The sequence below is a fragment of the Streptomyces sp. MMBL 11-1 genome (assembly GCF_028622875.1).
In the GTDB taxonomy this organism is placed as follows: domain Bacteria; phylum Actinomycetota; class Actinomycetes; order Streptomycetales; family Streptomycetaceae; genus Streptomyces.
On record NZ_CP117709.1, the window covers coordinates 5,400,135 to 5,511,610 of the forward strand.

Below are 111,476 nucleotides of genomic sequence, written 5' to 3' on the forward strand. Positions count from 1 at the left end.
CGCGCCCGTCTTCAGGGCAGCCAGCCGGGCCTCCACCTCCGCGCTGTCTCCCAGGCTGTCCAGCTCCTCGAACTGGGCGTCCAGCGAGGAGGCCGCCAGCTCCTGCTTGCCCAGCGCCTTCGCCTCCTCGCGCCGCACCTTGTCCTCGAAGCGGCTCAGCTCGCTCGTCGGGTCGAGGACGTCGATGGTCTTCACGGCGTCCATCATCCGGTTCTGCGCCTGCGCGGACTTCGAACGGGCCACCAGCTCGTCACGCTTGGCCTTCAGCTGGGAGAGCTTGGCCTTCATCTGGTCGAGCCCCGACTTCAGCTTGTCCACGACCTCGCTCTGCGAGGCGATCGTGGGCCCGGCCGTCTTCGCCTCCTGCTCGGACCGGAGCTGGCGGCCCAGCGCGACCTTCGCCAGGTTGTCGAACTTGTCGGCCTCCGCGACCGACCCCGCCCCGCGCAGCTCATCGGCCTTCCGGCTGGCGGCCAGCGCCTTGCCGCCCCACTCGGCCGCCGCCTCGACGTCCTCCTTGTGGTCCTGCTCCATCAGCCGGAGGTTGCCGATGGTGGCCGCGACCGCCTGTTCGGCCTCCGCGATGTTGTTCGTGTAGTCCCGGATCAGCTGGTCCAGCATCTTCTGCGGGTCCTCGGCCTGATCGATCAGGGCGTTGATGTTGGCCTTCGCGAGCTGGGTGACGCGGCCGAGGACGGTCTGCTTGGACATGGGATGGCTCCTTGGAGATCGAGACGGTTCATGTGCTGTGGTCCTGCCCTGCCGGTCGTTCAGAAGCGGCCGCCACCGCCCCGGCGGCCCCGTGTCCCGCCCCCTCCGAAGCTGCCGGGCCCGCCGCCGAAGCCGCCGGACCGGCCGCCGCCGAACCCGCCGCCGAAGCCGCCGCCCATGCCCCCGCCCCGGCCGCCGCCGAACAGCCCGCCGAGGATGATGCCGCCGAGCACCGCCCCGCCCATGCCGCCGCCCTGCGGGGAGCCGGGCCCCCGCGGGGAGCCGAAGCCGCGGACGTCCTGCTCGGCCAGGCTCATCGCCTGCCCGGCCAGCGCGTCCGCCTGCCGCACCTCGGCCAGTGCCCCCCGCGCGTCCGTGGCCGTCAGCTCCCGGGCCCGCTCCCACCGCCGCTGTGCCTCCGTGAGCCGGGTACGGGCCTGGCTGCCGACCGCACCCCGGTGGGTCGTGATGTAGTCGGCCGCCGCCCCGATCGCGGACCGGGCGGTGAGCATCGCCTGATCGAGGAGGGACCGGGCCTTCGCCTCGCCCCGCTCCTGGTCCCGGGCCCCCGCCAGCGCCTCGTCCAGGGCCGCGTCCGCCTCCTCCACCCGGCGCAGCGCGTCGATCGGGTCGTACGGTCCGGCGGCCGTGGCGGCCCGCACATCGGTGAGCACGGCTTCGGCGCGGGCGATCCGGCCGCGCAGACCGGCGGTCGACGCTCCCTCGGCGGCCCCTTCGAGCAGCCCGCCCGCGTCCGCGAGGTCGGTCTCCGTCTCGGTCACCGCGGCGGGCAGCTTCCGCGCGGCCTCGCCCAGCTCCGCCGCCCGCCGGTCCACCGAGTCCAGCAGCGTGCCCGCCTGGCCCACCGCGCCCTCGGCTCCCCGGATGTAGACCGCGGCCCGGGAGTTCTCGCCGTCCTCGACCGCCGTACGGGCCTGCTCCACGGCCGGGGCCGCGAAGGCCAGCCGGTCCTTCGCCTGCTCGACGTCGGCCGCCACGGGCGCGGCGGCGCCCTCCCCGTACCGTTCGCGCAGCCCGGCGACGCCCGACTCGGCCGCCGCGACCCGCCCGGCGAGGGCGCGGCGCCTGGCGTCCACGGTGGCCAGGGCCTCCGGCGCGGTACGTTCCAGGGCCCGCAGCCGGTCGAAGTCCTCGGAGACGGTGTCCAGGCCTTCGTTCGCGGTCGCGCACCGGCGCAGGATCTCCTCCAGCATCAGGCGGCGGGCCGCGTCGTCCTCGGGGAAGGCGTCGTCGAGCTGCTGACGCAACCGGAACGACCGCGTCAGCTCGTCCTTCGCCCGCGCTACCGCCTCGGTGAAGGGCTTCGCCGCCTCCTCGCCGAACTGGGCGGTGGCGAAACCGAGTTCCTCCTCGCTGGTGCGTACCGCGTCGTCGGTGTCCACCAGCGCCTCCTTGGCCCGCCCGTCCAGCTCCGGCAGCGGCTCCGGCGCACCGCCCGCCCCCGCGCCCCGGCCCCAGCCGGTGGCCGCCGGGGTGGTGCGGGTGGTCGTACGCCGTCTGCGCCGGGCGTACGCGTAGGCGCCGACCGCGCCCACGCCCGCCACGACGACCACCGGCAGGATGATGTCGCGGGCGCCGGTGGAGCCGGAGCCGTCCGTACCGGGGTCGGCGGGCCCCGGGGTGATGGCGGGGGCGGTCACCGGACGTCCGGCCAGTACGGAGCCGTAGCCGTCGGCAGCGCCGATCGCGGCCCCGGCCCAGTCGTTCTCCCGCAGCGCGGGTTCGATCGCGGTGCCCGCCACCTCCCGCAGCTGCTCGTCGGTCAGCGGGGACCCGGCGTCGACGGAGTAGGCGTACTGGCGGTCGTGGGTGGCGACGGAGAGCAGCACGTCGTCCTGGCCCAGGCCGTTGCGGTCGGCGGTCTCGTCGCTCCACGTCTGTCCGGACCGGCCGGAGAAATCACGTACGTACACCACGAAGAGCTGGAGGCGCTCGTCGTCGTACAACCGGTCGAGCGCGTCCTCCACCTGCCCCGCCCGGTCGCCCAGAGCCCCCACCCGGTCGGTGACCTGCCCCTCCCGGGACAGCTCGACGGGGTCGTCGGCACGGGCGGTCGCGGCGGCGGGGAGCACCAGCCAGCACACGGCGGCCAGCACGGCGAGGAGGCCGGCGAGAGCGCGGCCGACGCGCAGGCCGCTGCGAGGACCGGCGGGAGGGCCGCTGCGAGGGCCGGCCGGAGGGCCGGTGGACCGGCAGGGAAGCCGGGCACCGCCGGGGGCGGTGCTCCGGAGCCGTGTCCGTGGATGAAATATCACCTTTGCGAGGCTATGTGTGCTTTTTGACCCTCGCGACCCGGCGTACTGCCGACCCGCGTCGGCTGTTCGCATGAAAGGGCGCGGGAAAGAGACACCCCCGCGCGTGTACGGAGGGACGGGGGCAGCCGTCCGTCGTCAGATGGGCGGACGTGGCGCGTTCCGGGGCCCGGTGCCGGAGGCCGACGGTGCCCGCGCCGGTGAGGTCCGGCACCCACGAGGGGCCCGAAGTCCGGAGGTGGCGTGTGACTGGCCTTCAGCTGTCGGTCGTCGTGCCGTGCTTCGACGAGGCCGAGGTCATCGAGTCCTTCCACGCCGCCCTGCTCGGCGTCCTGGACTCCCTCGGGGACAGCTTCGAGATCTGCTACGTCGACGACGGCAGCCGGGACCGCACCCGCCCGCTGCTCAGCGCCATCGCCGCCCGTGACCCGCGCATCCACTACACCGCCTTCAGCCGCAACTTCGGCAAGGAGGCCGCCATGCTCGCCGGCCTCCGCATGTCGCGCGGGGCGGCCGTGGTGATCATGGACGCCGACCTCCAGCACCCGCCCGAGCTGATCCCCCGCATGCTGGAACTGCACCGGCACGGCTACGACCAGGTCATCCCGCGCCGCGACCGCGCGGGCGAGGGCATGCTCCGCAGCACCCTCAGCCACACCTACTACGCGCTCGTCCGCCGCTGCATGGACGTGGAGCTCATCGACGGCTCGGGCGACTTCCGGCTGCTGTCGAGGCGAGCGGTGGAGAGCGTGCTGTCCCTTCCCGAGAGCAACCGCTTCTCCAAGGGGATCTTCTCCTGGATCGGCTTCGACACGGTCACCTTCCGCTACCGCAACAGCGAGCGGGTGGCGGGCCGGTCGAAATGGGGCAGCAAGCGGCTGCTGAACTACGGCATCGACGGACTGCTCTCCTTCAACAACCGGCCGCTCCGCCTCGCGATCTACACCGGCTTCTGGGTCTTCGTCTCGGCCCTGGTCTACGCCCTGTGGACGGTCGTGGGCGTCGTCCTGCACGGCGCGGACACCCCCGGTTACGCCACCCTCCTCACCGCCGTCGTCGCCCTCAGCGGCATCCAGCTGGTGACGCTCGGGGTCATCGGCGAGTACGTGGGCCGCATCTACCACGAGGCGAAACACCGCCCGCCCTACGTCGTGCGGGAGACCGACGCGACCCGGCGGGCGCTGCCGGCCGGCCCGCCGTCGCGCCCGCGACTCACGGGAGGCCCGGGCGAACGCGCCACGCCCCCCGCCCCGGCCGCCATGGCCGAAGCCCCCGCCCCGGCCCCCGCGACCGGCGCCCCCGGCCGGTCCCGTACCGCCCGCCAGTTCGGCAGCTTCGTCCTCATCGGCTGCGTGAACACCGCCGTCTACCTCGGGATCTACGCCTCGCTGAACCGCTGGATCCCGTACCTGACCGCGCACGTCGTCGGCTACGCGGTCAGCATCGTGTGCTCGTTCCTGCTCAACTCCTACGTCACCTGCCGGACGCGGCCGACCTGGCACGGGTTCGTCCGCTATCCCCTCTCCAGCCTGGTCAACCTGGTGGCGTCCGGAGCGCTGCTCTACGGGGCGGTCAGCGGCCTCGGGATGGACAAGAACCTCGCCGCGCTGGCGGCGGGCGTCCTCGTCACCCCGGTCTCGTTCCTGCTGGCCCGGTGGGCGATCACCTCGGGCCGGTCCAGGGCCGCCACGGCGGTGCCGCAGGCCGGACCGCAGGCCGGCCGTCCGGTGCCCGGACCGCTGCCCACCCGCTCGTCCCAGGAGGGGTGACGTCCGCGATGTCCGACGACGTTCCCGTGACCGCCGCCCCGGAGAAGCCGCGGAGGGGCGAGGAGACGTCGGACCCGGCTGCCGGGCGCCCCTCGGACCGACCCTGGACCGCCCTCTGGGTGAGCGCCCTCGCGCTCCCGCCGCTCGCCCTGCTCGCCGCCGCGTCCTGGTTCGGGCGGTGGGTGCGGCCCGGCGCGGACGACTGGTGCTTCCTGCCCGCCGTACGGGACGACGGCGTCATGGGCCTCGTGGGGAAGTTCTACTTCGACGACAACGGGCGGGTCGCCAACGCCCTCCTGGTCGGCGCGTACGCGAAGTTCCAGGTCGCGGGACACCAGTGGTACCCCCTGATCAGCGGGGCCCTGGTGCTCGCGGTCCTCTGGGCGGTGGCCGTCCTGGCCCTGCGCCGGGCCCGGCTGCGCACCCCGCGCGGCCTGCCGCTCCTGCTCGCGGCCCTGAGCACCGCGCTCTTCCTGTTCGTCACGCCGAACACGTACAAGACGTTCTACTGGCCCGCGGCGTCCGTCTCGCACACCCTGCCGCCCGTCCTGGCCTGCGCCGCGCTGATCCCGTTCCTGCTCGCCCGCTCCCGCCGGGGGCGGGTCCTCGCGCTCGCCGTCGCGGCGCTCATGGGCGCCTTCCTCGCCACGCTGTCCGAGGAGACGGCGATCGTCGTCGTGGTGGTGCTCCTGACCGCGCTCCTGCTCTCCGGCCGGGTCGTCCCCGCCCCCGACCGGGGGTTCGTCCGGCGCTGGTGCGCGGCGGGCATCGCCGGGACGGCGGCCGGGGCCGTCGTCCTCATCACCTCACCCGGCTCCACGCGCCGCAGGGACCGGTTCGGCGCGGAGACCACCTCCCTGCTCGCCCCCGACTCCCTCACCGCGTCGCTGCGCGCGTTCGCCGAGATCGCCGTCACCGTGGCCACGACCTGGCAGTACGTCGGCGCGGTCGCCGCAGGCGTCCTGCTGGGGCTGCTGTGCCGACGGGCGGACGGGACACCGCCCCGCCCGCCCGCCCACGTGCCCCTGCTCATCGCCGCCGGAGTGCTCGCGCTCCTCGTCTCCGGCTACCTCTGCACGGTCATCGCCTATCCGGTGTTCGGCGACCGGGTGAGCGACCCGGGCGCCAACCGGCTGTGGAACGACTACCTCCTGCTGTACGTGATCCTGCTCGTCGGCGCGGGTGCCCTGCTGGGCATGGCCCTGCGCCGGCACCCCCGCCGCACCGCCCCGGCGAAGGCCGTGTGCGCCGCGCTCTGCGTCCTGGTGTGCGTCGGCCCGGCCGTGGCGCTGACCAACCTGGAGACCGCGATGCGGGCCCGGGCCGAGAAGTGGGACGCCCAGGACCGCCGGCTCCGCGAGGGGGCGGAGGCCGGGAAGCGGGTCCTGCCGTACGAGCGCCTGGTGATCAGCAACATGCTGGAGCCGTTCAGCCAGGGCGGACGCTCGTACTGGCCCGGAGGCTGCGTCGCCGACCTCTACGGGCTCGACCGGGTCACGGACGGGACCAGGGACGCCCCGTGACGATGACTCAGGCGTACGTGTAGAACTGCGTGTGGTCCAGCATGTCCTGCGGGGTGGTGTTGGGCCAGGGCGGCATGGTCTCGTTCAGGTCGATCACATCGACCGTCCCCCCGGCGGGGAGGTACTCGGCGCTCGTCGGGTGGAGCGCGTGCCAGTCGGCCCAGAGCTTGTCGACGAACGAGTGGTGCAGCCAGAACACCGGGTCGTTCGGGGAGACGCTCGTCTCCATGTGGCCCCAGACCCAGGTGTGCACCCGGTTGTGCATGCTCATGTACCCCGCGGTGCCCTCCAGGGTGGAGCGGAAGCCGGCCGAGCCGTCGCGGAAGGGCGGAGAATCGTAGGTGGGCATGGCGAGGGCCGCGTCGACCTCGGACCGGGGCGGGAGCGTGGGAACGCGGTAGGCGAGCCGGCGTGCGAGGAAGGGGCGGCTGTCGACCGAGACGCTGATCGTCCAGTTCCCGCCGGAATACGCGAAGGGGCCGTCCATCACCTGATCGTCCAGGACGCGTCCGGTGCCCCCGAGGAAGTCCGGGGCCCAGAGCGAGGAGCCGACGGTGTTGTCGGCGGTCCAGTCCCAGTAGGGAATCGAGACCGAGGCGTCGACCTTCTGCAGTTCGTTCTCGAAATCGATGAGGAACTTGCGGTGCCAGGGCAGGAACGACGGCCCGAAGTGGCCCACGTACACGCCGGAGTTCATGTCTATCGAGAACCGCGTGAGGTGGGTCTGCACGAATGTGTCGTACACCCCCGTGCGTTTGACCTCCAGTACCGCGTCGACAAAGGCCTTCTTCTCGGGGGCCGTGAGGTTCGCCTGGTTCTTCCGTACGGTCATGGCTGCTGCTCCCGGGTCAGGCGGTGGGGTCGAACGGAACGATGACGGCGCCCTTGAGCGAGATGACCGCCGTGCGAGCGGCCTCCAGCGGGGTCGCGAAGCGCTCGTAGTGGTTGATCGTGCTGCTCCAGCCGCTCTTCCCGTGCTGCATGACGGGCAGTTCACGGCCGTCGATCAGCACGCGGTAGGCACCGTGTCCGGCGTGTCCACCGTGTCCGGCGTGCGCGTGGGCCTCGGTGGGCGTGCCCTGGATACGGCGGCCCTTGAAGACCTCATCGAAGGAACCGGGTGCTCCGGTCCCGCCGGGTGTGCGGTCGTTGCTCGTGGCCTCGGCCGCCACGGTCTCCGTGGACGCGGCGGCCATACCGACGAGCGCTCCGGTTGCGGCGACGCCGATGACGGCTCCGAGGGCCTGACGGCGAGTGGGTTTGGGCATGCCGGATGTACCTCCAGAACATGAGGGAGGCGGCCCCCCGGGTGGTGTCCGGGGCCGCCGTGATCATGTCTACACGGGGGTGACCGTCCGCATAAGCAGGGAAAAAGAGGTTGGCTCTCATATGGACAGGTCTTCACGGACACAGGGGGGACAGAGAGTGTCCGCCGGCCTCCCGTGCCGCTTCGCGCCGGTGCTTGAGGCGTCGGAGGGCGCAGGTCTTGCCGCGTACGTGCCCTGCCAGTGAAGGATTTGCGATATCCGTCGCGCTGTCGCCCACCGGAACGATCATCTGCGCATGGCCGGAAGTACCTGAAGGTCGGCACCATCACGGTCGACAGGCCGGTCGTCACCAACTGGCACACCGCCCCGGCCGACGCCGTTCCCTCTGCCTGAGAGAACTGACGCGGGGCCGGGGCGGGCGGACCGGTTCCGTTCCTCAGTACCCGTAGATCATCTTGTACGCGACCTCCGGCAGGAACTGCCCGGCCACGGAGCCGGCGCCGACTCCGCAGTCGCCGTCGGACTCGCCGGGGGTCTTCAGCCACAGCAGCATCTCGGCCCCGCCGCCCGTCTGGCTGACCGCCCCCGTCCTGCGCCCGCCCGGGTTGCACCACGCGCCGTTGGAGCCGTTTCCGTTGCGGCTGGTGTCGATGACGTACGGCTTCGTATAGCCGTAGGACGCCGCCAGGGACCCGTTGACGGCGTTGCCGTACGCGGAGTTCTCGCCGGTGCCGTAGTAGTTCGAGACGTTCAGTGAGAAGCCGTGCGCCTGCCGGGCTCCCGCGCCGTCGAGGTGTTGCGCCATGGTGGCCGCGCCGATCCAGGCCGGGTTTCCGGCGTCCAGATAGGTCCAGGTGTTGGGGGCGTGGGCGGCGAACTGGGCGAGCGCGTCCTTGAGCATTCCGTTGCGCTCGTCGATCTGAGCCTGGTTCAGGCAGCTGAAGTCGCCCAGGGAGTCGGGCTCGATGACCACCAGGGCGGGCCGCGCGCCGATGGCCGAGGCGAACGCGGAGATCCAGGTGCGGTAGGCGCTCGGGGTGCCCGCGCCGCCGCCGGAGTGCCCGCCGCAGGCGTCGCGGCCGGGGATGTTGTACGCGATCAGGACGGGCAGCTTGTCGGCGGCGTCGGCGGCGCCCACGTAAGAGCCGACCGCAGCCCCGATGTCCCCGCTCCAGGAGCCGAACCAGCGGGCCATGGGGCGCGAGGAGATGTTGTCGCGGATGGCGGCGGCCCGCCCGTCTCCGGGGTTCGCCGCGACCCAGGCGGCGGGCGTCGAGTGCGGGTCGGTGTAGAAGCCGTCGGTCATGCCGATCGGGTCGGCCGACGTGGTGGCCGCCGTGGCCTGCTGCCCGGTGCCGAGGGGAAGCAGCAGACAGGCGAACGCCGATACGGCGAGGGTGCGCAGGAGTCTTCTCATGCGTGCGGCCCTTCTGTGGGAGCGCTCCCAACCGACGACGGCCGCGCAGGTGATGGGGGGTGGGAGACGCGTGAATGGGGGGAAGGCGCGTGGGGCGGTGGGAAGTGCGTGCGGCGGGCCGGTGGGGCTTCGGTCCGCGACTGCCGTCGTCAGACGAGACGGTGACAGCGGGGCGCCCCGCTGTCAATGAGCCCGGAGCAGCGGCTCCCCGGTGCGGGGCCTTCGGGGAACCGCGACCGTGTTCAGACGGCGGGCCGGTGGACGCGGGGGATTCCCAGGTCCGGCAGGTCGAGGTGGAAGCCGCGCCCGCGACCGGTCGTGGTTCCGTCGTAGGAGAGGTCGGCCAGGCCGACGCCCAGATGCCGGAGTTCCCCGACGAGCATGCGGGCGGCCGTGGCCGCGTGCGCGGGGTCGTCCATGGCGTCGGGGAAGCGGCGCTGCCAGACCGAGGGGGAGGACTTCCAGCCACTCCGCGCCAGCCGGTCGGGGTCGGCCGCGTCCGGTTGGTGCAGATAGCCGGTGGCTTCGATGACGAGACCCAGATCCTGACTCCAGCCCTGGACGAAGCGCTGGGGATCGTCGGCGGATCCCAGGTGCAGGATGAACCTGCCGGGGAAGAACGGGGTGTCGTAGTCGAGGGAGCGCAGAGTCTCGGACAGGTGCTTCTCCACCTCGTCCCACGTGGTGCCGGTCGCCTGCGACGCGACGGGCGCGCTCGGCGGACCGGCGGGGTCGGCGGCGCGCCAGCGGCCACGGGAATAGCCGCGTCCGGCGGCGTCGGCGTCCGCGTCGGGAGGCAGGAGTTCGAGGCTCACCTCGCCCTCGTCGTGCGAGTGCACGAGGAGGCAGGCGCCGGGGAGCCGCCACAGCATCCACGGGCCGGAGTCGCCTCCCCACATCGCGGGCGGGCCCAGCTCGTCCTCCATGACCCACCAGGCGGCGCGGACGAGACCGGCGGCGGAGGCTGTGTCGTCGGCGGGCAGGTCGACGACGCGTACGTTCAGTTTGCGCACCTGATCGGGGGCCGAGGCGTCGGAGATCACCGTGCCGTAGCCGCTCCGGGGCCCCTTCCGGGGAGCGAACCTGCGCCAGACCTGGCCCACGATCTCCTTGGGCTCCCGGAGCTCCCAGCCCAGCTCCGAGGTGGCGTGCTCGAACTCCGACAGGCTCCACGAGCCGAAGCGGAGCGGGATGACCTCGCGCACCAGCTCGCGGAAGGTGTCGTCGCCGAGCCAACTGCCCCGGGGGATCATGTTCTCCATCCGGCAGACAGTAGTGGCCCGGTGCCGACGCGATTCCGGGGGCCCGATGTTGACGGACCGCTGCCCGGGAGGCGACGCTCACCGCACCAGGGATGAGAGGTGGGACATGGAGGCACACGCCTCGCAACTCGCGTTCGGCCGGCAGGTTCTGGATGCCCAGCCCTTCAGCGTCCTGCTGGGCGCGCGGCTGACGGCCTTCGGTGACGGAGCGGCCGTCCTGGAGCTGGACGTACGGGACGAACTGCGCCAGCAGAACGGCTTCGTCCACGGCGGCGTCCTGAGCTACGCGGCCGACAACGCCCTGACCTTCGCGGCGGGCGCGGCCGCCGGCCCGTCCGTCCTGACCGCCGGTTTCACCATCGACTATCTGCGCCCGGCCCGGGGCGAGGTGCTGCGCGCGCGGGCCCAGGTGGTCCGCCCCGGCCGCACCCGGGTCGTCTGCCGCTGCGATCTGCTGATGGTGGACACCGCAGGGATGGAAACCCTCTGCGCGGTGGCCCAGGGCACGATCGCCGTCGCCTCCGGAAGGCCGCCGGAGCCGACCGCGACCGGGTGACCCCGGTGTGCGCGCCGCCGAACTGCCCCCACCACGTGCCGCCCCGCTCGCCCGGTACGGCCTTCGCCCGCTGTGCTCCCCGTCGCCCGCCCGGCACGGCGAAGACAAGAGCCCCGACCCCCGAGAGAGGGCCGGGGCCGGTTGAGGAGCCCGGCCGCCTACGCCCCGACGGGGCACGGAGTGTGCGGCTCAGCTCTGTTCGGTGAACAGGTCACGACCGCCAAGGACAAGTACGACGGCCGTGCGAGATAGATCCCCCACGACACGTCACCACCCCATGACAGTCGCTCCAACGCCCCGGCCACGCGCGTGGACAGGTGGTCCGGTTCCCGCTCCTGCCGGGAGTCGAACCGGGACGCGTACTCCCTCAACCTGTCGTCGAGCCATGCCACCGCTCCCTGCGGTTCTTGCCACGTACCGCACACGAGAGCGGCAGGCTTCAGCAACCAATGCGCGGTCCGCACCGGCGGCACGCCGCCCGTACGGAATTCTGCTGCGGCCTCGCGGTACCGCTGATGCAAACGGTGCCCGTCCTTGTCGTCCTCGCCCGTCGGCGGGGGCGGAGGATCGTCCGCAGGCGGACGCCTGTCGCCTTCCCGGTCGAAGACTTCCCGGGAACCGGTCCAGAGGTACCCATGGTGGTGCAACGGCGCTCCTGATCCAATGTGTTGACGGAGCGGCTCAGGCCAGACCGAACGCGGCAGGGGTGATGCCGGCCGCGTCCAGCTCGGCCGTGGTGAACCTGAGCGGGGTCGCGTCGGGGCGCTTGGAGTCGCCCAGGGCCCACGCGTCATCGCCGATACGGGCGAGAGTGACGCAGGACTCGCCGTCCGGGTGAGTGTTGCCGCCGCACGCCTTCGTGAACCGGGCGCTGCTGATGTCGAGTGCGTACAGCTTCTTGCCGTCGATCATGCGCGTACCTTCCTGATCGGTTGACCGGCCCGGGGTGGGGCCGACCGCCGCCTCGACAGGGAATCGGGGCGGCTTCCTCATGGAGCTCATCCCCTGAGGACGGAAGTCGTCACGGATTATGCGCGTGATGGACTAAAGATCAGTTTCGGAATGACCAAGCCCACTGAATCAACAACTCCTGTGCGGCGTCGCCTGTGACGGCCTGGCCTTCGTAGAACGCGAATCGGTCGAGGAGTGAGCGAACGTCCCTGGGGTCGCGGAATACCGCTGTGCCGAGGTCCGTCTCGATGGTGGCTAGGCGGTGGTCGTACACGGTGAACGTGGACAAAGGTGTACTGCTGTATCGGACCGACAATGGAAGCAGTGCAATGCTGATATTGGCTTGGCGGGCGAGTGAGGATATGTGGTCGATCTGCATGGCCATGGCGTCCGGTGCGACCAGTGGGTACCGGACCGCCTGTTCCGTGAGGATGAATGTGAATCTCTTGGAGCGGTCGAGTAGGACCGCTTGGCGTTCCAGCTTCATGCCCACGGCTCTTGCTTGTTGCGTCGGCGGAGCGTCAAGGATGCTTGCCCGGATGTACTCCGGGGTCGAAAGCAAGCCCGTCACCATGGACAGGAGGAAGAACCGAAAATCGGTGGTCGCGGCCTCAAGGCCGGCCAGCTCAAGTTGCTTCTTGTCCAACCCCTTACGATGCAGTGCCTTGCGGTCCTGCCACTCCGTCTGAGCAATACGCGCCATGGCCATTACTTCGGCGGCTACCGCTGGGGATGCGCAGAGCCCTTTGAGGATCTGCTCCACGTCCACGAGTGACGGGCGGACCTTGTTGCCCTCGATGCGGCTGACCTTGGACTGTGACATGTTGCAGCGTGCGGCAAGCCGGGCCCCTGAGAGCCCGGCTTGTCTACGCAGTTGCCTGAGCGTGGCAGCAAGCTCCAGGCCTGTCTGGTCGAGGGCGTCAGGTTCGATGGCCACCGTGGACGTACTCCTCGAACGGCACCGATTCGGCTACCGCGATCCGCTGGTATTCGAGGAACGGTGACACGTCCCCTTCGAAAAGCTGCCGGTTGAGCTGCGTTCCGTCCTTCTCGTAGTTCATGAGCACGACCGTGGAGCGGTCGAACATCCAGAAGTCGCTCAACGTGCTCGGGAGAGGGTTGGGGCGGTCGGTCACGTCGAGGATGCGAATGTCTTCCCCGGCCGGGGCCTGATGCCGGTAGTACCGGTCGAACTCGAACTCCAGGTACTCGGACAGCGGACGGTGCACGATGCGCACTCGCCCCACCGTTCGGGTGCGGACCATGTTTATCCAGTCATCCTCGTACGGCCCTGGGTAGCGGGCCCCTTGCTTGAACGCTTGGAACTCGTCCGTTTCCTGCGGGACGAGATACTGGGGCAGTGTCTCCAAGCGCCACGCTTCCGATCGGAAGTCACGGAACTTGGCTGCCCAGGCGTCACCAGCCAAGAGCACGGATTGCCTCCCGTAGTACAGCCTCCGGGATCTCGACCAAGCCCTCACCGGACGGCGGGGTGAACGCGTTTGACAGGTCGCCCTGCACGACGAAGGAGCCGGAAGGGGTGCGGTAGACGTTGGGGCAGTCCCCTTGCCCGCAGGGGCCGCCGTTTCCGTTCTCGCCGGTCAGCCGCTGTAACTCTTCGCGAGCCATACTCGAACCCCCAGGGGTGGCAGAGGGCGCGGGACCGCCCTGTTGACCATGAAGGTACGGGCGCGCTCCAAGGGCGTCCATGCGGGATCGCGACTATGCGCGTTGTCGCATAAAGAGCCACCTCGGGCCCATGGGGCCGGCCGGAGAAGCGCAGCAGTGCGATCAGTGCTGGAGACGCGCCGGCGAAGCCGTCCGGCGACACGTGGCGCACTTCTGGCGGAACCGGCCGTCCTGCCGGGGACGGGCTGGTAGCCCCGGCAGGAAGGCACGGGCACGAGCCCGGGGCCGCCGGTCCGCCGGCCGACGGCCTCCCGGAGCTCGATGGGGCGGCCCGGCCTCAGATGCCGCAGCTGGGTGCGGACCAGAAGCGACCGCTGCCCCCGGCCACGTGGGTGTGGTCGTTGTGGCCGGGGTAGCCAGGGCCGAGGATCTCGGTGAAGCCGTGGTTGCGCGCCGCCTGGGCGAGGGCGCAGAAGCCCTGGGAGCCCGCGCCGAGGTCCGCCGCGTGCCCGTACAGGTGGCGGCTGTTGGTGGCCCCGCCGACCGCGCTGTTGCAGGACACGCTGCGGAAGCCGCCGTTGACGGTGATCGGCCGGTCTCCCATCGCGTGCCGCATGGCCTGGAGCTTCCACATGGTCACCAGGGCGTTGGCGCGTGCCGTGCCGGCGCTGACCCTGCCGCCGGACCAGTCGGAGTTGCAGCGGTTCAGCTCGGCGTAGGTGAAGTTGACCGGGGTGCAGTCGTCGTCCTGCAACGCGTAGATCTTGCTGAACGTCTGGGCGCCGGCGATGCCGTCGGCGGCCAGCCCGTACGCGGCCTGGAAGCGCTGCACGGCCGCCTTCGTCGCCGGGCCGAACGCTCCGTCGATGGCGATCTGGTTCCCGGTGCCCGGATAGCCCGCGACGCGGATCTGGAGCTGGCGTACCGCTTCACCGCTGGAGCCCTCCCGGAGCGTGCCGCTCCAGGTGTAACAGGCGTCGGCCGTGCCGACGTTGCCGGCCGAAGCGGAACCGGGGGCCGGGGCCGGGGGCGGGGTCGCGGAGGCGGCCGTGGTGCCGCCGAACGCGAGGGCCGCTCCCGCGAGAGTCGAGAGGAGGAATCCGATGGGGCGTGATCGCATGGGGGCTGCACCTCATTGTCGTCAAGCTGTCCATGGGGGATTCCGAGCCTCGGGCCGCCAGGTGTGAGTGTCAAGGTCATGTCAACATGCTGCCGAGGGTCCGGCCTCGTGACGGGGTGACAGGATGGGAGTGTGGCGATATATCGACCGAGGGCAGGGCTTCACAGCGACCTGCGGGCTGCGAAGTCATCGGTGTACGACCCGAGTGGCTTCGCCTGCTCGTAGCCGGGCCCGAACCGGAGAGCCCCAACCCCGCGGCCCCCGCAGGGCCGCATCACTCCTGGGAGGACCGTGTGCTCACGGCACAGCAATGGATCGATGCTCTGGGGCTCGAACCGCATGTGGAGGGTGGGTACTTCCGGCGTACGTTCCAGGCGGACCACCGTCCGCCGGTGCGGACCCCGCGAGGCGAACGCCTCCTGCTCACCTCCATCCACTACCTGCTCACCGAGGAGTCACCCATCGGGCACTGGCATCTCAACCGGTCGGACATCCTCCACTTCCACCACTCCGGTGCCCCCCTCACCTATCACCTGATCCACCCCGACGGCCGTGCGGAGTCGGTGCTCCTCGGCCAGGACCCGTACCAGGGGCAGGCGCTGACCCTCGCCGTTCCCGGCGGGGTGTGGAAGGCCACCTCCCTCGACGGTGGGGACCATGCCCTGATCAGCGAGGCGGTGGCGCCCGGCTTCGACTACGCGGACATGACGCTCGGGGACCCGGACGACCTGACCGCCCGCTTTCCCCGGCACGCGGCGCTGATCCAGCGCTACTGCCGCCCGGACGCCGCGCGGGGCGCCGACGGCTCACGCGGGGAGGCGCAGCGCCGATGAGAGCCGCACTGCCGGCCCGCCGGTCTCAGGTGAACGGGACGAATGAGTCCAGCGACTCGGGCAGGGTCTGGCCGCCGTCGACGGTGAGCGTCTGACCGGTGACGAACGAGGCTTCGTCGGACGCGAGGAAGAGCACGGCGCGGGCGATGTCGGAGGTCTCGCCGAGCCGGCCGGCCGGGATGGCGGCGGCCATGCGTCGCAGGTAGTCCTCGCCCAGATCGTTCAGCCCCTCGGTGCGGACGTTTCCGGGCAGGACGGCGTTGACGGTGATTCCGGCCGGGGCCAGTTCCAGTGCGGCGGTCCGCAGGAACCCCAGTTGGCCCGCTTTGCTCGCTCCGTAGTGGGACCACCCGCTGTAACCCGTGGTCGGACCGGTGATCGAGGAGGTGAGCACCACGCGTCCGTGTCCCGCGCGTTCCATGGCCGGCAGGAACGCCTTCGTCGTCAGGATCGTGCCCCGCAGGTTGATGGCGAGGACATCATCCACATCCGCGGCCGTCATCTCCCTCAGCGGCTTCTCGGGGAAGACCCCGGCGTTCGCGCACACCACGTCCACATGCCCGTGGCGCGCCTCCGCCTCCTCGGCCATCGCCTCGATCGCGCTCGGGTCCCGGAGATCCACGCCCAGACCGGCGACCCGGGACCCGGTGGTCCGCGCGAGCTCGTCCGCCACCGCGCCGGCCGCCTCGTCGTCCCGGCCCGTGACGATGACAGCGGCGCCACGACGGGCGAACAGTTCCGCGATGCCCCGCCCGATGCCCCGCGTCGCGCCCGTCACGACCACGGACCGCCGTCGCCAATCGGTCTCCGTCACCATCAAGCTCCTTCGTACCCCGCGCCCGTACCCCGTGACCCCACGTAGCCACTCCGGCGATGATCAACACGCTAGGTCACCGGTGGTGGATTCGCCCCGGACCGCGGAATTCCGGCCGGATACTGCCTCGGTTCAGGCCGAGAACCGAGAAGTGGCGAGGGGGCGGAACCGGCGGGCGCAGCACGACCGCAGGCGCCGCGGTTGCACCTTCCGTAGCGGCATGTGGTCCGGTGGACTCACGTCCCGGCGGGCTTACGTCCCTGGTCCCGGCCCCTGGAGAAGAGGTCCCTGCTCATGCGTTCGTCTTTCGTGCCACCCCGCCGGATCAAGATCGGTGACGCGGCGGCCTTCGTCGGCAGCACGCCGCGGGCGATCCGCCACTACCACGAGATCGGCCTGCTCCCCGAGCCCGAGCGGGGCGGCGACGGCCGCCGCCGCTACGAGTACGAGGACATGATCCGCCTGCTGTGGATCCGCAGGACGGCCGAGGCCGGGATCGCCCTGGACGACATCCGCGACGCCTTCGCGACCGGCACGGACTCCGCCGGCGCGGACAGCGGAGAAGCCATCGCGGGCGTCCTGGAGCGGTTGGAGGACACCCTCGCCGAGCAGGAGGCGGAGCTGCGGCGGCAGCGGGCCGCCGTGCGGCGGATGCGCACCGAGGGCAGCCGGATGGGCCTGCTCTCCGACCTCGTCACCGGCCGGCTCAAGACCCTGCCCGAGGGCTCCCTGCGCCCGGCGGACCTGGACACCCTGCTGGTCACCGAGCGGATTTTCGGCCCGCTCGGCGCGGCGGTCCAGGCCACCCGCTTCATCGCCCTGGCCACGCATCCCACCCTGCGGCAGGAATCCGACCGCGTCGACGACGCCGAGGAGGCGCTCGACGACAGTGTCGCCGTCGACGATCCGCGGGTGGCCCATGTGGCCGCTGAGCGGTACGCCTTCGAGAACGCCCTGCACGCCCACATCGAGGAGTCCGGTCTGAGCGAGGAGGACGAGGCCCTCTGCGACGCCTGGGATGCCGCGCACCCCGAAACCGCCGACGGTGGCGAGGCCGACCCCGGCTCCGGGGGACGGGAGGCCGGCTCCATGAGCGTGCTGGACGCCGTCGGCAAGATGCCCTACGACTTCTCCCCGGCTCGCCTCCGCTGTATGGAACTGGCCGGGGAACTCTTCGCCCACGACGCCCCCGGCACCTGAAGGCTGTGCCCGCGTGGGCTCGCCGGGGCAGCACGGGTTCGGCGCGTTACCGGCGAGCGGTGACGCCGCTCGTTCCGGCGGGGACGGAAGGACGACTCAGGAGGCGGACGGCTCGATCTCCCCCGCGAAGACGATGACCTGGTCGATGAGGCTTCGCCGCAGATGGATGACGTCCGTTCCCGCCAGGCGGGGGCCTCCGTCCGGCGTGGTGAAGACCCACTGGTACCGGGCCCATTCGTCCGGCATGTCCACCGCCGAACAGCGCACCATCGTGCCGGTCCCCGCCGGGTGGTGCCGGATGTCCAGCACGAACTGCTCGACCGCCGCGATTCCTTCTCTCCGGCCCAACGGCCCCCAGAAGACCACGTCCGAGGTCAGGGCCTGGGAGAGCAGGGCAGTCACATAGTTGTCGTCCGAGGCGTTGAACGCGGAGATGAACGTGTCGATCGCGGAGCGTGCCGTCTCTTCCTGCATGCCCCAGTAATACCAGCCGCCGTCGCGCGTGCGCTCGTCCCGCGGGCCGCCCTCCGGGGCAACCGATCGCCTGGAACCACCTCGGTTTCCCTGTGACGTCCTGCTCAGCTGCTCGCGCCACCGGTCGCGGTGGGTTCGGGCACCTTCACGGCCGACCAGTGCCGTGCAGAAGCGGGCGTGCCCGATGGAGAGCGGCGCCCGCGATGGGCCGGAGGTCGCCGGAGGCGGGAGCTGATCCACGGAAGTCACCGGGCATCAACTGCCGTGACCGATGTGGAGCATCGGCCACCGGACCGTGACCGGAGAACCGGCTCTCGACATCGCCCGGCTCTGGGTGGAGTTCACGCCCTTCCTGGAGCCCGGGGGGCGCGCCACGGTACGACTCGCGCCCCTGGACCCCTCGCAGTGGCAGCACCTTCGGCCGGGCCAGGTGATCACCATGCACGAGGACCGATCCGTGGCAGGTACGGCAGTTGTCCTGGAGATCCAGCGTCCCCCGGCCACGGCCGCCCCGTAGGAGCGGGGGCAGTCGACTCGTACCGTTGGCGCGGTGAACGTCCAGCTCCCTCCACGCGCTGTCCGGCCCGTTCACCTCTCGGGTGACGTTGCCGTCGTCGTCGGGCGGGAAACCGCTTGGCAGGGCGCGGTGCGGCCCGTCTCCCTGGTCACCTGCCGACGAGATCCGCCCGCTTCCAGACCAGGGTGTACCGCCAGAACAGCCGTCGGCGGAGCCGAACGCCGGGCAGCACGCGGCGGGCCTCGCGAACGATGTCCGGAAAGGCCGTGGTCGCCGGCCGGGTCGGTGCGGTCATGGCGACGGGGCGCGGCGCCCTGCGGCCCCGGTTCTTGATCCAGGCCAGGGCGATGTTCGACGGAATGGCGACGGCGTCGATCAGGTGGTCGCTCAGGGACTGCGGGCGGTAGAGGCCGATGACGATCAGCGTCCCCCCGGGCGTCAGGTGTTGGCGGAAGTGCGTGAGCGCGTCGGTCAGCGGCAGGTGGTGGAGGGTGGCGACACAGGTGATGACGTCGTAGGGCCCGGCCGGTACGTCCTTCAGCGCGTCCCCGACGGAGAAGGTCACTGGAACCCCAGGAGCTGTGCGCTCCCGCGCGCGATCGACGATGGCGGGGTCGGCGTCGATGCCGTGCACCGCTTCGGCCCGGGAGGCCAGCAGCCTGGCGAGGTCACCACTGCCCGAACCGGCATCCAGGGCGCTGGTGAACCGTCTGGGGAGCCGGCGCAGGAGCCACCGGTGGTAGTGGGCGTTGTGATCCCACGGGTGGGTGGCGTGGAACTGGTCGAGTGCGCGCAGGAAGCGGGGGAGTACGGCCGTCATGAGGTGAGTCCATCAGAGTCGCGCCGTCGCCCGTGGCGGGGGAGCGCCGACTACTGCCCGGCCGCTGCGGCCCGTTCGGGAAAGTCGCGGGCGGCCATCCAGATCGTCAGGTCGAGGGCGATCCGGCCGATGCTCGTCTCCGTGACGACCTCGTGTTCGTCGCGGGAGCTGTCACGGCGGACGACCTCGTAGCCGCCGTCGTCCAGGACGGTGACGGAGGCGGACCAGACCGGGTCGTCCTCGTCGGGCCGGATGACGACGAAGGTGTTGTCCGAGCCGTTGAGATCGTCGAACAGCATGAACAGCGCGTCCTCGGACGGGTCCTCGATGTGGTCGCCGTTCTCGCTGTCGGCCCGGTAGTAATCGGCTCGCATCGACGTCGTCTCCTCCTGGCCTGCTGACGTGGTCGGGGCCAGGATGACACGAGGGTCCGACAGCGCCCTCCCGGGCGAGGGGCGGGGCAGCGGGCTGCGGGTCCGGGCGGGGTGGAAGACGCCGTAGCGCACCTCGATCCACCCACCGCCGCCTCGACGCCCGTGCGGCGGACGAGGACGATCCCTGGCCGGGGACGCGGCGTAAGGGGTTTCCTGCCCGGACAGCCAGACGCCCCACCGTGCGGGCACGGTGGGGCGCAGCCGGAGCGGCGGCGGTCAGGCGGCGGTGTCGAAGCCGCCGGCCTTGATGCACGCCACGAAGGAGGTGAACGCGTCGGCAGCGACGGCCAGGGCCGGACCGCCGGGGTTCTTCGAGTCGCGTACGGGGACGGTGCCGGTGGTGGACGCGGTGCCCGGGGCCCACTCGACGCACGAACCGCCGTTGTCGCTGTAGGAGGACGTGACCCAGTATTGGGCCGTGACTTCGGTAGCCATCTGCGCGCCGCCCTTTCGTCGTTGTCCGGTGGTGGCTGCGGTCGGTGCTACAGCTCGCCCGACTTGATGCCTGCGACGAAGGCGGCGAACGCGGTGGCGGGGACGCCGAGGGCGGGTCCGCCGGGGTTCTTCGAGTCGCGTACGGGGACGATGCCGGTGGTCGACGCGGTGCGCGGGGCCCACTCGACGCACGAACCGCCGTTGTTGCTGTAGGAGGACTTGACCCACTGCGGGGTCGTGGTTTCGTTCGTCACGGGGTGCCCTTTCGATGCTGGTGGATCATGTCCACGGTATCTGTCTGCGACAGAGACACAGCCTGCAACTGATGGTAGGCCCTCACCATCGGGATGACCGAGCTGAGTTCGCGGTCCAGATGGCCCTGCGTCTCGGACTCGACGTAGGAGACCACGGACCGGTCCTGGAGCGTCAGCAGATTCACCAGCCGATCGAAGGGCCGCTGCTCACCGACGCTGAACGGGGCGATCTGGAGCATGGTGTGGGACTGCGCGGCGAAGTCGACCAGATACTGCAACTGAGCGTCCATCACGGCGGGGCCGCCGATCGGGCGGCGGATGCAGCTCTCGTCCAGCACCGCGATCAGCATCGGTGGCACGGTGCGCAACAGCGCGCCCTGGCGTTCCATGAGCAACGAGACGCGTTGGTCGGCCTGTTCGGTGGTGATGACGCCTCGTTCGACGGCCGCGTCGGCCAGCGCCTGAGCGTACTCCCGGGTCTGGAGCAGCCCCGGTACGAGCCCCACCTCGAACAGCCTGATCTCCGCCGCCCGGCCCTCCAGCGCCACGTACTCGGGGAAGCCCTGCAACAGCACCCCGTGCTTGATCTTGCGCCACTCGCGCTCGAACGAATCAGCGGTTCCCGTATAGTTCATCGCCACGTCAACGGCGATCGAGAACTTGCGAGTTGGGGACTTGTGGCACAATTCCACCCCGGAAACGTGCCTCCCCGTGTAGCCGATGCGCGCGCCGAGGTCGTCCTGTTTCCAGCCCCGTGCTTCGCGCTCCCTACGCAGACGTGCTCCGTAGGCCGCCTCCGGGCCCCCGTCAGGGTTGACTTCCTTGCGGTTGACCAACGTATCCCCCAGATTCGAAACGTTGAAGACGTCTCCACGCTAGGCCACGCTGAGTCGCCCCGGTAGTCATACGGCTACAGAGAGGAGCGAACGGTGTACGGCGAGAACGCCAGCTCGAATACGGGGCGGCCCCCACAGGTCCCGGCCCCCGGGACCCTCCTCGTGGACACCAGTCGCGGTGACCGCGTGGGGGAGTTCCAAAGCGTCGCCGGTCCGTACTGGTCCCTCCGGCCGGTCGGCGGTGGGCGCGAGTGGGAGGTCGAACCGTGCTACGTACGCACCCCGGCGCTCATGGAGCAGCTTCGGGCCCGGACCGCGCGGCTCAACGCCCGCAGTCGGGGAGAAGTGCTGTGAAGGCGGCCCCGTCCGGACCGGGCCGGGTGAGGGTGCTGGACTACGTCGCGGCCGTCACGGTGACGGCCGGCGGCCAGGCCCTCCGGCTCGGCGGGGTCGCCCTGCCCAACCGCCGCCTCGTCCTCCGCTGGCTCAGGCGGCAGGCGCTGAGACTGGCGGACGCGCACGGGCATCATCTGTCCCCACCCGCCCCGTGGCTCGGCGCCAGGGACGCCCGGCCGGTCACCTTCCACGGCTCCGACGCCCCCGAGGCGCTCCGGGCGTGGGCGGGCGACCACGGCAGCCAGGACCACGCCATGAGCGCGCTGGAATCCGGACGGCCCGCCCTGCTCACCGTGGTCGACCCCTTCGTGGGGCTGCGGGTCACCCTCGGCGCGTGGCCCGTCGATCTGTGCGGGTGGGTGACGGCGGACTCGGCGAGCCGCCCGTATCCGCCCCGTATGGAGACGGAAGGGGGCTGACCCCGTGCTGCAATGCACCGCCGTGACCCACGTCCCGTACGCGGAGACGCTGCTGGCGCTCGCCACCATGGAGGGCGGGCCGGAGCACCCGCCCGACGTCGTGGAGGCGGAGGACTTCGTCCTGTGCGAGCTGGCCGACCACGACGAATCGGCCGAGCACGCCGCGCACCTGTGGACGGCGGACGTGCCGGACGACCGCGACCTGTGGTTCCGCTGGTCGGGAACCGGCGCACACCGCCTCCACCGGCTCGACACGCTGCGGTTGTGCCCCGCCGTGCTCCGCGAGCTGGCGACCCGCACGGTCACCACGTGCGCGTACTTCGACCACCACCCCGGACCGCACTCCTTCTCCGTGACCGACCCGCTCGGCGACCTCATCGCCGAACACGTCCACAGCGAGGTCCGGCGACTCGTCTCCGAGGACGAGGCCTCCGGCGCGCCCGATGCCCCTGACGTACCCGACACCGACGCGCCCTGACGGCGACCGGAGGATTTCCACCCCCATGAACCAGCGCACCCCGGTGAACCAGTGCACCGCCGTGACCCTGTTACCGCCCCCGGAGTTCCTGACCCGGCTTGCCGCACCCGGCGGCAGCCTCCCGGAGGCCGGGCATCTGCTCTGCGAGCTGGCCGCCGATCACGACGGCGACCACGCGATGGTGTTGTGGGACGACGACGCGAACCGCACCGCCGTCTGGGCCCGTTGGAGCGGCGAACGGGCGACCCTCGCGGAGCTTGCCTGGTGCGGCGTGATCGACCCCCGGGGCGAGGACGCGTGCGGGCTGTTCGCCGGCCACTCCGCCGCCCACGACTGGGGCATCGTCGATCCGACGCTCGCGGCGGTGGACGCCGCGCTCGCGGGGGCGCACCCGCATCTGTTCTCCGAGAGGGATCGCTGAAGGCCATTCCGTGCGCCCCCTCGGAGCTCTTGACCTACGCCATCCGGCGCAGGAACGCTCGTGCATGCTGATGTACCTCGACAGCGGGAGCTGGCCATGGCTTTAAGGTTTCTCGGCATCGACCCCGATTCCCCGACCGATGAGTCGCCGACGATCTGGCTGCACGAAGAAACGGGGGACCTTCTGATCCAGTCGTACCGAGCGACTGCGGCAGAAGTGAATAACTGCAAGGAAGTCGGCTCCGTTCCCGGCCATTCCACTGATGTCCCCGACAACGAGACAATCATCCGGCTGCCCGCGGCCATGCTGGACTACCTACCTGCTCGTCGGGAAGGCGATCGTGGCGGAGAGGCGGAACATGCAGCGTCCGGCGCGTGATGCTCTGGCGCGAACACAGCGATCGGCAGTGCACCTGGAGTTGCGCGATGCGTACATGCTCGACGATCCCGGGTACATCGCGTGGCAACAGGGCGTGCGGCTCGACCGGGGTGAGCGTTCGACGTGGTGGAACGGCTGGCACGACGCGGTACGCGAGGCCGTCGGCCGGGGAGTCTCGGTCCGGCGCGCCCGGGTCGTGTCCGAGCCGATCAGCGACTACGTGAGGTACGAGTACGACACCACGTTCACCAACCTCGCAGCGGGCGAAGTGGTTCGCTGGCTGCCCAGACGCAGAGCGACCGGTCTTGCCCTGCCCGGCATGGACTTCTGGCTGTTCGACGGGGAGCAGGCCCTTTTCCACCACTTCACCGGCAACGGGCGGTTGGACGAGGACGGGCGGGAGTACACGGACGATCCGGCGCTGGTGAAGCTGTGCGCGGACGCCTTCGAGGCCGTGTGGGAACGTGCTGTGCCGCATGAGCACTACCGGCCTCGCTGACCTCGCGGAATCATGGCCGAATCTCCTTCCTCAAGTGCTCAGCAGGCCCGACGGATTCTCGCGGATCGGCTCGCGGACCTCTGCCGGGACGCCGGGCTGACCGGGCGCGAGATCGCCGTGCGCTGTGGCTGGCATCCATCGAAGTCGTCGCGGATCATGAATGCCCGCACGCCCCCGTCCGCTGGTGACATCCGTGCCTGGTGCCGGGCGTGCGGGGCGGAGGACCAGACCGCCGACCTCCTCGCCTCGCTCCGGAACGCCGAGGGCATGTGGATCGGCTGGAGGCAGATGGAGCAAGCCGGGCTCAAGCAGGCGCAGGAAGCGCGATTGCCTCTGTTCGACCGCACCCGTCGCTTCCGGTCCTACTCGTCGTGGTTCGTGCCGGGGCTGATCCAGACACCCGCATACACCGAGGCGGTGCTGCGCGCCGTCCAGCGACGCCGCGTCGAGGTCGACGACGTGGCCGAGGCGGTGGCCGCACGTGTGGAGCGGCAGCGCGTGCTGTACGAGGGCGGGCGCCGGTTCGCCTTCCTCATCGAGGAGTCGGTGCTGCGGAACGGTACCGGCGGAGCGGATGTCCTCGTCGGGCAGCTCGGCCATCTGCTCACCGTGGGTTCTCTGCCCAACGTCAGTCTGGGGGTGGTCCCGGCCGGGCCGAACCGTTCCCGGATGCCCGTGGAAGGGTTCTGGATCTTCGATGCCGCACAGGTCAATGCCGAGCTGGTCTCCGGGTATCTCACGATCACCCAGCCCAGTGAGGTGACCATGTACGCCGAGGCGTTCTCGGAGCTTGCGGCGCTGGCGGTCTACGGCGCCTCGGCGCGTGCGCTGATCGCATCCGCGAGGGATGCCCTGGAGTGAACAGCGTGCAACTCCGTGCAATCTTCTGGAGGATGCCGCTCCCGCTTCCCTAGCGTGGTCGACACGGCTCGGCGCTTCCAGGGCCGCACCCATCAGACGGCGAAGGAGTACAGCCATGACCGGAAAGCACGGTGGAGGTACCGGGTCGGGGCAGGGCGGCAGTCAGCAGGATGACGGCAGCAGCGGACGCGGTCACGGGGGTGGCGGCTCCGAGACGAGCGGCGGCAACTCCTCCGACGGCTCCGGCCCGGCGAAGAAGTAGCGTCGAATGACTGCGCGTAAGGAGGAGGTGGGCCCTGCGGGGCTCGCCTCCGCGCTCGTCGCTGCTGGCGCTCTGCGGGACGACTGGTTGGCCGCATATCAGGCGGTCCCTCGGGACATGTTCGTTCCCGACCGCATCTGGCCCGGCGTCGCGGACGGTACCCGGCAGCACCCTGTGGTGGACCGGGCCGGGGACGTGGACGCATGGTTCTCCGCCGTGTACTCGGACATTCCGCTCACCACGCAGTGGGACGACGGAAGTCACACCGGAGACGGAGTGGGAGAGACGCCCTCCAGCTCCAGTTCGCAGCCCCACATGGTGTTCTCGATGCTGGCCGACCTCGGCGTCGAGGACGGAAACAGGGCTCTGGAGATCGGCACCGGCACCGGGTGGAACTCCGCGCTCCTCGCCCACCGCCTCGGCTCGGAGAACGTCGTCTCCCTCGAGTTCGACGCGGAGGTCGCGAAAGAGGCACGCGAGAACCACCGCGAAGCAGGGCTGTCCCCGCTGGTAATCGTGCGGGACGGGCGGCTCGGATACCCCGAGGGCGCACCGTTCGACCGGGTGGAAGCGACCTGCTCCATCGGAGAGGTCCCCCGGTCCTGGATCGAGCAGACACTGCCCGGAGGGCTCATCGTCGCCCCGTGGGGGACACCGTACGGAGGGGAGGCCATCGTCCGGCTGACCGTGGACGCTGACAAGGCGAGCGGGCCGTTCACCCGCTCCAGCGCGTTCATGCGCCTACGGCAGCAGCGCCCCGGACGGCTCCCGCACGATGCCTACCTCAGGGGGCGGCGATGGCCCGCCGACGGCGACAGGAGCACGACGTCTCTGTCACCTGCCGCTGTCGGGGGATGGCTGGTCCAGTTCGCCATCGGACTGCAGATGGCGGAAGCGTTCTGGACGGTGGAGCGGTACGACGACGGCTCGTACACGTTGTGGACCTACAGCGGCGACGGCCAGTCGTGGGCATCCGCCGACTACGAGCCGGGAGCCGAGTCGTTCGAGGTGGTGCAGTCGGGGCCCCGGCGACTCTGGGATGCGACCGAGGCCGCCTACGCATGGTGGGACGCGCGGGGCCGGCCGGACTTCGAGCGGTTCGGTCTGACCGTGAGCGGCGACGGGCAACGGGCTTGGCTCGACACTCCGGACGACCCGGTGCCCAGGGTGCGGTGACCCTCCCGGCAGGCCCTTCCCGTTCAGTCGGCGCGATCGGACTTCGGAGCCGGCCGAGTCCTCGGCTCGACCGCGAAGACGGCAGCGAGTGGCCGGGCCCGCGCCCCCTGCCAGAGGCACGGACTCAGCCCCGCCCCCCGCCCGAGGGGCAGGGGGCGGGGCCCGAACTCAGATCGAGAACCGCTCCCGCTCCAGCAGCGGCCGCACCCGGGACCGGAAGCCGCCCGTGCGGAACGGCCGCTGGAGCAGGCCCGGGCGCAGCTCCTGGGCGAGGGCCGCGACGATCATCCCCTGGTCCAGGGCGAGCATGAAGTCGCTGACCCGGCCCGTGGACACGTTCACCGAGTCCCGGAAGCCGAGCCCGTCCTCGTACGCGCCGAAGTCCCGCTCCAGCGCCCGCAGGTTGGCCACCGCCTCCCGGCCCGCGTACGGCAGGGCCAGGAAGGAGGCGTGCGGGGTGACGACGCCGTTGGTGAACGCGGAGGGCGGCGGCAGGGGTTCGCCGTCCGTGGTGTGCGTCCGGTCGGTGTTGGAGGCGTAGCCGTCGACGGCCATGCCGAGCGCGTCGACCCCGTACTCCTGGTAGCCGTCCTCGGGGACGTTGGCGGGGGAGAAGCCCCAGTAGCCGTACTCCGCCTCGCGCAGCCCGTGGTCGATCTGGCCGCGTACGTAACGCTGGTGGGTGACGCCCCACGCGCGCGGCGACCACTGCTGCTCCGGTACGAACAGCGGCACCATCAGCGCCTCGAACATCGAGCCGCCCCAGCTGGGGACCAGCTTGCGGCCTCGGTGGGTGTAGTGCCCGTTCCAGACGCGTACGCCGTCGACCGTGACGTGACCGCCGCCCGGCTTCTGCTCCTGCTCGTGCTCCGGCAGCATCGTGCGCAGCAGGTGCCAGTAGTGGTCGCCGGGCAGGGAGCCGTCCGCGATGCCGAGGTAACTGGCCATGCGCGGCTCGGTGTTGAGTGCGCCGTAGTGGTGCGGGGTCGGCTCGTCCGTGTCGGTCCAGACGCCGCCGCGCAGCTGGCCGGGGCCCGCGACCGGGTCGGCCGGGTCGTAGGGGGTGTAGAAGGAGGACCAGTCGGCCGTGGCCAGGATGCGGTGGATGCGCGGGCGTAGCGCCGGGGCCGCGTCGGCGGCTATCCGCAGGCCCGTCACCAGCCAGGCGTTGTCGACGGAGGACAGGAACGGGCGGACCGGGTCGCCGGTGCCCGGCCACCGGGTCAGCACCGAACCGTCGTGCGCGTCGTACCAGTTGAGCCAGAAGCCGTGGTGGCGTTCCAGTTTCTCGACGGCCGTGACCGTACGGGTCAGGGCCCGGAGCATCGCGCCTTCGCCGATCACGCCGAGGCCGGCGGCGGCCACCGTCGACCACAGGCCGCAGCCGATGTTGGTCGGCGAGGTCTGGGTGGACTGGGCGGGGGCGCCGGGGCCGCTGAGGTCGATCTTGTCGGTGACCAGGCCGAAGCCGGTCGTCATCGCCTCGATCGAGCGGTACGTGTCGCGGAACCAGGTCCGCAGGAGACGCGGGTCGGCGGGGGCGGCTACGGCCGCCGGGGCGGTTACGGCTCCGAGCGACAGGGCCGCGGCCCCGGTCCCTGCGGCGGTGAGAAACGTGCGACGGTCCATCGGTCCGGCTCCTGGTGGCAGAAGGGGGAAGAGGGGAACAGTGCTCGTGCGGGCGGCGCGGGAGCCGGCGGTCGTCAGGTTCCGCCGGCTCCCGCGCCGGAGGGAGCCGTCAGGTGGCCCCCCGTGCGAGGGAGCGTCCCCGGATCTCCTCGGGGGACGCCCGTATTACGCAGCCGTGCGCGGGAGTTCGCGCGTGCGGCCGAGCGAGCCCAGCCACTTCGCCGAGTCGCGCGGGGTGCGCTCGAAGGTCTCCCAGTCGATGGCGATCAATCCGAACGTGGCCTTGTACGTGCCCCACTCGTAGTTGTCCAGGGCGCTCCACGCCAGGTAGCCGCGGATGTCGAGGCCGTCCTCCAGTGCCGAGGCGACCTCGTCCAGCGCGCCCGCGTAGTAGTCGACGCGGCGGCTGTCGTCGGCGGTGGCGATGCCGTTCTCCGTCACGATCAGCGGGACGTCCCCGACGACCTCGGCCGTGTGGCGCAGCGCCTCGCCGACCGCGCCCGGGTAGTACTCCCACGTCGTCAGCGTCCGCTCGGCGTCGTCGGCCGTCGGGACCGGTCCGTCGGGGCCGATCCGCGTACGGGTGTAGGACTGCACGCCGATCCAGTCGTCGCCGCGCGCCGCCTCGATGAAGACGTCCTCGCGGGGGTGGCGGTAGGCGGCGGTGACGTCCTCCGCGCCGGGCAGGGCCTGGTAGACCTGGTTGGCGATGGTCCAGCCGACCTGGATGCCCGCGTCCAGGGCCCGGACCTCCTTGACGGCAGCGTGGTGGGCGGCGATGACGGCCTCGGTCGTCGCGTCGTCGGGGGTGGGCAGCCCGGCCGGCGGGAAGCTGTTGTCTCCGCGCTTGGCCTGGCCCGCCATCACGGCGACCATGTTCGGCTCGTTGATCGTGCAGACGTGCGACACGCCCTCGGCGATGACGGGCGCGCACGCCGCCACGTACCGCGCGAACAGCTCGACCGCGCCCTCGGCCGTCCAGCCGCCGCGCGCCTCGAACCACTGCGGGACGGTGAAGTGGTGCAGGGTCACCATCGGGCGCAGGCCGCGCTCGATCGCGCCCTCCACCATCCGCCGGTAGTGGGCCAGTTCGGCGCGGGAGAAGTGGCCTTCGACCGGCTCGATGCGGGCCCATTCGAGGGAGAAGCGGTAGTCGGTGAAGCCGAGCGAGGCCAGCAGGTCCATGTCCTCGGGCCAGCGGTGGTAGCTGTCGCAGGCGTCCAGACTCGGCTCCGCGATGTGGGTGCCGGCGGTGTGCTCCTTGACCCACCAGTCGCTGTTGGTGTTGTTGCCCTCGATCTGGAAGGCGGCCGTGGAGGCGCCCCAGAGGAAGCCCTCGGGAAACGGGACGGAAGTCGTCTGGTTCGGGGCAGGGGTGTGTGTCATCGCGACATGTCTTTCTGGAGGTGGTGAGGGGTGTGGCCGCGCTTGTTACGGGGTGGGGTGCGGCCTCTTACGTGAAGTGCCCCGGCGGGAGCGCTACTTCATGCCCGCCGTGGCGATGCCCTGCGTGAAGTGCCGTTGCAGCGCGATGAAGACGACCAGCACCGGCAGCACGATCAGGAAGGCCCCGGCCATCAGCATCCCGTTGGAGCCGCCGGCCTTGTTGGGGTCGGTGGCGAACGTCGCCAGGGCCACCGGGAGGGTGTACTTGTCGGGGTCGTTGGTCGCGATCAGCGGCCAGACGAAGTTGTTCCAGGAACCCAGGAACGTGAAGATCGACAGGGTCGCGAGGGCGGGCTTCACCAGCGGCATCACGATCCGCCAGAAGATGTACCACTCGCTCGCGCCGTCCATCCGGGCCGCTTCCAGCAGCTCGTCCGGGATCGACTGCATGAACTGGCGCATCAGGAAGACCCCGAAGGCCCCGGCGGCGAACGGCAGGACGAGACCCGCGTAGCTGTCGATCAGCTGCAACTTGCTCATCAGCACGAACAGCGGCAGCAGCATCAGGTTGCCGGGCACCATCAGCGCGCCGAGCACCAGGCCGAAGATCTTGTTGCGGCCGGCGAAGTTCAGCTTGGCCAGGGCGTAGCCGAGCATCGAGCAGAAGACCAGGTTCGAGACGGTCACCAGGACCGCCACGATCACCGAGTTCATGAAGTACAGCGGCAGGTCCAGCTTGTCGAGCAGCTGCCGGAAGTTCTCCAGGGTCCACTCGGTGGGGATCCACACGGGCGGGCTGGCCGACAGCTCGCTCTGCGTCTTGAAGGCGGAGAGCCCCATCCAGAGGAAGGGCGCCGACATGACCAGCAGGCCGAGCGAGAGCAGGACGTAGACCAGGGGGCGCCAGACGCTCCGCTGCTTCGTGGCCCGGGACTTCAGCGGCCCGACCGGTGCCTTGCTGCTGGTGGCGCTCATTTCGTGTTGTCCTTCAGCAGTCGGAGCTGGAGCACCGTGATGCCCATGATCACCACGAAGAGGACGTACGCCATGGCGCTCGCGTAGCCCATGTGGAAGAAGTTGAACCCTTCGCGGTACATGTTCAGCGAGACCGTGAGGGTCGAGTCGGACGGGCCGCCCTGGGTCATCACGAACGGCTCCTCGAACACGTTGAGGTAGCCGATCGTCGTGATCACCGTGGCGTAGAGGAGCGTCGGTCGCAGGAGCGGGACCGTGATGGACCGGAACTCCTGCCAGACGCCCGCGCCGTCGAGCTTCGCGGCCTCCCGCACCTCGGTGGGGATCGCCTGGAGGCCCGCGATGAACAGCACCATCACCGTGCCGACGTTCCGCCAGACCGCCATGACGATCAGCGACGGCATCGCCAGCGCCTCGGAGCCGAGGAAGTCCGGTGCTGTCCAGCCCACTTCGGAGAAGAGGCCCGCGATCAGCCCGTCGCTCGGATCGAGGACGAACCGCCAGACGACGGCCACCGCGACGATGGTGGTGACCACCGGGGCGTAGAGGCCGACCCGGAAGAAGGTCCGCGCCCGGTCGATGCCGTTGTTCAGCAGCACGGCGACGACCAGCCCGATGCCGATGGTCAGCGGTACGCCGACGACGACGAAGTACCCCGTGTTGAAGAGGGACTTGAGGAACTTCTCGTCACCGAAGAGGTTGACGTAGTTCTCGAACCCGATGAAGTTCGCTTCCCACGGGCGCGTCACGTTGCGCAGCCCGAAGTCCGTGAAGCTCATCACCAGCGTGGCGAGGATCGGGAACGCCATGAAGACGGTGAACAGGACGAGGAACGGGGTGGAGAACAGCCAGCCCGCCGCGTTCTGCACGCCCATCGACGGTGTGCGCCCCCGGCTGCCCCCGGGGGCCGGGGACGGTGCGGCCCCGGCCTTCCGGGGCCCTCGGGCCTTCTCGGTCGTGGTGCTCATGGCTACTGCTTCACGAGACCTTCGATCTCGGACTGCGCGGTCTTCAGCGCGTCCTCGGCGGAAGCCTTGCCCTGCGTCACCTTGGCGATGGCCTGGTCCACCTTGTCGGTGATCTCGGTCCAGTTGGCCAGGGACGGCGAGGACTTGGCGGTGTCCATCTGCTTCTTGAAGATCTGCAGGTCGGCGTCGTCGGCGAGCGCCCCGGACTCCCAGGCGGAGGTGTTGGCGGGCAGGTCCTTCGTCCGCTCGTACCAGTCGGCCTGGCCCTCCGTGTCGGTCAGGTACGTGATGAACTCGGTGGCCGCGGCCTTGTGTTCGCTGTCCTTGGAGACGACGAGGGAGGAACCGCCGGCCATGGAGGTGGAGGAGGCGTCCGCCGGAACGTTGGCGATGGCCCACTTGCCCTTGATCTGCGGCTGGCCCTCGTCGAGGAGCGTCACGTGCCAGGGGCCGCCGAAGAACATCGGGACCCGGCCGTTGCCGAAGTCCTTCACCACGTCGTAGCCGGGCTGCACGGACTTGTTGGAGAGGCCCTCGTCGAAGTACGAGCCGTACTCCTTGAGCGCCTTGACGGCCTCCGGGCTGTCGATGACGGCCTCGCCCTTGTCGTTGACGATCTCACCGCCCGCCGAGTACAGGAAGGAGTAGAAGTTCTGCACGGTGTCCAGGCCGCTGGGCTGGATGGACAACCCCCACTTCGTGCCGGCCTTCTCCTGGTATGCGCCTGCCAGGTCCTTCAGGCCCTTCCAGTCGGCCGGGGCCTTCGTCACGCCCGCCTTCTCGGCCAGGTCCGTGCGGTAGTAGAGGACCCGGGTGTCGACGTACCACGGCACGCCGTAGGCGGTGCCGTCCACCTCGCCCTGCTCCCAGCCCGCCGGGAAGAAGTCCTTCTTGTCGAAGACCTCGGTGTCCACCGGCTCCAGCACGCCGAGCTCGGCGAACTCGCCCAGGTAGCTGCCGCCCATCTGCGCAACGTCGGGCAGGGTGCCGGCCGCCGCTGCCGAGACAAGCTTCTGGTGGGCGACGTCCCAGCCGATCGGGGTCACCTTCACCGTGATGTTCGGGTTGGCCTTCTCGTAGACCTCGGCCACGTCGGCGAGCTTCTCGCCCTCGGCCCCCATGGCCCACACGGTGAGGGTCTGCTTCTCGTCCGCCGCGACGTCGCCGCCGGAGGAGCCGCAGGCGGAAAGGGTCACGGCGAGCGCGAGCGCTATGCCGGCGGGGGCGGTTCTGGCGATGCGGGACATGGGAGGGCTCCTCCTTGAGCAATCCTGATGCTGCGCGATGTATGCGCTGCCTGTAAGCGCATACATCACTCTGCGCCAGTCCTTCGGGAATCCGCAAGAGGGTGCTGGGTCACACTCGTGCAACGTGCTCGACACCGTGGCGCCTTGTGGTTGAACCGTAAACGCGCTGTTTGTGGAAGAACATGCGATGTGACCGATTCGTCGTCGTCGGGGGGCGGCGCCGGGGATCGGGCGCCGGGGGCCGGGGGCCGGGGGCCCGGGCGCCGGTGCGGTCGGCGGCTACCCTCGCGGCATGGCCTCATCCGCCGCCTTCTCCCACGACTTCCCGTTCGATCCGGCCTACGGGTACGACGCGCCGGACGCCCTGCTGGGCATCCCCGCCCCGCCCGCCCCGGACGGCTTCGACGCCTTCTGGCGGGGCCGGTACGCGCGAGCCCGCGCCGTCGACACGCGACCGGCCGTCGGTCCGGTCGAGGAGGAGCGCGACGGCCTCCGGATCCACGGCGTGACCTACACCTCCGTGGGCGGCCTCCGGCTCGGTGGCTGGCTCGCCCTGCCCGCCGAGGGGCCCGTCCGGTACGGATTCGTCGTCGGGCACGGCTACGGCGGCCGCCAGGGGCCCGGCCGCGACCTTCCGGCGCCGCTGCCCGGGGCCGCCGTGATCCTGCCGTGCGTACGGGGCATGGGGGAGCGGAGCCGGGTCGACGCCATCCCGGATCTGGCCGACGCGCACGTCCTGCACGGCATCGGCTCCCGCGACACGTACGTCATCGGCGACTGCGCGGCCGACCTGTGGTGCGCCGCCTCCGCCCTCACGGCGCTCGTCCCGGAGCTGGCGGGGGCCGGCCTCCCGGGCGGACCCCGCCTCGGCTATCTGGGCGAGAGCTTCGGCGGCGGGCTCGGGGCCCTCGCGCTGCCCTGGGACGACCGCTTCGGCGCGGCCCAGCTCACGGTCCCCACCTTCGGCAACCACCCGCTGCGGCTGACCCTGCCCTGCGCGGGCAGCGGCGAGGCGGTCCGGGCGCACCACCGCGAGCACCCCGAGGTCACCGATGTCCTCGGCTACTTCGACGCGGCGACGGCGGCGACCCGGCTGACGCTGCCCACCCTGGTCGCGGCCGCACTGTTCGACCCGTCCGTGCCGCCGCCGGGGCAGTTCGCCGTGCACAACGCGCTGGCCGGCGAGCGCGAGCTCCAGGTGCTGACGGCGGGGCACTTCGCGTACCGGGGCATGGTGGCCGAGGCGGCGGAGCTGGACGCGAACCGGACGCGGTTCTTCGGGGAGCGGCTGGCGGCGGTGGGCTGAGGGCGGTGGGCCCGTCGCCCGGCGGCCGGGTCGGTTCATGATCCGGTGCGTCGACGGCAGGAGCTACGGGTTGCCGAAAGTCGGCCTCATGTGGGTGACTTTGACCTGGAGAGGCAACACAGTTGTCAGTGGTCCCTGTTTGACTGTGGCCATCGAACCCAGGGAGCGAGTTATGCCGACTGTGATCCATAGGACGCGCAGCGAGCTTGAGGCCCAGCGTGAGCAACTACTGGCCAGCGTGAACATGACCTACGACGAGCTCGCGGAACGCGCTGCCACTTACAGCCTCAGCATGCACGAACTGGACGTGTGGCACACGATCGAAGGTCTCGACTACCTTCTCGAAGGTGACTGCTGAAGAGGCCAAGGCCCTCGACGAATCAGCGACGGATTTCGCTGACCAACTGACTGCTTTGACGCGGGGTGTCCTCGGCGACGACACCCCGCGTTTTCACGCGATCAACATGGGTTCCAAGATCAGGGTCTCGCCGATACGGGAGGACGAAGTTCTCCAGCGGATCCCGGTCAGCATCGGCGGGGAGCAGCGTCTCAGCCTCATGGTCCGGTTCTACTGCTGTTGGGACGGGTCCAGCACGTTCATGGCTACCGATCAGGCCGACGTGCACGTCTTCTACGCCGGGAGTCCGGACCCGCTGTTCCGCTTCGAGTACGTTCGGCGGAGTAAGGAGCCGCCGGGCGCTCACGTGCAGGTGCATGCGCATCGCGATGAGGTCGCGTACCTTCTGCGGCTGGCGGAGAAGGGGCGGCCGAAGCAGAAGTTCAGCAGACTGCCGCGCTTGGCCGAGCTGCATCTGCCGGTGGGCGGCCACAGGATGCGTCCGGCGCTGGAGGACGTGTTGCTTTTCCTGAAGCGGGAGTTCGCGATTGACACGGTCGACGGCTGGAAGGCCGCGATTGATGAACATCTGCACCGTTGGCGGCTGACGCAGCTGAAGACCGCGGTCAGGGATGCTCCTGACTCGGCCGCGCAGGTTCTGCGGAGCCTGGGGTACACAGTGGTCGAGCCGCAGGTTCCCGGGGCACGGCAAGCATCGGATGAGGTGAAGCTGTTCTGGCCCTGACGCTCAGGCAAGCCGTGCAGAGCCTGTAAGCACGTGCTCCATCCCCAGCCGCTCGGCGGGAGACGGGTGCTGTCCCGCCACTCGCCGTTGCCAGGAGCCCTCAGCCGCAGCCGCAGCTCGCGCGGCGGGTCACGGAGACCGGCAGCTCCAGCGAGACCGGGGCGCGGCCCGGGTCCGCCAGGCGCTGGACCAGGAGCTCCACCGCCTGCTCGCCCAGCAGCCGGATCGGCTGCCGGACGGTCGTCAGGGGCGGGCGGACGATCCGGCTCAGCGGGATCCCGTCGAAGCCGGTCACGGCGATGTCCTCGGGCACCCGCACCCCGCGCCGCTCCAGCGCCTGGAGCGCGCCGACCGCCATCTGGTCGTTGGCGAACAGCATCGCCTCCGGCCGCTCCACCCCCGTACCCTCCGACCGGTCCAGCAGGGTGCCCGCCGCCCGCGCGCCCTCGGCCTGCGTCATCATCCCGGCGCGCAGCTCCGGCCGGGAGGGCACCGGCAGGCCCGCGTCCCGGCACCCCTCCTGGAAGCCCCGGAACCGGGCCTCGGCGTCCGGGGAGTTCTCCTCGCTGCCGATGAACGCCAGCCTGCGCAGCCCGTGGTCCTCGATGAGGTGGCGGGTCAGTTCCCGTTCGCCCTCGGCGTTGGCCACCACGATGTGGTCCAGGTGGTCGATCTCGCGCGGTCCGGAGAGCATCACCACGGGCAGCCGGCGCGATATCACCTCCAGGTCCTCGGTCGGAACGGTGCGCGCCAGTACGGCGAACCCGTCGACCCGCCCCGCGACCTTCGCCACCAGGCTCTCCGGCCCGCCGTCCAGCGCGGCGGCGATCAGCAGGGCGTAGCCGTGCCGCCGGGCCGCACGCTCCATGCCCCGGATGACCTGGTCGGAGTAGAGCATCACGGCCTGGTCGTCGTCCGCGTCGCTCGCGGCGGCGGCGGCCTCGGCGTCCTGGTCCGCGAAGTCGGGGAAGCACAGCCCGAGTACGCCGGTCGTCCGGCTGGCCAGGCCCCGGGCGCTGCCGGACGGCACGTACCCCAGCTCGCGGGCCGCCTCCATGACCTTCTCGCGGGTCTGGGCGCGTACGGAATCGGGGTTCCGGTAGACCCGGGAGACCGTGGCAATGGAGACGCCCGACCGCTCGGCGACGTCGTACACCGTGGGGGCGCTCACTCGACCGACCGTCCGCTTCTTCTTCCGTAGCGCCGCGCCTGGCGCGTGTGCTGGTACCGGGCCGGCGGCCTGCTCGCCGCCCGACGCGCTCACGAGGCTCGTGAAAGCGCATTCACCCTAGATCGTGGGCCGCGGGGGGAGCAAGGCCGCCCGGGGCGCGCCGAACGTGCGCCGGGCCGCGGGGGCGAAACGTTCCTCCGGTCGGGTGAGCTTGGGGCTGCCGCCCGCCGTGTCTGCGCTCCCTCGCGCGAGGGAGCGTTTCAGTGGACGGAAGGAATCAGTGTGATCAACTGCAAATGCCACCACATACGCACTATCCGGTCCATTCCGGTACGGGGTGGTCCGGGCCGGCCCCGGAGGTATCAGCCATGTCCCACGTCGGCGTCCCGCGCGGGACGGTTCGAAAGCGCCGATCGCTCGCGCTCCTCACGACGGGGGTCCTCACGGTCCCGGTGCTGGCGGGCTGCAGCTCAGGCGGCGAGGAGACCTTCCGGAGCGCGCCCCAGGACATCGCCCCCGCCGCCCGCCACGCGGTCGCCGACGGTTCGACGGTGAACTGGGCGGTCGACGCGCTGCCGGCCACCTTCAACGCCTTCCAGGCGGACGCGGACAGCGCCACCACCCGGATCGCCGGGGCCCTGCTCCCGACGCTCTTCCCGATGGACAGGACAGGGCAGCCGAAGCTCAACCCGGACTACCTGGAGTCCGCGAAGATCATCGAGCGCGAGCCGCAGCAGGTAGTGCTCTACAAACTCAACCAGCAGGCGGTGTGGAGCGACGGGAGGGAGATCGGGGCCCCCGACTTCGTCGCCCAGTGGCGGGCGCTCAGGGGCAAGGACTCCGCGTTCTGGACCGCCCGCAACGCCGGTTACGAGCGGATCGAGAAGATCGAGCGGGGCGCGGACGACCTCCAGGTGCGGGTCACGTTCTCCAAGCCGTACGCGGACTGGCGCTCGCTGTTCTCGCCGCTCTACCCGAAGGAGATCACCGGCTCGCCGGACGCCTTCAACGACGGCGCGCGCACCACCCTGAAGAACACCGCCGGGCCCTTCGTCCTGCGCGGCGTCAGCAAGTCGAAGGGCACCGTCACGCTGGCCCGCAACCCGCGCTGGTGGGGCGACAAGGCCAAACTGGACACGCTCGTCTTCCGGGCGGTCGCCACCGAGGACCGCACCCAGGCCCTCGCGAACGGCACGGTGGACGTCGCCGACATCGACGCGGCCACCGCCGACCGCATCGCGCTCGCCCGCCGCGACCGGGGCGCCCATGGCCAGCCGCTCGCCCACGGCCCGGGCTCCGGGACCTCGCCCGCCGCGGCCCTGCGCTCCTGGGCCCTGGCGCACGGCTCCGACGAGAAGGCCGCGGAGATCGCGCAGGCCGCCCGGGAGAAGAACCGCAAGGCCGTCATCGCGTACACCGCGGAGCAGAAGGCCCTGCGCGACTTCGAGGTCCGCAAGTCCCTGGAACCCGCCTACACGCAGCTCGCGCTGAACGGCGAGTCCGGCCCCCTCGCCGACGACCGGGTCCGGCGGGCGGTGGCCCGCGCCCTGGACCGCGAGGAGCTGGCCCGCACGGTGCTGGGGCCGCTGGGCCTCCCCGCGGAGCCGCTCGGCAGCCACCTCGCCCTCGCGGGGCAGCCCGGCTACCAGGACGGCAGCGGGGCGCTCGGCGAACAGGACACCGAGGAGGCCCAGGCCCTGCTGGCGGACGCCGGGTGGACGCGGGGCGGCGCGGCGCAGCCGCCCAAGGACACCAAGGCGGGCAGCGAGGCGGAGAAGGAGAGCGGCAAGACCGACAAGGCCGATGAAACCGATAGGGGTGACAAGGCCGACAAGGGCGACGCCGGGGGCGCGAAGAGCGAAGCGGAGAAGAAGACCGCCGAGGGCGCGAAGGACGACAAGGACGCGAAGAGCGAGAAGGCCGGGCAGGGCACCGGGAAGAAGGCCGAGGACCCCGCGACGGCGGGCAAGAAGGCCGACCAGGCCTCCGAGGACGCCGAACGGACCTCCGAGGACAGCGCCGCCTCCCGCGACGAGGGCCTCTACATCGTCGGCGAGGACAACAAGCCCGGCGCCCCCGCCGCCGCGCGGCCCCCCTCCACCGGCGGCGCCTCCGCCGTCCACGTCCTCGCTCCCGCCCGGACGGCCGCCGTCCAGGGCGCGGCCCTGCTCCGCCAGGCCGGCGCCCTCGGTGAGGACGGCGCCGTCGCCGCCCAGGACAAGCAGCCCGGGGGAGCCGCCGGAGCGTACGCCCCCGTCGGCACCGCCGCTCCGGCGCCCGCCGCGGCCAAGGGGCAGCTCGGCAAGGACGGCAAGGCGCTGACCCTGCGCTTCGTGCTCCCCTCCGGGCCCGGCTCCCAGTCGCTGCGCAGCGTCGGCGACAGGATCGCGGTGATGCTGGAGAAGATCGGCATCGGCACGGAGATCATCAAGGTCCCCGACGAGAGCTACTTCAAGGACCACGTGGCCTCGGGCGTGTACGACCTGGCGCTCTACTCCTGGCCCGGCACCGCCTACCCGGCCACCGACGGACGCCCGATCTACGCCAAGCCGGAGCCCGCCACCGACGGATCGCTCCTCGTCGAGCAGAATTACACCCGGGTCGGCACCGACCACATCGACCAGCTCTTCGACCAGGCCGCCGCCGAACTCGACGAGAAGGCCGCGCGGGAGCTGATGAAGCAGGCGGACGCCCGGATCTGGGCCGCCGCCGGATCGATTCCGCTCTTCCAGCGCCCGCAGCTGGTCGCGGTCGACAAGAAGCTCGTGAACGTCGGGGCGTTCGGCTTCGCGGCCCCCCGGTACCAGGACATCGGGTTCAAGAACCGGCAAGCGGCGGGTTCCCCCGCAGACCGCAAGAAGTAGCGGCTAAATACCACACCCTCGCACCGCCAAGCTCAGATGCACCTCAAAACCCTTGCCCGCCGGTTCCGCCGGCGGGCAGGGTGGTGTCTGCCCTTGACCCGGGCCGTTCGTCGCTTCACCGCTCCTCACCCCCCCACAGCAGCGCCCGCATTCAGGCCACTGGATGGCCCGGAAGAACCTTGACACCGGCTGAATATTGCCTGAATCACACCGGAAGACCGCCTCTGCGGATCGGCCCGGGAGGCCCGGTGGGCCCAAGGCCCGTACGATGGGACGAGCCGTGGCGTGCCGCCCGGCGGGCGTACGAGGACTCGAAGACCGACTGAGACGCCTGATCCCACGATCTGAGAGAAGCGCAAGCCACCCATGCCCACGCGCCACGACATCCGTAACGTAGCCATCGTCGCCCACGTCGACCACGGCAAGACCACGCTGGTCGACGCCATGCTCAAGCAGGCCGGCTCCTTCGCCGCGCACGCTGCCGAGTCGCTCGACGACCGGATGATGGACTCGAACGACCTGGAGCGTGAGAAGGGCATCACGATCCTCGCCAAGAACACGGCGGTGAAGTATCACCCCAAGGACGGCGGGGACCCGATCACGATCAACATCATCGACACCCCCGGCCACGCCGACTTCGGTGGCGAGGTCGAGCGCGGTCTGTCGATGGTGGACGCGGTCGTGCTGCTCGTCGACGCCTCCGAGGGCCCCCTGCCCCAGACCCGCTTCGTGCTGCGCAAGGCGCTCGCCGCGAAGATGCCGGTCATCCTGTGCATCAACAAGACGGACCGTCCCGACTCCCGGATCGCCGAGGTCGTCGACGAGACGTACGACCTGTTCCTGGACCTGGACGCGGACGAGGACCAGATCGAGTTCCCGATCGTCTACGCCTGCGCCCGTGACGGCGTCGCCTCGCTGACCAAGCCCGAGGACGGCACCGTCCCGCCGGACAGCGAGAACCTGGAGCCGTTCTTCAACACGATCCTGTCGCACGTCCCGGCCCCGGAGTTCGACGCGGACGCGCCGCTCCAGGCCCACGTCACCAACCTGGACGCCGACAACTTCCTCGGCCGTATCGCGCTCTGCCGCGTCGAGCAGGGCGAGCTGCGCAAGGGCCAGACGGTCACCTGGATCAAGCGCGACGGCACCATGTCCAACGTCCGCGTCACCGAGCTGATGATGACCGAGGCGCTCACCCGCAAGCCGGCCGAGGTGGCGGGCCCGGGCGACATCTGCGCCGTCGCCGGATTCCCGGACATCATGATCGGCGAGACCCTGGCCGACCCCGAGAACCCGATCGCGCTCCCGCTGATCACGGTCGACGAGCCGGCCATCTCGATGACCATCGGCACCAACACCTCGCCGCTCGTCGGCAAGGGCGGCAAGGGCCACAAGGTCACCGCCCGCCAGGTGAAGGACCGCCTCGACCGCGAGCTGATCGGTAACGTCTCGCTCCGCGTCCTGGACACCGAGCGCCCCGACGCCTGGGAGGTCCAGGGCCGCGGTGAGCTCGCGCTCGCCATCCTGGTCGAGCAGATGCGCCGCGAGGGCTTCGAGCTGACCGTCGGCAAGCCCGAGGTCGTCACCAAGCAGATCGACGGCAAGACCCACGAGCCGATCGAGCGCATGACGATCGATTCCCCCGAGGAGCACCTCGGCGCCATCACGCAGCTCATGGCGACCCGCAAGGGCCGTATGGAGACCATGACGAACCACGGTTCGGGCTGGGTCCGCATGGAGTGGATCGTTCCCTCCCGCGGCCTCATCGGCTTCCGTACGGAGTTCCTGACGCAGACCCGCGGCACCGGCATCGCGCACTCGATCTTCGAGGGCCACGAGCCGTGGTTCGGCGACCTGCGCACCCGTCACAACGGCTCGCTGGTGGCCGACCGTTCGGGCTCCGTCACGCCGTTCGCGATGGTCAACCTCCAGGAGCGCGGTGTCATCTTCACCGAGGCCGGCACCGAGGTCTACGAGGGCATGATCGTCGGCGAGAACTCCCGCGCCGACGACATGGACGTGAACATCACCAAGGAGAAGAAGCTCACCAACATGCGTGCGGCCTCCGCGGACACCACGGAGAACGTGGTCCCGGCCCGCAAGCTGTCGCTGGAGCAGTCCCTGGAGTTCTGCCGCGAGGACGAGTGCATCGAGGTGACCCCGGAGACCGTGCGTATCCGCAAGGTCGTCCTGGACGCCAAGCAGCGTGGCCGCACGGCCTCGCGCGCCAAGAACGGCTGACACGGGCCGTACGGCTGACACGTGGCCCCACGGGGGCCTGAGGACCGCCCGGACGCCCCTGGAGGGCTTCCGGGCGGTTCCGTGTGCCCGGCCGGGGAGCCCGCGGGGAGTCCCAGGAGCCCCGCGATCCCCGGAGCCGCACACTCCGTATGCAAAGACCCCCCGCGCCCGCCGGACGGTCCGTCAGCACGGGCATTGACAGAAGGCCCGGCCTGCCACGGACACTGTGGTGGGCCGGGCCTTCGTCAATCTCTTTTTCTGACCAAGGTGTCCGGATATCGGGGGTCGCTCTCCGGAACATGTGTTAACAGTCCGTTTCGGGCGTGTCTGTCTGGGATCGCTTTGTCCGGATTTCGGGCACGCAGAGGGTGCTGATGTTGTCAAACCGAGACCCTTTAAGTGTGGTTTACAGCCCGGCCGTACTCAATAGTTGGCTCCATTGAGCTCGGGTCAATGGGTCACGCACTGTGGGGAGTGCCGACTCACGAGCACACTCGGGGCACTGAACGATCACCGTCAGGGGTGTCGGTGAATCTCTCCAGTGCCCCTCTTGTAGTCAAAAGTGGACTCATGAGGAGGAAACCCATGCGCGGTGCCAAGAGCGCCAAGTGGGTCGCGGGAGCGGCCGTCATCGCCCTGGCCGCGACTGCCTGTGGCGGAAGCGACAGCAGCGACGAAGGCAAGAAGAACACGTCGGGCCAGCCCGCCGGTTACGTCTCGATCGACGTCGGTGAGCCTCAGAAGCCTCTGATGCCGGCCGACACGAACGAGACCAACGGCTCCTACGTCATCCAGTCGCTGTTCACCCAGCTGCTGGACTTCGACGACAAGGGCGAGATCGTTCTCACGAACGCCGAGTCCGTCGAGACCGAGGACTCCAAGACGTGGACCGTCAAGCTCAAGGCCGGCTGGAAGTTCCACAACGGTGAGGCCGTGACCGCGCAGTCGTACATCGACGCGTGGAACTGGTACGCCAACGTCGAGAACAAGCAGCAGAACGCGTTCTGGTTCTCCGACATCAAGGGCTACGAGGACGTCCACCCCGAGAAGGGTGCGCCCAAGGGCAAGGAGATGTCCGGCCTGAAGGCCGTGGACGACACCACGTTCACGATCGAGCTGGCGGAGAAGGTTCCGTACTTCAACTACAAGCTCGGCTACGCGACGTTCGCGCCGCTGCCCAAGGTCTTCTACGACGACCCGAAGGCGTTCGGCAAGAAGCCGATCGGCAACGGCCCGTACACGTTCGAGAAGTGGACCCACAAGAAGCTCATCCAGGTCAAGGCCTGGGACGAGTACCAGGGCCCGAACAAGGCTGCCAACAAGGGCATCCAGTTCAAGAACTACTCGACCGTCGAGGCCGCGTACACCGACCTCGTCTCCGGCAACCTGGACATGATCCGTCAGGTCGGCCCGCGTGACCTCCCGAAGTACAAGACGGACCTCGGTGACGGCGCGATCGACCAGCCGTACGCGGCGATCCAGACGCTGGTCCCGGCGTTCTACTCGAAGTCGTTCAAGGACATCGACCCCAAGGTCCTCCAGGGTCTGTCCATGGCGATCGACCGTGACACCATCACGAAGACCGTCCTGAACGGCACCCGCATCCCGGCGACGAGCTTCACGCCCCCGCAGGTCAAGGGCAACCAGACGCTCAAGTCGGACATCCTGAAGTTCAACCCGGCCAAGGCCAAGGAGCTCATCAAGGAGGGCGGCGGTGTTCCGGAGAACAAGATCTCGATCCAGTACAACGCCGACGGTGGGCACAAGGAGTGGGTGACCGCTGTCTGCGAGTCCATCCGCAACGCCACCGGGGTCGAGTGCGTGGGCGACGCCAAGCCGGACTTCCCGACCGACCTCGAAGCGCGTGACAACAACGAGGTCAAGGGCTTCTACCGCGGTGGCTGGGTGGCCGACTACCCCGTCAACGTGAACTTCCTCAAGGAGCTCTACCACTCCAAGGCTGAGTCGAACAACGGTCGGTTCGCCGACAAGGAGATCGACGAGCTGATGGCGAAGGGTGACAAGGCCGACTCGCTCGAGGCCTCCGTCGCCGCCTACCAGGAGGTCGAGAACGCCCTGGTGGAGAAGATGCCGGCCATCCCGCTCTGGTACTACGCCATCAACGGCGGCCACGGCAAGAACGTCGACAACGTCAAGGTCGACTTCCACGGTGACCTCGAACTGACCGGCGTCACCACCAAGTAACGCCTGCGGGTCATTCCCCAACTGGCCGTCATCCGCCCGTGCTGCCCCTCAGCACGGTCGGAGGCGCGGGGGCCGTCTCTGCGAAGAGGCGGCCCCCGCGCCGCAGTTATCCCCACACGGAGGCACCCATGGGGCGCTATGTCGCACGACGACTGCTCCAGATGATCCCGGTCTTCCTCGGGTCGACCCTGCTGGTCTTCCTGATGATGTACGCACTGCCCGGCGACCCCGTCAGAGCGCTTGCCGGTGAACAGCACGCAGACCCGGCACAGATCGCGTCGATGAAGGCGGATCTGGGCCTGGACCAGCCGATCTGGCAGCAGTATTTGAACTATCTCGGCAATCTCTTCCAGGGGGACCTCGGCACCACGATCGGAACGCAGCGTCCGGTCGCCGACGTCATCGCCGATGCCTACCCGATCACCGTCAGACTGGCGATCTTCGCCTTCGTCTTCACGGTCGTCGCCGGGATCTCGCTCGGCATCATCGCGGGTCTGAAGGCCGAGTCCCTCCGGGACCGAGGCCTGCTCGGACTGACCCTGGTGCTGATCTCCATGCCGTCCTTCGTGCTGGGCTTCCTCGTCCAGTATTTCTTCGCGTTCCAGCTGGGCATCGCCAAGCCGAACGTGAGTCTCGAACCGACGAACAGCGAGTTGCTCATGCCGGCCGTGGTGCTGGCGTCCCTGTCACTCGCCTACGTGGCCCGCCTCACCCGTACCTCGGTCGCGGAGAACATCCGCGCCGACTACATGCGTACGGCCGTCGCCAAGGGCCTGCCGCGCCGCCGCGTCATCGGCGTCCACCTGATGCGCAACTCGCTCATCCCGGTCGTCACCTTCCTCGGCACCGACATCGGCGCCCTGATGGGCGGCGCGATCGTGACCGAGGGCATCTTCAACATCAAGGGCGTCGGATCGCTCGTCTTCGAGGCCCTCAGCAAGCGTGAGGGCGCCACCGTCGTCGGCGTCGTGACGCTGCTCGTGGTCGTTTATCTCGTCGCCAGCCTGCTCGTCGACCTGCTCTACGCGGTCCTGGACCCGAGGATCCGGTATGCCTGACACCACCGCACTCAAGAGCACCGACGCTCCGGTCACGGCCGCCGACGCGCCGCCCGCCACGGACGCCGGGCCCGCGCCCGGCAAGCCGCGCAGCCTCTGGTCGGACGCCTGGCACGACCTGCGCCGCAACCCGCTCTTCATCATCTCGATGGTGCTGATCCTGCTGCTCGCCACCATGGCGATCTTCCCGAGCCTGTTCACCAGTGCCTCGCCGCGGGACGCCAACCTGGCCGAGCACTACCTCCAGCACCCGAAGTGGGGCAACTTCTTCGCCCCCGACTGGCTCGGCTACGACGTCCAGGGACGCTCGATCTACGCGCGGGTCGTCTACGGCGCCCGCGCCTCGATCACCGTCGGCGTGGTCGTGACCCTCGCGGTCACCGTCACCGGCCTGGTCATCGGCATGCTCGCCGGTTACTTCGGCGGCTGGATCGACACGATCCTGTCCCGGATCACCGACGTCTTCTTCGGTGTCCCCTTCATCGTCGGCGCCATGGTCATCCTGACCACCTTCGAGAAGCGCTCGGTGTGGGTCGTCATCCTGTCGATGGCCTTCCTCGGCTGGACGTCGATCGCCCGTGTCGCCCGCGGCTCGGTCATCACGATCAAGCAGGCCGACTACGTGGTCGCCGCCAAGGCGCTCGGCGCCTCCACCACCCGGATCCTGACGCGGCACATCCTGCCGAACGCCATCGCCCCGGTGATCGTGGTCGCCACCATCGCGCTCGGCGGGTACATCGCCGCCGAGGCCACCCTGTCGTTCCTCGGTATCGGCCTCGCCGAACCGACGGTCTCGTGGGGCATCGATGTGTCCGCTGCGAAGGACCAGCTGCGCAACGCTCCGTACGTCCTGATCATCCCCTCGGTGATGGTCTCGGTCACGGTGCTGTCCTTCCTGATGTTCGGCGATGCGGTCCGCAACGCCCTCGACCCCAAGATGCGCTGAGGGAGGCGTTCGTGACCACCATCGACAAGACGGCTCACGTCCCCGCACCGCGGGAGTCCGTGAGTGGCGACGGTCCACTGCTCGACGTCCGTGACCTGCACGTGGAGTTCCACACCCGCGACGGTGTGGCCAAGGCGGTCAACGGTGTGAACTACACCGTCAGCGCCGGCGAGACGCTCGCCGTCCTCGGCGAGTCCGGCTCCGGCAAGTCCGTGACCGCGCAGACCATCATGGGCATCCTCGACATGCCGCCCGGGAAGATCACGCAGGGCGAGATCCTCTTCCGCGGTCAGGACATGCTGAAGATGTCCAACGAGGAGCGCCGGAAGATCCGCGGCCGCAAGATCGCGATGATCTTCCAGGACGCGCTGTCCTCGCTGAACCCGGTCCTCTCCGTCGGCTACCAGCTCGGCGAGATGTTCCGGGTGCACCAGGGCCTCTCCAAGAAGGAGGCCAAGGCCAAGTCCATCGAGCTGATGGACCAGGTCAAGATCCCGGCGGCGGCGGCCCGTATCTCGGACTTCCCGCACCAGTTCTCCGGCGGTATGCGCCAGCGCATCATGATCGCCATGGCGCTGGCCCTGGAGCCGGACCTGATCATCGCCGACGAGCCGACCACCGCGCTCGACGTGACGGTGCAGGCCCAGGTCATGGACCTGCTGGCCGAGCTCCAGCGCGAGTACAACATGGGTCTGATCCTGATCACCCACGACCTCGGCGTCGTCGCCGACGTCGCGGACAAGATCGCCGTGATGTACGCGGGCCGGATCGTGGAGACGGCCCCGGTCGGCGAGCTGTACAGCCGCCCGGCCCACCCGTACACCAAGGGACTGCTGGACTCGATCCCGCGCCTGGACCAGAAGGGCCAGGAGCTCTACGCGATCAAGGGCCTGCCGCCCAACCTCACGCGTATCCCCGCGGGCTGTGCCTTCAGCCCGCGCTGCCCCCAGGCACAGGACATCTGCCGCACCGACGTCCCGCCGCTCGCCCCGGTGACCGAGCAGGACGGCCTGGAGCTCGTCGGCCGCGGCAGCGCGTGCCACTTCTGGAAGGAGACGATCCATGGCTGAGCTCAAGAAGGAGCCCGTGGACGCCACCCCGAACGTCTCCGACGTGGAGACCGTGGACGCCGCGACCGAGGCGGAGGCCGTATCCGCCATCGACGCGCCCGTCAGCCAGGGCGAGCCGATCCTCCAGGTGCGCAACCTCGTCAAGCACTTCCCGCTGACGCAGGGCATCCTCTTCAAGAAGCAGATCGGCGCGGTCAAGGCCGTCGACGGGATCTCCTTCGACCTGTACGCCGGTGAGACCCTGGGCATCGTGGGGGAGTCCGGCTGTGGCAAGTCCACGGTCGCCAAGCTCCTGATGACGCTGGAGCGGGCCACCGCCGGTGAGGTCTTCTACAAGGGCCAGGACATCACCAAGCTGTCGGGCCGGGCGCTGAAGGCCGTGCGCCGCAACATCCAGATGGTGTTCCAGGACCCGTACACCTCGCTGAACCCGCGGATGACGGTCGGCGACATCATCGGGGAGACCTTCGAGATCCACCCCGAGGTGGCCCCGAAGGGCGACCGGCGCCGCCGCGTCCAGGAGCTCCTGGACGTCGTCGGGCTGAACCCGGAGTACATCAACCGGTACCCGCACCAGTTCTCCGGCGGTCAGCGCCAGCGCATCGGCATCGCCCGCGGCCTCGCGCTCAACCCGGAGATCATCATCTGCGACGAGCCGGTCTCCGCGCTCGACGTGTCGGTGCAGGCGCAGGTCATCAACCTGATGGAGAAGCTCCAGGACGAGTTCAACCTGTCCTACGTCTTCATCGCGCACGACCTGTCCATCGTCCGCCACATCTCCGACCGGGTCGGTGTGATGTACCTCGGCAAGATGGCCGAGATCGGCACGGACACGGAGATCTACGACCACCCGACGCACCCCTACACCCAGGCGCTGCTGTCGGCGGTCCCGGTCCCCGACCCGTCGGCCCGCGAGGGACGCGACCGGATCATCCTGACCGGTGACGTTCCGTCGCCGGCGAACCCGCCCTCCGGCTGCCGCTTCCGTACCCGGTGCTGGAAGGCGGAGGAGCGCTGCGCGACGGAGGAGCCCCTGCTGGCGATCCCCGAGCGCTTCGTCGCGGGGACCACGCCCGCCACGCACGAGTCGGCGTGCCACTTCGCCGAGGAGCGTGACGTCGTCCACGCGGCGTGACCGTTTCCGGTTCCTGAACGGCAGATGCCCGGTCCCCGCGAGGGGCCGGGCATCGTCGCGTCTGCCCGCGTTCCTGCCCGTACGGGGTAAGCCCGCATGCGGTACATGGGGTTATGAGGTGATATGAGGCATTGAGCTACTCGATGACTCTAGGAGGCACTTCATGCGCGGAGCCACACAGGTCAGGTGGGCCGCATGTGCGGTGGCCGTCGCCCTGGCAGCGACGGCCTGCGGCGGCGGCGGTGGTGACGGCGGCAGCGGCGGCGGCGCCGACGGCATCGTCAGCTCCTCCTGGGGAGACCCGCAGAACCCGCTGGAGCCCGCCAACACCAACGAGGTCCAGGGCGGCAAGGTCCTCGACATGGTCTTCCGCGGACTGATCCGCTACGACCCGAAGACCGGCGAGGCCCAGAACATGGTCGCCGAGTCCATCGACTCGAAGGACTCCCAGAACTTCACGATCAAGCTCAAGGACGGCTGGACGTTCTCCAACGGCGAGAAGGTCACCGCCAAGTCCTTCGTCGACGCCTGGAACTACGGCGCCGCGCTGAAGAACAACCAGAAGAACGCCTACTTCTTCCAGTACATCGAGGGCTACGACAAGGTCCACCCGGAGTCCGGCTCCGCCTCCGCCGAGACCCTGTCCGGCCTGAAGGTCGTCGACGACCTGACCTTCACCGCCAAGCTCACCCAGAAGTTCTCCCTGTGGCCCGACACCCTCGGCTACTCCGCCTTCGTCCCCCTGCCCAAGGCGTTCTACGACGACCACGACGCCTGGCTCTCCAAGCCCGTCGGGAACGGCCCGTACACCATCGAGTCGTACGCCAAGGGCTCCTCGATGAAGCTGCGCAAGTGGGACGACTACCCGGGCGACGACAAGGCCAAGAACGGCGGCGTCGACCTCAAGGTCTTCACCGACAACAACACCGCCTACACCGACCTGACCTCGGGCAACCTCGACCTCGTCGACGACGTGCCCGCCTCCCAGCTCCGCAACGTCGAGGCGGACCTCGGCGACCGCTACATCAACACCCCCGCCGGCATCATCCAGACCCTGGCCTTCCCCTTCTACGACAAGGAGTGGGACACCGACGACGCCCGCAAGGTCCGCCAGGGCCTCTCGATGGCGATCAACCGGCCGCAGATCACCGACCAGATCTTCCAGAAGACCCGCACCCCCGCCTCCGACTGGACCTCCCCGGTCCTCGGCGAGGACGGCGGCTTCAAGAAGGGCCTGTGCGGCAAGGAGTGCACGTACGACAAGGCCGCGGCGAAGAAGCTGATCGAGGAGGGCGGCGGCATCCCCGGCGGCCAGCTGAAGATCTCGTACAACGCGGACACCGGCTCCCACAAGGAATGGGTCGACGCCGTCTGCAACAGCATCAACAACGTCATGGGCAACAACAAGGCCTGCGTCGGCGGCCCCGTCGGCACCTTCGCCGACTTCCGCGCCCAGGTCTCCACCCAGAAGCTGAAGAGCGCCTGGCGAGCGGGCTGGCAGATGGACTACCCGCTGATCCAGAACTTCCTCCAGCCGCTCTACTACACCAACGCCCCGTCCAACGACGGCAAGTGGAGCAACAAGGAGTTCGACGGCCTGATCGACAAGGCCAACGCCGAGAGCGACAAGGCGAAGGCCGTCAGCACCTTCCAGGACGCGGAGAAGATCCTCGTCGAGGAGATGCCGGTCATCCCGCTCTGGTACCAGAACGGCAGCGCCGGCTACTCGGACCGGGTGGACAACGTCGCGCTGAACCCGTTCAGCGTCCCGGTCTACGAAGAGATCACCGTCAAGTGACGCGCTGAGACGCGGACGGCCGGGACGCCCGACACGCGCCCCGGCCGTCCGCGCACCCGTACGACCTGCCAGGAACCGCTCGCCCCGACCTCCGGAGCCCCTCATGGGACGTTATGTGATCCGGCGGCTGCTGCAGATGATCCCCGTCTTCTTCGGCACCACGCTGTTGATCTTCCTCATGGTGAACGTGATGGGCGACCCCATCGCGGGCCTCTGCGGCGACCGCCAGTGCGACCCGGCCACCGCCGCCCAGCTGCGCTCCGAGTTCGGCCTCGACAAGCCGGTCTGGCAGCAGTACCTCACGTACATGGGCAACGTGTTCACCGGCGACTTCGGCACCGCGTTCAACGGGCAGAAGGTCACCGAGCTGATGGCCACGGCCTTCCCCATCACGATCCGGCTCACCATCGTCGCGGTCGTCTTCGAGATCGTCATCGGCATCAGTCTCGGCGTCGTCACCGGACTGCGGCGCGGCCGCCCCATCGACACCACCGTCCTCATCCTGACCCTGGTCGTCATCGCCGTCCCGACCTTCGTCACCGGCCTGCTGCTCCAGCTCCTCCTGGGCGTCAAGTGGGGCATCATCAAGCCCTCGGTCTCCGCGGACCCCACCTTCGACGAACTGCTCGTCCCCGGCCTGGTCCTCGCCTCGGTCTCGCTCGCCTACGTCACCCGGCTCACCCGGACCTCGATCGCCGAGAACGCCCGCGCCGACTACGTACGCACCGCCGTCGCCAAGGGGCTGCCCCGCCGCCGGGTCGTCGTACGGCACCTGCTGCGCAATTCGCTGATCCCCGTCGTCACCTTCATCGGCACCGACGTGGGAGCCCTGATGGGCGGGGCCATCGTCACCGAACGGATCTTCAACATCCACGGCGTCGGCTACCAGCTCTACCAGGGGATCCTGCGCCAGAACTCCCAGACCGTCGTCGGGTTCGTCACGATCCTCGTCCTCGTCTTCCTGGCCGCCAACCTGATCGTCGACCTCCTGTACGCCGTACTCGACCCGAGGATCCGCTATGCCTGAGCCGCAGTCATCGCACGGAGCGATCTCCCCGGCGGGGGCCGGCGGCCCCATGGACCTCGCCATGGCGGAGGGCGCCAGCCTGGAGAAGAACCCGGCCGGACCCGACGGCACGGGCCCGTCCGGCAAACCGCGCAGCCTCTGGTCGGACGCCTGGCGCGACCTGCGGCACAACCCGGTCTTCATCATCTCCGCGCTGGTCATCCTCTTCCTGGTGACCATCTCGATCTGGCCCTCGCTCATCGCGGGCGGCGACCCCCTCCAGGCCAACCTGGACGACGCCCAGAAGGGCTCCGAACCCGGCCACCCCTTCGGCTTCGACCCGCAGGGCCGTGACGTCTACACCCGGGTCGTGTACGGCACCCGCACCTCGGTGACCGTCGGCATCTGCTCCACCCTCGGCGTCGCGATCCTCGGCAGCGTGCTGGGCGGACTCGCGGGCTTCTTCGGCGGCTGGTGGGACTCGGTCCTCTCCCGCCTCACCGACGTCTTCTTCGGCATCCCCGTCGTCCTCGGCGGCCTCGTCTTCCTCTCCGTCGTCACCAGCTCCACCGTCTGGCCCGTCGTCGGCTTCATCGTCCTGCTCGGCTGGCCCCAGATCGCCCGCATCGCCCGCGGCTCGGTCATCACCGCCAAACAGAACGACTACGTCCAGGCGGCCCGCGCGCTCGGCGCCTCCAACTCCCGCATGATGCTGCGCCACATCACCCCGAACGCCATCGCCCCGGTCATCGTCGTGGCGACCATCGCGCTCGGCACCTACATCTCGCTGGAGGCGACGCTCTCCTTCCTCGGGGTCGGCCTGAAGGACCCGGCCGTCTCGTGGGGCATCGACATCTCCGCGGCCGCCAACTACATCCGCAACGCCCCGCACATGCTGCTCTGGCCCGCCGGAGCGCTGGCGGTCACCGTGCTCGCGTTCATCATGCTCGGCGACGCGGTGCGCGACGCCCTCGACCCCAAGCTGCGCTGAGGAGCCGGTTGCCATGTTGCTCGAAGTGCGCGATCTGCACGTGGAGTTCCACACCCGCGAGGGCGTCGCCAAGGCCGTCAACGGGGTCAACTACTCGGTGGCCGAGGGCGAGACGCTCGCCGTCCTCGGCGAGTCCGGCTCCGGCAAGTCCGTCACCGCCCAGGCGATCATGGGCATCCTCGACATGCCGCCGGGAAAGATCGCCGGCGGGGAGATCCTCTTCAAGGACCGGGACCTGCTGAAGCTCAAGCCGGAGGAGCGGCGCAGGGTCCGCGGCCAGGAGATGGCCATGATCTTCCAGGACGCCCTGTCCTCGCTCAACCCGGTCCTCACCGTCGGCCAGCAGCTCGGCGAGATGTTCGTCGTGCACCGCGGCATGTCCCGCAAGGACGCCAGGGCCAAGTCGGTCGAGCTGATGGACCGGGTCCGCATCCCGGCCGCCAAGGAACGGGTCGGCAACTACCCGCACCAGTTCTCCGGCGGGATGCGCCAGCGCATCATGATCGCCATGGCGATGTCCCTGGAACCGTCCCTGATCATCGCCGACGAGCCGACCACCGCCCTCGACGTCACCGTCCAGGCCCAGGTCATGGAGCTCCTCGCCGAACTCCAGCGCGAGCTGAACATGGGCCTCATCCTGATCACCCACGACCTCGGCGTCGTCGCCGACGTCGCCGACAAGATCGCCGTCATGTACGCGGGCCGCATCGTCGAGACCGCCCCCGTGCACGACATCTACCGGGCCCCCGCCCACCCGTACACCAAGGGCCTCCTCCGGTCGATCCCGCGCCTGGACCAGAAGGGCCGGGAGCTCTACGCGATCAAGGGCCTGCCGCCCAACCTCACCCGCATCCCGCCCGGCTGCGCCTTCAACCCCCGCTGCCCGCAGGCCAGGGACGTGTGCCGTACCGATGTGCCGCCGCTCTACGAGGTGGACGAGCGGCGCCGGAGCGCCTGCCACTTCTGGAAGGAGACGCTCGATGCACGCTGACCGCGACGAGAGTGCGGGGACCGGCGGTGGCTCGGCCGGCTCCACCCTGCTGTCCACGGCCCGGGAGGACGCCGTCACCCCGTACACGGAGGGCGACCCGATCCTCCAGGTACGCGGCCTCGCCAAGCACTACCCGCTGACCCAGGGCATCCTCTTCAAGCGGCAGATCGGCGCCGTCCGGGCCGTCGACGGCGTCGACTTCGACCTGTACGCGGGCGAGACCCTGGGCATCGTGGGCGAGTCGGGCTGCGGCAAGTCGACCGTCGCCAAGATGCTCGTCCACCTGGAACGCCCCACGGCCGGCGCGATCCGCTACAAGGGCGAGGACATCGCGAAGCTGTCGGGCCGGGCGCTGAAGGCCGTGCGCCGCAACATCCAGATGGTGTTCCAGGACCCGTACACCTCGCTGAACCCGCGGATGACGGTCGGCGACATCATCGGGGAGCCGTACGAGATCCACCCCGAGGTCGCCCCGAAGGGCAGCCGCCGGCAGAAGGTGCAGGACCTGCTGGACGTCGTCGGGCTCAACCCGGAGTACATCAACCGCTATCCGCACCAGTTCTCCGGCGGCCAGCGCCAGCGCATCGGCATCGCGCGCGGCCTCGCCCTCAACCCGGAGATCATCGTCGCCGACGAACCGGTCTCCGCGCTCGACGTCTCCGTCCAGGCGCAGGTCGTCAACCTGCTGGACCGGCTCCAGGCGGAGTTCCGTCTCAGCTTCGTCTTCATCGCCCACGACCTCTCGATCGTCCGGCACATCTCCGACCGGGTCGGCGTGATGTACCTCGGCCGGATCGTGGAGATCGGCTCCGACGCGGAGATCTACGACCACCCCACGCACCCGTACACCCAGGCGCTGCTCTCCGCCGTCCCCGTACCGGACCCGACGGCCCGCGCCCACCGCGAACGGATCATCCTGCACGGCGACGTCCCCTCGCCCGCCAACATCCCCTCGGGCTGCCGCTTCCGCACCCGCTGCTGGAAGGCGCGGGAGCGGTGCGAACAGGAGGTCCCGCTGCTGGCGGTCCCCGCGGAGTTCCGGCTCGTCGACACCCCGGCGCGACACGACTCGGCGTGCCACTTCGCGGAGGAGAAGCGCGTGGTGCCGACCGAGGACGAACCGGAGGCCCCGGGGCCGACGGAGGCCCCCGGCCCCACGGATGAGCCGGGGAACACGGAGGACGGGACATCGTGAGGCGGCGTCAGGTTCGTTAACACGCAGGCAACTTCACCGTCGTCGCACCGATATACGGACGCCCCATACTGGCCAGCGTACGGCCGTGCGGGTGCCGTGGTCCGGCCGGGGCGTCGTCCTGACGCTCCGGCCGGTCGCCCCCCGCCGCCACCGGTCCGTCCCGTACGGACCCTTCCCGCCCCCCTGTGCGGACTTGTTCATCCGTTCGGGGCAATGGAGTATCACCGGGTGACACTGACACGGGGAGCAAGAATCACCGGCGCCGTTCTGTGCGCGGTGCCGGCACTACTCATCATCGCCTGGCTGGTGCGGGACATCCGGGCCGCCGACGGGCCGGTCGCGGTCTGGGAGTACTGGTCGGGCACCGCGGACCTCCGGGACGCGCCGCGGACCACCACCTCGGCCACCAGCCTCGTCCTGCTGTCGGCCTACGCCGCCGCCGTGGTGGCGGCGCTCCGCTCCGCCTCCGCCGCCCCGGTCCTGATCGTCACCGGCGTGGTCACCTTCGCCCTGCGGCTGCCCGGCGTCTGGACCGTCGCCGACGCCCCGGGGCCGGAAGACCTCCGGGACCGGGCGCTGCTGACCACGTACGTCGCCCTGGCGGCCGGGCTCGGCATGATCGTCGCGGGGGCGGCGGGCCGTCGCCCGGCGCCGGAGGGCGCGGAGCGACCCGCCGGACCGGGGCGCGGAGCCGGGGTGGCCGCCTTCCTGCTCCTCGGCTTCCAGGGGTTGATCTTCGCCGCCTGGGAGATCCGGCAGCCGTTCGTCTATCCGTCCGAGCTCTATCCCGCGTGGTTCATCGGCGGGGAACCCCTGACCACCCCGCTGACCGAGGGGCCGCCCGGCTGGGTCGCCGTGACGCACATCCTGATGCTCCTGGTGGCGGCCGTCGGCGCGGTCGCCGGTGCGGCCCACGCGCGACCGCTCGGCCTGATCGCGGGCGGGTTCGTGCTCTCCTCGGGCGTGCTGGGCATGGCGCGCGTCATCCATTACGAGATGTACGAGCAGTTCACCACCCTGGCCACCGAGGCGCAGCTGGACATGATGACCTCCGTCTCCTCGCTCCTCGTCGGGCCCGTCGTGCTGATCGTCCTCGCCCGCAAGGGCGTCGGGCGGGCCCCCGTCGGTGGCGCCCCGGGCCCCTGGGGCGGCGTCGGCCCCTGGGGCGTCCAGCCCCCGGCCCACGCGCCGCACCAGCCCCCCGCCCCCGGCTTCGGGCCCCCGCAGGGCGGCGGCTTCGGACCCCCGCCCGCCTCCCCGCCGCCCCGCTGGTGAGCGGGTGACGGGAAGGGCGGGACGGGCCGGCCGCGGGACGCTCAGGCGCCGGTCAGGCCCAACGACCGCTTGAGGAAGTCCACCTGGAGCAGGAGCAGGTTCTCCGCGACCTGCTCCTGCGGCGTCATGTGCGTCACCCCGCTCAGCGGCAGCACCTCGTGCGGACGCCCGGCGGCCAGCAGAGCCGAGGACAGCCGCAGGGCGTGGGCGACCACCACGTTGTCGTCGGCCAGACCGTGCACGATCATCATGGGCCGGACCTCGGCGGCGGGCTCGGAGAGCCCGTCGTCGGTGAGCAGCGAGTTGTACGCGTACACCTCGGGCTGCGCCGCCGGATCACCGAGATAGCGCTCGGTGTAGTGGGTGTCGTACAGCCGCTGGTCCGTCACCGGAGCGCCGACCACCGCCGCGTGGAAGACGTCGGGCCGCCGCAGCACCGCGAGCCCCGCCAGATAGCCGCCGAAGGACCAGCCGCGGATCGCCACCCGGGACAGATCGAGCGGGAACCGCCCGGCGAGCCCGTGCAACGCCTCGACCTGGTCCTCCATCGTCATCACGAGGTTGTCCCGCACCGCCTTCTCCCAGCCCGGCGAACGGCCCGGAGCGCCCCGCCCGTCCGCCACCACCACCGCGAAGCCCTGGTCCGCGAACCACTGCGAGGTCAGGTGCGCGTTGTGGGCGGCGACCACCCGGCGGCCGTGCGGACCGCCGTACGGGTCCATCAGGACCGGAAGGGGACCATCCGCCTCCCGGTAGTCCGAGGGGAGCAGCACGGCGCACGGAATCCGCCGTGCGCCCCCCTCGGTGAGCGTCACACGGGCGGACAGCACCGGCTCCTGGGCGAAGCTCCGGATCCGGGTCAGCCGCTTGCCGTCCCGCACCACCCACGCGGCGGCTCCGGGCTCCTCGGGGACGGCAGAGACCACGACGGCGAGATCGCCCGAGCGGACCGCGGAGTGCACCCCCACCCCTTCGGAAATCCGCTCGATTCCCAGCTCGTTCACCCGGTACACATGGATCTGTCCGATCTCGGGCTCGACCGCGTCCTCACCGGCCACGGCCGAGACCAGGATGTCGGACTCCCCGATGTCCAGCACCGACTGGACGTGCAGCTGCGACCCGGTGAGCGGCCGGTCGCCGACCGCCAGCACCCGCGCGCCGCCCTCGTCGACGATCCGCACCAGCCGCCCGTCCGGCGCCCACGCGGGCACCCCGGGGAAGAGATCCAGCCACACCGGGTCCTCGTCGACATGCACGGTCCGGGTCGCCCCGGTCTCCGGGTCCACCGCCAGATACCGCTGGCTGCGCTGGTCCCGGGCCTGCACCAGTAGCAGCGGAGCACCCGCGGACGACCAGTGCACCTGGGCCAGGTACGGGAACGCGGCCCGGTCCCAGACCACTTCGGTACGGGCCCCCTCCAGGTCCATGACGAAGAGTCCCACCTCGGCGTTGGGCGTGCCCGCCGCCGGGTAGGCGATCTCGGCGGGCCGGCGCTCGGGGTGCGCGGGATCGGCGATGTACCACCGCTGTACGGGGCTGTCGTCGGCCCGCGCGACCAGCAGCCGGTCCGACTCCGGCGACCACCAGAAGCCCCGGAAGCGGTGCATCTCCTCGGCCGCGATGAACTCGGCCAGGCCGTAGGTGACATGGGAGTTCTCCGGCTCGGCCAGCGCCCGGTCGCCCTCGCCCCCCGCGCCCACGACCCGCAGCGCGCCCTTGGCCACGTACGCGATGTGCCGGCCGTCGGGGGACGGGCGGGGGTCGATCACCGGGCCCGGCACCGGGAGCGCCCGCGCGGTCCCGGCCCGCAACTCGGCCACGTACACCTTTCCGGACAGGGCGAACGCGGCCAGCTCCGCCGCCGCGTCCACCGCGTAGGAGACGATGCCCGACGAACCCTCCCGGGTCCGCTCGCGCCGGGCCCGCTCCTGGGCCGACAGCTTCTCCGCCGCGCCGCCCAGCAGCACTTCGGGATCGGCGGCGATCCGCTCCTCGCCGGTCGCCGGGTCGAGGACCCAGAGCCGGGTGGTGCGGTCCGTTCCGGGCGTCGACCGGAGAAAGATCACGCGCGTCTCATCCGGTGAGACGGTGAAGGCGCGAGGTGCGCCGAGAGTGAAGCGCTGGGTCCGTGCTTGCTGGCGGGGAAAAGACAGCTTCTGCGAGGTCATGACTCCGAACTTAGCTGTGTGGCACGGTTCGTGCGCCCCTCGTGCTGCTGTGCCCCGACCAATGCGTTGGCACGGATAGTTATGATCCGTAGCGCTAGGTGGGTAGGAACCCGCTGACTTCGCGTACCCCCGTTCCGACCGTCCGAACGTACCGATGGAGGTGAACCGCCGTGGCGCTCTCGATTTCGGCGGTAGTGCTGCTGGCGATCATCGTCTTCCTGCTGATCCGGAAATCTGGACTGAAGGGAGGGCACGCGGTGGTCTGCATGCTGCTCGGGTTCTACATCGCGAGCTCGTCGGTCGCACCGACCATCTCCGATCTGACGACCAATGTGGCGGGGATGATCAGCAGCATCAAGTTCTGACCCCGCACCCGGGAGCCGAGGAGGCGCGGGGCGCGGGGGCGCGGGGGGCCACCGGGCTCGTAGGGTGGTCCCCATGAAGGACCTCCCCGCCCGCCGTCTGCTGCTCGTGCACGCGCACCCCGACGACGAGTCGATCAACAACGGCGCCACCATGGCCAGGTATGCGGCCGAGGGCGCCCACGTCACCCTGGTGACGTGCACGCTCGGCGAGGAGGGGGAGGTCATCCCGCCCTCGCTCGCCCGCCTCACCGCCGACCGGGACGACGCGCTGGGCCCCCACCGCGTCGGCGAGCTGGCCGCGGCGATGAAGGAGCTCGGCGTCGACGACCACCGCTTCCTCGGCGGGGCCGGCCGCTACCGGGACTCCGGAATGATGGGCGCCGAGCAGAACGGCCGCCCCGGCTCCTTCTGGTCCACCCCGGTGGACGAGGCGGCGGCCCACCTCGTCGAGGTGATCCGCGAGGTCCGCCCCCAGGTCCTGGTCACCTACGACCCGGACGGCGGCTACGGCCACCCCGATCACATCCAGGCCCACCGCGTCGCGATGCGCGCCGTCGACCTGGCCGCCGACCCGGCGTACGGCCCCGGCGCACCGCACACCGTCGCGAAGGTCTACTGGAACCGGGTGGAGCGGGCCGTGGCCGAGGCCGGCTTCGAGCGGCTGCGCACCACCGCCCCCGGGGCCTTCCCCGGCATCGCCTCCGTGGACGACGTCCCGGGCGTGACCGACGGGGAGCGGATCACCGCGGAGATCGACGGATCGGCGTACGCCGGTGCCAAATCGGCGGCGATGCGCGCCCATGCCACCCAGATCGCGGTCGACGGCCCCTTCTTCGCCCTCTCCAACGACCTCGGCCAGCCCCTGTTGACGACCGAGCACTACCAACTGGTGCGAGGCGCACCGGGCGTGGCCGAGGGCGCGCGCGAGAGTGATCTCTTCGCGGGCCTGCCGGGCACCCCGGACGGTACGGGCACGGGCGGTACGGGCACGGGCGGTACGGGCGCCACGGATGTCACAGGTGCCACGGGCGGCACGGGTGCCACGGGTGCCACGGGCGGCACGGGTGCCGCAGGTGCCACGGGGAGCGCGGCATGAGCGGGAACCCCGGGAAGGGCCGCGTCCGCGCGGGTTCCTCCAGCGCGCCGCGGCGGAACGCGCCGCCCAGGGACCCCGGTCCCACCGGTTTCGCGGCCCGGCCGAACCCGGCCCGGATCGCCGCGTACTCGGGCTTCGCCGTCCTCGGCGCACTGGTGGCGATCGCCGGATCACTCGTCCAAGCCGCCTGGTTCCCGGGCGGGTTGATCATCGCGCTGGCGGCCTCCGCGGGTCTCTTCTACGGTGGCCGGATTCTGACCCGCACCCAGATCGGCGCGCTCGCCCCGGCGGCCGGATGGTTCGTCACGGTGTTCCTTCTGCTGAGCGGGCGGCCGGAGGGCGACTACGTCTTCGGCGACGAACTCGGCCTGGTGCTGTTCATGCTCGGCGGGACGGCTGCCGCTGTGATGTGCGCCACCACCTCCAAAGTGCCGCAATCAGCCATCCGCAGCGGCCGGTCCGGTACGTGACGTGCCACATCCGGGGCCGGGAAGGCCCTCACAGGTGTGATGCGCCGGTGGAGGTTTCACCCCGTCGCGGAGTGTCCGACGGCGGCGGCCAGTATGGTGGTGCGCGCGCCGAGCCGTCCCCTGGCCTGCGGCATGGGGGAAGTACGGGCGGCGGAGCCAATCGGGAGAACCTGCTTTGAGTCGTGAAACTGACAGTTCGTCGTCCGGGCCCCAGGGTCGCGGCGGAGCCGCGTACCCCTCGGGTACGCCGCCGTACGGATCCCGCCAGTACCCGTCGCGGGACGGCTCCGAGGAGAACCCGGAATCCGTGGCTCCGCCCCGGCCCGAGGAGCCGAAGACCGAGACGACGCTGACGACGCGCATCCGGATCAACATCCCCGGGTCGCGCCCCATCCCGCCGGTGGTGATGCGTACGCCGATGGCGGAGAGCGACACCGCCGAGGGCCGTTCCGACGCGGAGCGCACCGGCGGAACCCCGCGCCCCGGCACACCGCCGCCCGCACCCGCGCCCCCGGACCGGGCCACGGGCCCGAACGGCACAGCGTCGGGCGACCGCTCCGGGGAGGGCGGCCCGGCCGCCGACCCGACGCCCGGGGAGAAGACGGGCCGGGAGAAGAGCGGCAGCGACTGGTTCGCCCCGCGCAGGACTCCGGCCACCGGGCAGGGAGCAGCAGCTCAGGGCACCGGTGCGCCCGGCGCCCCTTCCGGTGCGGGCGGACCCGGCGCCCCGTCCGGCCCCGGCGCGGGCGGGCCCGGCGGACCCGGTGGCGCGGCCGACGGCGACGCGAGCCCCTCCCGTCCCGACCTGCCGTACTTCTCGGACGCCCCGCAGACCGGCGGCGGACCGGGCGTGCCCGGCCCCGGCCCCGTCCGCAGCGCGCTCGACGGCTACGGCACCGAGCCCCCCGGCGGAGGCCCCCGTTCCACTCCCGGCCTCGGGGTGCGCCCGCCCGGGCCTTCCGGCCCCACCACGGGACCGGTCACCGGCAGCTCCTCGCTGACCCCGAACCTCGACGGCGTCCCGAATCTCGACGGCGCCCCGGGCCGCGGCGGTGTCCCGGGCCCGGGCGGCCCCGGCGGCCCCGGCCCGATGGTTCCGGGCGGCCCCGGCGGCGTACCGCCCCGGATGTCCGACGACACCGCGATCCTCACGCCGCAGGCCCCGGCGCCCGAGCCGGGTCATGTCTCGGGTGACACGCTGACCAGCGGCATCCCCGTGGTGCCCAGCGAGCCCCGCGTCACGTTCCCGGGCGGCCCGGGGACCCCCGGCGGCCCGGTGACCGGCGGGCCTCGGGGCGGTGCCGGCGGTCCGGGCGGACCCGGTGTCCCCACACCCGGTCCGGCCGCCCCGCGCCCCGCGTCCCCGTCCGCCGCCCCCGCCCCCGCGAAGAAGGGCCGCTCCAAGCTGGTCCTCCTCGGGGTGGCCGCGATCGTGCTGCTCGGCATCGCGTACGGGGCCGGGCTCCTGCTGAACCACTCCGAGGTCCCCAAGGGCACCACGGTGCTCGGCGTCGACATCGGCGGCGGTACGAAGGAGGAGGCGGTCACCAAGCTCGAAGCCGCCCTCGGGAAGCGGGCCAAGACTCCCCTGACGCTGTCGGTGGACGGCAAGGAGGAGAAGCTCGACCCCGAGAAGGCCGGTCTCACCCTGGACAGCCAGGAGACCGTGCGCGGCGCGGCGGGCAGCGACTACAACCCCGTCTCGGTGATCGGTTCGCTGTTCGGCGGGGAACGTCCCGCCGACCCGGTGATCCCGGTCGACGAGGAGAAGCTCGGCGTGGCGCTGACCGACCTGGCCGGCGCTTCGGGCTCCTCCAGCGACGGCACGATCCGCTTCGAGCCGAACAAGGCCGTGGCGGTGCCGGGCAAGCCGGGCAAGGCGCTGGACGCCGGCCAGTCCCTGATCTCGGTCCGGGACGCCTACCGCGCCCAGGTGCAGACCGGGAAGGCCCGGCTGGTCGAGCTCCCCGTCAAGACCACCCAGCCCACCATCACCAAGGCCGAACTGGACCGGGCGATGAAGGAGTTCGCCGAGCCCGCGATGTCCGGCCTGATCACCATCAAGGCCGGTCCCAAGCAGATCCAGTTCGGCCCGGCCCGGTCGCTGCCGCAGATCCTCTCCATGAAGCCGGTGGACGGCCGGCTGGTCGACGTCTACGACAAGCAGGCGATCGACACGCTGCTGGACGGCGTCTTCGACGGCATCATGGCGGTCAAGGGCGACGGCAAGAAGCATCAGGTCAGCGCGGACGACGTGGCCCAGGCCATGAAGACCGCCCTGATGGGGAAGACCCCTGCCGAGCGTACGGCCACCATCGACCTGACCGGCGAGGGCTGACCCACCGGACGGCACCGCCGCTCCGCCCCCTCCGCCCCCGCCCGGGAACGTATCCGGCCGGGGGCGGCCTCTGCCTTCGGACGCCGACGTCATGCCCGGTCGTCGGTGTGGACAGGCGGGCGCGCCGTGCGCGGGGGACCATGGGGCCATGAGTTCCTCCGCCGGACCGGAACGCCCGTCCCGCGAAGCCGATCAGATCAAGGTCTGGTTCCGCCTCGTCCCGCGCGAGGGCCGGCCGCCCTGCGACACCGAGGGGTTGTGGGCGACGCGCCTCGGCCCGGACACCGCCCGGGTGGACAACGTGCCCTTCCTCCAGGACGGGGTCGCCGAGGGCGAGACCGTACGGTTCCGCACGGACGGCGACGGGGTCCACTGGGCCGTCGGCCGCGTGGCCGACTCGGGCAACTGCACCGTACGGGTGCTGCCGTTGCCGGACGGGCCGCTCGGGCGCGACGCCCGGGCCGTGCACGAGCGGCTCGCCGCCTTCGGGCTCACCGGGGAGGTCTTCAGCGCCGAGTTCCCGCTGGTCGCCCTGACCGTGCCGGGCGGCGCGGATCTGCGCGGGGTCAAGGCACTGCTCGCCCGTGGCCGGGACGAGGGCTGGTGGCACTTCGAGGTCTCGTGCGTCACCGCCGCCTGGCGGGCCGCGTAGCACAGGAGCGGCCGCGCCCGGAGTGCCGCGGCCGGCGGGCTGCGGGGGCCAGGGCCGTCACGCCTCCTCCTCGCCGATCTTCCTGATCACCCGGGCCGGGTTGCCGACCGCCACCACGTCTCCCGGCAGGTCCTTCGTGACGACGGCCCCCGCCCCCACCACCGTGTTCTCGCCGATGGTCACCCCGGGACAGACGATCACCCCGCCGCCCAGCCAGACGTTGTCGCCGATGGTGATCGGCTGCGCGGCCTCCCACTTGGCGCGGCGCGGCTCGGGGTCGATCGGGTGGGTCGGGGTGAGCAGCTGGACGTTCGGGCCCATCTGGACGTCCGCGCCGATGGTGATGCGGGCGACGTCCAGGAGGACCGCGCCGAAGTTGATGAACGTCCGGGGGCCGATGGTCGTCTGATAGCCGTAGTCGACCCGCAGCGGCGGCCGGACCTCCACGCCCTCGCCCACCTCGCCGAGCAGCTCGGCCAGGACCGCGCGCCGGGCCTCGGGGTCGGCGGCCGAGATGGCGTTGTAGCGCTCGCTGAGCACGGCCGCGTGCCGCGCCTCCGCCGCCAGTTCGGGGTCGTCGGCGATGTAGAGCTCGCCGGAGAGCATGGCTTCCTTCTGGCTGGGCCTGGCCTCGTCGCTCATGTGGTCTCTTTCCCGAGGGGTGTACGGGACGCTCGTGGTGATCCGTCCGCTACCGGCAGTCTGCCCCCGGCATCCTCGGACCGGTCACGCAGCCCCGGGGCCAGCGCCAGCGTCACCGCCACGGAGATCCCCGCGACGGCCGCCATGCCCGTGGCGGCGGAGGTCAGCTGGGCGATGCCGCCCGCCACGGCCGCCCCCACGCCCTGCATGGCGAGCATCCCCGAGGAGCTGAGCCCGAGCGCCTGGCCGCTCAGCTCCTGCGGGGTGAGGGCCATCAGCCGTTCCTGGAGCAGCAGACTCGCGGCGAAGCCCACGCTCGCCAGGACGACCGCCGCCAGGGCGAGGGGCAGCCCCGGGCGCAGCGCGAAGAGGAGATAGGGCGCGGCCAGCAGGAGCCGGAGCGGGGCCCCCAGCCGGGGCCGCCACCGTGCCGTGACGAACCGCCCGACCAGCGTGTCCCCGGCCAGCATGCCCAGGGCCCCGCCGGCGAAGAGGAGCCCGGCGTGCCCCGGCGCGTACGCGACGTACAGCGACTCGGCCCCGACGACGAGCCCGTTGGGCACCCACAGCGCCAGGAACACGTACCGGCGCGGCGTCGACGACCAGAGGAGCGCGTTCGTCCGCCGTGTCTCCCGGACCGAGGGGCGTCCGGTCGCCCGGGGTGGCCGGGCGGTCAGCCCGAACCGGGTCACGGCCGCCGCGACGACGTACAGTCCCGCCCCGACCAGCAGCGTGCCGCGCGCCGAGAACACCGCCACCAGCAGCCCGCCCACCGCGAACCCGCAGATCTGCGTCGCGCCACCCGTCATGTTGAGCACGGAGCGGCCGAGCAGGAATCCCTCGCGCGGAACGATCTCGTTGAGCAGCCCGTACCGTACGCCCCCGCCCGGTGACGAGGCCACGCCCACCACCAGCAGGACGGCGAACGCCCCCCACAGCGGCAGCCCGGGAACGGCCTGGACGCAGGCGGCCCCGGCGGAGAGCAGCGCCAGGGCGGTCAGCGCGGCGCGCGGCGGCAGGCGGTCCGCCGCCGACAGCAGGGTGAGCGCCCCGGCCACCTGGGCCAGCGACGGGCCGAACATCGCCAGGGCCGACAGCAGGGGCGAGCCCGTCCGCGTGTACACGAGGGTGCCCAGCGCCAGACCGGTCGCGGTCCGGGCGGCCGTCTGCACGGAGACGGCGGCGAAGAAGGGAGTGAACTCCGGGGTGCGGAACAGCTCGCGGTAGGTGCGCATGGGGTGGAGTCTCCGGACGCCGGCGCCGGGAGGGTTACTGTTTCGCGCTGACGCGAAAGCCCGGACGGACGGGCGGGCGGGCGGCGGTGGGGTCGGAGGGCCGGCGGAGAGTGGGCGGTGGGGGCGCGTGGGCTGGTGGCAGGTCGGGGCGGACACGCTCGCGAACAGCCGGTTCGCCGTCTCGCCCCTCGCGGAGGCCGTCGCGAGCCTGCTGGTCCTGGAGCGGGCCGGCGCCGCGCATCCGGGTGAGCGTGCCTGGCTGGAGGCCCACCTGCCCGCGTACCGGCGGTGGAAGGCCGGCCACCCGGTCTCCGCGCTGGTGACCGGCGCCGCCCTCGCGCCCCGGTGGATCGCCGACTTCCTCATCCCCGTGCCGGCCCCCGCCCCGCCGGGCCGGGCCCCGGCCTCCTTCGCCGACGAGCTGGCGACCGTGCGGGCCACCCCGCCCGACCGGGCCCGCGCCGACCTGGCCGAGGCGGTGCGCGGGCCGTTGCCCGCCGCGCTGGACCGGGACGACCTGGCCGAGCGCGCCGCCGACGCGGTGGAGTGGGTCTGGACGCACACCGTGCTGCCCGACTGGCCGAGGCGGCGGCGGATCCTGGAGGCCGATGTGGTCGCCCGTTCCGCCCAGTTGGGGCGCGGTGGCTGGGTCGAAGCGGTGAACGGCATGCGCCCCGGCATCCGCTGGCTGGGCGGCAGCCGGCTCCAGATCAACACCCACGACAACCCGCCCCGCGAACTGGGCCGCGCCCACCTGCTGTTCGTCCCCGTGACCCCGTACCAGTCCTGGGTCTGCTGGGACATTCCCCGCCGGTACGGGCTGGTGTACCCGTGTTCCGGCGCGCTCGCCGGGGCCGGGAGCGTTCCCGTGCCCGTCGCCCTGGGCGCGCTGATCGGCCCGGCGCGGGCGAGTGTCCTGCTGCTGCTCGCCTCCCCGCTCAGCACGACGCAGCTCGTCGCGCTGACCGGCCAGGGGCTGGGCTCGGTGGGCCGCCATCTGCGGATCCTGCTGGACGCCGGACTGGTCCGCCGTCGCCGCGCGGGCCGCTCCGTGCTCTATTTCCGTACGGAGGCGGGGGACGCCCTGGTGCGGGGCGCGGGCTGAGGCGGAGCGACGTCCTGGTGTGCGGCGCGGGCTGAGGCGGGACGACGTCCTGGGGTGCGGCGCGGGCCGAGGCGGCGGTGAAAGCGCCCCGTGCGCGCCCCCGCACGCCCCCGGGTCGCACCCGCGCGGGGCTGGGCGGCCATCGGATACCCATCGGTACACGGTGTGCTTCGCATGGGTGGAGCGCATGTGCGAGTCGTGACATCAGTGACTAGGGGCGCCGCCCGTCGTTGTGGCAATTTCTCTCTCGCCACGAAAGAACCGAGCGAGGGGACCGTGCGTGAATCCGGAGTACGCCGCGTACTGCCAGGCGGACCGCCGCTTCTACGACGCGCCCCACCGTTCCCCCGGACCGGGCGGAGCCGCCGACGAGGAGCGCTCGTTCTACGCGCCGCTCCGCGGCGCCGTACCCGACGGGTGGACACGCTCCCGGCGCGGCGACTGGCTCGCGTACAGCCCCGACGGGCTGCGACTGCCGCCCCAGGGCTGGAAGATCCACGTCTCGGCCGCCCTCGACAACGCCGCCTCCGTGCTGGAGCGGGTCGTCGCCCACTGCCTGGAACACCGGCTGGCCTTCAAGTGCGTACCCAACGCCGGGCTGCTGGCCCTGCGGAACGCCAAGTACGCGGACCGGGCGGGCAGCGGGAAGTTCATCACCGTCTACCCACCGTCCGACGAGGCGTTCCCCGAGGTGTGCACCGCCCTCATGCGGCTGCTGGAGGGTGAGCACGGCCCGTACATCCTGAGCGACCTGCGGTGCGGGAACGGGCCCGTGCACACCCGGTACGGGGCGTTCGCCGCCCGCTTCTGCTCCGGCCCGGACGGGCGGCCCGTGCCCGCCGTCGCCGATCCGCGGGGCCGGCTCGTCCCCGACGACCGGGGCCCGTCCTTCCGCGTCCCCTCCTGGGTGACCCCGCCCGGCTTCCTGACGCCGTACCTGGAGGCCCGCGCCGCCGTGGGCCTCGCCGACCTCCCGTACACCGTGGAGAAGGCGCTGCACTTCTCCAACGGCGGCGGGGTCTACCTCGGCCGCGACACCCGCTCCGGCGAGCAGGTCGTCCTCAAGGAGGCACGGCCGTACGCCGGTCTCGCCGCCGACGGGGCGGACGCCGTGGCCCGGCTGGAGCGCGAACGGACCGCCCTGGAGCAACTGGCCGGGCTGGACTGCGTACCGGCCGTCCGGGACGTGTTCGAGGTCGGCGACCACCACTTCCTGGTTCTCCAGCACATACCCGGCACCACCCTCAACACCGTCTTCGCCCGTCGCTTCCCGCTCGCCCGACAGCACCCGTCACCCGAACTGCTCGCCGAACACGCCTCCTGGGCCGAAGAGTTGTACGGGCAGGTCGAGCGCGCCGTCGGGGCGGTGCACGCCCGGGGCATCGTCATCAGCGATCTGCACATGAGCAACGTGATGGTCGACGAGGAGGCCGGGCGGATCGTCCTGCTCGACTTCGAGGCGGCCTCCCCGGCCGCCGAGCGCCGCCGTCAGATCGTCGCCAACCCGGCCTTCGTCGCCCCGCCCGACCGGCGCGGCACCGACATCGACCGCTATGCGCTCGCCTGTCTGCGGCTCGCCCTGTACCTGCCGCTCACCACCCTGTTCGGCATCGACCGCACCAAGGCCGCCGGCCTCGCCCGGGACATCGCCCGCGTCTTCCCGGTCACCGAGGAGACGCTGCGGCCCGCGGTCGCGGAGATCCTGCGCCCTGCGGGGGAGCCCGCCCCCCGGCCCGCTCCCGCCGCTGCTCCCGTGGCCGCTCCCGCTCCCGTCGCCGCTGCCGCCGCTGCTCCTGTGGCCGTTCCCGTTCCCGTCTCCGGCACCGACCCCGGCGACTGGCCGCGCAGCCGTGACGCGATGGCCCGGGCCATCACCGCCTCCCGCACACCGGAGCGCGAGGACCGCTGCTTCCCCGGGGACATCGCCCAGTTCGCCACGGCCACCGGCGGCCAGTCCTTCGCGTACGGGACGGCCGGAGTGCTCTACGCCCTCCACGAGACGGGCGCCCCGCCGTGCGAGGAGGCCGAGGACTGGCTCCTGCGGCACGCCAAGGACCCGGCGTCCGGCAGCCCCCTCGGCTTCTACGACGGGCTCACCGGCATCGCCTGGACCCTGCACCGGATCGGCCGCACCGCCGAGGCCGCCGACCTCCTCCGGATCATCCTCGACCAGCCGCTGGAGGGCCTCGCGCCCGGCCTCCACCACGGGTACGCGGGCATCGGCCTCGCCCTCGACGACCTGGCCCGCACCGCCTCCGCCACCGACGCCCCCGCACTGTCGGACGCGGCCGCCCGCTGCACCGCCCTCGCCGTCCGCGCGCTCGTCGACGGACCGCCGTCCCCCCGCACCGGACTGCTGCACGGCGCGAGCGGCATCGCCCTGCTGCTGGTACGCCGCTACGCGACCACCGGGGACCCCGCCCTGCTCGATCTGGCGGCCACCGCCCTGCGCCGCGACCTGGAACGCTGCCGGACCGGCGACGACGGCGAACTCCTCGTCGTCGAGGGCAAGCGGCTCATGCCGTACCTCGGTTCCGGCAGCGCCGGCATCGCGGCCGTCATCGACGCCTACCTCGCCCACCGCCCCGACCCCGCGCTCGAAGCGGCGGGCCGCGCCCTCCTGCCGGCCGCGCTCTCCGCCTTCTACGTCCAGCCCGGACTGCTCCGGGGCTCGGCCGGACTCCTGACGCACCTCGCGGCCACCCCCCTGTGCGACGAGGCCGACCGGCGGCGCGCCATCGCCCGCCACACCGAGCTGCTGGGCAGCCACGCCCTGACGTACGGAGACGGAATCGCGTTCCCCGGCGAGCAGTTGATGCGCCTGTCGATGGACCTGGCCACCGGGACCGCCGGCGTCCTCCTCGCCCTGGGCGCCGCGCTCGGCGGCTCCACCGGACTTCCCTTCCTGCCCGCCGCCCCGGCGGCGCCCCCCGGCCGCGCGAGCGGCCCCATGGACCGGCCCCACCAGGGGTCGTAGCAACACACCGTTCAGCACCACTACGTCCCCGAAAGGACATCATCATGGCGCTTCTCGACCTTCAGGCGATGGACACCCCGGCCGAGGACTCCTTCGGCGAGCTCGCCACGGGCAGCCAGGTCTCGCTGCTGGTCTGTGAGTACAGCTCCCTCAGCGTGGTCCTCTGCACCCCGTGACCCGCACCGGCCGGCCCACCGGTGAACCTCACCGGTGGGCCGGCCGGCCCACGTGCCCCCAGAAAGGCCACGCCGTGCGGCTGCACCCACGCCCGGGCACGGAGTCCGGCACCCGGCGGCTCGCCCGGCAGCACCCGGCGGCCCTGCTCGGGCTCCTCCTCTGCTCCACCGGCGGGGCACTCGCCGCGCTCGCCCTTCCCGCGGCCCTCGGCCACACCGTCGACCGGCTCGTCGACGGCGGCCCCGTACCCTGGTCCGGGCTGCTGCTCTGCGCCGCCCTGACCCTCGCCGAGACCGGGTTCGACGCGGCGGCCGCCGTGACCGGCACGAGCACCACCGCCCGGCTCACCGCCTCCCTGCGCACCCGCACCGCCGCCCGGGTCCTGGCGGCCGAACCCCGCCGCGCCCTCGCCCTGCCCACCGGCGACCTCACCGCCCGGCTCACGGCCCGCACCGCCGACGCCGCCTCCGCACCCGTCACCGCCGCCGGAGCCGTCGCGGGCGTCCTCCTCCCGCTCGGCGCGCTCGTCGGACTCGTCCTCATCGACATCTGGACGGCCGCCGCCCTCCTGCTCGGCGCGCCCCTCCTCGTCGCCCTGCTGCGCGCCTTCACCCGCCGGACCGCCGACGCCGGGGCCGACTACCAGCGCGCCCAGTCGCTCATCGCCCACCGGCTCACCGAGGCCCTCGACGGCGCCGACACCATCCGCGCCGCCCGCACCGGCGCACGCGAGCACCGCCGCGTCCTGGAGCCCCTGACCGCCCTCGCCGAACACGGCAGGCGCACCTGGGCGGTGTACGGGCGGGCCGTCGGCCGCAGCGGCCTCCTGCTGCCGCTGCTCATGCTGCTGGTCGTCGCGGTCGCCGGACTACGGCTCCACGCGGGCGCGATCGGCGTCGGCGACCTGGTCGCCGCCTCCCGCTACGCGGGTCTCGCCGTCGGTATCGGCGCCCTGACCGGCGCCCTGGGCTCCCTCGCCCGCAGCCGCGTGGCCGCGCAGAGCCTGCAGCCGCTCCTCACCCTGGCACCGCTGCCGCACCGCGGCCTGGGCCCGGCGCCGGACGCCCCCGGGCACCTCGAACTCAGGGATGTCGGCGTCGAACAGGACGGCGGCGGCCCGCTGCTGACCGGCGTCCACCTGACCGTCCCCGGCGGCACCTCCCTGGCGGTCGTCGGCCGCTCCGGCTCCGGCAAGTCGGTGCTCGCCGCGGTCGCCGGGCGGCTGCTCGACCCGGACACCGGCAGCGTGCTGCTGGACGGCGTCCCGATGGACGGCATGGAACCGGCCCGGCTGCGCCGCGAGGTGGCGTACGCCTTCGCCCGCCCGGCCCTCCCCGGCGTCACCGTCGAGGACACGATCGCCTACGGGCCCTGGACCGCGTCGCCCGAGGCCGTACGCGACGCCGCCCGCGCGGCCCGCGCCGACGGGTTCCTCGCCCTGCTCCCGTACGGTTACGCGACCCCGGTCGCCGACGCCCCGCTCTCCGGCGGCGAGCGCCAACGCCTGGGACTGGCCCGCGCGTTCGCCCACCCAGGCCGCCTGATGATCCTCGACGACGCGCTGTCCAGCCTCGACACCGTGACCGAGCACCACGTCCGCCGCGCGCTCGACGCGCGGGCCGGGCACTGCACCCGGGTCATCGTCGCCCACCGGCTGTCCTCGGCCGCGCGGGCGGACCGGGTCGCCTGGCTGGAGGACGGCCGGATCCGTGCGACGGGCCGCCACCACGAACTCTGGGCGGATCCGGACTACCGGGCGGTCTTCCGCACCGACACACCCGCCGAGGGCTCCGTTCCCGCGAGCCGTACGCCCGTGACTCCGGCCGCCGGATCGGGGACCCGGTGAAGGCCGGCGGCGCACACCCCCGGCGCGACGCCCAGGATCCCGGCGCGGCCCCCCACGCCCCGCGCGCGGAGCAGGAGCCCGGCGCACACCCCCGGCGCGACGCCCAGGATCCCGGCGCGGCCCCCCACGCCCCGCGCGAGAAGCAGAGTCACGGCGCACACCCCCACGCCCCGCGCGACACGCCGCTGCGTCGGGTCGGCCGTGAGGCCCGGCCCTTCCTGCGGGCGCGGACCGGCGCGGTCCTGCGGCTGGCCGGCTGGTCCCTGCTGGAGTTCGCCCAGACGTTCCTCGGCGGGTTCGGGGTCGCCCGCGCGCTCGACGACGGCTTCCTCGCCGGACACCCCCCGACCGGCCTCCTCTGGCTGGCGGTCGCCGCGGTCGCCGTACTGCCCTCCGTGCCCGCGGCCCGCGGGGTGTTCGGCCGGCTCGCGGACCTGGTGGAGCCGCTGCGCGACGGACTGGTCCGGCGCGCGGTGTCCCGGGCGCTGTCCGGCGTGCTCGACCGCTCCGGCGATGTCAGCACCCGGTCCCTGTCACAGGTCACCCATCAGAGTGAGATCGCCCGGGACGGCTGGGCCGGACTCGTCCTGACGCTGCGCTCGTTCGTGTTCACGGCGGCCGGGGCCTTCACCGGCCTGCTGGCCCTCTCGCCCGCCCTCCTCCTGATCGTGCTGCCCCCGCTGCTCGGGGGAGCCGCCCTGTTCCTCGGCACCCTGCCGCCCATGGCCGCCCGCCAGCGCGACTACCTCGCCGCCGACGAGGCGTACGCCGCCCACGCGGGCCTGCTCGCCGCCTCCGTACGCGACATCGCCGCCGCCGGGGCCGCCGAGCGGACGGTGGCCGAGTCCCGGGCCCTCGCCGAGGCGCAGCTCGCCGCCTCCCGTTCCTTGGCCCGCTGGTCCGGCGTACGGGTGGTGGCACTCGCGCTCTGCGGCCGGTTCCCGCCGCTCCTGCTGCTCCTGGGGGCGCCCTGGCTGCTGCGGAACGGGCTCACGCCGGGCGCGCTGGTCGGCGCCCTGACCTACCTCACCCAGGCGCTGGCCCCCGCCGTCCAGGCGCTGATGACCATGCTGGGCACCGTCGGGGGCCGGCTCGTCGTGGTCCTGGACCGGTTCACGGACGCGCCGCCGCCGCCCGCCGACGACCCGCCCCCGCCCGCCCGGGACGCCGCGCCGCCGCGCGGAACCCCGGTCGCCGAACTCCACGAGGTCAGCTTCGCGTACGGGCCCGGCGCCCGGCCCGTCCTGGACCGGCTCTCCCTGACGATCGGGGCGGGGGAGCACCTCGCGGTCGTCGGCCCGAGCGGCAGCGGCAAGTCGACCCTGGCCGCCGTCCTCGCCGGGACCGAGCGGCCCACCGGGGGAGCGGTGCGGTGGCGGGGGCGCCCGGTACGCCCGGCCGACGCCCCCGCCGTACGCGTTCTGCTGCCCCAGCACGCCTACGTGTTCAGCGGCTCGCTGCGGGACAACCTCCGCTATCTGCGCCCCGACGCCCGCGACCGCGAGATCGCGGCCATGGCGGACGCGCTCGGCCTGGACGTGCTGCTTTCCCGGCTCGGCTCGCTCGACGCGGCCGTCGAACCGGACCGGCTCTCCCAGGGCGAACGGCAGCTGGTCGCCCTGGGCCGGGCCTACCTCGCCGCGCCGCCGCTGCTGATCCTCGACGAGGCCACCAGCCGGCTCGACCCGGCCGCGGAGACCCGCGCCGAGCTGGCGCTCAAGGCCCTGCCGGGCGCCCTCGTCGTCGTCGCCCACCGGCTCAGCTCGGCCCGCCGCGCCGGGCGGACCCTGGTGATGGACGGCCCGCGCACCCAGTGCGGCACCCACGGCGAACTCCTGCGCTCCTGCACCCTCTACCGGGACCTGGCCGGCCTCTGGGAGCCGGAGGAGCGGGAAGGGCCGTGGGAGCCGGGAGAGCCGGAGAAGGAGTCGGGGGAGACGGGCGATCCGGAAGGGCCGAATGGGCCGGAGGGGCCGGGAAGGGCCGTCGGCTACGGGCGGCGGGAAGAGGAGCGCGGCATCAGATCCATCCCGCCTCCTTCGCCCGCCTGATCGCGTCCAGCCGATTGCGCGCCCCGGACTTGCGAATGGCGGCGGCCAGGTAATTGCGCACCGTCCCCGGCGTCAGGTGAAGTCGGGCGGCTATCCCGGCCACGGTGTCACCCCCTTCGGCCATCGAGAGCACACTCAACTCCCTTGGCGATAAAGGCATATCGGCAACCTGGAGGAGGGTGAAGGCCAGCGACTCGTCGATGTGCCGTCCGCCGTCCGCCAGTTTGTGCATCACCTCGGACAGGTCGTCCACCGGGCGGTACTTGTCGATGTAGCCGAGCGCTCCCGCCTCGTACGCCCGTCGCAGACCGCGCGGCCGGTCGCCGCAGGTGAGCACGGCGAGGGGAACCTGCTCACCGTGCGGCGCGGTCATCGTCCTCAGCTCGTCGAGGACGTCCAGCGCACCCGGACAGTCGAGGTCGGTGAGGAGCACGTCCGGACACGGCCCGTTCAACGCGGCGCGTATCGCCCCGTGTTCGGCGGTGCGGACGTCTATCCCCCGCCCCGTGCCGAGGAGCGAGGCCAGCGACGCGCGCCACAACGGCACGGTGTGGACCAGCAGCACGGTTGTCATCATTCTGCCCCCAGCTTTTCTCTTCCGGCCCGCCCGAAGCGGAGTGCGACGGGCTGTGCGCATCCGGCGACGGGTATCCAGTTGAGCGCATGGGCATGCGCGTACGCTGACAAACAGGCCGAATACCGCGCCCGTTGGGCGCGGGAGGGGGCGTTCGGATGTAAAGCGGGAGCGCACATCGCCCACGGACCCATCCGTCTCGCCACCGCGGGGCGACCGGAGGGCCGGTGGCAGGGGCGGGTTCCTCGCGTTCCCCGTCGGACGGCCGGTTCAGTTCAGCAGGGCGCGCGCGGCGTGGGCCTTGCGCCGGATGTTCTCGGCCGTCGTCGGCTCGATGCCCTCCAGGATCTCCGCATACTCCTCCATCTCCTGTGCCCCGCGCAGGAACTCACCGCGCTGGACCAGGAGCTGGGCGCGCTCGAAGCGGAGCCTGGCCGGATGCGAGGGCAGGAGCAGCGACAGCTCCACCGCCCACAGGGCCACGTCCGTGCGCTCGGGCCGGGCCGCCGCCCACGCCCGGACGTTGTTCAGGACCCGCAGGACGATCTCCAGCGGCCGCGCGGGCGTCATCATCGACGGCTCAAGGGCCGCCCCGGTGGCCCCCGTGACCAGAAGCTCCGCGTCCTGACCGGTCAACGGCGCGCCCCCGGCGAACGGATCGGCCAGCACCGGGTGGTCCCGATCGCCGAAACCGACCACGAAGTGGCCGGGCAGCGCCACCCCGTACACCGGTGCGCCCGCCCTCCTGGCGACCTCGATCCAGACGACCGACAACAGGATCGGCAGACCCCGGCGGCGGCGCAGCACCTGCTGGAGGAGCGAGGAGTCCAGCCGCTGGTAGTCGACGGAGGAGCCGCCGAACCCGCAGCGTTCGCCGAGCAGTTCGGCCAGCGCCGTCGCCCAGGCGGCTGGGGGGCGGGAGCCGTACGGCAGCAGGCCCGCCAGCCGGTCCAGCTCGATCTGCGCGGCGTCGATGCCGTACGGGTCGGGGACGGCCTCCCCCGGAGTCACCGGGCGGACTTCGGCCGGGCCCACCGGCCCGGCCTCCGCTCCCAGCAGCAGGCACAGGAGGGCGAGGTCCGGCCGCTCGGACCGGGCCTCCTCGGCGAACCGCCGCCGCCGTTCGGCCGTTCCGGCATCCAGCGCGCTCATATGCGATCCATGTCCCTGTCCCCGCTCCTGTGCGTCGGTCCGCCGGCGAGCCCGGCGCGGGGACCGCCGGGGCCCGTCATGCCGAGCGGTAGTGGTGGTAACGGTGGTGGGCCGCGAAGCCCATGCCGTCGTACAGCGCCCGCGCCCCCTCATTGTCCTCCTCGACCTGGAGCCAGGCGGCCGAAGCGCCCTCGTCCAGCGCCCGGCGCGCCAGCGCGGCCATCACGGTGGTGGCGAGACCGCGCCGCCGTTGCTCCGGATCGACCTCGACGGCCATGAACCCGGCCCACCGCCCGTCCACGACACACCGCCCGATCGCGGCCGGCGCGGCAGCCGTACCCGCGTCCGTACCCGCGTCCGGTCCCTCGTGCGGGGCTCCGGTGCCCCCCGGCACCGTGGCGAACCAGACCGAAGGGCCGCTGCCCAGCACCCGCAGCACATGGGGGCCGGGAGTGGAGAAGCGCTGGTAGCGGGAGAGCCAGGCCGCGTCCGGTTCGCGGGTCAGGCGGACCGCCCGCACATCCGCCTCCAGGTCACCGACCGGCGCCAGCGCGGCGATCCGCACCTCCGCCGAGACGTCGCGCCGCCAGCCGTGCCGCTCCAGCTCCGCGCACAGCAGCTCCTGCGTGCCCTCGGCCCCGGTCGCCGTCTGGACGTACGCGGGCAGGCCCCGCTCCTCGTACCAGTCCCGGACCCGTCCGAGCGCCTCGCCGAGCGGCAGGCCCGGATCGCCGAGCGGGAGCGCGGAGTTGGCGCGCCGGGTGAAGCCCCCGGCGGCGCGCAGCCGCCAGTCGCCCAGCGCTTCGCTCTCCACGGGCTGCCAGGCGCGCGCGGTGACGGAGGCCAGTTCGCGGAAGGAGGCGGTGGGTCCGCGGCGGCGGGCCGGGGCGGCGGGAACGACCTTGCCCGCCACCACGGCGGATTCCACGATGTGGACGGATTCCGCGCTCTTCGGTGTGATGGAGAGCACACCGCTGTCCCATGATGTGAGCACCCCGACGACGTCGGTGAACTCCGCGCCCGCACCCCCGCTGTCCGTCCGACGCCGGACGGACACGCGTTTGCCCACGTCAGCGGGGGTGATGCGGACTTCCAGCCGTCCGCCGATGGTGAATTCCACAGCTCTGTCCGCCCCTCCTGTTCGGATCGTGCCCGAGAACGGAGATACTAGAGGTGGGCATCGACGACGCCGCGCTCCCGCGCGAGAGCCAACGCCCTACCGAGGAGGAACGACAGCGTGACCTACGTCATCGCGCAGCCTTGTGTCGACGTGAAGGACAAGGCCTGCATCGAAGAGTGCCCCGTCGACTGTATCTACGAGGGCCAGCGGTCCTTGTACATCCACCCGGACGAATGCGTCGACTGCGGAGCCTGTGAGCCGGTCTGCCCGGTCGAGGCGATCTTCTACGAGGACGACACTCCGGAGGAGTGGAAGGACTACTACAAGGCGAACGTCGAGTTCTTCGACGACCTCGGCTCGCCGGGCGGTGCTTCGAAGCTCGGTCTCATCGAGCGCGACCACGCGTTCATCGCCGCACTGCCGCCGCAGAACCAGTAAGCGGCGGCACCACGCGCGCGGCCCCGGTCCCGTACGGCTTGTCACCGTGCGGGGCCGAGGCATTTCCCCGTGCCGCCGGGGCAGCCACCGGGCCCCGGTGACTCCGTGACCGAGCCCCGGTGAAGCCGGGGCCGTGACCGGGTTCCGGCGGTTCCGGAGCCGACACCGGGTTCCGGCGGTTCCGGAGCCGTCACCGCGCGTCCGTTCCGCCGCCCGTTCCGCCGCCCGTACGAGAACACCCGAGAAAGCAGAGCCTCGTGTCCGCAGTCTCCTCCCGCCTCCCGGCCTTCCCCTGGGACAGGCTCACGCCCTACAAGTCGACGGCACAGGCCCACCCGGACGGCATCGTGGACCTGTCCGTCGGCACCCCGGTCGACCCGGTCCCCGAGCTGATCCGGCGTGCGCTGGTCGCCGCCGCGGACAGCCCCGGCTATCCGACGGTGTGGGGGACCGAAGCCCTGCGGGACGCGCTCACCGGCTGGGTGGAGCGGCGGCTCGGCGCGGTCGGCGTGACCCATGCCAACGTGCTGCCGGTCGTCGGTTCCAAGGAGCTGGTGGCCTGGCTGCCGACGCAGCTCGGGCTCGGCGCGGGCGACAAGGTGGCCTACCCCCGGCTCGCCTACCCGACGTACGAGGTCGGCGCCCGGCTCTGCGGCGCGGAGCCCGTCGCCTACGACGACCCGACCGAGCTGGACCCGGCGGGGCTGAAGCTGCTCTGGCTCAACTCGCCCTCCAACCCGACCGGGAAGGTCCTGCCCCAGGACGAGCTGACCCGGATCGTCGCCTGGGCGCGCGAGCACGGCGTCCTGGTCTTCAGCGACGAGTGCTATCTGGAGCTGGGCTGGGACGCCGAGCCGGTATCGGTGCTCCACCCGGACGTCTGCGGCGGCCACTACGACGGCATCGTCGCCGTCCACTCGCTCTCCAAGCGCTCCAACCTGGCCGGATACCGGGCCGCGTTCATCGCGGGCGACGCGGCCGTCCTGGGCGAGCTGCTGCTCCTCCGCAAGCACGGCGGGATGATGACGCCCGCCCCCGTGCAGGCCGCCACCGTCGCCGCGCTCGGCGACGACGTGCACGTGTCCGAGCAGCGCGCCCGGTACGCGGACCGGCGCCTCGCCCTGCGCGCGGCCCTGGAGTCGCACGGCTTCCGGATCGAGCACAGCGAGGCGAGCCTCTACCTGTGGGCGACCCGCGACGAGCCGTGCTGGGAGACCGTGGCGTACCTCGCGGAGTTGGGCATCCTGGTGGCGCCCGGCGACTTCTACGGCCCGGCGGGCGCGAGCTTCGTGCGGGTGGCGTTCACCGCGACCGACGAGCGGGTGGCGGCGGCGGTCAAGCGGCTGTCCTGACCGGAACCGTCGCCGCGCGGCGACGCGAAGCGCCGAGGGCCTCGGGAGTGCGCACTCCCGAGGCCCTCGGCGCGTTTCTGGTGCTGCGGTGCTGCGGTGCTGCGGTGCTGCGGTGCTGCGGTGCCGTGTCGGATCAGCCGCCCAGCGGGAGGCCGCCCTTGGTCAGCGAGTCGGTGGGCAGACCGCCGCCGAGCGCGTCCGTGGGCAGGCCGCCCTTGGTGAGCGAGTCGGTGGGCAGACCGCCGCCGAGCGCGTCGGTCGGAAGGCCGCCGCCGGCGGCCTCGGCCACACCGCCCACGGCCTGGCCGGCGTTGCCCGCGGTCTGGCCGGCGGTCTCCTGGGCGGCCGGAATGGCCACCTTCGCGGACTGGCCGACGGTCTTGCCCGCGGCCGGGACGGCCGTGCCGACGAGCCGGCCGCCGGTGTCACCGGCCGCCTGGGTGCCCTGCCGCACGGTGCTGTCCACGGTGTCGCCGAGACCGGCGCCGTCCAGCGCGGTCAGGCCGCCCAGGTCAGGGGTCGCCGGGAGATCTGCGGCGCTCGCGGCGCCGGCCGCACCGACCACGGGGGCCGCGCCTGCGGCGATCAGCAGCGCGGCACGAGCGATCCGACGGGTCAGGGGGAGGGACATGATGCTCCTTCAGCGGGTTGTGCACGAATCTGTCTGTCCGGTGATCGGACGCACTGACAACCGCTGCGGGGGAGGGGGAGGTTGCGGTGGGCCAAGGTAAAGACTGGGTAATGGGTCCGATTATCCGCAGCGGAAGAACCCGGGCAAACAATCCATACCGCCGCGGCCCGGCGAACCGTCACTTCCCTTGGGCGGCAAGGGAATCGGGGCAGGTTCCCGAAGGTGAGAGGCATCGCGCGAGAAGGCCCGGAGCCATGGCCTCCGAGGTCCGAACGGGGGACGGGCCGTACTACTGGACGACCTGGATCCTGACCGCCGCCGTGCCCGTTTCCTTACCCTTCGCGCGTTCCGTCCGCCAGCCCGAACCGGCGTCCCAGACCCGGTCCGCGTAGCTCACGCGCTCGATCCGCAGGGCCTCGGACTGCGCCACGGCCCAGTGCGCCAGCTCCCAGCCGCGCCGCGGAGCGCCCTTGCCCTCGGACCGCGCCGCGGCCGCCGGGACCGGCACCGAGACGGTCGACGCCGCGGAGGCCCCCGCGGCCACCGCGCCGGGCAGCACGTCCTTGCCGAAGGCGCGCACCAGCTCGGTCCGCACCCGCGCGGCGTCCCCCGGGCCGTCCGCCGTGGCCGTCGACGGCGTGCAGTTCAGCGAGGCCGGCCTGCGCCCGGTCAGCGCGGCGGCCAGCAGCGCGGCGTCCGGCTCGTGCTTCGCGTACGCCTGCGGGAATCCACTGCGCTGCACGCGCTGCGCGGCCACGGTCAGCGGGAGGCGCGAATAGCCCGGCACCTCGGCCAGGCCCTCGTAGAACTTCTCCGACGAGTACACCGGGTCCATGATCTGCTCCACCGTGCCCCAGCCCTGCGAGGGCCGCTGCTGGAACAGGCCCACCGAGTCCCGGTCCCCGTAGTCGATGTTGCGGAGCGTGGACTCCTGCAGCGCGGTCGCCAGCGCGATGGTCACCGCCCGCTCGGGCATGCCCCGGGTGGTGCCGACCGCGGAGATCGTCGCCGCGTTGACGGTCTGGGCGAGGCTCATCTCGTAACGCTGCGTCCCGCCCCCGTCCTTCGCCTCCACCACACAGCGCGGCGGATTCCTCGACCCGGACGAGTCGTACTGCACGGCCAGGTAGCCGCCCAGGGCCGCGAGCACGGCGAGGGCGGCCCCGTAGCGGAGGAGGCGTCGTCGGCGGGGGCTGGCTGTCCTGGGCACGGGCCCACCGTACTGGAGGGCCCGGCCAGGGCCGATACCCAAGTCCCTTAGGGTCGGGTCCATGGCCGACAGCACCCTTGACCTCACCCTGGACGGACCGGCGCTCACCGCCCGGCTCGTCGACTTCCCTTCGGTCAGCGGGGAGGAGAAGGTCCTCGCCGACGCGATCGAATCGGCACTGCGCGCTCTGCCCCACCTCACCGTCGACCGGCACGGCAACAACGTCGTCGCCCGCACGGACCTGGGCCGCGCCGAGCGCGTCGTCCTCGCCGGGCACATCGACACCGTGCCGATCGCCGACAACGTCCCCTCCCGCCTCGACGGCGACGGGATCCTCTGGGGCTGCGGGACCTCCGACATGAAGTCCGGCGTCGCCGTCCAGCTCCGGATCGCCGCGACGGTCCCCGAGCCCAACCGCGACCTGACCTTCATCTTCTACGACAACGAAGAGGTCGCCGCGCACCTCAACGGCCTCGGCCACATCGCCGACGCCCACCCCGGGTGGCTCGCCGGGGACTTCGCCGTCCTGCTGGAGCCCTCCGACGGCGAGGTCGAGGGCGGCTGCCAGGGCACGCTCCGGGTCCACCTGCGGACGGCCGGGGAGCGGGCCCACTCCGCGCGGAGCTGGATGGGGGCCAACGCCGTCCACGCCGCCGCCCCGATCCTGGCGAGGCTCGCCGCGTACGAGCCCCGCCGCCCGGTCATCGACGGTCTCGAATACCACGAGGGCCTCAACGCGGTCGGCATCGAGGGCGGCGTCGCCACCAACGTCATCCCGGACGCCTGCACCGTCGTCGTCAACTACCGCTACGCCCCCGACCGCACCGAGGAGGAGGCCATCGCCCACGTCCGCGAGGTCTTCGCCGACTGCGGTGTGGCCGAGATCGTCATCGACGACCACTCCGGCGCCGCCATGCCCGGTCTCTCCCACCCCGCCGCCCAGGCGTTCATGGCCGCCGTCGGCGGCACCGCCCGGCCCAAGTTCGGCTGGACCGACGTCTCCCGCTTCGGCGCGCTCGGCGTCCCCGCGGTGAACTACGGCCCCGGCGACCCGATGTACGCCCACAAGCGCGACGAGCACGTGGCGGTCGCGAAGATCACCCACTGCGAGGACCGGCTCCGCTCCTGGCTGACCGGCTGACGCACGGCATTCCCCCGCACGTAACCTCCGCCGATCTACGCTGGCCGTACGCAGTACGACACGACCCAGCGCGACGCGGGTCGGTGGAGGGAGCGGAACATGGGCAACGCCGAGGACGCGCGGATTCCCGAGGGTGCGGAGGTTCCCGAGGGAGCGGTCAGCCCCGAGGAACAGTGGCTGGGCCCGGTCCTGCGCCGCAGGGAGCAGGTCCAGCCCGGCACGACCGACCAGCGGCTGCTGGACTCCGAGGGCGACTCCGAGTGGGTGCACACCGACCCCTGGCGGGTGATGCGCATCCAGTCGGAGTTCGTCGAGGGCTTCGGAGCGCTCGCCGAACTGCCGAGCGCGATCAGCGTCTTCGGCTCGGCCCGCACCCCGGCCGGATCGCCGGAGTACGAGGCCGGCGTCCAGCTCGGCAAGGCCCTGGTCGAAGCGGGCTTCGCGGTGATCACCGGCGGCGGTCCGGGCGCGATGGAGGCCGCCAACAAGGGCGCCCGGGAGGCCAAGGGCGTCTCGGTCGGCCTCGGCATCGAGCTGCCCTTCGAGTCGGGCCTCAACCCGCACGTCGACATCGGCGTCAACTTCCGCTACTTCTTCGTCCGCAAGACGATGTTCGTGAAGTACGCCCAGGGCTTCGTGGTCCTGCCCGGCGGCCTCGGCACCCTGGACGAGCTCTTCGAGGCACTGACCCTCGTCCAGACCGGCAAGGTCACCCGCTTCCCGATCGTCCTGTTCGGCACGGCCTACTGGGGCGGCCTGGTCGACTGGCTCCGCGACACGGTGGTGGCCCAGGGCAAGGCATCGGAGAAGGACCTGCTGCTCTTCCACGTGACGGACGACGTGGAGGAGGCGGTGACACTGGTCACGAAGGAGGTCGGGCGGTAACCCGCTCAAGCCTGCCCGGCGATTGAGGGCATCTTTTCACCGGCACCTCCCGGACGGGCCCGCGAAATTCAAGCCCCTCCGGCGCTTGAGGAGCGGGGTCCGGGGGCAGCGCCCCGGACCCCGCTCGCCGGGCAGGCGGCAGAACTACGCCAGCCCCCTCCGCGCCACGGCCGGCGCACGATGCCCGGCGATGGACGCCACCATGTCCAGGACCTGCCGCGTCTCCGCCACCTCATGCACCCGGTACACCCGCGCCCCCAGCCACGCCGAGACCGCCGTCGTCGCCAGCGTGCCGATGACGCGCTGCTTCACCGGCCGGTCCAGCGTCTCGCCCACGAAGTCCTTGTTGGACAGGGACACCAGCACCGGCCACCCCGTCTCCGCCATCTCCCCGAGCCGCCGCGTCGCCTCCAGCGAGTGCCGGGTGTTCTTCCCGAAGTCGTGACCCGGATCGATCATGATCCCGTCCGCCCGCACGCCGAGCTCCACCGCCCGCTCGGCCAGCCCCACCGTCACCCGCAGGATGTCCGCCATCACATCCTCGTACGCGATCCGGTGCGGCCGGGTCCGCGGCTCCGCGCCGCCCGCGTGCGTGCACACCAGACCCGCCCCGTACCGCGCGGCGACCTCCGCCAGCTTCGGGTCGACCCCGCCCCACGCGTCGTTCAGCAGGTCCGCGCCGGCCTCGCAGACCGCCTCGCCCACGTCGTGCCGCCAGGTGTCCACGCTGATCACCACGTCCGGATGGCGGCGGCGGACCTCGGCGACGAACCCGACCGTGCGGCGGGCCTCCTCCTCGGCGCTCACCTCCTCGCCGGGACCTGCCTTCACCCCGCCGATGTCGATGATCGCCGCGCCCTCGGCCACCGCCTGCTCGACCCGGGCCAGCGCCGGCTCGTCCCCGAACGTGGCGCCCTGGTCGTAGAAGGAGTCCGGGGTCCGGTTCACGATCGCCATGATCACCGGCTCGTGCGGACCGAATTCCCGCCGCCCCAGCCTGAGTGCACCGCTTCGCATCCCGTCTCTCCTCCTCAGATAGCCCGCCTGCGACCCTAAGGCCTCATCGGGTCGGCCCCGACTTGTCCGTGTCGCATGGCACGATCGGAGCCGGACGAGGTTTCCGCCCCCGGGGAGATGCGTGTGTTCTGGTTCTTGCTGCTCACGATGGTCGTGGTCGTCACCGCGGTCACCCTCGCGGTGGTCGGAGGCGGTGGGAGCGCGGTGCTCCAGGACGTCCCGCCCGAGCGGTTCACCGATCCGCTGCCCGCGACCCGCCCGGTCGGCCGGGCGGACGTCGAGGCGCTGCGCCTGCCGATGGCGCTGCGCGGCTACCGGATGGTGGACGTCGACGAGGCGCTGTCCCGGCTGGGCGCCGAACTGGCCGAGCGCGACGCCCGGATCGCCGAGCTGGAATCCGCCCTGGCCGGGGTGCAGGCGGCCGCGGTGACGACGGGCACCGACCTGTTCAAGCAGCCCGGGGACCGGCCCGCGGAGCCCGGCGACCGCCCGAACAGCTCGGACCGCGCCGAGGAGGACGGGCGATGAGCGGCGCGGCCCTGGCCGCCCCCGACGGCCGGCTGCGCTGCCCGTGGGGCCTGTCCGCCGAGGACTACCTCGACTACCACGACACCGAGTGGGGCCGGGCCGTCCACGGGGACGACGCCCTGTTCGAACGGCTCTGCCTGGAGGCCTTCCAGTCCGGGCTCTCCTGGATCACGATCCTGCGCCGCCGCGAGACCTTCCGTACCGCGTTCGAGGGATTCCGGATCGAAGCGGTGGCGAAGTTCACCGACGCCGACCGGGAACGGCTCCTGGCGGACCCGGGGATCATCCGCAACAAGGCCAAGGTCGACGCGACCCTCGCCAACGCGAAGGTGCTCGCCGGCTGGCGGGCGGGGGAGCTGGACGAGCTGATCTGGTCCTACGCCCCCGACCCGGCCGGCCGGCCCGCCCCGCGCAGCCTCGCGGACGTTCCGGCCGTCACGCCGGAGTCCACCGCGCTCGCCAAGGCGCTGAAGAAGCGCTCGATCCGCTTCGTGGGCCCCACCACCGCCTACGCGCTGATGCAGGCCTGCGGGCTGGTCGACGACCACCTCGCGGACTGCGTGGCGCGCGGCGGCGGGGGAGTGCCGCGCTGAGCGGCGGCTACTTCCCGAGGTAGACCGGCTTCTCCTTGGCCAGGAACGCCTCCACCGCGATGGTGTGGTCCTGCGAGGCGCCCGCCCGGGTCTGGAGTTCGTCCTCCTTCTCCAGCGCCTCCGCGAGCGTGTGCCCGGCGCCGTACGCCATCGACTCCTTCAGCGCCGCGTACGCCACCGTGGGGCCGTCCGCCAGGGCGCGGGCCACCGTCGCCGCCTCCTCGGCCAGTCCGTCCGCGGGTACGACCCGGTTGACGATCCCCAGCTCCAGCGCGTCCTGCGCGGAGATCGACCGGGGGAAGAACAGCAGATCGGCGGCGCGACTCTGCCCGATCAGCCGGGGCAGGGTCCAGGACACGCCCGAGTCGGCGGTGAGTGCGACGCCCGCGAACGAGGTGTTGAAGGAGGCGGTGTCGGCGACCACCCGGTAGTCGGCCGCGAGCGCGAATCCGAACCCGGCCCCCGCCGCGACGCCGTTCACCCCGGCGACGACCGGCTTCGCCATCCCGGTGATGGCCCGCACGATCGGGTTGTAGTGCTCCCGCACCGTGCTCAGCGCGTTCCCGTCGCCCGCCTCGCGGGTCGCCGCGAGCGTGGCGACGTGCTCCTTGAGATCCTGGCCGACGCAGAAGGCGCGCCCGGTGGCCGTGAGCAGCACCGCCCGGACCTCCGCGTCCGAGGCCGCCGCCAGCAGCGCGTCCCGGAGCGCGACCTTCGCCGCGGTGTTCATCGCGTTCATCGCGTCGGGTCGGTTGATCGTGATCGTCGCGAGACCTTCGCTCACGTCGTACAGGACGGTGTTCGCCGGCTCGTCGGCCATTCCGGTATCCCCTCGCTGCTCGGGCATCGTTGCCACTGGAGGCAAGCATGGCCGATGCGGGGCTGGGCAGAGATGTGACCTGCGTCTAACGATTGGCACCGACCTGGGGGCCCGGGGCGGCGCAGTATCGCAGCCGGATCGCCGAATTGGGTGGTTTTGCGAGAGCGCGTTGCGCAAGCGATGCAGACCGATGTTGGTCATCGGGGTCGTTGATGCGGGATAATGGCGAAGAAGCAATGTGTTCGATGCCGGTGAGGCAGCGCCTGTCATGGGGCCGCCGGTTGCGATGAGCTGGTTTCAGGAAGGGGAACGAGCATGGCGGCCATGAAGCCGCGGACGGGCGACGGCCCGCTCGAGGTGACAAAGGAGGGGCGGGGCATCGTCATGCGCGTTCCGCTCGAAGGCGGCGGTCGGCTTGTTGTCGAGCTGACTCCGGACGAGGCCGATGCCCTCGGCGACGCGCTGAAGAAGGTCGTCGGCTGACGCGGAACGCCCATCACCTTCATCACTGCCCGGTACGGATTCCGTGCCGGGCAGTGGTGCGTCCTGGCAAGGGCCCACGGATGCATCACGAGGATCCAGGTGCTCGGCCCGGGGTTCCGTGTGCTCAGCCCGGGGTTCCGTGTGCTCAGCCGCGCCGGACCGCGCAGAGCAGGCCGTCCCCCACCGGCAGCAGGGTCGACATCAGCTCCTGGCTCTCGCGCACCGCCCGCAGCAGATCCCGCAGCCGCAGCACCTCGGGCGGCTGGGCCGCGGAGTCGACCGTGCGGCCGTCCGCGAAGACGCCCTCGAAGCAGACCAGCCCGCCGGGCCGCAGCAGGCGCAACGATTCAGCGAGCACATCGAGGCTCTCCAGCCGGTCGCCGTCGCAGAAGACGAGGTCGTAACCGCCGTCCGCGAGCCGGGGCAGGACGTCCAGGGCGCGGCCGGGGATGAACCGGGCCCGGTTGGTGGCGAAGCCCGCCTCGCGGAACGCCGCCCGGGCGAACTGCTGACGCTCGGGCTCGGGGTCCACCGTGGTCAGGACCCCGTCCGGCCGCATTCCGTGCAGGAGATAGATGCCGGACACGCCGGTGCCCGTGCCGATCTCCGCCACCGCTTTGGCGTCCGCTGCGGCTGCCAGCAGGCGCAGCGCAGCGCCGGTGCCCGGTGACACCGAGCGAAGCCCCAGCTCGCAGGCCCGCTCCCGGGCCCCGTGCAGTGCTTCGTCCTCGGCGACAAAGGCGTCGGCGAACGCCCAGCTCGTCTGCCGGTTGGCGGTAATGACCCTCTCCTGTCCCCGTAGTTGGCGCAACGGTGACTGTATCCGCTGGACCCGGGAACCCGCAGATGGGACCGGGCGTTGTGCAAGCTGTGGGGAAAGCGCAGTGACCAGGTCCGCGGATCGGACCGGCGAACTGCGGGAAAGTCCCGGGCGAGGCCCGGCCCCATCAGGGAAAAAGGCTTATCCGGAGCTAACGGGCGAGGTGGCTATGGTAGGGGCTCCACTGGACACCACCAGAGCCGATAGGGGAGGTGCGGCTGCGCCTGTGGACCGGGGAGGGATGCTGCGGCGTCTCCTCAGGTCGGCCGGTGAGCCGAAATCCGTGACCAACATTGCTGACCGTTCTTCCGAAGACTCCGCACCGACCGCGACCTTCGCCTCTGATGCGGATTCTCAGGCGTGGACCCCGCCCTCATGGGAAGAGATCGTCAGCACGCACAGCGGCCGTGTGTACCGCCTCGCCTACCGGCTGACGGGAAACCAGCACGACGCCGAGGACCTGACCCAGGAGGTCTTCGTCCGGGTGTTCCGCTCGCTGTCGACCTACACGCCCGGCACCTTCGAGGGCTGGCTGCACCGCATCACGACCAATCTCTTCCTGGACATGGTCCGGCGCAAGCAGCGCATCCGCTTCGACTCGCTCGGCGACGACGCGGCCGAGCGCCTGCCGAGCCGTGAGCCGTCCCCGCAGCAGGTCTTCAACGACACCCACTTCGACGCCGACGTGCAGCAGGCGCTGGACACCCTCGCGCCCGAATTCCGGGCGGCCGTGGTCCTCTGCGACATCGAGGGCCTCAGCTACGAGGAGATCGCCGCGACCCTCGGCGTGAAGCTCGGCACCGTCCGCAGCCGGATCCACCGCGGTCGCTCGCACCTGCGCAAGGCGCTCAAGCACCGTTCGCCCGAGGCGCGCGCCGAGCAGCGCTCCCTGGCGGACGCGGTCCTGGCAGGGGAGGGCGGAACGGCGTGAGCGGCACAGGACCCACCCCCGCGGAAGCGCATCTGGGGGACCGCCTCGCCGCGCTGGTCGACGGCGAGCTGAAACACGACGCCCGCGAGCGGGTCCTGGCCCACCTGGCGACCTGCGCCAAGTGCAAGGCCGAGGCCGATGCCCAGCGCCGCCTCAAGAGCGCTTTCGCCATGTCCGCCTCGCCCTCGCCCTCCGAGGGGTTCCTGGCCCGCCTGCAGGGCCTTCCCGGCGGTCCCGGCGGCGACGACACAGGCTCCGGCGGACCGTTCGGCGGCCGGAAGCCCTTCGCCGACGAGTTCTTCCCCGGGCTCCGGCCCCCCGGGGGCAGTACCCGCGCCGACACCGTGCCCTCCCCCCTGGACGGCTTCGGCTACCTCCCCGCCACCCACGGCTCCACCGCCGTGCTCCCCGGCGGCTCCGGTTCCGGTTCGCTCTTCCGCATACACGAGGTGGCCCGCGACGCGGACCGCTCGCCCTGGCGCGGGCGGCGCTTCGCGTTCGCCGCGGCCAGCGCCGTCTCCCTCGCCGCCATCGCGCTGGGCGGCACCCTGCCGATGGACTCCGGCCCCGAGCCCTCCCTGCGGGCCGAGGGCGCCGGGAACAACGCAACCCCCCTCGACGCCGCGACCCGCGCCGAGAACGGCGCGAAGGCGGTCAGCCGCCGGGGCGGTGGCGCCCTCGCGGTGACCGGCGACGGCCGGGCGCCCGAGCGGCCCGTGTCCGGCACGGCCCCCGCCGGGACGAACCGGGCGCCGTCGCTCAGTGCCGCGACACCGGTGGTTCCGGTCGCCACCCCTCCGGTGAACCGGCAGGGGCTGCCGACCGCCCCGCCGCTGTTCGGCGGCCAGGCGTCGAGCGGGCACCCCTTCACGCTCCCCGTGCTGAACGTGTCCGTGTCGCCACTGATACGCCCGACGATGTCCGGCACCCCGCTGCTGGCGGCGGCGCTCGGCAGTGGCGCCGGGCCGAAGACGGTCCCTTCCCCGGTCTCTCCGGGGCCGCCTCCGGGCTCGCCCGCCAACGACCTGGCGAGCCCGCTTTCCCCCCGGCCCTGACCGGACCCTGCGCGGGGATTCGCAAACCTGGTTGAATTCCGGTGAGGGACGCCTCGGTGGGGCGTACAGAGGCCAGTTGTGGGGAGAGCATGGACGACGGGAAGCCCACCGGGCCGCAGGCGAAGTGGTGGAGCCGCCCCAGGGCGGGGCGCGCCGACCGTACGGAGCCGGACAGCGGGCCGGCCCCGGCGGACGCTCCGTCGGCGGAGGACCAGGACCGCGAGCCGGCAGCCCCGGCCGCGGACGTGGCCCAGGCCCAGGTGGCCCAGGCCCAGGACGTGACCCGGGTCGCGGACGTGCCCCCCGGCACGACCTCGGTTCCGGCTCCGACCTCGGTTCCGGCTCCGGCTCCGGCCTCGGTTCCGGCTCCGGCCCCGGAGCCCTCCGACCCCTCGGGCCGGCCCGAGGGGCACGGTGGCCAGGAGATCCCGAGCCCGCGCCCGTCCGGGCCCCCGCTCCACGAGCCCGACGAGTACAGCACCCCGCCCTACGGCGGCCCCGGCCCCTGGGCGCCCGCCCCGCCCGTACAGCGGCCCACCCCGGCCCACGGCACCGTCGTACCGCCGGGAGCCGGAGCCCCGCCCCCGCCGTACGCGGGGACGAACGGCGCCCCCATCCAGGCCCCCGCGCCCGCCGACGGCTTCACGCCCCCGGGGCCCCACGCGCCTGACCCGCACACGACGGCCCCCGGGGCCCATCAGGCCCACGTACCGCTGCCGCCGCAGGGAGCCCCCGAGCATCAGACGCGGCACCCCGCACCGCAGCCCGCGCCGCAACCGCACGCACAGCAGCACACGCAGTGGCTCCAGTACGACCCGTGGGGTGCTCCGGGACAGCCGCTGACCCGGCCGGGACCCCCCGACGGCGCAGAGCCCGGCCGCCGGAAGAAGGGCCGGGGCGGGGCGTTCATGGGAGTTCTCCTGCTCACCCTGGTCGCCGGCGGCATCGGCGGCGGCGTCGGCGCGTACATCGAGCGCAACGGCGGCCTGACCACCGTCGAGCTGCCACAGGCGGGCCGCGACACCGGCGGCCGGGCCCCCGACAGCGTCGCGGGCATCGCCGCCAGCGCCCTGCCCAGCGTGGTCACCCTGCACGTCAGCGGCACCGCCGAGTCCGGCACGGGCACCGGCTTCGTCCTCGACGGCCGGGGCCACATCCTCACCAACAACCACGTCGTCGCCCCGGCCGGGGCCGGCGGGGACATCACCGTGACATTCAGCAGCGGCGAGACGGCGTCCGCTGAGCTCGTCGGCAAGGACAGCGGCTACGACCTCGCGGTCGTCAAGGTCCGCGGGGTGTCCGGGCTCAAGCCCCTGCCCCTGGGCAACTCCGACAACGTCCAGGTCGGCGACCCGGTGGTGGCCATCGGCGCCCCGTTCGACCTGTCCAACACGGTGACCTCGGGCATCATCAGCGCCAAGCAGCGGCCGATCACCGCGGGCGGCGAGAAGGGCGACGGCAGCGACATCAGCTACGTCGACGCCCTCCAGACCGACGCCCCGATCAACCCGGGCAACTCCGGCGGACCGCTGGTCGACACCCAGGCCCACGTCATCGGCATCAACAGCGCCATCCGCGCGGCCGACAGCGCCCGGGGCCCCGAGGCGGGCGGCCAGTCCGGCTCCATCGGGCTCGGCTTCGCGATACCCATCAACCAGGGCAAGCGCGTCGCCGAGGAGCTGATCAGCACCGGCAAGGCCACCCACCCGGTCATCGGCGTCACGCTGGACATGAAGTACACCGGCGACGGGGCCAAGGTCGGCACGAAGGGCGCCGACGGCGCGCCCGCCGTCGCCAAGGACGGACCCGCGGCCGAGGCGGGCATCGAGTCCGGCGACATCATCACCCAGGTCCAGGGCCAGCGGGTGCACAGCGGTGAGGAGCTGATCGTGAAGATCCGGGCCCACCGCCCCGGCGACGAGCTCGACCTCAAGCTGACCCGCGGCGGCGAGGAGCGGACGGTGACCCTCACGCTCGGCTCGGCGAGCGGCACGTGACGGCCACCGCGAGGTACCGCCCGGACACCTTCGACAGGTACCTTTGAGCGGTCCGGGCAGCTGGGAGACCCGGGCCGCGATCGCACGGAGAAGACGCGGAGAACACGAGGAGCAACAAGGTGTTCAATGACATAGGCGCACTGGAGCTGTTGACGCTCGGGGTGCTGGCCGTGCTGGTCTTCGGCCCCGACAAGCTGCCCAAGCTGATCCAGGACGTCACGCGCACCATCCGTAAGATCCGCGAGTTCTCGGACAGCGCCAAGGAAGACATCCGCTCGGAGCTGGGCCCGCAGTTCAAGGACTTCGAGTTCGAGGACCTCAACCCCAAGACGTTCGTCCGCAAGCAGCTGATGGACGGCAACGACGACCTGGGGCTGAAGGAGATCCGCGAGAGCTTCGACCTGCGCAAGGACCTGGCCGACGTCACCGACGCGGTCAACGGGCGCGCCCCGGCCGCGTCCGATACCGCCAACAGTGCGGCGAACGGCTCGGCGGGCGCGGCGGCGGACGGCGCGACGACCAGCCTCACCAAGACCGGCGACACCGCTCCTGACCTGCTCAAGAAGGCCCCGCAGCAGGACCGTCCCGAGCGCCCGCCGTTCGACGCGGACGCCACCTGACCCCGGTCAATCCCGACTCGCCCGGACGGTATGGCTATTCTCCATCTGTCCGGTTGCGAGGATGCCCAAGCCCGCGGGGGGCGGGCCGCTCCGGATCATGACTGATCGAGGAGGCGGCCGCGCAGATGGAGACGACGAGTCGGATTGATACGGACGGTGTCCCGGGCACGGCCACGGCGGAGGAGGTACCGGCGAAGCGGCGTACCGTCGACGGTTACCGGGAAGCGACCTTCCCCTGGTACGGGCTGGACGAGGCCTTCACCGGCCCGCGCTGGCTGATGCAGGTCGGCACCGCGGCGGACGGCACGGTGCAGCACGGCGCGACGGGGCACGGTGACGAGCCCTCGGTGAAGTCGGACGGCTCCTCCGACAAGGAGCGGTTCGCGGCGGTGATCACTGTGGCCGCGAGTCCGGTGAGACGCAGCGGTGACGGTACGGGCGTGCTGGACGCCACCACGGTGTCCTCGGCGGCCTGGCTCGCGGGCTCCGGCCTGCTGGCGTACACGTGGCCGCCGCAGATGGACCACACCCTGCGCGACGACTGGCTGGACCAGCAGACCGAGACGGCGTTCACCCTCGCCGACGACCTCGGCAGCGCGCCCTGGTCGACGCTCTCCCTCCCGGTGGACGGCGTGCCGGTGGAGTTCCACTACCGCGAGTCCGAGTTCGGCTGGATCCTCGCCGGGTCCGCCCACGAGGGCGTGCACATCGGGGCGTACGGGCGGGGGATGAGCGCGTACGGTCTCGGCTTCGCGGCCATCAAGGACATCGAGACGTACGCGTAGCGACGCGGCAGGGCGGGGACGTACGCGCAGCGACGCGGCAGGGCGGGACGTACACGCGGCGACGCGACGGGGCAGGACGTACGACGTAGCGACGCGACAGGGCGGGCCGGATGACCACCGGCCCGCCCTGTACCGTCCCGACAGGCGTCAGAACTTGTTGCGCGGGGTGATCCCCAGCGACATGCCCGACAGGCCGCGCTGACGGCCGCCCAGCTTCTGTGCGATCGACCGCAGCGCGCTGCCGGCCGGGGAGTCGGGGTCGGACAGGACGACCGGCTTGCCCTCGTCGCCGCCCTCGCGCAGCCGTACGTCGATCGGGATCGAGCCGAGCACCGGCACCTCGGCGCCGACCGTGCGGGTCAGCCCCTCGGCGACCCGTGCGCCGCCGCCCGAGCCGAACACGTCGACCATCTCGTCGCAGTGCGGGCACGGCATGCCCGACATGTTCTCCACCACGCCGACGATCTTCTGATGGGTCTGCACGGCGATCGAACCGGCCCGCTCGGCCACCTCGGCCGCCGCCTGCTGCGGGGTCGTGACCACCAGGATCTCCGCGTTCGGCACGAGCTGCGCCACCGAGATCGCGATGTCGCCGGTGCCCGGCGGCAGGTCCAGCAGCAGGACGTCCAGGTCGCCCCAGTACACATCGGCGAGGAACTGCTGGAGCGCCCGGTGCAGCATCGGACCGCGCCAGACCACGGGCGTGTTGCCCGGGGTGAACATGCCGATGGAGATGACCTTCACGCCGTGCGCGGACGGCGGCATGATCATGTTCTCGACCTGGGTGGGCTTGCCGTCCGCACCGAGCATCCGGGGCACGCTGTGCCCGTAGATGTCCGCGTCCACGACGCCGACCTTCAGCCCGTCGGCCGCCATCGCCGCGGCGAGGTTCACCGTCACCGACGACTTGCCGACACCGCCCTTGCCGGAGGCGACCGCGTACACCCGGGTCAGCGATCCGGGCTGGGCGAAGGGCACCTCCCGCTCGGCGGTGGAGCCGCGCAGCGAGCTCGCCAGCTCCTTGCGCTGCTCGTCGCTCATGACGTCGAGGGTCACCTCGACCCGCGAGACGCCCTCGACCCGGGCGACCGCCTCGGTCACGTTCCGGGTGATCGTTTCGCGCATCGGACAGCCGGAAACCGTGAGATACACCGTGACAGCCACTACACCGTCAGGATCGATCTCGACCGATTTCACCATGCCCAGCTCGGTGATCGGGCGGTGGATCTCCGGGTCGTTCACTGTCGACAGTGCCTCAAGCACCGCGTCTTCCGTAGCCATACGGACGATGTTACGGCGCGGAGTGCTACGGGCGGGTAGCTCTTCAGCGGTCGCCTTCGTCACTCTCGGCCGGGGACAGCACCTGGCGGTCCTCCATGTCCCTCACCATGTCCTGGAGTTCCGAGCGGATCCAGTCCCGGGTGGCGACCTCGCCCAGGCCCATGCGCAGGGCCGCGATCTCCCGCGTCAGGTATTCGGTGTCGGCGATGGAGCGCTCGTTCTGCTTGCGGTCCTGCTCGTGCGTGACCCGGTCGCGGTCGTCCTGCCGGTTCTGCGCGAGGAGGATCAGCGGCGCGGCGTACGAGGCCTGGAGCGACAGCATCAGCGTCAGGAAGATGAACGGGTACTGGTCGAAGCGCAGCTCCCTGGGCGCGAAGATGTTCCACAGCACCCAGACGATGATGATCAGCGTCATCCAGACGATGAACCGCCCGGTCCCCAGGAACCGCGCGATCCGTTCCGAGAACCGGCCGAACGCCTCCGGGTCGTACTCCGGCAGCAGCCGCCGACGCGGGTCCTTCGGCTGGTCCAGCCGGGTGCGCGGGGGCCTCACCAGGCCCGAGGCGCCGGTCGACGCCGCCTTCGCCCGCTCGTCACCCGCCATGACCGATCCCCTCCTCCCCGTGCAGATCCGTCTCGCGCCAGTCGTCCGGCAGCAGGTGGTCCAGGACGTCGTCCACGGTCACCGCGCCCAGCAGCGAACCGGTCTCGTCGACGACGGGCACCGAGACCATGTTGTACGCGGCGAGATAGCTGGTGACCGTCGGCAGCGGGGTGTCCGGCGACAGCGGCACCAGGTCGCTGTCGACGATCGAGCTGACCAGGGTGAACGGCGGATCGCGCAGCAGCCGCTGGAAGTGCACCGTGCCCAGGTACTTCCCCGTCGGGGTGTCGTCGGGCGAGCGGCACACGTACACCTGCGCGGCGAGCGCCGGGGACAGGTCCGCCTGCCGCACCCGGGCCAGCGCGTCGGCCACCGTGGCGTCGGGCAGCAGCACGATCGGCTCGGTCGTCATCAGGCCGCCCGCAGTCCGCTCCTCGTACGACAGCAGACGGCGGACATCGGCGGCGTCGTCCGGCCGCATCAGCGCCAGCAGCCGCTCCTTGTCCTCCTCCGGCAGCTCGGAGAGCAGGTCGGCCGCGTCGTCGGGGTCCATCGCCTCCAGGACGTCGGCGGCCCGCTCCTCGGCGAGCTTGCCGATGATCTCCACCTGGTCGTCCTCGGGCAGCTCCTCCAGGACGTCGGCGAGCCGGTCGTCGTCCAGGGCGGCGGCGACCTCCGCCCGGCGTTTCGGCGAGAGGTGGTGCAGGGCGTTCGCCACATCGGTGGGCCGCAGCCGCTCGAACGTGGCGACCAGACTCTCCGCACCCTGGCCGTGCTCCTCCAGCGAGAAACCGCTGACCGCCGACCATTCCACCGTCAGGGTCTCGCCCTTGCGGCGCAGCGCCCCGCCGCGCCCCTTGCGGACGAAGTACTTGTCGATCTCCCAGTCGCGGCGGGCCGGCAGCTGCTGGATGGCCACGTCCAGGACGGTGACCTCCTCGCCGTCCTGGTCCTGGCCGTCCAGCAGCCGCACCCGCCGGTCCAGGAACTCGCCGAGGACGAGACGTTCGGTGGGCCGCTGTTCGAAGCGCCGCATGTTGACGACGCCCGTGGTGATGACCTGGCCGGACTCGACGCCCGTCACCCGGGTCATCGGCAGGAAGATCCGCCGACGGCTGATCACCTCGACCACCAGGCCCAGGATGCGCGGCGGGCGTCCGCCGACCCGCAGCATCGCCACCAGATCACGGACCCGGCCGACCTGGTCCCCGTTCGGGTCGAAGACGGGTACGCCGGACAGGTGCGAGACGAAGACCCTGGGGGTGACTGCCGCCATCCTGGGCCTCCCTCGTCCGTCCGTGTCCGCCGTGTCGTCACGTTCTTCGCGGCCGCCCACGCCCGACGGTCCCGGCCCGACGCCGACGCCGCCGACCAGCGGATCTCGCCGGTTCGCCGGGATCAGGCTAGCCCGTACCGCCGCACCGCGCCCCGGAGGACCCGTCCGTACGGCTGGCTGCCGGACGGTGCGCGCCACCCGGGTACGCTGCCGTCTGCCACCCCTGATCGCCGTCGAGAGGCAGTGCGCCCGTGACCTCTTTCGCCCCGGCCGTGCGGAACCATCGCCGGACCGCCCTCGCTCTCGTGCTGTGCGGAGGGCTCACCGCGGCCCTGGCCGCCTGCGGCACGGAGGAGGACCCGGACAAGGGGACCAACGGCGTCGCCAGACTCTCCGCCGCCGAGATCGACGAGAAGGCCAGAGCGGCGGCCGAAGCGGCGAGTGCCGTACGCCTGACGGGCACGCTCGTCAGCAAGGGCGGCACCTACCGGCTGGAGATGAAGCTCAACGCGGAGGGCGGCATGGGCTCGGTGACCTCCAAGAAGCAGAGCTTCGCCCTGCTGCGGGTCGACGACGAGCTCTATCTGAAGGCGCCCGCCGAGTTCTGGACCCACGAGGAGAGCGGCGGCGGCGAGGGCGGGTCCTCCGACGTGGCGGCCGCCGACAAGCTGGGCGGCAAGTACGTGAAGGTCCCCGAGGGCGACCCCAGCTACCGCCAGCTGCGCGGCTTCACCGACAAGAAGGTCCTGCTCGACGGGCTGCTCGCGCTGAACGGAAAGGTCAGCAAGGGCGGCCGGGACACGGTCGCCGGGCAGCGCACCATCCAGATCCTGGGCGGCAAGGGCGAGGGCGGGGCGTTCGACGTCTCGCTGGAGGACCAGCCGTATCCGGTCCGGGTGGCCCGGGGCGGCGGCGGGGGTACGGTCACGCTGGCCGACTGGGGGCAGGCCTTCCCCCTGGAGGCGCCCCAGGAGGACGACACCGTCGACTACGGCGGCCAGCTCCCCAAGTCCTCCGGCTGAGCCGACCGGGGCCGCTCACCTTTTGCGGGGCCTGGCTCAGCGCTTCCCGCGACGCTTCAGCAGCAGCCGGGGGAGCGCCGCCGGAGCCGGCTGCCGGGTGGTGGCCCCGGTCGGCAGGGGAACGGCCGCCAGCGAGGTCTCCGGCAGCGAGGTGCTGACGGTGCGGGGCGTCAGCCGCACCACGGTGCACTCGCGCGCCCACCGTTCCGTCATCGACTCGGCGTCCGGCGCGTTCAGCCGCTTGCCCTTCAGCTCGGCGACCGCCGCCTCCCACTCCTCGGAGCGCGGCGGCAGGAAACGCACCGCCGCACCCCAGGCGACGATCCGGCCGCCCTTGTCCTTGCTGCGTACGGTCACCTCGGCGCGGCCGCCGTCGGCCAGGCCCTCGGGCAGCGGCTGCTCACCGGGCCCGCCGCCGACCAGGTGCGCCGCGCCGTCGTGCCAGACGTGCCAGACGGCGCGGGCCGGCCCGTCGCCCCGCACCCAGACGAGACCGGACTTCTTCGTGGCCTCCTCGACGAGGGCCCTCTCCAGCAGGTCGGCGGCGGCATCGGGCGCGACGGCGTCAGTCATGGGCGCGAGCTTACTCAGGGCCCGCCCCGCGGTGTTCAGAGCCAGCCGTTGCGCTTGAGGATGCGGTGGATGGAGAAACAGACCACCCCGATGACGCCCAGCACCAGCGGATAGCCGTACTTCCACTCCAGCTCGGGCATGTGGTCGAAGTTCATGCCGTAGACACCGCAGATCATCGTCGGCACGGCGATGATCGCCGCCCAGGAGGTGATCTTGCGCATGTCCTCGTTCTGCGTGACGGTCGCCTGCGCCAGATTCGCCTGGAGGATCGAGTTCAGCAGTTCGTCGAAGCCGAGGACCTCCTCCTGGACCCGGGCGAGGTGGTCGGCGACGTCGCGGAAGTACTTCTGGATGTCCGGGTCGATCAGCCGCATCGGGCGCTCACTCAGCAGCTGCATCGGACGGAGCAGCGGCGAGACGGCCCGCTTGAACTCCAGCACCTCGCGCTTGAGCTGGTAGATCCGGCCCGCGTCCGAACCGCGCGGGCTGCCCTTGGCCGGAGTGGAGAAGACATCGATCTCCACCTCGTCGATGTCGTCCTGCACCGCCTCGGCCACCGCGATGTACCCGTCGACCACATGGTCGGCGATGGCGTGCAGCACGGCGGAAGGGCCCTTGGCGAGCAGCTCCGGATCGTCCTGGAGGCGGTGGCGCAGCGCGCGCAGCGAGCCCTGGCCGCCGTGCCGGACGGTGATGACGAAGTCCCGGCCGGTGAAGCACATCACCTCGCCGGTCTCCACGACCTCGCTGGTCGCGGTCAGTTCGGCGTGGTCCACGTAGTGGATCGTCTTGAAGACGGTGAACAGCGTGTCGTCGTAGCGCTCCAGCTTGGGCCGCTGGTGGGCGTGGACGGCGTCCTCGACGGCCAGCGGGTGCAGCCCGAACTCCCGGGCGATGCCCGCGAATTCGGCCTCGGTCGGCTCGTGCAGACCGATCCACGCGAAGCCGCCCTCCTCCCGCACCTGGAGCATCGCCCCGTGGGGTGTCGGGTTCGCGGGCGTCGCCAGCCGGCGGCCGTCGCGGTAGACGGCGCAGTCGACGACGGCGCTGGAGGCGGACGGGTCGCGGGTGGCGTCGTACGCGTTGTAGGGGGCGCTGTTCTTACGGAGGGACGGGCGCAGGGACGGGCGCACGGCGGCGCGCAGGTCACGGATCATCGACATGGCTGGCTCCTTCACGGAGGGCCGTCGGCGAGGGCGTGGAACAGCCCGGAATGGGGACGTGCGCTCACGTCCGCAAAGCGGGCGGCACCGCGCGGGCGCGATGACGGCGTTCGCTACAGACAGGCAAAAACGAAGGGCTCTTCCGTTGCGCGAACCACTGCCGAGGGGTCGTCCGGATACGACGGCGATGCCGGCTCCGGGCGACCGACGAGGCGTCGGATCAACGGGAAACGCGAGGCGCGGAAGAGCGGTTGGTACTGCACGGTCGACTTGGATCCATGGCAGTCCCCACCTCCTCCGGCCGGTCCCCCGTGGGGGACGACGTGTCGTCGGGACGAAGAAGAGCAACGCTTCTGCGTGCTGTCCCGACCGGCGGCCAGGCTATCAGCCGCCCCAGGCCCAATTCCGTACTTTGCCCGTTCCCTACGCGATCTATGCTCGCTGGATGGCAGAAATTCTCGCTCTGGTCGAGGCCCGGCTCCGTTCCGCCCTCGGAGATCCGGACGCCCGCGCCGATGTGACGTTCCTGGGCACCGACCGCATCGAGGTGCTGCGCTTCCTCGACGGCGACGTGGTGCGCTACGCGACGCTCGGCATGTCCGCGCAGCCGATGGCCGACCCCACCGCCCCGCTCGCCGACCCGGTGAAGGGCCCCCGCGCCGAGCTGATCCTGTCCGTACGGGGCGGACTCGCCGACACCGACCAGGTGCTGCGTCCACTCGCCGTGCTGGCCGCCTCCCCGCAGGTGGAGGGGGTGATCGTGGCGGCCGGCGCCTCCCTGGACCTGGGCGAGCCGCTGTGGACCGGGGCGCCGTTCACCTCGGTGCTGGTCGCGGAGTCCGGCGGTCTGGTGGAGGACCTGGAACTGGCCGAGCCGATGGACCCGGTGCGCTTCCTGCCGCTGCTGCCGATGACGCCCAACGAGGCCGCCTGGAAGCGGGTGCGCGGCGCGCAGGAACTCCAGGAACGGTGGCTGACGCACGGTACGGACCTGCGCGACCCGCTGCGCACGTCCGTCGTCCTGGACCAGTGAACATCCGGGGCCGCGCGCCGGACGGGTGATCGTCCTTGACGCGAGGACCGGCAGGGAGGACGGTTGGTGCTTATGAGGGGCGAACCCAGTTGCCCGAAGTGCGGTGGCCGGGTCAGGGCGCCCGGTCTCTTCGCCGACGCCTGGCAGTGCTCCGTGCACGGCCAGGTCCACCCGATGCAGCCGGTCATCCCGCCGAGCGTCGAAGGCCTCGGCGTCGTGGTGCACCGCGCCCAGGTCCCCGTCTGGATGCCCTGGCCGCTCCCCGTGGGGTGGCTGTTCACCGGGGTCGCCAGCGCGGGCGACGACCGCAGCGGCGGACGCGCGAGCGCCGTGGCCTGCTCCGGGCCCGGTCCGCTGGGCGGCATGGGCGAGCTGCTGCTGGTCGCCGAGGAGCTCGGCGTGGGGCTCGGCGCCCGGTACGCCGGGATCGAGGGCCCGGACCCCGGCCACCACCTGGACGTGGACTCCGCTCCCGACGCCAAGGTCCACGCCGCCGGCCGCCCCACCCCTCTCTGGCACGTCAAGAACGCCCCGGAGGACCGCGCCGTCTTCGCGGGCGAGGCGCGGGGGCTGTGGCTCTGGGCGATCCTGTGGCCCGAGCAGTCGGGGCTGCTGATGTACGACGAGCTGGTGCTCACCGACCTGCGGGACGCCGGGGGAGAGGTGGACCTCCTCCCCTGCGGCGCGCTCACCCCCCGCCTTCTCGCCCCTCCCGAGGCGCCGCCGCGGCAGGCGACGGGCGAGCGGTAGCGGCGTACGCGCCCCGCCCCGCGACCGAAAGAGATCCGCCCCGCGACCGAAAGACGCCCGGCCCGCGACCGAAAGACGCCCGGCCGGACGTCCGGCGCGCGGCGGTTATCCTTGAGCGGTCCCCCGTCCGCCCGCGAGCCCCGGAGTCAAGCGTCGTGCGCATCGACCTGCACACCCACTCCACCGCGTCGGACGGCACGGACACCCCCGCCGAGCTGGTCGCGAACGCCGCCGCCGCGGGCCTGGACGTCGTCGCGCTCACCGACCACGACACCGTCGGCGGCCACAAGCAGGCCATCGACGCGCTGCCCGAGGGGCTCACCCTCGTCACCGGCGCCGAACTCTCCTGCCGCGTCGACGGCGTGGGCATGCACATGCTGGCCTACCTCTTCGACCCGGCCGACGCCGAGCTGGAGCGTGCCCGGGAGCTGGTGCGCGACGACCGGGTGCCGCGCGCCCAGGAGATGGTCCGCAAGCTGCGCGCCCTCGACGTCCCCATCACCTGGGAGCAGGTCGCCCGGATCGCCGGGGACGGTTCGGTCGGCCGCCCGCACGTCGCCGCCGCCCTGGTCGAACTCGGCGTCGTGCCCACCGTCTCCGACGCGTTCACGCCCGACTGGCTGGGTACCGGCGGCCGGGCGTACGCCGAGAAGCACGAGTTCGACCCCTTCGAAGCGGTCCGCCTCGTGAAGGCGGCGGGCGGGGTCACCGTCTTCGCCCACCCGGCCGCCGTGAAACGCGGCGAGGTGGTCCCCGAGTCCACGATCGCCGCACTCGCCGAGGCCGGTCTCGACGGTGTCGAGGTCGACCACATGGACCACGACGCGCCCACCCGGGCCCGGCTCCGCGGCCTCGCCCGCGAACTGGGACTGCTCACGACCGGCTCCAGCGACTACCACGGCAGCCGGAAGCCCGTCGAGCTCGGCGCGTTCACCACCGACCCCGAGATCTACGGCGAGATCACCCGGCGCGCCACGGGAGCCTTCCCGGTGCCGGGCGCCGGCGGAGCCGGCCACCGCTGAGGCTGCCCCGCACTGACCGGCGGGCGCGTCGTCCGGATCAGGTCGGGCTCGCCGCGTCCGGCGGATCACGGCCGGACAGCTCCCGGGCCCCGTCCTCCCGCACCGCACCACCGCTCCACTCCCCGCGCGCCCCTGTGCGTACCGCCGCGTGCCCGGCACGGCGACGGCCGCCGCCCGGACCCCGCGCCCCCTCCGTACCGCCCGCTCTTCTCTCGCAAGGCTCACTGTGTTCGACGTCGCTGTCTTCGGATCCCTTTTTCTCACCCTATTTGTGATCATGGACCCACCCGGGATCACGCCGATCTTCCTCGCCCTCACCGCGGGCCGCCCCGCCAAGGTCCAGCGCAAGATGGCGCTCCAGGCGGTCATGGTCGCGTTCGGCGTGATCGCCGTCTTCGGTCTGCTCGGACAGCAGATCCTCGACTATCTGCATGTCTCCGTGCCCGCGCTGATGATCGCGGGCGGGCTCCTGCTGCTGCTCATCGCGCTCGACCTGCTGACCGGCAAGACGGACGAGCCGACGCAGACCAAGGACGTCAACGTGGCGCTCGTACCCCTGGGGATGCCGCTGCTGGCCGGACCCGGCGCGATCGTCTCGGTCATCCTCGCGGTGCAGCACGCCGACGGCGTGGGCGGCCAGCTCTCGGTGTGGTCCGCGATCGTCGCCATGCACGTGGTGCTCTGGCTGGCCATGCGCTACTCGCTGGTCATCATCCGCGTGATCAAGGACGGCGGTGTGGTGCTGGTGACCCGGCTCGCCGGCATGATGCTCTCCGCCATCGCCGTCCAGCAGATCATCAACGGCGTCACCCAGGTCATCCAGAACTCCTGACCCTCCCCCGCGCACCACAGCGCCCCCGCACGGACGTTCCGTGCGGGGGCGCTTCGTCTTTAGCGGCGCAATGCGATGAGGCGCGGGGCCTCGTCGGGCGTCATGAGCCCAGATGCGTTACGAAGCCGAGCTGTCGGCCGGCCGGATGTAGAGGCGCTGGCCCGTCGCCGCGGCCTGCTGCACGATCCGGTTGACGGAGGCGGCGTCCACGACGGTGCTGTCCACGGCGGTACCGTCGACGTCGTCGAGTCGCATGATCTCGAAGCGCATGGGGCTTCCCTTCGTCCGATCCTCCTGCTGGAGAACTACTGGCGCCGGTGGGGCGTCCCACCGGCAAGACCGGGAACGCGAGGCTTCCCTCGCGTTCCACGTGGGTGACAACGGCTTGTCCGCTGCAAACATTCCCTACGCTAAGGAAATTTTTTGGATGTCTAAGTACCCGTCGGTAGTCACGCCACCACAGACCACGAGGTTCGCATGAACGAGGCGGACGCGCAGTCCCTCGCGGGAGCCGACCTCGGCGCCCGCCTGGACCGCACCAACGAGCTGCTCCAGCGCATGCTCATCGAGGTCTCCAAGACCCCGTCGACGCACGCCATCTTCGTGGACGCCGGCTATGTGTACGCCGCGGCCGGGCTGCTCGTCACCGGCACCGAGGACCGGCGCTCCTTCGACCTCGACGCCGAAGGGCTGATCGAGGCCTTCATCGACAAGGCCCGCACCATCTTCGCGGACAGCCGGCTGCTGCGCGTCTACTGGTACGACGGGGCTCGCCGCCGCATCCACACCACCGAGCAGCAGGCCATCGCCGAACTCCCCGACGTCAAGGTGCGGCTCGGCAACCTCAACGCCAACAACCAGCAGAAAGGCGTCGACTCGCTCATCCGCACCGACCTCGAATCCCTCGCCCGGCACCGCGCCATCAGCGACGCGGCGCTCGTCGGCGGCGACGAGGACCTGGTTTCGGCGGTCGAAGCGGCCCAAGGCTACGGCGCGCGCGTGCACCTCTGGGGCATCGAGGCCGCCGAAGGGCGCAACCAGGCCGAACCGCTGCTGTGGGAGGTCGACAGTCAGCGCACCTTCGAGCTGGACTTCTGCCGCCCCTACGTCACACGGCGGCCCGTCACCACGTACGAGGACGACAGCCCGGCCCCCTCCCGGGAGGACGTCCGCTTCGTCGGCGCACAGATCGCGGCCGCCTGGCTCGCCGCCCGGGGCCGGGAGTCCCTCGCCGACCTGCTCCCCGGCCACCCCTATCTGCCGGGCTCCGTCGACCAGGACCTGCTGGTGGAGGCGGAACGCCTGCTCCAGCACTCGCTGCGCGGCCACGCGCACCTGCGACGCGCGCTCCGCGACGGGTTCTGGCAGCACCTGCAGTCGCAGTACTGACGGAAGCGGGGCCGGGGGCGGCGCGCCGGACTGCCGGTGGGGCGTGCCGCGGGCGCGAGCGGCGGGTCAGGCGGCCGTCAGGCTGTCCCAGAACGCGGCCAGGGCTTTCGCGGTCTCCTGCGGGCGGGCGGTGTTGGGGGAGTGCTCGGCGCCGGCGATCGTGGTGCGGCGGGCGCCGAGACGCCGCGCCATGGAGTCGAACAGCTCCACCGGCCAGACGTCGTCGCGCTCCCCGGACAGGACGTGGACGGGCAGCCCGACGGCGGCCAGCTCGTCCACCCGGTCCGGTTCGGCGGCCAGCTGGGCCCCGGTGGCGATCAGCTGGGCCGGGTGGTGGGCGAGCCAGCGGTGGCGCATGTCCGCACCGTCGCCGGTGTCCGCGTCCTGCGGGGGATCCAGCGCCCGCATCGCCTGCCACACCTCGTCCATGGACAGCACGGCCAGCGCGTCGCTCAGCATCTTCACCTTGTCCCGCTGGGCCGCGACGACCTCCGCCGGGCCCGAGGACATCAGTGTCAGCGAGCGGAACGGGGCGGCGTCCAGCAGGACGGCCGCGCGGGCGATCTGACCGCCGAGCGAGTGCCCGAGCAGATGCAGCCCGCCGTCCCCGGCACCCAGGGCTGCCGCCTGGGCCAGCACATCACGCGCCAACTCGCCCTGGGAGTAACTCTCCTGACGGTCCGTCCCCTGGGATTCGTACTGCCCCCGGCCATCCACGGCGACCACCCGGTAGCCCGCCGCGCACAGCGGCTCCAGCAGCGCGATGAAGTCCTCCTTGCTGCCGGTGTATCCCGGCAGCAGCAGGGCGGTGGACCGTGCGGGGGCGGGCGGTGCGGCGTCCAGGACGGCGAAGTCGCCGCGCCCGGTCTCCAGGACACGGGCACGGGCGCAGGGCGGCGGGGTGAAGGTGGGCGGGCGGCTCATACGGCGAGGCTATCCCCGCCGCACCCGTCCCCGCCTCACCGGGCGGCCCATCCGGCGACAGCGGCGGGCGTCTGCTCCGCGCCCCCGGGCAGCGCAACGGCCCCGGCCCCCGCTCGTGCGGGGGCCGGGGCCACAGGTGGTGCGGTGCGCCGGGAGCGTCAGCTCTCGGTCGTCGTCGATGCCTTGCCCGCCGGGCGGGTGGCGCGACGGCGGCGCGGCTTCGTCTCGGCGGCGGCCTCGCTCACCACGGCCTCGGCCTCGGAGACCACGGCGGCCTCCTGGGTCGCGGTCGAGGTGACGCTGCGGGTGGCACGGCGGCGGCGCGGCTTGGCGTCCGCCTCGGCGGCCGGGGCCTCGACGGCGGGCTGCTCGGCGGCGGCCGCCTTCGCGGTGGCCTTGGAGGCGGCCTTCCCGGTGACCTTGTCCGTGGTCGCCGTGGTCTCCGCCTTCGCCCGGGACTTCGTCGTGGCTCGGGCCTTCGGCTCGGCCGACGTGGTCTTCGCCGTGGCTCGGGCCGGACGACGACGCGTCTTCGCCTCGGGCTCCGGCTCGGCGGCCGGTGCGATCTGGAAGTCGACCTCGTCGGCCGGCTTCACGATCCGGGTGCGACGGCGCGGCCTGACGGCCTTCGGCTCGGCGGCCGGCTCCGCGACGCCCGCGGCGACGGCCACGGTCTGGAACTCGGCCGGGGCCGGCGCGGCCGGAGCCGCGGCGACGGGCGAAGCCGTCTCCTCGGCCACCGGCTTCGCGGCGGCACGGCTGCGACGGCGTCGCGGCTTGGTCTCCGGCACGGCCTCCGCGACCGGCTCGGCCACGGGCGCGGCCTCGGGAGCGGGAACCACCGGAGCCTCGGCGACCGCCACGGCGGCCTCGGCGACGGCCTCGGGAGCGCTGACGCGGGTACGGCGGCGACGGCGCGGCGTACGCGGCGCCTCGTCACCGGCCGGCGCTGCCGGGGCGGTCTCCTTGGCGGGTGCGGGCACCGTCGCGGCGCCCTCCTCCGCCGCGGAACCGCCACGGGTGCGGCGGCGCTGGCGCGGCGTACGGGTGCGGGGCTCGCGCTCCTCACGGGCGGGGGCCGGAGCGGCGGCCTTGCGGCCGCGACCGCCGGTCTCACCGAGGTCCTCGACCTCCTCCGCGCGCAGACCGGCACGGGTCCGGTCGGCGCGGGGCAGCACACCCTTGGTGCCCGCCGGGATGCCCAGCTCCTCGAAGAGGTGCGGCGAGGTGGAGTACGTCTCCGGCGGGTCCGGGAACTTCAGGTCCAGGGCCTTGTTGATCAGCTGCCAGCGCGGGATGTCGTCCCAGTCGACCAGCGTGATCGCGATGCCCTTGGCGCCCGCGCGGCCGGTGCGGCCGATGCGGTGGAGGTAGGTCTTCTCGTCCTCCGGCGACTGGTAGTTGACGACGTGGGTCACACCCTCGACGTCGATACCGCGCGCGGCGACGTCCGTGCAGACCAGGACGTCGACCTTGCCGTTGCGGAAGGCGCGCAGCGCCTGCTCGCGGGCGCCCTGGCCGAGGTCGCCGTGGACCGCGCCGGAGGCGAAGCCGCGCTTCTCCAGCTGCTCGGCGATGTCGGCCGCCGTGCGCTTCGTACGGCAGAAGATCATCGCCAGGCCGCGGCCGTCGGCCTGGAGGATGCGGGCGAGCATCTCCGGCTTGTCCATGTTGTGGGCGCGGTAGACGTGCTGGACCGTGTTCTTGACGGTCGTGCCCTCGTCGTCGGGCGACGTGGCGTTGATGTGCGTCGGCTGCGACATGTAGCGGCGCGCGAGGCTGATGACGGCGCCGGGCATGGTGGCCGAGAACAGCATCGTCTGGCGCTTGGGCGGCAGCATGGTGATGATGCGCTCGACGTCGGGCAGGAAGCCCAGGTCCAGCATCTCGTCGGCCTCGTCGAGGACGAGCCCGCGGATGTGGGAGAGGTCGAGCTTGCGCTGGCCCGCCAGGTCCAGGAGACGGCCCGGGGTGCCGACGATCACGTCGACGCCCTTCTTGAGGGCCTCGACCTGGGGCTCGTACGCCCGGCCGCCGTAGATCGCGAGAACGCGGACGTTACGGACCTTGCCGGCCGTGAGCAGGTCGTTGGTGACCTGCTGGCACAGCTCGCGGGTGGGGACGACGACGAGCGCCTGCGGCGCGTCGGTCAGCTGCTCGGGCGTGGCGCGGCCCGCCTCCACGTCGGCGGGGACGGTCACGCGCTCCAGGAGCGGGAGACCGAAGCCGAGCGTCTTGCCGGTGCCGGTCTTGGCCTGGCCGATGACGTCGGAGCCGGAGAGGGCTACGGGGAGCGTCAGCTCCTGGATGGGAAAGGGGGACGTGATGCCGACAGCCTCAAGGGCTTCGGCCGTCTCGGAAAGAATGCCGAGGTCGCGGAACGTAGTCAGGGTGCTGCCTCTTCTGTGAGACGCGGTCCGAGGCGAACGCTGGGGGTCGTACCGTGCCGGGGTTGGTCATCCGGCCGTGGATGGGCCGGGTGGCGCGGGACCACTGCCGTCGCTCGAGCGCTCGTGCCGCTGAGGGGGCCCCTCAGCTGCGGTCATACGTGTCGTACGCACCGCGTGGAGGGCTGTCGGGTCGGAGCCGATCGGGCCACCGACCGGGCATCCTCATTCAAGGGCGCGCCTCTGGCACAGCACAGTGCTCAGTAAGCGCAATACCACTGTACCCCGGATTCGCGCATGTGTGTTGGACGAATTCATCGGAACGGTATGAGGCCCCCGGCTGACCAGGCCCTTCCGCCCTGCGCGGAGCGGGCTATCGTTCCGTTCATGGAGACGCCTGACCACGCCACTGAGACCCCCGCCGAAGCTTCCGCGGCCACCGGGATCGCCGCCCAGGACTGGGCCACCGCGGCCGCCGACCCGCAGTACCGCGCCGCGGTCGTGGATCTGCTCGGCGCCCTCGCCTACGGAGAGCTGGCGGCCTTCGAGCGGCTGGCCGAGGACGCGAAGCTCGCGCCGACACTCGGCGACAAGGCGGAGCTGGCGAAGATGGCCGCCGCCGAGTTCCACCACTTCGAGCAGCTCAACCAGCGGCTCACCGCCGTGGACGAGGACCCCACCGCCGCGATGGAGCCGTTCGCCAAGGCGCTGGACGACTTCCACCGCCAGACAGCGCCGTCCGACTGGCTGGAGGGCCTGGTCAAGGCGTACGTCGGCGACTCGATCGCGAGCGACTTCTACCGCGAGGTCGCGGCCCGGCTCGACACCGACACCCGGTCCCTGGTGCTGTCCGTGCTCGACGACACGGGTCACGGGAACTTTGCCGTGGAGAAGGTGCGCGCCGCGATCGAGGCCGACCCGCGGCTCGGCGGACGGCTCGCGCTGTGGGCGCGCCGGCTGATGGGCGAGGCGCTGTCCCAGGCCCAGCGGGTGGTCGCCGACCGCGACGCCCTGTCGACGATGCTGGTGGGCGGCGTGGCGGACGGCTTCGACCTGGCCGAGGTGGGCCGGATGTTCTCCCGCATCACCGAGGCCCACACCAAGCGGATGGCGGCGCTGGGACTGGCCGCGTAACACCCCCTACTGGGCCGCCGCCGACCGGGCGAGGCGGCGGCGGCCCCGTGGCCGGATCAGAAGCGAGAGGGTCACCGCCCCGACGGACACGGCTCCGATCAGCGTCGCCAGGACATGGCCGGTATCCAGCGCGGCATGCGTCAGATACGCGCCGAACAGGGAGCCCAGCGTGCCGGTGAGATAAACCGCACGGTCGGACGGCAGTCGGTCGGCCAGTGATCGGAGCGCCGCCCAGGACAGGGCGAGTCCGAGAACGGCGGCGCCGAAGGATTCCCAGATCACAGAGGATCACCTCGCGGGGGTGTGCGGGGCGGGCAAATCGGTCGTAGGCGGTACTACCCCCGGCCCGTGGAGGGCAACCCTCCAGCGCCCGTTCCTACCCGTACGGGACCCGACGCCCTCCCCGTACGGAGCCGGCGCCGACCCCGTAGGGGAGACCCGGTGGCGCGCCGGCGGGAGAGGCCGGCCCAGAACAGAGGAGCGGCCCGGCGGGGGAAATCCCCGCCGGGCCGCTCCTGTGTTCAACGCGTCCGGTGGACTACAGCGCCCCGAACCCCACCCGCCGGGTGGTCGGCTCGCCGATCTCCACATACGCGATCCGGTCGGCCGGCACCAGGACCCTGCGGCCCTTGTCGTCCGTGAGGCTGAGCAGCTCCGCCTTGCCGCCCAGTGCCGCGGCGACCGCGCTCTCGACGTCCTCGGCGGAAAGCCCGCTCTCCAGAACGATCTCGCGGGGCGTGTGCTGCACCCCGATCTTGACCTCCACGGCTATGTCCCTCCGACGGTCAGTCCTTGCGCGGCGAACCGCGCCGTACGCAGCCACATTAGCCCGGCGGGAGCGGGGCTCAGGGCCCGCCCGGCAACGCCCGCAGCGAACACGGCGTCAGGCGTCCCCCGCCGGAGGGCTCAGCTCTGCTCGACGCCGTGCAGCGGGAAGCCCGCGATACCCCGCCAGGCCAGCGAGGTGAGGAGCTGGACGGCCGTGTCGCGGGGGATGGCGGACCGGCTGGAGAGCCAGTAGCGCGCCACCACCTGGGAGACGCCGCCGAGGCCCACGGCCAGCAGCATCGACTCCTCCTTGGACAGGCCGGTGTCCCCGGCGATCACATCGGAGATGGCCTCGGCGCACTGGAGGGACACGCGGTCGACCCGCTCGCGCACGGCGGGCTCGTTGGTCAGGTCGGACTCGAAGACCAGCCGGAACGCGCCGCCCTCGTCCTCCACGTACGCGAAGTAGGCGTCCATCGTCGCCTCGACGCGGAGCTTGTTGTCCGTCGTCGAGGCCAGCGCCGTGCGCACGGCCTGGAGCAGCGACTCGCAGTGCTGGTCGAGCAGTGCCAGGTAGAGCTCCAGCTTTCCGGGGAAGTGCTGGTAGAGCACCGGCTTGCTGACCCCGGCCCGCTCGGCGATGTCGTCCATCGCGGCGGAGTGGTAGCCCTGTGCGACGAAGACTTCCTGTGCGGCGCCCAGCAGCTGATTGCGTCGGGCGCGGCGGGGAAGGCGTGTACCCCGCGGGCGCGCCGCCTCTGTCTGCTCGATGGCTGTCACGCCGCCTCCCAAATAAGTGTTCCAGCACAGCCGGTCCGTGCACGCTGCGCCGTACAGCCATCGTACTTTTGGGTAACCCGGGTGTGCGCGGCGCGGACGCAGAATTTCATGGACCGGACAGCTGCGGAAGCCACAGTTATCCCTGGTCGCGAGCAAACCGGGGCGTATTACCGGTAATCGTCCTCATCCAAGGGAATCACCCTGCGCTGTTCCGCCACGTCGGCCTCATTGGCGGTGTCCGGATCGACGGTCCCGGCCCGTTCGTCGTCCTCGGGCCGGACGTCCGCCCGCTGCTCGGCAGCGTCCGCCTCCGGGGCCTCGGGCCCCGGCTGCTCCGGTTCGGCGTCCTCGAAGGTGTCCGGGTCGCTCGGGTCGACCGTCATGTGCAGCTCCCTTCCTTCCTCTGAAGCGTAGGTGGTGTCCGGCCATTCCGCGTGAGCGGCGGAACGGACCGGACACCCCCCGGTCACCCGTCCGCCCCGCGATGCGGCCTGTGATGGCGAACACATGAATGAGGGCGTGATCGTCTCGTAACATTGCCGCATGTCTTCGACCGAGCTGCCGGGTGTTCAGGCTGCCGCCGCCGCGGTGGCCCCCACGGTCAGTGCCGTCCGGGTCGCCGACGGCGAACGGCTGCGCTCCGTGTCGCTGCCCGGGATCGGCCTGAACGTCCGCTGCCGGCCGGGTGACCGGGCCGGGCTGCCCCCCGCGCTGTACGTGCACGGGCTCGGCGGCTCGTCGCAGAACTGGTCGGCCCTGATGCCGCTGCTGTCCGACGTGGTCGACGGCGAGGCGGTCGACCTGCCCGGATTCGGGGACTCGCCGCCGCCGGACGACGGCAATTACTCGGTGACCGGACATGCCCGTGCGGTGATCCGGCTGCTGGACGCGGAGCAGCGGGGGCCTGTTCACCTGTTCGGCAACTCGTTGGGCGGAGCCGTCGCCACCCGGGTCGCCGCCGTCCGCCCCGACCTGGTGCGGACCCTCACCCTCATCTCGCCCGCCCTGCCGGAATGGCGGGTGCAGCGGCCCGCCGTCCCGACCGGCCTCCTGGCGGTGCCGGGAGTCGCATCCCTGTTCGCCCGGCTCACGAAGGACTGGACGGCGGAGCAGCGAACGCGCGGAGTCATGGCACTCTGTTACGGCGATCCGGCACGGATCTCCGACGAAGGCTTCCGCGAGGCGGTGGCCGAGATGGAGCGTCGGCTGGCGCTGCCGTACTTCTGGGACGCGATGACGCGTTCGGCCCGGGGCATCGTCGATGCGTACACCCTGGGCGGCCAGCACGGACTGTGGCGCCAGGCCGAGCGGGTGCTCGCACCGACCCAGCTCGTGTACGGCGGACGGGACCAGCTCGTCTCGTACCGGATGGCACGCAGGGCGTCCGCGGCCTTCCGCGACGCCCGGCTGCTGACGCTGCCCGACGCGGGGCACGTGGCGATGATGGAGTACCCGGAGGCGGTCGCCCAGGCGTTCCGGGAACTGCTGGACGATTGCGGCGGGAGCTGATCCGGGGCGTGGGACGACACAGTCGAAAGGGCTCCGGGGCGATCCGTCCGGACGCCGGGGCAACGGAACCGGGCGGCGAGCGCGCCGCGGCGAGGCCCGCGTCCGGCGGCGGCCGGCGCAGACGGACCGCCCCCGCGCCGACCGGTGACGGGCGGGGCCCCTTCTTCTCCCCCGACGCCCCGCAGGTCCGTGGCGGCCACCCCGAACAGCGTGAGCAGGGCGGCGGCTGGGGCACCGGACCGGTGCCCCGCTACGGGCAGCCGCCCGACGCCCCCGCGCCCCGCGGCGCTCCCCATCCGCAGCCGCCCCACCCGTACCCCGGCCGGCACCCCGGCCCCGACAACCGCCCCGCCGACGCCGACGCCCGGCCGCATCCCGCCGGGCCCGCCGGGCCCGCAGGGCCCCAGGATGCCGCCGCCCGGCAGCAGGCCGTGGCCCGCCAGGTGACGGCCCAGCGCGCGGCACAGCGGGCCGCGGACGGCCGGGCGGCACAGCGGCCGACGTCTCCCGGTGGCCCGGTGCCGGGCCCGCGCCGGGAGTTCGTGGACGCCTTCGACGCCGACGCTCCGGCAAGCGCGCCCGCCGGGCCGCCGGGTGGCACCCCGGAGGGTGTGGACGACGCCGAGGCCGGGGAACCGGACGAACGCCCCGCGGCCCGGGGCGGCAAGGGGCGGACGTTCACCGGGATCGCCGCCGCGGCGGTGACCACCGTGCTCGCGGTCGTGGTGGCCGGGCAGGTCGCCGAGGACTCCGGCGACCGTGCGTCCGCGCGCGCCGCAGAGGTGGAGCGGCAGGGCCCGGGCGATGAGGCCTCCCGCTCCGACGTCCGCCCGACCCCGAAGCAGCCCTCGGCCAAGCCCGAGGTCAAGCCCCTCTCGTACGCGGACAAGATGGCGCAGCCGTTTCCGCTCGCCGCGGACCTGCGGGCGAGCGGCACGTTCGAGGCGGTGCCCGGTCTCGCGAAAGCCCCCGGAAAGGGGCAGAAGCACCGCTACCGGATCGACGTGGAGAAGGGCCTCGGCCTCGACGCCGGCCTCTTCGCCGAAGCCGTGCAGAAGACGCTCAACGACGACCGGAGCTGGGCGCACAACGGCGCGATGACCTTCGAGCGCATCTCGTCGGGCACCCCGGACTTCGTGATCACGCTCGCCAGCCCCGGGACCACCGGCGACTGGTGTGCCAAATCCGGTCTGGACACCACGATCGACAATGTCTCCTGCGATTCCGCCGCGACCAACCGCATCATGATCAACGCCTATCGGTGGGCGCAGGGCGCCGCCACCTTCGGCCCGGACAAATTGCTGCCCTACCGTCAGATGCTCATCAACCACGAGGTCGGCCACCGGCTGGGCCACAACCACGTGAACTGCCGCACTCCCGGCGCGCTGGCCCCGGTCATGCAGCAGCAGACCAAGACCCTCGAACTCGAAGGCATCAAGTGCAAGGCCAACCCCTGGGCGCACCCCGAGGGCTGACCCCCGCACATCCGTACGCGGATCGTCGGCCCGCCGCAGGCCGGCGGGGTGCGAGCGTCGAGCAGGGCGGCGAGGCGGAGTACGTGGAAGCGCCGGCCCCGTACAGGCGCCACAGGCCGACGGCCGTGTTCGCCCCCGCCCTCGATCCCGGGCTTGCGTTGGCCCGCCGGGCGATCCGCAAGGAGCTGGCCCGGGCCTGACCCTCCGTGACAACCGACCGCTGTATCGCGACGGAACGCGACCGGGGCGGGAAAGTTACGACGGTTCACCCCTTTCGGTGGTGCGACGGACAACCGTCCGTCGCACCACCGGCGTATCCGCTTACGGTCGTCCCGCTGTGAGTCGCCGTTTCAACGGCGGCCGCCCACAAGGGAGATCGGGGGTGTATTCGTGCGGATCGGACTGTTCACCGACAGTGCTCGCCCGTATGCGACCGGTGAGTCCGGCGGCCGGTGCGGCCAGGAGGGCCTCGGTGCGATCGGCCTCTGCCGCGCGGCCTCCCGGGGAGCGGCCGCCCTCCCGGGGCTCCTGGCCAAACGCTTCTTCGGGGTGCCGCTGCTGGTCACCGAGCACGGCGTCGGGGTCGCCGCAAGGGTCCGTGCGCTCGAACTCCTCCCCGTCGAACAGAACCTCGCGGCATTTCGCGGCATTTGCCTGGAGCTGATCTCGCACACCCCGGTACGGCCGCGACCGCGCCGGGAGGCCGACACGGCGCGGTCGCGGCCGTACCGGCGGGGGACACCGATGCGTGACCACCCGGCCCGCCACGAACCGAGCCTCCACGTACCGGTCCGCCACGAACCGGCTCTCCATGAACCAGTTCTCCACGCACCGGCCCGCCCCGAACCGAGCCTCCACGACCACGGAGACCCCCCGATGACCCGTCCGGACGACCCGGCGAAGTCCCTCCACCCCCGCCGCGACCTGTGCGAACGGGCCGTGGACCCCCGGGAGGCCGCCGCCGGACCGGAAGCGCACGGCCTCACCGGCCGCAGCGCCGCGCGCTATCGCCACCGGGACGTCTGCGCCCCCGCCGAGGAGCTGTACGCCCGCATGTCACCCCGCACCCGGGGGCCCGTCGGCGGCGGGCCCCCCGGCCCCGTTCCCGACGCCGACGCACGGGCCACGTGGACCCTCCTCGCCCTGCTCCCCGGAGCCGCCTGCCTGGCGACCGCCGGAGTGCTCCGGGTCACCGAGGGAGCCCTCGGCGACGGGACACGGACCCTCGTCACCGTCGTCGGCGCCGTCCTGGCCTGTCTGGCGCTCCGGGCGTGCCTGGGCCGAGGCCCCCTGCGGGCGCCCACAGGGGGCCGGGCCGGGCTGTACAGCTGCTGGCTGCTGGGTTACGCGGTGTACGGCGAGGAACTGCTCGCCCAGGTCATGACCGGTGGCCCGGACGGTCCGTGGGGCGGCACCCCCGCCCCGCTCCTCGGGTTCGCCGTCGCCGTCGCCCCGGCCGCCTGGTGCGCCCACCTCTTCGCCGTCCACGCCCACCGCGGACCGGCCGGCAGCCGCGCCCCGGAGGAGTCCGGCGCGGGCGTGCGGCCCCTGTTCCTGGCGGCCGTCATCCTCTTCCTCGGCGCGCTGCTGCCCCTGCTGTACCTGGCCGGCCTCGGCCTCGGAGGGGGCGGCGTGTCCGTGGCGGCCGCCTCCCTCGGAGTCCTGTTCTTCGTGGCAAGGCTGCTCGCCGCACACGGACTGCCCGAGCCGGGCGCCGTCGCACTTGCCGCGGCCTGCGCCGTCGAGGCCGGGGCC

At 71.8% G+C, this 111,476-nt stretch carries 109 protein-coding genes and 1 pseudogene (2 of these 110 cut by a window edge); 63 read left to right on the forward strand and 47 right to left on the reverse strand.

All coding sequences use genetic code 11. The annotated features are described in order from the left end of the window. On the reverse strand, positions 1-711 hold the 5' portion of the coding sequence (locus PSQ21_RS24200; protein WP_274032917.1) for a PspA/IM30 family protein. The gene continues 3 nt to the left of window position 1, outside the view; 711 of the gene's 714 nt are visible here — the first part of the coding sequence; it begins with the start codon at positions 709-711; its stop codon lies off the left edge, out of view. Between the two features lie 59 nt (positions 712-770). Continuing rightward, positions 771-2,864: a TPM domain-containing protein gene (locus PSQ21_RS24205; protein ID WP_443334429.1), complete on the reverse strand. Its 2,094-nt coding sequence runs from the start codon at positions 2,862-2,864 to the stop codon at positions 771-773. A gap of 365 nt (positions 2,865-3,229) precedes the next feature. On the opposite strand from PSQ21_RS24205, the gene PSQ21_RS24210 reads away from it, so the two are divergent. Beyond that, positions 3,230-4,753: a glycosyltransferase gene (locus PSQ21_RS24210; protein WP_274032918.1), complete on the forward strand. Its 1,524-nt coding sequence runs from the start codon at positions 3,230-3,232 to the stop codon at positions 4,751-4,753. An 8-nt stretch (positions 4,754-4,761) separates the two neighbouring features. Next, positions 4,762-6,276 carry a DUF6056 family protein gene (locus PSQ21_RS24215; protein WP_274032919.1) on the forward strand — a complete coding sequence of 505 codons (1,515 nt, stop codon included), beginning with the start codon at positions 4,762-4,764 and terminating at the stop codon, positions 6,274-6,276. A 7-nt stretch (positions 6,277-6,283) separates the two neighbouring features. On the opposite strand, the gene PSQ21_RS24220 is transcribed toward PSQ21_RS24215, so the two are convergent. The 4 genes from PSQ21_RS24220 to PSQ21_RS24235 form a co-directional block, all read right to left on the reverse strand. Beyond that, a complete protein-coding gene (locus PSQ21_RS24220; RefSeq protein ID WP_274032920.1) occupies positions 6,284-7,108 on the reverse strand; it encodes a tyrosinase family protein in 825 nt (274 codons plus the stop codon). Positions 7,109-7,124: 16 nt separating this feature from the next. Next, a complete protein-coding gene (gene melC1 / locus PSQ21_RS24225; protein WP_274032921.1) occupies positions 7,125-7,544 on the reverse strand; it encodes an apotyrosinase chaperone MelC1 in 420 nt (139 codons plus the stop codon). Between the two features lie 436 nt (positions 7,545-7,980). After that, entirely contained in the window at positions 7,981-8,961 is a 981-nt protein-coding gene (locus PSQ21_RS24230) for a glycoside hydrolase family 6 protein (RefSeq protein ID WP_274032922.1), read from the reverse strand. A gap of 242 nt (positions 8,962-9,203) precedes the next feature. Further along, a complete protein-coding gene (locus PSQ21_RS24235; RefSeq protein WP_274032924.1) occupies positions 9,204-10,223 on the reverse strand; it encodes a TY-Chap domain-containing protein in 1,020 nt (339 codons plus the stop codon). 106 nt (positions 10,224-10,329) lie between these two features. On the opposite strand from PSQ21_RS24235, the gene PSQ21_RS24240 reads away from it, so the two are divergent. Next, positions 10,330-10,779: a PaaI family thioesterase gene (locus PSQ21_RS24240; RefSeq protein WP_274032925.1), complete on the forward strand. Its 450-nt coding sequence runs from the start codon at positions 10,330-10,332 to the stop codon at positions 10,777-10,779. Positions 10,780-11,460: 681 nt separating this feature from the next. Here the strand turns inward: PSQ21_RS24240 and PSQ21_RS24250 are convergent. From PSQ21_RS24250 to PSQ21_RS24270, 5 genes are all read right to left on the reverse strand, one after another. Next, entirely contained in the window at positions 11,461-11,691 is a 231-nt protein-coding gene (locus tag PSQ21_RS24250; protein WP_274032928.1) for a DUF397 domain-containing protein, read from the reverse strand. 139 nt (positions 11,692-11,830) lie between these two features. Beyond that, a complete protein-coding gene (locus tag PSQ21_RS24255) occupies positions 11,831-12,667 on the reverse strand; it encodes a helix-turn-helix domain-containing protein (protein WP_274032930.1) in 837 nt (278 codons plus the stop codon). Beyond that, positions 12,651-13,163 (reverse strand): DUF6879 family protein, encoded by a 513-nt coding sequence (locus PSQ21_RS24260; RefSeq protein WP_274032932.1) that lies wholly within the window; start codon positions 13,161-13,163, stop codon positions 12,651-12,653. The genes PSQ21_RS24255 and PSQ21_RS24260 overlap by 17 nt, the downstream gene beginning before the upstream one ends. After that, on the reverse strand, positions 13,147-13,359 hold the full coding sequence (locus PSQ21_RS24265; RefSeq protein WP_274032934.1) for a hypothetical protein: 213 nt from the start codon (positions 13,357-13,359) through the stop codon (positions 13,147-13,149). The genes PSQ21_RS24260 and PSQ21_RS24265 overlap by 17 nt, the downstream gene beginning before the upstream one ends. Positions 13,360-13,696: 337 nt before the next feature. Continuing rightward, positions 13,697-14,479, reverse strand: a complete 783-nt coding sequence (locus tag PSQ21_RS24270) for a D-Ala-D-Ala carboxypeptidase family metallohydrolase (RefSeq protein ID WP_274032936.1) — start codon at positions 14,477-14,479, stop codon at positions 13,697-13,699. A gap of 293 nt (positions 14,480-14,772) precedes the next feature. On the opposite strand from PSQ21_RS24270, the gene PSQ21_RS24275 reads away from it, so the two are divergent. Further along, positions 14,773-15,312, forward strand: coding sequence for a cupin domain-containing protein (locus PSQ21_RS24275; protein WP_274032937.1), 540 nt, complete (start codon positions 14,773-14,775; stop codon positions 15,310-15,312). A 25-nt stretch (positions 15,313-15,337) separates the two neighbouring features. Here PSQ21_RS24275 and fabG read toward each other — a convergent pair whose 3' ends face one another. Continuing rightward, positions 15,338-16,129, reverse strand: coding sequence for a 3-oxoacyl-ACP reductase FabG (gene fabG, locus PSQ21_RS24280; protein WP_274032939.1), 792 nt, complete (start codon positions 16,127-16,129; stop codon positions 15,338-15,340). 291 nt (positions 16,130-16,420) lie between these two features. Here fabG and PSQ21_RS24285 point away from each other — a divergent pair, with 291 nt between their 5' ends. Continuing rightward, entirely contained in the window at positions 16,421-17,326 is a 906-nt protein-coding gene (locus tag PSQ21_RS24285; protein WP_274032940.1) for a MerR family transcriptional regulator, read from the forward strand. A 96-nt stretch (positions 17,327-17,422) separates the two neighbouring features. On the opposite strand, the gene PSQ21_RS24290 is transcribed toward PSQ21_RS24285, so the two are convergent. Beyond that, positions 17,423-17,800, reverse strand: a complete 378-nt coding sequence (locus PSQ21_RS24290; RefSeq protein WP_274032942.1) for a nuclear transport factor 2 family protein — start codon at positions 17,798-17,800, stop codon at positions 17,423-17,425. Positions 17,801-18,068: 268 nt separating this feature from the next. Here PSQ21_RS24290 and PSQ21_RS24295 point away from each other — a divergent pair. Continuing rightward, a pseudogene (locus tag PSQ21_RS24295) lies at positions 18,069-18,317 on the forward strand (hypothetical protein); the annotation flags it as partial. Between the two features lie 148 nt (positions 18,318-18,465). Here PSQ21_RS24295 and PSQ21_RS24300 read toward each other — a convergent pair. From PSQ21_RS24300 to PSQ21_RS24320, 5 genes are all read right to left on the reverse strand, one after another. Beyond that, on the reverse strand, positions 18,466-19,137 hold the full coding sequence (locus PSQ21_RS24300) for a class I SAM-dependent methyltransferase (protein WP_274032944.1): 672 nt from the start codon (positions 19,135-19,137) through the stop codon (positions 18,466-18,468). Positions 19,138-19,187: 50 nt separating this feature from the next. Then, entirely contained in the window at positions 19,188-19,511 is a 324-nt protein-coding gene (locus tag PSQ21_RS24305) for a hypothetical protein (RefSeq protein WP_274032945.1), read from the reverse strand. A gap of 276 nt (positions 19,512-19,787) precedes the next feature. Next, complete coding sequence (locus PSQ21_RS24310; protein ID WP_274032947.1) at positions 19,788-20,006, reverse strand: DUF397 domain-containing protein; 219 nt, start codon at positions 20,004-20,006, stop codon at positions 19,788-19,790. A gap of 47 nt (positions 20,007-20,053) precedes the next feature. Next, a complete protein-coding gene (locus PSQ21_RS24315; protein ID WP_274032948.1) occupies positions 20,054-20,260 on the reverse strand; it encodes a DUF397 domain-containing protein in 207 nt (68 codons plus the stop codon). Next, positions 20,257-21,096 (reverse strand): DUF5753 domain-containing protein, encoded by an 840-nt coding sequence (locus tag PSQ21_RS24320; RefSeq protein ID WP_274032949.1) that lies wholly within the window; start codon positions 21,094-21,096, stop codon positions 20,257-20,259. The genes PSQ21_RS24315 and PSQ21_RS24320 overlap by 4 nt, the downstream gene beginning before the upstream one ends. A gap of 93 nt (positions 21,097-21,189) precedes the next feature. Between PSQ21_RS24320 and PSQ21_RS24325 the strand changes: the two genes are divergently transcribed. The 9 genes from PSQ21_RS24325 to PSQ21_RS24365 all read left to right on the forward strand — a co-directional run bounded on the left by PSQ21_RS24325 (position 21,190) and on the right by PSQ21_RS24365 (position 25,986). Then, positions 21,190-21,450 carry a hypothetical protein gene (locus PSQ21_RS24325; RefSeq protein WP_274032951.1) on the forward strand — a complete coding sequence of 87 codons (261 nt, stop codon included), beginning with the start codon at positions 21,190-21,192 and terminating at the stop codon, positions 21,448-21,450. Next, a complete protein-coding gene (locus PSQ21_RS24330) occupies positions 21,447-21,911 on the forward strand; it encodes a hypothetical protein (protein WP_274032952.1) in 465 nt (154 codons plus the stop codon). The genes PSQ21_RS24325 and PSQ21_RS24330 overlap by 4 nt, the downstream gene beginning before the upstream one ends. Before the next feature lie 4 nt (positions 21,912-21,915). Further along, positions 21,916-22,389: a hypothetical protein gene (locus PSQ21_RS24335; RefSeq protein ID WP_274032953.1), complete on the forward strand. Its 474-nt coding sequence runs from the start codon at positions 21,916-21,918 to the stop codon at positions 22,387-22,389. A gap of 43 nt (positions 22,390-22,432) precedes the next feature. Further along, positions 22,433-22,810 (forward strand): hypothetical protein, encoded by a 378-nt coding sequence (locus PSQ21_RS24340; RefSeq protein ID WP_274035912.1) that lies wholly within the window; start codon positions 22,433-22,435, stop codon positions 22,808-22,810. 96 nt (positions 22,811-22,906) lie between these two features. Continuing rightward, positions 22,907-23,188: a hypothetical protein gene (locus PSQ21_RS24345; RefSeq protein WP_274035914.1), complete on the forward strand. Its 282-nt coding sequence runs from the start codon at positions 22,907-22,909 to the stop codon at positions 23,186-23,188. After that, positions 23,169-23,687: a DUF6879 family protein gene (locus tag PSQ21_RS24350; RefSeq protein WP_274032954.1), complete on the forward strand. Its 519-nt coding sequence runs from the start codon at positions 23,169-23,171 to the stop codon at positions 23,685-23,687. The genes PSQ21_RS24345 and PSQ21_RS24350 overlap by 20 nt, the downstream gene beginning before the upstream one ends. A gap of 12 nt (positions 23,688-23,699) precedes the next feature. Then, positions 23,700-24,548: a helix-turn-helix domain-containing protein gene (locus PSQ21_RS24355; protein ID WP_274032955.1), complete on the forward strand. Its 849-nt coding sequence runs from the start codon at positions 23,700-23,702 to the stop codon at positions 24,546-24,548. A 115-nt stretch (positions 24,549-24,663) separates the two neighbouring features. Beyond that, complete coding sequence (locus PSQ21_RS24360; RefSeq protein WP_266425465.1) at positions 24,664-24,810, forward strand: hypothetical protein; 147 nt, start codon at positions 24,664-24,666, stop codon at positions 24,808-24,810. Between the two features lie 6 nt (positions 24,811-24,816). Beyond that, on the forward strand, positions 24,817-25,986 hold the full coding sequence (locus tag PSQ21_RS24365; protein WP_274032956.1) for a methyltransferase domain-containing protein: 1,170 nt from the start codon (positions 24,817-24,819) through the stop codon (positions 25,984-25,986). Between the two features lie 168 nt (positions 25,987-26,154). On the opposite strand, the gene PSQ21_RS24370 is transcribed toward PSQ21_RS24365, so the two are convergent. From PSQ21_RS24370 to PSQ21_RS24390, 5 genes are all read right to left on the reverse strand, one after another. Next, positions 26,155-27,615 (reverse strand): glucoamylase family protein, encoded by a 1,461-nt coding sequence (locus tag PSQ21_RS24370; protein ID WP_274032958.1) that lies wholly within the window; start codon positions 27,613-27,615, stop codon positions 26,155-26,157. Between the two features lie 165 nt (positions 27,616-27,780). Further along, the gene (locus PSQ21_RS24375) at positions 27,781-29,001 is read right to left on the reverse strand and encodes a glycoside hydrolase family 1 protein (protein WP_274032960.1); all 1,221 of its coding nucleotides are present in this window, start codon (positions 28,999-29,001) and stop codon (positions 27,781-27,783) included. Between the two features lie 93 nt (positions 29,002-29,094). Continuing rightward, entirely contained in the window at positions 29,095-29,976 is an 882-nt protein-coding gene (locus tag PSQ21_RS24380; protein ID WP_274032962.1) for a carbohydrate ABC transporter permease, read from the reverse strand. Next, the gene (locus tag PSQ21_RS24385) at positions 29,973-30,944 is read right to left on the reverse strand and encodes a carbohydrate ABC transporter permease (RefSeq protein WP_274032963.1); all 972 of its coding nucleotides are present in this window, start codon (positions 30,942-30,944) and stop codon (positions 29,973-29,975) included. Before PSQ21_RS24385 ends, PSQ21_RS24380 begins: the two co-directional genes overlap by 4 nt. A 2-nt stretch (positions 30,945-30,946) precedes the next feature. After that, positions 30,947-32,191: a sugar ABC transporter substrate-binding protein gene (locus PSQ21_RS24390; protein ID WP_274032964.1), complete on the reverse strand. Its 1,245-nt coding sequence runs from the start codon at positions 32,189-32,191 to the stop codon at positions 30,947-30,949. 292 nt (positions 32,192-32,483) lie between these two features. Here PSQ21_RS24390 and PSQ21_RS24395 point away from each other — a divergent pair, with 292 nt between their 5' ends. The 3 genes from PSQ21_RS24395 (at position 32,484) to PSQ21_RS24405 (ending at position 34,579) form a co-directional block, all read left to right on the forward strand. Further along, positions 32,484-33,497: an acetylxylan esterase gene (locus tag PSQ21_RS24395; RefSeq protein ID WP_274032966.1), complete on the forward strand. Its 1,014-nt coding sequence runs from the start codon at positions 32,484-32,486 to the stop codon at positions 33,495-33,497. 172 nt (positions 33,498-33,669) lie between these two features. Beyond that, positions 33,670-33,855, forward strand: coding sequence for a hypothetical protein (locus tag PSQ21_RS24400; protein WP_274032968.1), 186 nt, complete (start codon positions 33,670-33,672; stop codon positions 33,853-33,855). Further along, positions 33,845-34,579 (forward strand): hypothetical protein, encoded by a 735-nt coding sequence (locus PSQ21_RS24405; protein ID WP_274032970.1) that lies wholly within the window; start codon positions 33,845-33,847, stop codon positions 34,577-34,579. Before PSQ21_RS24400 ends, PSQ21_RS24405 begins: the two co-directional genes overlap by 11 nt. 100 nt (positions 34,580-34,679) lie before the next feature. Here PSQ21_RS24405 and PSQ21_RS24410 read toward each other — a convergent pair whose 3' ends face one another. Next, positions 34,680-35,750: a LacI family DNA-binding transcriptional regulator gene (locus PSQ21_RS24410; RefSeq protein ID WP_274032972.1), complete on the reverse strand. Its 1,071-nt coding sequence runs from the start codon at positions 35,748-35,750 to the stop codon at positions 34,680-34,682. A 368-nt stretch (positions 35,751-36,118) separates the two neighbouring features. On the opposite strand from PSQ21_RS24410, the gene PSQ21_RS24415 reads away from it, so the two are divergent. The 13 genes from PSQ21_RS24415 (at position 36,119) to PSQ21_RS24475 (ending at position 54,525) form a co-directional block, all read left to right on the forward strand. Then, on the forward strand, positions 36,119-38,614 hold the full coding sequence (locus PSQ21_RS24415; protein ID WP_274032974.1) for an ABC transporter family substrate-binding protein: 2,496 nt from the start codon (positions 36,119-36,121) through the stop codon (positions 38,612-38,614). 366 nt (positions 38,615-38,980) lie between these two features. After that, complete coding sequence (gene typA / locus PSQ21_RS24420) at positions 38,981-40,855, forward strand: translational GTPase TypA (RefSeq protein WP_274032976.1); 1,875 nt, start codon at positions 38,981-38,983, stop codon at positions 40,853-40,855. A gap of 585 nt (positions 40,856-41,440) precedes the next feature. Continuing rightward, positions 41,441-43,060: a peptide ABC transporter substrate-binding protein gene (locus PSQ21_RS24425; RefSeq protein WP_274032977.1), complete on the forward strand. Its 1,620-nt coding sequence runs from the start codon at positions 41,441-41,443 to the stop codon at positions 43,058-43,060. A gap of 128 nt (positions 43,061-43,188) precedes the next feature. Further along, entirely contained in the window at positions 43,189-44,118 is a 930-nt protein-coding gene (locus PSQ21_RS24430) for an ABC transporter permease (RefSeq protein WP_274032978.1), read from the forward strand. Then, a complete protein-coding gene (locus PSQ21_RS24435) occupies positions 44,111-45,064 on the forward strand; it encodes an ABC transporter permease (RefSeq protein ID WP_274032979.1) in 954 nt (317 codons plus the stop codon). Before PSQ21_RS24430 ends, PSQ21_RS24435 begins: the two co-directional genes overlap by 8 nt. A gap of 11 nt (positions 45,065-45,075) precedes the next feature. Continuing rightward, positions 45,076-46,134, forward strand: coding sequence for an ABC transporter ATP-binding protein (locus PSQ21_RS24440; protein ID WP_274032980.1), 1,059 nt, complete (start codon positions 45,076-45,078; stop codon positions 46,132-46,134). Beyond that, entirely contained in the window at positions 46,127-47,269 is a 1,143-nt protein-coding gene (locus tag PSQ21_RS24445; RefSeq protein ID WP_274032981.1) for an ABC transporter ATP-binding protein, read from the forward strand. Before PSQ21_RS24440 ends, PSQ21_RS24445 begins: the two co-directional genes overlap by 8 nt. A gap of 163 nt (positions 47,270-47,432) precedes the next feature. Further along, positions 47,433-49,067 (forward strand): peptide ABC transporter substrate-binding protein, encoded by a 1,635-nt coding sequence (locus PSQ21_RS24450; RefSeq protein ID WP_274032982.1) that lies wholly within the window; start codon positions 47,433-47,435, stop codon positions 49,065-49,067. A 103-nt stretch (positions 49,068-49,170) separates the two neighbouring features. After that, complete coding sequence (locus tag PSQ21_RS24455) at positions 49,171-50,094, forward strand: ABC transporter permease (protein ID WP_274032983.1); 924 nt, start codon at positions 49,171-49,173, stop codon at positions 50,092-50,094. Next, positions 50,087-51,064, forward strand: coding sequence for an ABC transporter permease (locus tag PSQ21_RS24460; RefSeq protein WP_274032984.1), 978 nt, complete (start codon positions 50,087-50,089; stop codon positions 51,062-51,064). Before PSQ21_RS24455 ends, PSQ21_RS24460 begins: the two co-directional genes overlap by 8 nt. 13 nt (positions 51,065-51,077) lie before the next feature. After that, positions 51,078-52,055: an ABC transporter ATP-binding protein gene (locus PSQ21_RS24465; protein WP_274032985.1), complete on the forward strand. Its 978-nt coding sequence runs from the start codon at positions 51,078-51,080 to the stop codon at positions 52,053-52,055. Further along, positions 52,045-53,250: an ABC transporter ATP-binding protein gene (locus PSQ21_RS24470; protein ID WP_274032986.1), complete on the forward strand. Its 1,206-nt coding sequence runs from the start codon at positions 52,045-52,047 to the stop codon at positions 53,248-53,250. Before PSQ21_RS24465 ends, PSQ21_RS24470 begins: the two co-directional genes overlap by 11 nt. 276 nt (positions 53,251-53,526) lie before the next feature. Continuing rightward, positions 53,527-54,525, forward strand: coding sequence for a hypothetical protein (locus PSQ21_RS24475; protein ID WP_274032987.1), 999 nt, complete (start codon positions 53,527-53,529; stop codon positions 54,523-54,525). A 41-nt stretch (positions 54,526-54,566) separates the two neighbouring features. Here the strand turns inward: PSQ21_RS24475 and PSQ21_RS24480 are convergent, their stop codons facing one another. Further along, positions 54,567-56,693, reverse strand: a complete 2,127-nt coding sequence (locus PSQ21_RS24480) for a prolyl oligopeptidase family serine peptidase (RefSeq protein WP_274032988.1) — start codon at positions 56,691-56,693, stop codon at positions 54,567-54,569. Between the two features lie 170 nt (positions 56,694-56,863). Between PSQ21_RS24480 and PSQ21_RS24485 the strand changes: the two genes are divergently transcribed. From PSQ21_RS24485 to PSQ21_RS24505, 5 genes are all read left to right on the forward strand, one after another. Continuing rightward, a complete protein-coding gene (locus tag PSQ21_RS24485) occupies positions 56,864-57,058 on the forward strand; it encodes a hypothetical protein (protein WP_097870105.1) in 195 nt (64 codons plus the stop codon). A gap of 73 nt (positions 57,059-57,131) precedes the next feature. Further along, positions 57,132-58,154 (forward strand): N-acetyl-1-D-myo-inositol-2-amino-2-deoxy-alpha-D-glucopyranoside deacetylase, encoded by a 1,023-nt coding sequence (mshB, locus tag PSQ21_RS24490; RefSeq protein WP_274032989.1) that lies wholly within the window; start codon positions 57,132-57,134, stop codon positions 58,152-58,154. Continuing rightward, on the forward strand, positions 58,151-58,624 hold the full coding sequence (locus tag PSQ21_RS24495) for a DUF6113 family protein (protein ID WP_274032990.1): 474 nt from the start codon (positions 58,151-58,153) through the stop codon (positions 58,622-58,624). The genes mshB and PSQ21_RS24495 overlap by 4 nt, the downstream gene beginning before the upstream one ends. Positions 58,625-58,799: 175 nt before the next feature. Beyond that, entirely contained in the window at positions 58,800-60,962 is a 2,163-nt protein-coding gene (locus tag PSQ21_RS24500; RefSeq protein ID WP_274032992.1) for a hypothetical protein, read from the forward strand. A gap of 148 nt (positions 60,963-61,110) precedes the next feature. Beyond that, the gene (locus tag PSQ21_RS24505) at positions 61,111-61,614 is read left to right on the forward strand and encodes a DUF4265 domain-containing protein (protein ID WP_274032993.1); all 504 of its coding nucleotides are present in this window, start codon (positions 61,111-61,113) and stop codon (positions 61,612-61,614) included. Between the two features lie 57 nt (positions 61,615-61,671). Here PSQ21_RS24505 and PSQ21_RS24510 read toward each other — a convergent pair whose 3' ends face one another. Both PSQ21_RS24510 and PSQ21_RS24515 read right to left on the reverse strand, forming a co-directional pair. Continuing rightward, positions 61,672-62,256, reverse strand: coding sequence for a sugar O-acetyltransferase (locus tag PSQ21_RS24510; protein ID WP_274032994.1), 585 nt, complete (start codon positions 62,254-62,256; stop codon positions 61,672-61,674). After that, complete coding sequence (locus PSQ21_RS24515; RefSeq protein ID WP_274032995.1) at positions 62,253-63,491, reverse strand: MFS transporter; 1,239 nt, start codon at positions 63,489-63,491, stop codon at positions 62,253-62,255. Before PSQ21_RS24515 ends, PSQ21_RS24510 begins: the two co-directional genes overlap by 4 nt. A 127-nt stretch (positions 63,492-63,618) precedes the next feature. Here PSQ21_RS24515 and PSQ21_RS24520 point away from each other — a divergent pair, with 127 nt between their 5' ends. The 5 genes from PSQ21_RS24520 to PSQ21_RS24540 all read left to right on the forward strand — a co-directional run bounded on the left by PSQ21_RS24520 (position 63,619) and on the right by PSQ21_RS24540 (position 71,647). Beyond that, the gene (locus PSQ21_RS24520; RefSeq protein ID WP_274032996.1) at positions 63,619-64,596 is read left to right on the forward strand and encodes an ArsR/SmtB family transcription factor; all 978 of its coding nucleotides are present in this window, start codon (positions 63,619-63,621) and stop codon (positions 64,594-64,596) included. A 280-nt stretch (positions 64,597-64,876) separates the two neighbouring features. Next, the gene (gene lanKC, locus PSQ21_RS24525; RefSeq protein ID WP_274032998.1) at positions 64,877-67,573 is read left to right on the forward strand and encodes a class III lanthionine synthetase LanKC; all 2,697 of its coding nucleotides are present in this window, start codon (positions 64,877-64,879) and stop codon (positions 67,571-67,573) included. Between the two features lie 44 nt (positions 67,574-67,617). Further along, positions 67,618-67,749 carry a SapB/AmfS family lanthipeptide gene (locus PSQ21_RS24530; RefSeq protein WP_003966507.1) on the forward strand — a complete coding sequence of 44 codons (132 nt, stop codon included), beginning with the start codon at positions 67,618-67,620 and terminating at the stop codon, positions 67,747-67,749. Between the two features lie 74 nt (positions 67,750-67,823). Continuing rightward, on the forward strand, positions 67,824-69,596 hold the full coding sequence (locus PSQ21_RS24535) for an ABC transporter ATP-binding protein (protein ID WP_274033001.1): 1,773 nt from the start codon (positions 67,824-67,826) through the stop codon (positions 69,594-69,596). Beyond that, entirely contained in the window at positions 69,593-71,647 is a 2,055-nt protein-coding gene (locus PSQ21_RS24540; protein ID WP_443334402.1) for an ATP-binding cassette domain-containing protein, read from the forward strand. Before PSQ21_RS24535 ends, PSQ21_RS24540 begins: the two co-directional genes overlap by 4 nt. Here PSQ21_RS24540 and PSQ21_RS24545 read toward each other — a convergent pair. The 3 genes from PSQ21_RS24545 to PSQ21_RS24555 all read right to left on the reverse strand — a co-directional run bounded on the left by PSQ21_RS24545 (position 71,616) and on the right by PSQ21_RS24555 (position 74,493). Beyond that, on the reverse strand, positions 71,616-72,221 hold the full coding sequence (locus PSQ21_RS24545; protein WP_274035917.1) for a response regulator transcription factor: 606 nt from the start codon (positions 72,219-72,221) through the stop codon (positions 71,616-71,618). The two genes, PSQ21_RS24540 and PSQ21_RS24545, sit on opposite strands and share 32 nt — an antisense overlap. A 270-nt stretch (positions 72,222-72,491) precedes the next feature. Next, positions 72,492-73,373 carry a transglutaminase-like domain-containing protein gene (locus PSQ21_RS24550; protein WP_274033002.1) on the reverse strand — a complete coding sequence of 294 codons (882 nt, stop codon included), beginning with the start codon at positions 73,371-73,373 and terminating at the stop codon, positions 72,492-72,494. Between the two features lie 76 nt (positions 73,374-73,449). Next, positions 73,450-74,493: a GNAT family N-acetyltransferase gene (locus tag PSQ21_RS24555; RefSeq protein ID WP_274033003.1), complete on the reverse strand. Its 1,044-nt coding sequence runs from the start codon at positions 74,491-74,493 to the stop codon at positions 73,450-73,452. Positions 74,494-74,610: 117 nt separating this feature from the next. Here PSQ21_RS24555 and fdxA point away from each other — a divergent pair, with 117 nt between their 5' ends. Together fdxA and dapC are read left to right on the forward strand one after the other, a co-directional pair. Then, on the forward strand, positions 74,611-74,931 hold the full coding sequence (gene fdxA, locus PSQ21_RS24560; protein WP_018956287.1) for a ferredoxin: 321 nt from the start codon (positions 74,611-74,613) through the stop codon (positions 74,929-74,931). A gap of 257 nt (positions 74,932-75,188) precedes the next feature. Next, entirely contained in the window at positions 75,189-76,283 is a 1,095-nt protein-coding gene (gene dapC / locus PSQ21_RS24565) for a succinyldiaminopimelate transaminase (RefSeq protein WP_274033006.1), read from the forward strand. A 133-nt stretch (positions 76,284-76,416) separates the two neighbouring features. Here the strand turns inward: dapC and PSQ21_RS24570 are convergent, their stop codons facing one another. Next, complete coding sequence (locus tag PSQ21_RS24570; protein ID WP_274033008.1) at positions 76,417-76,914, reverse strand: ATP-binding protein; 498 nt, start codon at positions 76,912-76,914, stop codon at positions 76,417-76,419. Positions 76,915-77,203: 289 nt separating this feature from the next. After that, positions 77,204-78,124, reverse strand: coding sequence for a hypothetical protein (locus PSQ21_RS24575; protein ID WP_274033009.1), 921 nt, complete (start codon positions 78,122-78,124; stop codon positions 77,204-77,206). Between the two features lie 61 nt (positions 78,125-78,185). Here PSQ21_RS24575 and dapE point away from each other — a divergent pair, with 61 nt between their 5' ends. Beyond that, positions 78,186-79,265, forward strand: a complete 1,080-nt coding sequence (gene dapE, locus PSQ21_RS24580; protein WP_274033011.1) for a succinyl-diaminopimelate desuccinylase — start codon at positions 78,186-78,188, stop codon at positions 79,263-79,265. 99 nt (positions 79,266-79,364) lie between these two features. After that, positions 79,365-80,150 carry a TIGR00730 family Rossman fold protein gene (locus PSQ21_RS24585; RefSeq protein WP_274033012.1) on the forward strand — a complete coding sequence of 262 codons (786 nt, stop codon included), beginning with the start codon at positions 79,365-79,367 and terminating at the stop codon, positions 80,148-80,150. Positions 80,151-80,294: 144 nt separating this feature from the next. On the opposite strand, the gene folP is transcribed toward PSQ21_RS24585, so the two are convergent. Beyond that, entirely contained in the window at positions 80,295-81,167 is an 873-nt protein-coding gene (folP, locus tag PSQ21_RS24590; RefSeq protein ID WP_274033013.1) for a dihydropteroate synthase, read from the reverse strand. A gap of 117 nt (positions 81,168-81,284) precedes the next feature. Here folP and PSQ21_RS24595 point away from each other — a divergent pair, with 117 nt between their 5' ends. Both PSQ21_RS24595 and PSQ21_RS24600 read left to right on the forward strand, forming a co-directional pair. Next, positions 81,285-81,695 (forward strand): cell division protein DivIVA, encoded by a 411-nt coding sequence (locus PSQ21_RS24595; RefSeq protein WP_274035919.1) that lies wholly within the window; start codon positions 81,285-81,287, stop codon positions 81,693-81,695. Further along, entirely contained in the window at positions 81,692-82,288 is a 597-nt protein-coding gene (locus PSQ21_RS24600; protein ID WP_274033014.1) for a DNA-3-methyladenine glycosylase I, read from the forward strand. The genes PSQ21_RS24595 and PSQ21_RS24600 overlap by 4 nt, the downstream gene beginning before the upstream one ends. 7 nt (positions 82,289-82,295) lie before the next feature. Here the strand turns inward: PSQ21_RS24600 and PSQ21_RS24605 are convergent, their stop codons facing one another. Further along, positions 82,296-83,108: an enoyl-CoA hydratase/isomerase family protein gene (locus tag PSQ21_RS24605; RefSeq protein ID WP_274033015.1), complete on the reverse strand. Its 813-nt coding sequence runs from the start codon at positions 83,106-83,108 to the stop codon at positions 82,296-82,298. 315 nt (positions 83,109-83,423) lie between these two features. Between PSQ21_RS24605 and PSQ21_RS24610 the strand changes: the two genes are divergently transcribed. Continuing rightward, positions 83,424-83,591 (forward strand): DUF3117 domain-containing protein, encoded by a 168-nt coding sequence (locus PSQ21_RS24610; protein WP_003966491.1) that lies wholly within the window; start codon positions 83,424-83,426, stop codon positions 83,589-83,591. Positions 83,592-83,736: 145 nt separating this feature from the next. Here the strand turns inward: PSQ21_RS24610 and PSQ21_RS24615 are convergent, their stop codons facing one another. Further along, on the reverse strand, positions 83,737-84,402 hold the full coding sequence (locus PSQ21_RS24615; RefSeq protein WP_097871002.1) for an O-methyltransferase: 666 nt from the start codon (positions 84,400-84,402) through the stop codon (positions 83,737-83,739). 250 nt (positions 84,403-84,652) lie between these two features. Here PSQ21_RS24615 and sigE point away from each other — a divergent pair, with 250 nt between their 5' ends. The 5 genes from sigE to PSQ21_RS24640 all read left to right on the forward strand — a co-directional run bounded on the left by sigE (position 84,653) and on the right by PSQ21_RS24640 (position 89,799). Next, positions 84,653-85,342, forward strand: a complete 690-nt coding sequence (gene sigE, locus PSQ21_RS24620; protein WP_003966488.1) for an RNA polymerase sigma factor SigE — start codon at positions 84,653-84,655, stop codon at positions 85,340-85,342. Further along, positions 85,339-86,397: an anti-sigma factor family protein gene (locus PSQ21_RS24625; protein WP_274033057.1), complete on the forward strand. Its 1,059-nt coding sequence runs from the start codon at positions 85,339-85,341 to the stop codon at positions 86,395-86,397. The genes sigE and PSQ21_RS24625 overlap by 4 nt, the downstream gene beginning before the upstream one ends. Before the next feature lie 89 nt (positions 86,398-86,486). Further along, complete coding sequence (locus tag PSQ21_RS24630) at positions 86,487-88,394, forward strand: S1C family serine protease (RefSeq protein WP_274033059.1); 1,908 nt, start codon at positions 86,487-86,489, stop codon at positions 88,392-88,394. 119 nt (positions 88,395-88,513) lie between these two features. Then, on the forward strand, positions 88,514-89,014 hold the full coding sequence (locus PSQ21_RS24635; protein ID WP_274033061.1) for a sec-independent translocase: 501 nt from the start codon (positions 88,514-88,516) through the stop codon (positions 89,012-89,014). Between the two features lie 125 nt (positions 89,015-89,139). Next, positions 89,140-89,799, forward strand: a complete 660-nt coding sequence (locus PSQ21_RS24640; protein ID WP_274033062.1) for a hypothetical protein — start codon at positions 89,140-89,142, stop codon at positions 89,797-89,799. 147 nt (positions 89,800-89,946) lie between these two features. Here the strand turns inward: PSQ21_RS24640 and PSQ21_RS24645 are convergent, their stop codons facing one another. From PSQ21_RS24645 to PSQ21_RS24655, 3 genes are read right to left on the reverse strand one after another with little or no spacing between them, the layout of a single operon-like run. Continuing rightward, on the reverse strand, positions 89,947-91,080 hold the full coding sequence (locus tag PSQ21_RS24645; protein WP_274033063.1) for an Mrp/NBP35 family ATP-binding protein: 1,134 nt from the start codon (positions 91,078-91,080) through the stop codon (positions 89,947-89,949). A 43-nt stretch (positions 91,081-91,123) separates the two neighbouring features. Continuing rightward, entirely contained in the window at positions 91,124-91,684 is a 561-nt protein-coding gene (locus PSQ21_RS24650; protein WP_274033064.1) for a DUF1003 domain-containing protein, read from the reverse strand. Next, positions 91,674-92,960, reverse strand: a complete 1,287-nt coding sequence (locus PSQ21_RS24655) for a magnesium transporter MgtE N-terminal domain-containing protein (protein ID WP_274033066.1) — start codon at positions 92,958-92,960, stop codon at positions 91,674-91,676. The genes PSQ21_RS24650 and PSQ21_RS24655 overlap by 11 nt, the downstream gene beginning before the upstream one ends. Before the next feature lie 251 nt (positions 92,961-93,211). Here PSQ21_RS24655 and PSQ21_RS24660 point away from each other — a divergent pair, with 251 nt between their 5' ends. Then, positions 93,212-93,982 carry a hypothetical protein gene (locus PSQ21_RS24660; protein ID WP_274033068.1) on the forward strand — a complete coding sequence of 257 codons (771 nt, stop codon included), beginning with the start codon at positions 93,212-93,214 and terminating at the stop codon, positions 93,980-93,982. 36 nt (positions 93,983-94,018) lie between these two features. Here PSQ21_RS24660 and PSQ21_RS24665 read toward each other — a convergent pair whose 3' ends face one another. Both PSQ21_RS24665 and PSQ21_RS24670 read right to left on the reverse strand, forming a co-directional pair. After that, a complete protein-coding gene (locus PSQ21_RS24665) occupies positions 94,019-94,555 on the reverse strand; it encodes a hypothetical protein (RefSeq protein WP_274033070.1) in 537 nt (178 codons plus the stop codon). Positions 94,556-94,590: 35 nt separating this feature from the next. After that, positions 94,591-95,718 (reverse strand): magnesium and cobalt transport protein CorA, encoded by a 1,128-nt coding sequence (locus PSQ21_RS24670; protein WP_274033071.1) that lies wholly within the window; start codon positions 95,716-95,718, stop codon positions 94,591-94,593. 445 nt (positions 95,719-96,163) lie between these two features. Here PSQ21_RS24670 and PSQ21_RS24675 point away from each other — a divergent pair, with 445 nt between their 5' ends. The 4 genes from PSQ21_RS24675 to PSQ21_RS24690 all read left to right on the forward strand — a co-directional run bounded on the left by PSQ21_RS24675 (position 96,164) and on the right by PSQ21_RS24690 (position 99,355). Further along, entirely contained in the window at positions 96,164-96,751 is a 588-nt protein-coding gene (locus PSQ21_RS24675) for a suppressor of fused domain protein (RefSeq protein WP_274033073.1), read from the forward strand. A gap of 72 nt (positions 96,752-96,823) precedes the next feature. Continuing rightward, a complete protein-coding gene (locus PSQ21_RS24680) occupies positions 96,824-97,501 on the forward strand; it encodes a DUF6758 family protein (RefSeq protein WP_274033075.1) in 678 nt (225 codons plus the stop codon). Positions 97,502-97,656: 155 nt separating this feature from the next. Continuing rightward, a complete protein-coding gene (locus PSQ21_RS24685) occupies positions 97,657-98,523 on the forward strand; it encodes a PHP domain-containing protein (protein ID WP_274033077.1) in 867 nt (288 codons plus the stop codon). A 226-nt stretch (positions 98,524-98,749) separates the two neighbouring features. Beyond that, complete coding sequence (locus PSQ21_RS24690) at positions 98,750-99,355, forward strand: MarC family protein (RefSeq protein ID WP_073802481.1); 606 nt, start codon at positions 98,750-98,752, stop codon at positions 99,353-99,355. A gap of 117 nt (positions 99,356-99,472) precedes the next feature. Here PSQ21_RS24690 and PSQ21_RS24695 read toward each other — a convergent pair whose 3' ends face one another. After that, positions 99,473-99,625: a hypothetical protein gene (locus tag PSQ21_RS24695; RefSeq protein WP_097870088.1), complete on the reverse strand. Its 153-nt coding sequence runs from the start codon at positions 99,623-99,625 to the stop codon at positions 99,473-99,475. Positions 99,626-99,832: 207 nt separating this feature from the next. Here PSQ21_RS24695 and PSQ21_RS24700 point away from each other — a divergent pair, with 207 nt between their 5' ends. Next, positions 99,833-100,744 carry an NYN domain-containing protein gene (locus PSQ21_RS24700; protein ID WP_274033080.1) on the forward strand — a complete coding sequence of 304 codons (912 nt, stop codon included), beginning with the start codon at positions 99,833-99,835 and terminating at the stop codon, positions 100,742-100,744. A gap of 66 nt (positions 100,745-100,810) precedes the next feature. On the opposite strand, the gene PSQ21_RS24705 is transcribed toward PSQ21_RS24700, so the two are convergent. Both PSQ21_RS24705 and PSQ21_RS24710 read right to left on the reverse strand, forming a co-directional pair. After that, the gene (locus tag PSQ21_RS24705) at positions 100,811-101,668 is read right to left on the reverse strand and encodes an alpha/beta fold hydrolase (RefSeq protein ID WP_274033081.1); all 858 of its coding nucleotides are present in this window, start codon (positions 101,666-101,668) and stop codon (positions 100,811-100,813) included. A gap of 158 nt (positions 101,669-101,826) precedes the next feature. After that, on the reverse strand, positions 101,827-103,968 hold the full coding sequence (locus PSQ21_RS24710; RefSeq protein WP_274035920.1) for a DEAD/DEAH box helicase: 2,142 nt from the start codon (positions 103,966-103,968) through the stop codon (positions 101,827-101,829). Positions 103,969-104,442: 474 nt separating this feature from the next. Here PSQ21_RS24710 and PSQ21_RS24715 point away from each other — a divergent pair, with 474 nt between their 5' ends. Beyond that, positions 104,443-105,189: a ferritin-like fold-containing protein gene (locus PSQ21_RS24715; protein ID WP_007446800.1), complete on the forward strand. Its 747-nt coding sequence runs from the start codon at positions 104,443-104,445 to the stop codon at positions 105,187-105,189. 6 nt (positions 105,190-105,195) lie between these two features. Here the strand turns inward: PSQ21_RS24715 and PSQ21_RS24720 are convergent, their stop codons facing one another. From PSQ21_RS24720 to PSQ21_RS24735, 4 genes are all read right to left on the reverse strand, one after another. Further along, entirely contained in the window at positions 105,196-105,471 is a 276-nt protein-coding gene (locus tag PSQ21_RS24720) for a hypothetical protein (protein WP_274033083.1), read from the reverse strand. A 256-nt stretch (positions 105,472-105,727) separates the two neighbouring features. Then, positions 105,728-105,955, reverse strand: coding sequence for a DUF3107 domain-containing protein (locus tag PSQ21_RS24725; protein WP_097871368.1), 228 nt, complete (start codon positions 105,953-105,955; stop codon positions 105,728-105,730). 140 nt (positions 105,956-106,095) lie between these two features. Continuing rightward, the gene (locus PSQ21_RS24730) at positions 106,096-106,737 is read right to left on the reverse strand and encodes a TetR/AcrR family transcriptional regulator (RefSeq protein ID WP_097871369.1); all 642 of its coding nucleotides are present in this window, start codon (positions 106,735-106,737) and stop codon (positions 106,096-106,098) included. Between the two features lie 167 nt (positions 106,738-106,904). Continuing rightward, entirely contained in the window at positions 106,905-107,120 is a 216-nt protein-coding gene (locus PSQ21_RS24735; RefSeq protein ID WP_274033086.1) for a hypothetical protein, read from the reverse strand. Between the two features lie 160 nt (positions 107,121-107,280). Between PSQ21_RS24735 and PSQ21_RS24740 the strand changes: the two genes are divergently transcribed. From PSQ21_RS24740 to PSQ21_RS24750, 3 genes are all read left to right on the forward strand, one after another. Next, entirely contained in the window at positions 107,281-108,246 is a 966-nt protein-coding gene (locus PSQ21_RS24740) for an alpha/beta hydrolase (RefSeq protein ID WP_274033088.1), read from the forward strand. An 8-nt stretch (positions 108,247-108,254) separates the two neighbouring features. Next, positions 108,255-109,721: a DUF3152 domain-containing protein gene (locus tag PSQ21_RS24745; RefSeq protein ID WP_274033089.1), complete on the forward strand. Its 1,467-nt coding sequence runs from the start codon at positions 108,255-108,257 to the stop codon at positions 109,719-109,721. A 744-nt stretch (positions 109,722-110,465) separates the two neighbouring features. After that, positions 110,466-111,476 carry the 5' portion of a hypothetical protein gene (locus tag PSQ21_RS24750; protein WP_443334430.1) on the forward strand. It continues 183 nt past the right edge of the window, so 1,011 of the gene's 1,194 nt are visible here — the first part of the coding sequence; it begins with the start codon at positions 110,466-110,468; its stop codon lies off the right edge, out of view.

Excerpts from the sequence above, each read along its gene's own strand:
- mshB (WP_274032989.1), top strand. The coding sequence starts at position 57,132 with ATGAAGGACCTCCCCGCCCGCCGTCTGCTGCTCGTGCACGCGCACCCC.
- PSQ21_RS24350 (WP_274032954.1), top strand. The coding sequence starts at position 23,169 with ATGCAGCGTCCGGCGCGTGATGCTCTGGCGCGAACACAGCGATCGGCA.
- PSQ21_RS24740 (WP_274033088.1), top strand. The coding sequence starts at position 107,281 with ATGTCTTCGACCGAGCTGCCGGGTGTTCAGGCTGCCGCCGCCGCGGTG.
- PSQ21_RS24425 (WP_274032977.1), top strand. The coding sequence starts at position 41,441 with ATGCGCGGTGCCAAGAGCGCCAAGTGGGTCGCGGGAGCGGCCGTCATC.
- typA (WP_274032976.1), top strand. The coding sequence starts at position 38,981 with ATGCCCACGCGCCACGACATCCGTAACGTAGCCATCGTCGCCCACGTC.
- PSQ21_RS24305 (WP_274032945.1), bottom strand. The coding sequence starts at position 19,511 with ATGCGAGCCGATTACTACCGGGCCGACAGCGAGAACGGCGACCACATC.
- PSQ21_RS24630 (WP_274033059.1), top strand. The coding sequence starts at position 86,487 with ATGGACGACGGGAAGCCCACCGGGCCGCAGGCGAAGTGGTGGAGCCGC.
- PSQ21_RS24610 (WP_003966491.1), top strand. The coding sequence starts at position 83,424 with ATGGCGGCCATGAAGCCGCGGACGGGCGACGGCCCGCTCGAGGTGACA.
- PSQ21_RS24270 (WP_274032936.1), bottom strand. The coding sequence starts at position 14,479 with ATGCGATCACGCCCCATCGGATTCCTCCTCTCGACTCTCGCGGGAGCG.
- PSQ21_RS24665 (WP_274033070.1), bottom strand. The coding sequence starts at position 94,555 with ATGACTGACGCCGTCGCGCCCGATGCCGCCGCCGACCTGCTGGAGAGG.
- PSQ21_RS24595 (WP_274035919.1), top strand. The coding sequence starts at position 81,285 with ATGCGTGTGTTCTGGTTCTTGCTGCTCACGATGGTCGTGGTCGTCACC.
- PSQ21_RS24530 (WP_003966507.1), top strand. The coding sequence starts at position 67,618 with ATGGCGCTTCTCGACCTTCAGGCGATGGACACCCCGGCCGAGGACTCC.
- PSQ21_RS24465 (WP_274032985.1), top strand. The coding sequence starts at position 51,078 with ATGTTGCTCGAAGTGCGCGATCTGCACGTGGAGTTCCACACCCGCGAG.
- PSQ21_RS24215 (WP_274032919.1), top strand. The coding sequence starts at position 4,762 with ATGTCCGACGACGTTCCCGTGACCGCCGCCCCGGAGAAGCCGCGGAGG.
- PSQ21_RS24355 (WP_274032955.1), top strand. The coding sequence starts at position 23,700 with ATGGCCGAATCTCCTTCCTCAAGTGCTCAGCAGGCCCGACGGATTCTC.
- PSQ21_RS24680 (WP_274033075.1), top strand. The coding sequence starts at position 96,824 with ATGAGGGGCGAACCCAGTTGCCCGAAGTGCGGTGGCCGGGTCAGGGCG.
- folP (WP_274033013.1), bottom strand. The coding sequence starts at position 81,167 with ATGCGAAGCGGTGCACTCAGGCTGGGGCGGCGGGAATTCGGTCCGCAC.
- PSQ21_RS24370 (WP_274032958.1), bottom strand. The coding sequence starts at position 27,615 with ATGGACCGTCGCACGTTTCTCACCGCCGCAGGGACCGGGGCCGCGGCC.
- PSQ21_RS24415 (WP_274032974.1), top strand. The coding sequence starts at position 36,119 with ATGTCCCACGTCGGCGTCCCGCGCGGGACGGTTCGAAAGCGCCGATCG.
- PSQ21_RS24675 (WP_274033073.1), top strand. The coding sequence starts at position 96,164 with ATGGCAGAAATTCTCGCTCTGGTCGAGGCCCGGCTCCGTTCCGCCCTC.
- PSQ21_RS24510 (WP_274032994.1), bottom strand. The coding sequence starts at position 62,256 with ATGAGCGACGAGGCCAGGCCCAGCCAGAAGGAAGCCATGCTCTCCGGC.
- PSQ21_RS24515 (WP_274032995.1), bottom strand. The coding sequence starts at position 63,491 with ATGCGCACCTACCGCGAGCTGTTCCGCACCCCGGAGTTCACTCCCTTC.
- PSQ21_RS24345 (WP_274035914.1), top strand. The coding sequence starts at position 22,907 with ATGGCTTTAAGGTTTCTCGGCATCGACCCCGATTCCCCGACCGATGAG.
- PSQ21_RS24505 (WP_274032993.1), top strand. The coding sequence starts at position 61,111 with ATGAGTTCCTCCGCCGGACCGGAACGCCCGTCCCGCGAAGCCGATCAG.
- PSQ21_RS24220 (WP_274032920.1), bottom strand. The coding sequence starts at position 7,108 with ATGACCGTACGGAAGAACCAGGCGAACCTCACGGCCCCCGAGAAGAAG.
- PSQ21_RS24390 (WP_274032964.1), bottom strand. The coding sequence starts at position 32,191 with ATGTCCCGCATCGCCAGAACCGCCCCCGCCGGCATAGCGCTCGCGCTC.
- PSQ21_RS24640 (WP_274033062.1), top strand. The coding sequence starts at position 89,140 with ATGGAGACGACGAGTCGGATTGATACGGACGGTGTCCCGGGCACGGCC.
- PSQ21_RS24360 (WP_266425465.1), top strand. The coding sequence starts at position 24,664 with ATGACCGGAAAGCACGGTGGAGGTACCGGGTCGGGGCAGGGCGGCAGT.
- PSQ21_RS24240 (WP_274032925.1), top strand. The coding sequence starts at position 10,330 with ATGGAGGCACACGCCTCGCAACTCGCGTTCGGCCGGCAGGTTCTGGAT.
- PSQ21_RS24395 (WP_274032966.1), top strand. The coding sequence starts at position 32,484 with ATGGCCTCATCCGCCGCCTTCTCCCACGACTTCCCGTTCGATCCGGCC.
- PSQ21_RS24300 (WP_274032944.1), bottom strand. The coding sequence starts at position 19,137 with ATGACGGCCGTACTCCCCCGCTTCCTGCGCGCACTCGACCAGTTCCAC.
- PSQ21_RS24385 (WP_274032963.1), bottom strand. The coding sequence starts at position 30,944 with ATGAGCACCACGACCGAGAAGGCCCGAGGGCCCCGGAAGGCCGGGGCC.
- PSQ21_RS24550 (WP_274033002.1), bottom strand. The coding sequence starts at position 73,373 with ATGAGCGCGCTGGATGCCGGAACGGCCGAACGGCGGCGGCGGTTCGCC.
- dapE (WP_274033011.1), top strand. The coding sequence starts at position 78,186 with ATGGCCGACAGCACCCTTGACCTCACCCTGGACGGACCGGCGCTCACC.
- PSQ21_RS24365 (WP_274032956.1), top strand. The coding sequence starts at position 24,817 with ATGACTGCGCGTAAGGAGGAGGTGGGCCCTGCGGGGCTCGCCTCCGCG.
- fabG (WP_274032939.1), bottom strand. The coding sequence starts at position 16,129 with ATGGTGACGGAGACCGATTGGCGACGGCGGTCCGTGGTCGTGACGGGC.
- PSQ21_RS24285 (WP_274032940.1), top strand. The coding sequence starts at position 16,421 with ATGCGTTCGTCTTTCGTGCCACCCCGCCGGATCAAGATCGGTGACGCG.
- PSQ21_RS24265 (WP_274032934.1), bottom strand. The coding sequence starts at position 13,359 with ATGGCTCGCGAAGAGTTACAGCGGCTGACCGGCGAGAACGGAAACGGC.
- PSQ21_RS24645 (WP_274033063.1), bottom strand. The coding sequence starts at position 91,080 with ATGGCTACGGAAGACGCGGTGCTTGAGGCACTGTCGACAGTGAACGAC.
- PSQ21_RS24445 (WP_274032981.1), top strand. The coding sequence starts at position 46,127 with ATGGCTGAGCTCAAGAAGGAGCCCGTGGACGCCACCCCGAACGTCTCC.
- PSQ21_RS24455 (WP_274032983.1), top strand. The coding sequence starts at position 49,171 with ATGGGACGTTATGTGATCCGGCGGCTGCTGCAGATGATCCCCGTCTTC.
- PSQ21_RS24460 (WP_274032984.1), top strand. The coding sequence starts at position 50,087 with ATGCCTGAGCCGCAGTCATCGCACGGAGCGATCTCCCCGGCGGGGGCC.
- PSQ21_RS24235 (WP_274032924.1), bottom strand. The coding sequence starts at position 10,223 with ATGGAGAACATGATCCCCCGGGGCAGTTGGCTCGGCGACGACACCTTC.
- PSQ21_RS24380 (WP_274032962.1), bottom strand. The coding sequence starts at position 29,976 with ATGAGCGCCACCAGCAGCAAGGCACCGGTCGGGCCGCTGAAGTCCCGG.
- PSQ21_RS24375 (WP_274032960.1), bottom strand. The coding sequence starts at position 29,001 with ATGACACACACCCCTGCCCCGAACCAGACGACTTCCGTCCCGTTTCCC.
- PSQ21_RS24470 (WP_274032986.1), top strand. The coding sequence starts at position 52,045 with ATGCACGCTGACCGCGACGAGAGTGCGGGGACCGGCGGTGGCTCGGCC.
- PSQ21_RS24310 (WP_274032947.1), bottom strand. The coding sequence starts at position 20,006 with ATGGCTACCGAAGTCACGGCCCAATACTGGGTCACGTCCTCCTACAGC.
- PSQ21_RS24655 (WP_274033066.1), bottom strand. The coding sequence starts at position 92,960 with ATGGCGGCAGTCACCCCCAGGGTCTTCGTCTCGCACCTGTCCGGCGTA.
- PSQ21_RS24435 (WP_274032979.1), top strand. The coding sequence starts at position 44,111 with ATGCCTGACACCACCGCACTCAAGAGCACCGACGCTCCGGTCACGGCC.
- PSQ21_RS24670 (WP_274033071.1), bottom strand. The coding sequence starts at position 95,718 with ATGTCGATGATCCGTGACCTGCGCGCCGCCGTGCGCCCGTCCCTGCGC.
- PSQ21_RS24650 (WP_274033064.1), bottom strand. The coding sequence starts at position 91,684 with ATGGCGGGTGACGAGCGGGCGAAGGCGGCGTCGACCGGCGCCTCGGGC.
- PSQ21_RS24695 (WP_097870088.1), bottom strand. The coding sequence starts at position 99,625 with ATGCGCTTCGAGATCATGCGACTCGACGACGTCGACGGTACCGCCGTG.
- PSQ21_RS24480 (WP_274032988.1), bottom strand. The coding sequence starts at position 56,693 with ATGACCTCGCAGAAGCTGTCTTTTCCCCGCCAGCAAGCACGGACCCAG.
- PSQ21_RS24570 (WP_274033008.1), bottom strand. The coding sequence starts at position 76,914 with ATGTCCCTCCCCCTGACCCGTCGGATCGCTCGTGCCGCGCTGCTGATC.
- PSQ21_RS24700 (WP_274033080.1), top strand. The coding sequence starts at position 99,833 with ATGAACGAGGCGGACGCGCAGTCCCTCGCGGGAGCCGACCTCGGCGCC.
- melC1 (WP_274032921.1), bottom strand. The coding sequence starts at position 7,544 with ATGCCCAAACCCACTCGCCGTCAGGCCCTCGGAGCCGTCATCGGCGTC.
- PSQ21_RS24450 (WP_274032982.1), top strand. The coding sequence starts at position 47,433 with ATGCGCGGAGCCACACAGGTCAGGTGGGCCGCATGTGCGGTGGCCGTC.
- PSQ21_RS24715 (WP_007446800.1), top strand. The coding sequence starts at position 104,443 with ATGGAGACGCCTGACCACGCCACTGAGACCCCCGCCGAAGCTTCCGCG.
- PSQ21_RS24545 (WP_274035917.1), bottom strand. The coding sequence starts at position 72,221 with ATGACAACCGTGCTGCTGGTCCACACCGTGCCGTTGTGGCGCGCGTCG.
- PSQ21_RS24230 (WP_274032922.1), bottom strand. The coding sequence starts at position 8,961 with ATGAGAAGACTCCTGCGCACCCTCGCCGTATCGGCGTTCGCCTGTCTG.
- PSQ21_RS24585 (WP_274033012.1), top strand. The coding sequence starts at position 79,365 with ATGGGCAACGCCGAGGACGCGCGGATTCCCGAGGGTGCGGAGGTTCCC.
- PSQ21_RS24430 (WP_274032978.1), top strand. The coding sequence starts at position 43,189 with ATGGGGCGCTATGTCGCACGACGACTGCTCCAGATGATCCCGGTCTTC.
- PSQ21_RS24250 (WP_274032928.1), bottom strand. The coding sequence starts at position 11,691 with ATGATCGACGGCAAGAAGCTGTACGCACTCGACATCAGCAGCGCCCGG.
- PSQ21_RS24600 (WP_274033014.1), top strand. The coding sequence starts at position 81,692 with ATGAGCGGCGCGGCCCTGGCCGCCCCCGACGGCCGGCTGCGCTGCCCG.
- PSQ21_RS24735 (WP_274033086.1), bottom strand. The coding sequence starts at position 107,120 with ATGACGGTCGACCCGAGCGACCCGGACACCTTCGAGGACGCCGAACCG.
- PSQ21_RS24605 (WP_274033015.1), bottom strand. The coding sequence starts at position 83,108 with ATGGCCGACGAGCCGGCGAACACCGTCCTGTACGACGTGAGCGAAGGT.
- sigE (WP_003966488.1), top strand. The coding sequence starts at position 84,653 with ATGCTGCGGCGTCTCCTCAGGTCGGCCGGTGAGCCGAAATCCGTGACC.
- PSQ21_RS24290 (WP_274032942.1), bottom strand. The coding sequence starts at position 17,800 with ATGCAGGAAGAGACGGCACGCTCCGCGATCGACACGTTCATCTCCGCG.
- PSQ21_RS24705 (WP_274033081.1), bottom strand. The coding sequence starts at position 101,668 with ATGAGCCGCCCGCCCACCTTCACCCCGCCGCCCTGCGCCCGTGCCCGT.
- PSQ21_RS24495 (WP_274032990.1), top strand. The coding sequence starts at position 58,151 with ATGAGCGGGAACCCCGGGAAGGGCCGCGTCCGCGCGGGTTCCTCCAGC.
- PSQ21_RS24400 (WP_274032968.1), top strand. The coding sequence starts at position 33,670 with ATGCCGACTGTGATCCATAGGACGCGCAGCGAGCTTGAGGCCCAGCGT.